Source organism: Kistimonas ophiarachnellae (assembly GCF_057552235.1).
In genome coordinates this window covers 57,672-173,014 of the sequence record NZ_BAAJPA010000011.1, presented here as the reverse complement: position 1 = coordinate 173,014, position 115,343 = coordinate 57,672, and the positions used below count along the sequence as shown (strand labels likewise).

Below are 115,343 nucleotides of genomic sequence, written 5' to 3'. Positions count from 1 at the left end.
CGCAATCGCGTAGAGCTCATCATCGGGTGCGTTACGCGTTGCTATTGTTGCCCGTTCCAGAACCGTGAGCGCTTTCTGGTAATTTTCTAAACGTTGCTGCCAGCGAGTAGCCTGCTGATCTGTCACGTTTATCTCCTGTCACTCTGCTTTAGTTTGATATTTCTGTCACTTAACCACAAAGGTGGCTACGCCACCAAATTTTCCTGCAAACACGCTACCGCCCGCCAACTCACACTCTCGCTGGACAGCCGCTCTCACATTGTCTGTATATCTGTTCAAATTTGGGTGGTCATTCTACAGACAGAAATCCTCGGCAACCAGCAAAACACCCTATTTTTCAACGTGTTTTTTACTCTTATGGGGCTACGTAGCATCAGCAATTTGACATTGGCGTCGGAAGGATTTTTTATCAACAGGCTTTGATGCAAGGGTCACTCCATTGACAGAACAGGCTTGGAAGAACTGACCGTAACTCCCTTTTTCCTTACTACGTAAACTGCAGTTTTTTACACCGTCGAGGAAGCAACACTGCACAGGCATCACAGGTGGGGAACGTGACCCGCTTAAGCACAGCACTTCCTGCTTTCATACAGGCGACAAATTTATTATGATCGCCCGTTAACATATCGGCCATTTGGCCTATTCCAGACAGCGACATATTGGTAGCCCCTTGAACGCGCCCAACCCTATAACCACACCCACGAACCCGGCCTACCAGGCTAATTACCCCCCCCACATTCCGGATGACGATGTGGTCGACCTGTTCGAGCTGGCTGAAAAACTCTGGAGTCGCAAGTTCACAATCATAGCGATTACCGCCGTGATTTCCCTGGCAGCAATGGCAGGCGCCCTGCTCTGGCCTCCAACCTGGCAGGCGGAAACGCGTATTTATGAACCATCTTCAGCCGACTTGGCCCAGCTACATCAGCGGCAACAGGAATTTGGTATTACGAACACGCCTGCCGATGAGACATATGCACTTTATTACCGCTACCTGACATCGCCAGCTACCCTGCACGCCGTGTTTAACAAAAGCGGATTGGCAACCCAGGCACTCGAAACAGCGGGTGACACCAGTCAGCCTGCGGCCCTTGAAAACGGGTTTAATGCATTCACCAAAGCACTAAAAATCCAGAAGTCCAACCTCAAGCAGTCTGCCGTCGATTACATCAGCATCACATACGACTCGAAGGATCCTGCATTCTCCGCCAGTCTCATCAATGATTTTCTGCTCCCAGCGGCCAGGAACGAAGTAGCCGAGGAATTCTACCAAAACCTGAAAGCCGAACACTCGCTCACAAAAGTTCATTTGCAACAGCAAATCGCCGGAATTGAAAAACAGTTCATAGAAAACGCGAACACGGAAAAACTGCTGTTGTCCCAAGCGCTGGAAGTCGCGAAAGCAGGCAAGATCAAAACCTTTGTGACAGACACACTGTCCAACGTCGGCCCGTCCACGCTATTCGTTTTGGGTACCGATGTACTGACAAAAAAACTCGAACAACAAAGACAAATATTGGATAAGCACCGCTTTATTTCTGAACCAAAAGCCGATGACGCTGAAAAAATACTGCTACCCAGCGTCATACCCTTGTACCTGAAACTTCAACGGTTGCAGTCTATAGATATAGACCTGAGCAAGTTGAAACCAGTCGAAATTGACGAACCCGCCATGATCCCGGCCACCCCCATCAAACCAAACAAAAAGTTAATTGTAGCCGTGGGCGTTTTACTCGGTGGCATGCTGGGCGTCTTCGTTGTATTGATTCAGATCGCCATTACAGACCGCCGCGAAAAGCAGCGCAGAGATTCTGAAGCAGCGGCTGGCATCTCCGCATCTTTTCATGGAATGACACCTGAACAGGAAGCCGAAGCCCTGCGCCGATAATGCACGAAAAAACAACGGAAAGGCCTGCATTGCAGGCCTTTTTAAGTTTATCCGCCAGCAACCCGCAAGGAAATGACAGAAACGGATACAAGGTAGATTACGCTCGGGAGACTATAGCCAGTATTTTCTCAACATTATCATTCAACGTCACAATCTGCCCCTGCATAATGTCTATCTGACCCTGCATGGTGTCTATCTGGGCTTGCATAGAATCCATGCGACCTTCTATAGCTTCCATTCGGTTTTCCATCGAGTCCATACGGTTTTCTATGGCACCCATGCGAGTTTCCATCGAATCCATCCGGCCTTCTATGTCACCCATTCGAGCTTCCATTGAATCCATCCGGCTTTCCATGGCACCCATTCGAGTTTCCATCGAATCCATCCGGACTTCCATGGCGTCCATCCGGGTCTGCACCACCTCAAGCTGCTGGTCGATCCGCTCTAATCGCAGGTCAACTTCTTCGAAGCGCTGGTCAATCTGGGCAAAACGGATTTCTACCTCATTTTTAAAAATGACGAACTGATTGTTCAGGTTGAGCAGAATCTCGTCATGCTTGACGGCGCGCTCTTCCAGCGCCTTAAAGTGAAGCGTGTGGTCGTAGAGTGTTTTGTCAATTCGCCCGAGCTGGAAAGCGTGCTCATCCAGCATCAGGCGCTGATGCTCCAGCATGGTGTTGAGTGTGTCGTAGTATTGCTCTCGTCGCAGCTCAAACCGCTCAAGCACCATCACGCGCCCATCCAGTTCCTGCAGTTGATGCGAAGTATTCATTGGCAATCCCCGCGTTTGTTATCCGGTGCAGCAGAGTGTAGAACAGCCTGCCGGATCAAAAAGATCATCATCAACTTGAACGCATGAAGTAACCTGTTACCGGGATGAGCGGTAGTGGAAATATGCAATCATTTCGACGCGCGGGGTTTCTTGCCGTTCAGCCACATACAACCCTCTTCAATCGGCGCTACCATACCAACCAGACCACCCGGCTTGATATCAACCCTTCACCTGCATAACGAGTATTATCAATGATCACAGTCAGCATCAGGAGGCATAACATGGCCACCAATCTTTACCAGCCCGACGTTTACAGCTGGACATTGCAGCAGGCAGAACTAATCCGGCAGGGAAACCAGAGGCGCTGGACATGGACAACATCCTTGAGCAAATCGAAAGCATGGGCAAAAGCGAATATCGCGCACTCAGCAGTCGTTTTGATATTCTGCTTATGCACCTGCCCGAATGGAGTTACCAGTCCATGGAATGACGGGCAACTTCCCACATCAAACTAATGTCTTCCATTGGCTCATCCTTGGCCAGCAGCCAGCCAACAACCGCGAAATCCTGAGCCTGCTTGCGCCTGCGCGAACTCTCCGAATGTTCAGCCCAGAGCGTCATTCTCGCCATTCGCTCCCGCCACATGGCGCGTTGCGGTTGAAGCACTTCGTGGCAAATATCCCGTTGCCTGTCCGCAATCGTTCGGGTCTGGTTACAAGCAATCCGGTCCACCTTTTCTCCGTGTTCGAACCAGCTTTGCCCCAAGGCACTTTTCACCCACTGTTTCGACCGTTTCTGTACGGCTTCTACCGTCGCCGGATCGGGCGCTGCCTGTTGGTCCAGCTCGGCAAGAAACGTCATATCCGTCTTCGCAGGATTCCAGTCTGACAGACCCAGCAACTCGAGCACCTGCACCAACTCATGGTCAATGGCCGTACGGCTCTCCAGGTTCAGCGCCAGGAACGCCGGCAGAAGCGTTCGGATCAGGTCTGGCGATACCTTCTCCATCGTCCCTGCCTCGGACTTTGCCAACTTGATGAAATGATTGAATTTCGACAGGGAGTCCGGCGGTGTTACCAGTACATCCACGACCCCCACCTGCTCCTTGAACACCCAGGTGAGCAGGCGAAACTGAGCCCCCTCCTCCAGCACGATCATGACACCCTGGGCGCCAGCGCCATCAACACCGGACACCAGCACCTGCCGAAACCGCTGATCCGGCACCGGTTCAGGCGAAACGGGCGCGACGCCCGCCCTGCGCCCCTGCTGAACCAGCCTATCCACCGCCTCGCGAACCGGTTTCACCAGCCAGTTACGGGTGCGCACCAGGCGACTCAGGGCTATCGGCGTCAGTTTCCCGGGCGTCTGGCAAAGCTGTTCGGCTACGGCTTTCGCGGATTCAGTATTATCATCCAGCACCATCAGCGTCAGGGCGTTGTATAGATCCGTATTGTCGAGTTCCAGCAACATGCCAACCAGTTGTCCGAATGCCTCCGGCGGCAGGAAACCCAGCTGGCCCTCAATCGCCGTCACCAGGGCAAATTCATCCGGCACATCGGCCAGCACATTCAGGAAGGCATTGTGAAGATCCGACACTGAAAATTCCTGGCCGTCACCCCATTGTTCTGCCGCCTCCGAATACCACTCATGGATGAACGCCATGAATTCAGGCGACAGGTACTGCCGGTAATCCTGCAACTTTTCCAGCAGCAGGTTCACGCCGCTGGCCTGAAGGCGTTCCTGACCATGGGCCCGCATCAGGTGGTGCTCCATATCACGCCAGAAATCAGCGATGGGCGCCTCCCCCTGACGGATACGGAAAAACAGGGATTGCAGGACAAACCCCAACATTAACGCAACCGCTTCAGCGGCGCCTGGCAGCTGGTCATCCATACCTTCGAGACAGATATGGTCAACAAACGCCTGACACCCCTCGGGTTCACACAGCGCCATCCACGCCAGGGGCGGTCTTGGGGAATCACGCAGGGTTGACAACTGCCCCGCGGCTTCTTCAATCAACTGTGCTGGCGACCGCTGCGATTGCAACATGGATTCCAGCAGCCCCAGGATATCCTCTTCTTCCACCGGAAAAGCACCAAATTCGACATCATCATAGGCTCCCTTGAAAATGGCGAGGTAATCTTTCCGGATACTTTCAAGAAAGGCGATCACGGAGTCAGCATGACGCAGGCGCTTTGCGGGTTTCTGCTCTGCAAGGGCACGCTGCAGGAAACGCCAGAACGCGACCAGCTCCGGCACAATGGTTTTAGCTTGCTTGTCGGAGCACAAAAGCTTGCGAGGAATCAGGTCGCACATGATTTCCTCGGCGTTCTCCTCATCCAGGTCCGCCAACCGACCGCCGATGTAGTTGAGATAGAGATCCATGAACAACCGGAACCATTCACCGCCATCCCTGCGGTCAGCCTTGGACAGTTTTCCGTATTCCGGCGATGCCTGATAAAGAGGCAGGAGTTCATCTACCCATTTATTCAGCCGATCATTGGCCTTGTCCGGATCTGATTCATAATCTGCGCCTGCCGAAAAGAGCTTGATTGCCATGAACCTGCCTGATTGATAAACAAAAACAAAACTGGCCGGAAGTATAATAGCAATCGTGTTTATATTTCTGACAGATATCGCCAAATAAGCATGCCAGCCGGAATTTATACGACCGTCACGACACCCAACAGGCGTCATTAGTTGTCCGTTTCAAATATTTCCCCCGCCAGATAGGATTTTAAAGTTCCTGCATCAAGGCGGTTGTATTACGGCTAAGACTTGACCATCCCGATTTCAGACAATACAGACCTGAAATCATTAAATCTGACAATGATGAATGGAAATAACAGTTCCCCTGAAGGATTACTCCCCAAGGAAGGCAGGATAAGCTTCCGGTCCGCCAGCATGGCTGGCGAACCGCACAATAACAAGACATCGAATTAACAGGCAAAAACCTCAGGCTTTTGTCAACCGACCGATATCTGTCTCAACAACACGCTCACTGTTCAGAATGCAAAGCAGCACCATGCAGCGGTCTGCCCCCTTCTCATACTGATACACCGCCTGCATATCCTTGAAAGGGCCATCGGCAAACTCAACCAGCTGACCAGGCTCAAACAGGGGGCAGCCAACCAGCCGTTCCTCCTGACGCCGGATACCATCCACCAAGTCATCGGGCAGCTTGGCAAAATCGTCGCCAAACTTTACGAACCCGCCAACCCCGCGGGTTGAACGAATCTTGCCAAACTCAGGGTGCTCTTCAAAATCCTCGTGGCGCAGAAACACATAGCCGGGAAACAGCGGTTCCGGCCTGGCTTTCTTTTTTTCCAGCATGGGACAGTAGGCAATAAACCCCTGGCGCTCCAGGTTTTCGATAGCCCGCAACTCTTGCCGGGGCTTGCTGCGTAACAGATACCACTCATCCATAAGAGTCAATTCCCTGTGTTTCAGTTCAGGCTGGCGATGATCTCCTCCAGCACGGCTACCGGCTCTTTCGCCTGTGTCACTGGCCGACCAATAACCAGGTAATCACTGCCATTCTGCACAGCCCGGGCCGGCGTTACAATACGACACTGGTCATTTACATCAGAATTTTCCGGACGAATACCCGGCGTAACCAATTTAAATCCAGCGCCAAGAGACTGTTTCAACATCGCAGCTTCCTGCGCCGAGCATACAACACCATCCATACCGCTATTCGCTGCAAGTGCAGCCAGATGCTGCACCATTCCAGCTGCGCCAGATTGGTAGCCAATTTCGAGTAATTCTTCATCGCTCATACTGGTAAGCACAGTAACGGCAATCAACAACGGTAGCCGGTCAAGCTGAAGTTTCTCAAGCTCCTCACGACAGGCTTCCATCATTCGACGGCCACCCGATGTATGCACATTCACCATCCACACGCCCAGCCTGGCCGCAGCAGCAACCGCCTTACTGGTGGTATTAGGGATGTCGTGAAATTTCAGATCAAGAAAAACATCAAAGCCTTTGTGCTGCAGCGCTTCAACCACCGCCGGCCCCGCGCAGGTAAACAACTCCTTACCCACTTTTACACGACACATCGCGGGATCCAGCCTGTCCGCCATGGCAAGCGCCGGCGCTGCCTCGGGAAAATCAAGGGCGACTATGACAGGGGAAGAGCAATATGAAGTGGTTGAAATCATGAGTAATACGATCTCTCAGATATAAGCACAGGAGGGAAAAATTCTGGCCGAGTATACAACATGGGACTTTACTATGCATCTACACACCATTGAGGACTGGGCGCAAATCGCCCACAAAAGGCGCCACACTATTGGCCAAACCATCGGGAATATCGACTCACTTACTCTCCTTCAATACCCATAATCGGTTCGGTAGTGCCCCACTCATGACATCGCGGACAGTGCCAGTGAAGTGTTTTTCCATCAAAGCCACACTGCGTACAACGATACACAGGTTTACTGTCAAGAAGGCGCCCCGTTAGCTCTCGCAACAACATCAGATTTTGTCGCGGACGACCTTCCGTATTTTCAATATTGAGATCAATCAGCGCATTCAGCCCTTTCAATGAAGGCCGCTTGACAATTTGTTCAGCGATAAATCTTCCAGCTTCTTTATCCCCCTGCTGTCGCGCAATCAACCTGGCAGAAGCCAGAACAACCGCCGCGGAGGGATACTCACGCAGGCATTTACCAAGATAAACCGACAATCCCCGACTGGACCACAGCGCCTCAAAACAGCGCTCAAGCAATGGAATACTTTCCGAGATAAACAGGGGATTTTGTTGATAGATACGCTGTAGAACACGCGCAGATTCGCGATAGTTTTTCAATGAGCACTCAAGGCTGCCGAGAATCAATGTTGCCCGCACATTATCCCGATCCCGCGCAGACGCCAGGCGAATGTTCTTTCGGGCAGTTAACACGTCATTACCTTCAAGCGCCGCCTCTGCCAGCTCGCAGTGATAATGGGCCAGCTGATGCTGGTAGCGATGACTGTCAACACCTTGTGCCTGATGAATGACATCAATCGCCTTCTGCCACTCTTTTTCCTGCTCGTACACCGACAGGAGCAATTGCACAGACTCATCCGCTCCCGACCAGGGTGTTTTCAACATATCCTCAAGCAATGACTCACCACGATCCAGCAACCCCGCTTTAATGTAGTCATGCGCCAACTCCAGCTGAACGCGAAGAGCCTGCTCACGGGTGAGACTTGGCCTGGCCAGAAGGTCTTGATGCGCCTGAATCGCTTTTTCGATCTCTCCACGACGGCGGAATAAGCGCCCCAGCACAATGTAGGTATCGATTGTATCAGCGTTAATTTCCAGCGCTTTTATGAACGACTCAATCGCCTCATCGGTCTGCTCATTCAACAGGTAATTGAGACCGACAAAGTATTCGCTATTGAGCGATCCTTCCTGCCGTTGGCGTTGCGACTGCCTGCGTTGACGGTATCCGAGGAAAAAGCCCGTCGCGATGGATACCAGTATCAGCGCCAGCAAAAGGGGGTCAAACATGAATCAGCTCAACCCTTTTAACGCATTCATTCTCAGCTTTTTGACCTCCGCCTCAAGCTGCTCGTTTTTACGCTTCAGCAGCACATGCCGGACACGAAACCGGGCCACCATGACCATCCCGGAAAAAATACCGACGAAACCGCCTAGCAAAAAGCCAACCACAACAACGGCAGAAACAGAAGCAGGCGCCAGCGGATAGCCCACAACCGTCAATGTCACTTCAGTCGGATTCTCCAGGACAAAGGAAAAAAGCAGGAAAAACAGGGCTATAGTCAGAACAGACCATAGCAAAAGACGCATCCACCTGATGACCATGTTGTTACATACCCGAATTATTACCGGCCAACACCATCCAGTGCAGCCTGATTCACCCGCTCACGTAGTTCTTTGCCGGGCTTGAAATGAGGAACATGCTTACCGGCAAGTGCGACTGTTTCACCGGTTTTGGGATTTCTACCCTTCCTCGGCGCACGATAATGGAGGGAGAAGCTGCCGAACCCACGGATTTCTATTCGCGCGCCCGATGAAAGTGCGCCAGACAATTGATCAATAATGGCCTTTACCGCCAACTCAACATCCTTGAGCATCAACTGATCCTGCGCCTCAGCTATGCGCTCTATTAATTCCGATCGTGTCATAGTGTGCTTCCCTCATCACGGTAGGTTACCGCGCCCCCATGCCTCCCGTACCGGACGAAGCGTATACACAATTTATACGCCTGATCATTCACTGCCCGGAACCCTGTGAGCCTAAAATTCTAAGCTAGCCAATTCCCCCCCGATAATCAAGCAACTTATTGATAAGCATAAAAAAACCGCCGGTAAGACCGGCGGTTTTTTACAGCAGTTCAGTCGTTAGACTTACTTGCCTTCCATCTGCGCCTTGATCAGGTCACCGATGGTGGTAGGACCAGCAGCGGGCTCGTCCTGCTTGCTGCGCAGCTCTTTCATGGCAGCTTTCTCGTCAGCTTCGTCCTTAGCCTTGATGGACAGGCTGATGACGCGGCTCTTACGATCAATGCTGATGATGCGAGCTTCGATCTCTTCGCCTTCCTTCAGCACGTTAGTGGCGTCTTCAACGCGGTCACGGCTGATTTCGGAAGCCTTCAGAGTACCTTCGATTTCTTCACCCAGCTCTACGATAGCAGCCTTGGCGGTCACTTCCTTCACCACACCCTTGACGATAGTGCCCTTGGGGTTGGTGTCGGCATACATGGCAAACGGATCGGAATCCAGCTGCTTGATGCCCAGGGAGATACGCTCACGTTCTGCATCGATAGACAGAACAACGGCTTCGACTTCTTCGCCCTTCTTGTAGTTGCGAACCGCTTCTTCGCCGCCTTCGTTCCAGCTGATGTCAGACAGGTGAACCAGACCGTCGATACCACCTTCCAGACCGATAAAGATACCAAAATCGGTGATGGACTTGATGTTACCGGAGATCTTGTCGCCCTTGTTATGCTGACCGGAGAACTCTTCCCATGGGTTAGCTTTGCACTGCTTGATACCCAGGGAGATACGACGACGTTCTTCGTCGATATCCAGCACCATAACTTCAACTTCATCACCCAGGGAAACGACCTTGCTCGGGTGAATGTTCTTGTTGGTCCAGTCCATTTCAGACACGTGAACCAGACCTTCAACGCCTTCTTCCAGCTCTACGAAGCAGCCGTAGTCAGTCAGGTTGGTGACGTGACCGGATACACGGGTACCTTCAGGGAAGCGGTTCTTGATGGCGATCCACGGATCTTCACCCAGCTGCTTCAGACCCAGGGATACGCGGTTGCGCTCACGGTCGAATTTCAGGACCTTGACGTTGATCTCGTCACCAACGTTGACGATTTCGCTCGGATGCTTGATACGCTTCCACGCCATATCAGTGATATGCAGCAGACCGTCAACACCACCCAGGTCAACGAACGCGCCGTAGTCAGTCAGATTCTTGACGATACCCTTGACTTCCAGACCTTCCTGCAGGGTGCCCAGCAGAGCATCACGCTCAGCGCTGTTTTCAGCTTCCAGAACGGCACGACGGGAAACAACCACGTTGTTGCGCTTCTGATCCAGCTTGATAACCTTGAAGTCCAGCTCTTTGCCTTCCAGGTGCGCAGTGTCGCGAACCGGACGGACATCAACCAGAGAACCAGGCAGGAACGCACGAATAGTGCTGACGTCAACGGTGAAGCCACCCTTGACCTTGCCGCTGATAATACCCTTGACCACGTCATTGGCTTCAAAGGCTTTCTCAAGCTCTTTCCAGGATTCGGCACGCTTGGCCTTCTCACGGGACAGCTTGGTTTCACCGAAACCGTCTTCGACTGCATCCAGAGCTACCTGAACAGTGTCGCCCACCTGAATGGTCAGCTCACCGTTCTCAGCGCGGAACTGCTCCACAGGGATAACACCCTCGGATTTCAGACCAGCGTGAACGATAACCCAGTCGCCATCAATATCAACCACGATACCATCGATGATGGAACCAGGCTTCATTTCAATCTCTTTCAGACTCTCTTCGAAGAGGTCGGCAAAGCATTCAGTCATTGTCATTCCTGTTAAAGATGTCAAACGAAACAGAGCAACGCGGCCTTGAACAGGACCGAAGCGTTGATGATTTCGCATGATTCCCACCGCACCACCAGCCTGTACGGGTTAATCATCACAAAGGGGTTATCGTCCGTCGCTGGCTGTACGACCTGCAACAGGATAAGGCTCCTGCCACGTTTTCGGTCGTCGAGACCATCACCCCACCTTGCTCCAGCAAACAGCTGCTACCTTCTTTACACTGTGCCGGGCATTATCAAATATTCGCCACAACTATAAGACTACAAGGCTTACAGCTATCTGCTGATGCATAATTCGAATATAGGTACCGATTTTCAGATCACTGCGTTACGACGCATGGTATCCAGCACTTTATCCAGCACTTCCTGTATTGTCAGTTTAGTGCTGTCGATGATAATCGCATCATCAGCGGGCTTGAGCGGCGCAACTGCGCGGTTGCTGTCCTGATCGTCCCGCGCCTTTATATCGGCTAAAAGGCGATCAAGACTAACATCTACCCCCTGGGCTTGCAACTGCTCAAAACGACGTCTTGCACGCTCCTCAGTGCTGGCGGTCAAGTAGAATTTGATGTTTGCATCATCAAACACCACCGTGCCCATATCCCGGCCATCAGCCACCAGGCCCGGCATTTCCGCAAAGGCCCGCTGCCTTGACAGCAGCGCCCTGCGCACTTCCGGAAGGGTAGCAATCTTGGACGCCCAGGCACCCACTTCCTCGGTACGGATCGCATTTTCCACATGCTCACCTTCGAGCACAATGCCGCCTTCGGAGGCACCATCACCACCGGCCAGGAACTGCACATCCAAATGGGCAGCCAGCACTTTCAGGGATTCTTCATCCTCCAGACTGACGCCGTGATTTACAGCCGCCAATGCCGTCAAACGATACAGCGCACCACTATCCAGAAGGTGCCAGCCCAACTCGCGGGCCAGCAAACGGGCAAGCGTTCCCTTACCGGATCCTCCCGGACCATCAATGGTTACAACAGGAACATTGTTTTCAATCACGTCTGATCTTCTCAATCACTTTAAGTCTGAAGCCAACCGAGTCGGCCAGCTCCACAAAATTAGGGAATGAGGTGGCAACATTGCTGCAATCCCTGATGATAATCTCATCACTGGCACGCAACGCCGCCACCGCAAACGCCATGGCAATACGGTGGTCACCATGACTGTCGATGGTTGCGCCACCCATGTCACCACCCAGAATTTCAATACCATCCGGCAACGGCCGGGCATCAATACCCAGCGCCTGCAATCCATCCGCCATAGACTGGATTCTGTCACTTTCCTTGACCCGCAATTCCTCTGCACCACGTAACAACGTCTTCCCTTCTGCGCAAGCTGCTGCGACAAACAGCACGGGGAACTCGTCAATCGCCAGAGGGACCAATTCCTGCGGTATTTCAATCCCTTTAAGCCTGGCTGAGCGCACCCGGATATCAGCTACCGGTTCACCACCCACTGTCTGCTCATTCTCAAGGGTGATATCCGCCCCCATCAGGCGCAGGATATCAATAACGCCGGTGCGGGTCGGATTAATACCCACATGCTTCAGCAGCACATCGGAATCCGGTGCGATACTCGCTGCCACCATCAAAAAAGCCGCAGACGAAATATCTGCAGGAATATCAATGGTCGTTGCCGTCAGCGAACCTCCACCGACAAGGGCAGCATGGTTACCCTCAACAGCCACGGGATAACCAAAACCCGACAGCATACGCTCGGTATGGTCGCGGGTCACGCCCGGTTCAGTTACGGACGTTTCACCTTCGGCATAGAGACCAGCCAACAACAAACACGATTTGACCTGTGCAGAAGCCATCGGCATCGCATAGGAGGCCCCCTTAAGCGAGCGACCACCACGGATTTTCAATGGCGGACGGCCTTCCGGCCCAGTCTCAATCTCTGCACCCATATCCCGCAGAGGATCAACCACTCGTCCCATAGGCCGTTTTGACAGGGATTCATCACCCGTCAACTCAACATCAAAGCTCTGAGCGGCCATTAACCCGGTCATCAGGCGCATGGCGGTACCGGCATTGCCCAGGTAGAGCGGGCCGGCCGGCTGCTTCAGCCCGTGCAACCCAACACCGTAAATAGTGACATGCCCATTGTGCGGACCCTCAATGACCACACCCATATCGCGAAACGCCTGCAGCGTCGCAAGGGCATCCTCACCTTCAAGAAAACCATCAACTTCCGTGACACCCTGCGCAAGGGCGCCCAACATGATGGATCGGTGGGAAATCGATTTGTCGCCTGGCACACGAATATCACCGCGTACGGAACCGCCCGGCTGGGCCACATAGGTCAACTGGCTGTTTGTCATGGGTTTCAGATACGCCTGATTTTCCAGCATGCTGGTAAAATGCTCCCGCGCCGCCCTGGCCCGGGTGAAGATACCCCGCATGGTTTGACTGTCACCGCTTGCCACGGCTTGATACAAGGTGTCCAGCCCCTCCCGAAACGCATCCAGCGCCTCCAGGACAGCCTGACGATTGGCCTGAAAAACATCATGCCACATGGTGGGGTCACTGGCGGCAATCCGGGTAAAGTCCCTGAAGCCGCCGGCGGCATAGCGAAAGATATCCTGGTTATCCTTCTCACCCGCAAGGGTGTCCACCAAAGAGAATGCTAATAGATGCGGTAAATGACTGGTTTTTGCCAGCACTTCATCATGATGAACGACATCCATGTGCAGCACATCCGCACCACAGGCTGCCCATAACCCCGTCACACGGTTGATGGCCTTTTCGGCGCTTTGCTCAGTCGGGGTCAGGATGACCTTGTGAGCTTCAAACAGATCCGGATTCGCCGCCATCACACCACTGCGCTCGGAACCCGCGATAGGATGACCAGGCACCAGGTTTTCCGGCAAGCATCCAAAAGCATTTCGGGCACCCTCTACAACGACCTGCTTACAGCTGCCTACATCAGTAATGACTTTGCGGGACCAGTCGACCTCAAGCCCGGCCAACGCTTCCAGTAAAGGCCCAATACCGAGAATGGGAACCGCTAACACCAGAAGGTCTGCATCATTAACCGCCGCTTCCAGGGAGTCTGGATAGCCATCAATGATGTCCTGCTCCAATGCAATAGCCAGCGATTGCCGATCACGGTCCCACGCAATTACACGATGACAAGCATCCCGCTGCTTCAGCGCGGCGGCCAGGGAACCACCAATCATCCCCAGCCCGATCACCAATACTGTACTGTCCGATAGCGGCGGCAGCGAGGAGTTATCCGCCATCAGCGACCTCCTTCAAGACTGCTCTCAGAGCATCAAGAAATTGCTGATTCTCAGCCTCTGTACCTACCGACACCCGTAGATGGCTCGGCATACCGTAAGCTGCAATCGGACGCACGATCACACCACGCTGCAACAGACGGTCAAAGATACCATTCGCATCACCGCCGGTATCAAACGTGATGAAGTTACCAATGGAGGGAATCCACGACAGCCCCAGACCAGTAAGCCCGACTTCAAGCTGACGCAAGCCGTCCGTATTCACTTGCCGGGAACGCGCAAGATACGCATCATCTTCCAGAACGGCAAGCGCACCCTCCATAGCCACACTGTTCACATTGAACGGCTGCCGGATACGATTCAGCACATTGGTAATTGATGCACCGGCCACCGCATAGCCAATCCGCAACCCGGCAAGACCATAGAGCTTGGAAAACGTGCGCGTCACAACAAGGTTCGGATATTGCTCCAGCCAGAGCAGCCCATCGGGGTACTCCGCCTCATCAACATATTCGCAGTAAGCCTCGTCGAGAACGACGATGATATGCTCAGGCACACTATCCAAAAACGCCTGCAACGCATCGCGCTTCAGCCAGGTACCTGTCGGATTATTAGGATTGGCAATAAAGATAACGCGGGTTTTGTCGCTGATCCGGTCTGACATGGCAGCCAGATCATGCCCCCAGTCCTGAGCCGGAGCAACAACAGGGACACCACCTACGCCAAGGGTCACAATAGGATATACCGCAAAGGCATGCTCGGAGAAAATCACCTCATCACCCGGTGCCACATAGGCTCTGGCCACAAGTTCGAGAACATCATTGGAACCATTACCCAGCGTAAAACACTCAGCCGCAATACCATACTTGGCTGACAGCGCCGCTTTCAACGCGAAGCCATTACCATCCGGATAGCGGGCCAAATCACCGACAGCCCGAGCCATCGCATCCACCGCTTTCTGTGAAGGACCCAACGGGTTTTCATTACTTGCCAGCTTCACAATCGCGCTTTCTTCCAGCCCCAGCTCCCTGGCGACTTCACTGACCGGCTTTCCCGGCTGATACGGTTGCAGCCCCTGAACCCCAGGATTTGCCAGCGCTATGTAATCACACCCCATCTCTGCTTTTACTCCCGATATTGCGAGCCTGACAGCTCGTCACAAGGTGATTTACAGAACCCCTTTGGGGTATGAACCCAGCACCTTCAACTCTGAGGCAAATGCCTCAACCTCCTTCAGCACATACTGCACCTTCGGATCATCCTGGTGGCCGGTAAAATCAATGAAGAAGACATAATTCCAGGCACCCGAACGTGACGGACGGCTTTCGATCCGGGTCAGATCAATGTCATAGCAGTGAAATGGCGCCAGCAACCTGTGGAGACTACCCGGCTGGTTACGCATGGAGACAACGATTGATGTTTTGTCTTCATTGCTGGCCGGTACATCCTGATTACCAATAATCAGGAAGCGGGTGGAGTTATCCGGCTCATCTTCAATCTTTTCAGCGACCTTTTTCAGCCCATACAGCTCGCAGGCCATATCACCGGCAATCGCCGCCGAATTCCACTCACCCTTGACCCTGCGCGCTGCTTCCGCATTACTGCTGACAGCCACTTTCTCCACCATGGGCCAGTGGGAGTCCAACCATTTGCGACACTGCGCCAGCGACTGGGCATGAGAGTAGACGCGCGTGATTTTCTCTTCGCGGGTATTTTCCCCGACCAGGAGGTGCTGATGGATTCGCAACACCACCTCGCCACAAATGCGCATTGATGAATGAATAAAGGAGTCCAGGGTATGGCTGACCACCCCTTCCGATGAGTTCTCTACCGGTACTACGCCGTAATTAACCGCACCCGACTCTACTTCCCGGAACACTTCATCGATAGCCGCCATGGGCACACTGACCGCAGAATGCCCGAAATGCTTGAGCGCCGCCTGCTGGGTAAAGGTACCTTCAGGCCCCAGGTAGGCAACCCGTACGGGTTCCTCAAGCGCAAGACAGGCCGACATAATTTCACGAAACAGTCGCGCCATTTCCTCATCATCGAGAGGACCATCATTACGCGACATGATCCGGCGCAACACCTGGGCCTCGCGCTCCGGGCGATAGAAAAAAGCATCCGTGGCGCCCGCTGCTTCCTTGACCCTGGCGACTTCCTGGGCCACTGCCGCACGAGCGCTGATCAGCTCCAGAATCTTGCCATCAATACTGTCGATTTTATCCCGAAGCCCTTTCAGGTCTTTTTCCTGGTCCGCCATCTTGATCACCCGTTATCCGTTATCACTCGCCAAACAGCCATGCGTAGAAGACAGGCTTTTTATGAAGAACACGATCACCCGTAGCGCCGCTCAAAGTCAGCCATAAAGGCAACCAGCGCATCAACCGCCGCCTCAGGCACTGCATTGTAGATGCTGGCGCGCATGCCGCCGACAACCCGGTGCCCCTTGAGATTCAACAAACCTGCATCCGCGGACTCACTCAGAAACGTGCTATTAAGGGCATCATCTGCCAAACGGAACGGCACATTCATGATGGACCGGTAGGCAGTCTCAATCGGGTTGCTGTAAAAATCACTGCCATCAATGGCCGCATACAACTTGCCAGCCTTGCGCTGATTCAAAGTCTGAATAGCTTTCAGACCGCCCTGACGTTTTAGCCACTGGAAGACCAGTCCTGACAGGTACCAGGCAAAGGTTGGTGGCGTATTGAGCATGGAGTCATTATCCGAAACCAACTGGTAGTTCTGAAGCGACGGACAAGCGTCCGAAGCAAAACCCATCAGATCTTCACGCACGATAACCAGTGTAATACCCGCCGGACCTATATTTTTTTGTGCACCTGCATAGATCAGACCAAAACGGCTGATATCCAGCGGTTCAGAAAGGATAGATGAGGACATATCCGCCACCAGCGGAATATCACCCGTGTCCGGAATATCAGCAAAGGCCAGACCGCCAATGGTTTCGTTCGGGGTATAGTGGACGTAGGCGGCATCGGATGACAAGCGCCACTGTGAAGCGTCTGGCACTGTCGCATAATTAGCGTCTACACTACTGGCCGCAACATTCACCTGACAATAACGAGAGGCTTCTTTAATCGCTTTGGAAGACCAGTGTCCGGTATCAAGGTAGTCTGCCGACATCCGCTTACCCAGCAGATTGAGTGGCACTGTCGCAAACTGCGCGGTTGCCCCACCCTGCATAAACAGGACACGGTAGTTATCAGGAATGGCGAGCAGATCACGCAGGTCCTGCTCCGCCTGCGCAGCCACTGCCATAAACTCCGGGTTACGGTGACTGGTCTCCATGACCGAAATACCACGCCCCTGCCAGTCCAGCATTTCATCGCGGGCTTGCTCAAGGACTTCAGTGGGTAATGCGGCGGGACCCGCACAGAAATTAAAGGCTCTTGTCATGACGGCACTGCCTGTTTTTCACCGTTATCGCACTTTTATCCGCTAATTCTTGTTAGACAGGGAATAATCGGAAAAGTTTGCTTGCTTGGCTCGATTTTCGTTTTTATTGCAACTTCTGCACATTGTTCACGTCATCCATAAGCGACAGGCTGTACCGGTTATGGTGACAGCCTGCCTGAGTAACGCTTAACTTTCCGTTGCAGTTTCCGCTTCGGCATCCGGTTCCTGGATACCATCATCCGTCAGGACAGATTCGTCTTCCTCTGGCTCATCCACCCGCTCAACACCTACGAGGCGCTCACCGGCAGAGAGACGAATCAGGCGCACGCCCTGGGTATTACGGCTCATCACGGAAATTTCCTCAACCCGTGTACGCACCAGCGTACCGTGGTCGGAAATCAGCATGATTTCATCACCACCAGACACCTGCACCGCACCGACCATCTGGCCATTACGGTCATTGCACTGCATGGCGATAACGCCCTGACCACCACGACCGGTCAGACGGAAGTCATTGACGACGGAACGCTTGCCGTAACCATTTTCACTGGCCGTCAGGATGTGCGCATCATCATCCGGAATGATCAGAGAGATTACGTGCTGGTCATCCGCCAGACGCATACCTCGGACACCACGGGCGGTTCGTCCCATGGCGCGCACATCGGTTTCCTTAAAGCGAATCGCCTTACCACTATTACTGAGCATCATGACATCACGATCACCATCGGTGATCGCAGCACCGACCAGCATATCGTCTTCATTCAATTCAAGAGCAATCAGACCGGAAGAGCGCGGACGCGAGAACTGCTCCAGCGGTACTTTCTTGACCGTACCACGCAGAGTAGCCATGAAGACGTAATGCCCTTCGGTAAATTCCTCAACCGGCAGCATGGCAGTGATCTTTTCACCTTCCGCCAACGGCAGGATATTCACCACCGGACGACCACGGGACGTACGTCCCGCCTGGGGAATCTCATAGACCTTCAGCCAATACACCTTGCCCTTGCTGGAGAACAGCAGGATACGGGTATGGGTATTGGCCACCAGCATATGCTCAACGAAATCTTCTTCCTTGACCGATGCCGCCGATTTACCACGACCACCACGACGCTGAGCCTGGTATTCCGCCAACGGTGTAGTTTTGGCATAACCCGCGTGGGACAGGGTGACCACCATGTCCTCTTCAGTAATCAGGTCTTCAACGGTCAGATCGCGACGGGAACTGGTGATCTCCGTACGACGTTCGTCACCAAATTCTGCAACAACTTTCTGCAACTCTTCACGGATAACGCTCATAAGACGCGCCGGATCCGCCAGAATCAGACTGAGTTCAGCAATCCTGACCAGCAATTCCTGATACTCATTGAGCAGTTTTTCATGCTCAAGGCCTGTCAGGCGGTGCAGTTTCATCTCCAGGATGGCATGTGCCTGCGCAGGTGACAGGTGGTAAAGGTTTCCCTGAACACCATACACAGACGGCAGATCATCAGGACGACAGGCGTTTTCTCCTGCACGCTCAAGCATTTTCTGCACATAACCTGCGTCCCAACCTTTAGCCATCAGACGCTCACGCGCCTCCTGAGCGGTCGGCGAATCCTTGATCATCTGGATGATCGGATCAATATTCGACAGGGCAACCGCAAGACCTTCCAGCAAATGCCCACGCTCACGCGCCTTACGGAGCTCATAGACGGTACGACGAGTGACCACTTCGCGGCGATGCCGGACAAACGCTTCCAGCAATTCTTTCAGGTTCAGCGTTTTCGGCCGACCGTCCACCAACGCAACCACGTTGATGCCAAATACATTTTCAAGCTGGGTCTGGGCATACAGATTGTTCAGTACAACCTCACCCACTTCACCCCGGCGTAATTCGATAACAACCCGCAAGCCATCCTTGTCGGATTCATCACGAATCTCGGAAATACCTTCAATCTTGCGTTCCTTTACCAGCTCGGCAATCTTCTCGATCAAACGCGCCTTGTTCACCTGGTAAGGAATTTCGTGAATGATAATGACCTGACGCTTACGCTTGGGGTCATCCACCACTTCCGCTCTGGAACGAATATAAATACGACCACGACCAGTGCGATAAGCCTGAAGAATCCCTGCTTTACCATTAATAATGGCGCCGGTTGGAAAATCCGGACCGGGAATATAGGTCATCAGATCATCAACCGTGAGGTCGGGATTATCAATCAACGCCAGGCAACCGTTGATCACTTCGGTCAGGTTATGCGGCGGAATATTAGTCGCCATGCCAACAGCAATACCGGCAGAGCCGTTGACCAGCAGATTGGGGATACGGGTTGGCATGACCGCCGGGATCTGTTCCGTGCCATCATAGTTGGGCACATAGTCCACGGTTTCCTTGTCCAGATCAGACAGCAACTCGTGGGAGAGCTTGTCCATGCGTATTTCGGTGTAACGCATGGCTGCCGCCGAGTCACCATCAATGGAACCGAAGTTACCCTGACCGTCAACCAGGGTATAACGCATGGAGAAATCCTGGGCCATGCGCACAATGGTTTCATAGACCGCCGAGTCACCATGGGGATGGTATTTACCGATGACATCACCGACGATACGCGCGGACTTCTTGTAAGGTTTGTTCCAGTCGTTGCCCAGCTCGCTCATGGCAAACAGCACACGTCGGTGCACGGGCTTGAGGCCGTCACGGACATCAGGCAAGGCACGCCCGACGATTACACTCATGGCATAATCGAGATACGACTGTTTCAGCTCGTCTTCGATATTGACCGGAAGAATTTCGTTCGCAGTATCCACCATAAACGCCCAATATTCCTTGCTACAGATGACCCGCCGGAAAGATCCCGCCCCCTGAAGAAAGAGGCCAGGACAACAGGCGCAAACGAACCCCTTGTCCGGTTGCTGCCCGGCTTATTGCCAGACAAACCTGCCTGATCGACCAACGGTATCGGGAAGTTATGCAACTGTCAGTGCCCGAAAGCCTGCTGACGAACATAAACGGCTATCAGTTCGCCTGAACACCGACAACTTCCAATGATTTGATAAACTTTGGCATGATACCACAGGCTGTTTACTGCATCACCAAAAATACCGGCCTAAATCTGCCTGTATGGCGCCGGAATGATTGGCCATACCCCCTCCCACTCCTGCCATCACACCAGCATCAGCACACGCTATAACCTTGAGACCCACAAATAGACAGATATATCCATAAAAAGGGTTTCCGACGGTCACGCCTGCCCAAGAAATACGATATGATTCAGCCAAATAGCAGAAAGACTGCACAATACTGCCTGACAGGATTCCCTGATGACACAGAACGCCGCAAACAGCATCAAGCAGGTCGATACCCTGATCCACGCCCGCTGGGTTATTCCGGTCAATACCCACCGTGACATACTGGAACATCACAGCCTGGCGATTCAGGGCGACAGCATCATCGACATCCTGCCAACCGCGGATGTAGCTGGCCGCTACCAGGCTGCACAGGAACATAACCTGGACCGTCATGCCCTGATACCGGGCTTTATCAATGCCCACGGCCACGCCGCCATGTCACTGTTCCGTGGACTGGCTGACGACCTACCGCTGATGGACTGGCTGAACAACCATATCTGGCCAGCCGAAGGCCGCTGGGTCAGCGAAGAGTTTGTTCATGACGGCACCCGGCTGTCTATCGCCGAAATGATCCGCTGTGGCACGACTACGTACAGTGATAACTATTTCTATCCTGACGCCTCCGCAACCGCTGCCAATAATGCCGGCATGCGGGTCCAGATTGTCTTCCCCATCCTGGACTTCCCCACCACATGGGGCAAAGATGCTGACGACTACATCGAAAAAGGCCTGGCGACACACGACAAGTTTCGCAACCACTCACTGGTTCGGGTTGGCTTTGGTCCCCACGCCCCCTACACCGTCAGTGACGAGCCCCTGAAGAAAATTGCGACTCTCGCGGAACAACTCGACCTGCCAGTCCAGATGCACATCCACGAAAGCGCTGACGAAATCAATCAGGCAATGGAAAAGGATGGCCGCCGCCCGATCCAGCGTCTGGCCGACATTGGCTTCCTGTCACCACGCCTGCAGTGCGTCCACATGACCCAGATGAACGAAGCGGATTACCAGCTGATTGCCCGTAACGGTTGCCACGTGGTGCACTGCCCGGAATCCAACCTCAAACTGGCCAGCGGTTTCATGCCTCTGGATCGAATGCAGCAGGAAGGTATCAACGTTGCCCTGGGCACCGACGGCTGCGCCAGCAACAACGACCTGGATATGCTGGGCGAAATGCGCACTGCCGCCCTGCTGGCCAAAGCCGTCGGCCATAACGCCACCGCACTCAGTGCCCATGAGGCCCTGGCAGCAGCCACTATCAACGGCGCCCGTGCGATGGGCATCGAGGATCAGGTCGGCTCACTGGAAAACGGTAAGTTGGCTGATATGGCAGCATTCGCGCTGGATGACATCGAAAACTACCCGCTCTACAACCCGGTTTCCCAACTGGTGTACACCGCCACTCGCAACCAGGCTACCCATGTCTGGGTCAATGGTCGCCTGCTGATGGACAACCGTCGCCTGACCACGCTGGATGAATCATTCCTGATTGAAAACGCCCGCCAGTGGCAGAAAAAGATCTCCGAGCGCGCATAAGGGGCCAATGCATGACCGAGGAACGCTACAACGCCAACGTTGACCGTGAAGAAATCGCCAAGTTCGAAGCCCTGGCCAGCCGCTGGTGGGATCGTGAAAGCGAGTTCAAACCGCTGCACGCGATCAATCCACTGCGCCTCAACTACATCGACGAGAAGGTTGGCCTTGCCGGCAAAAACGTTCTGGATGTCGGCTGCGGCGGTGGCATCCTCAGTGAATCGATGGCCCACCGCGGTGCCAAAGTAACCGGCATCGACATGGGGGAAGCCCCGCTCGCCGTTGCCCGCCTGCACAGCCTGGAAACCGGCGTGGAAGTCAATTATCAGCAGATCACCGCTGAACAGCTGGCCGATGAGCAACCCGGCAGCTTTGACGTAGTGACCTGCCTGGAGATGCTGGAACACGTTCCCGACCCGGGCAAAGTCATCGATGCGTGCGCGCGACTGGTTAAACCGGGGGGCCATGTGTTCTTTGCCACGCTCAACCGCACACCAAAGTCCTGGCTGTTCGCCATTGTCGGTGCCGAATACATCCTGAAACTGCTGCCCAAGGGAACGCACGATCACGATAAATTTATTCGCCCGCACGAACTTGCAGGCTGGTGTCGCAGCGCCGGACTTGATATAAGACATATGACAGGTATGGTCTACAACCCGTTGACCAAAGTTTACCGGCTAAAAGATGAGGATCTGGACGTCAACTATCTCGTCCACACCAGCAGACAGCCATAAACCGGTCAGCGTTACAACGCACAATACACCGGATAAACGATGGGCTTTCAGCCAGACCACTGCCGGCCCATCGCCTATAAAGAGCGAGAATGGACGAACTACTGGATACCACCGATATCAACGCCGTCCTGTTTGATCTGGATGGCACGTTACTCGACACCGCCGACGATTTTATCCATGTTCTGAACGCCATGCTGGCGGAAGACAATCGACCTGTTCTACCCTCACCCATCATCCGGGCTAACGTATCCAATGGCTCCAGGGCCATGGTGACACTGGCTTATGGGTTGACTGAATCAGCACCGGATTTTCATGCCTACCGCAACCGCTTCCTGGAATGCTATGCGCAGCACATCGAAGACCAGCAGCGCAGTTCTACACCATCCTTGTATGCCGGCATTCCCGAACTGCTGACCGCGATAGAGGCCCACAACCTGCCCTGGGGCATTGTGACCAACAAGCCCCGCGATCTGGCTGAACCGATACTGGAACAGCTGCAACTCAGTCGACGCAGCAGTGTTCTGGTGTGTCCGGATGATGTCCGGCGCAGCAAACCGGATCCGGAGTCACTGTGGCTGGCCTGCGAACAGCTGGACTGTGAAGCCAGTCGCTGCATTTACATCGGGGATCACAAGCGCGACATTGATGCAGGACGCAGCGCCGGCATGACCACGATCGCCGCTCTATACGGATTCATCCCGGATACGGACAATCCGCTGGACTGGGAAGCCGACTACAATGCGGAGCAACCCGACAACATTCTTGAGTGGCTGGATGACAACCGCTGGCGCCTCCCGCACCAGTGAAAATCTCAATCCACCCGTAAGCATTGACACGTTTTCAAACCATTGCACGCAGTCAGGACACCATGTCACAACAGCCTAGCAAAAACAAAGAAACCACCGTGACCACACCCGTCAATCGCTATGAGGCACCTCAGAACCTCCTGCAGGACAAAATCATCCTGGTGACCGGCGCTGGTGATGGCATTGGCAAGGCCGCCGCCCTGACCTTTGCTCGCCACGGTGCTACCGTTATTCTACTGGGTCGCACGACGGAAAAGCTGGAAGCGGTTTACGACATCATCGAAGCAAACGGCTGGCCTCAGGCTGCCATCTACCCCATGAACCTGGAAGGCGCGGCCATACATGATTACGAAACCATGGCAGCCACCATTGAGAAAGAGTTCGGACAACTGCATGGCCTACTGCACAATGCCGGATTGCTAGGCAAGCTGGGCCCCCTGTCACAATATGATCCGGATATGTGGCAGCGCATCATGCAAGTGAATGTCAATGCTGAATTCATGATGACCCAGGCACTCCTACCTATCATGCGGGAATCCGGCCCGGCATCCATCCTTTTCACCACATCAAATGTTGGCCATAAAGGTCGCGCCAACTGGGGAGCTTATGCGGTTTCCAAGTTTGCCACTGAAGGCCTGATGCAAACGTTGGCTGATGAAGAAGACGGTATCAGCGAGGTGCGCGTCAACTGCATCAACCCCGGCCGCGTCCGTACCGCCATGCGTGCCAGCGCCTATCCCGGAGAAGACCCGATGACACTCAAGGCGCCTGAAGAGATTATGGCAGCTTACCTGTACCTGATGGGTGACGACAGCCAGAAGGTCAATGGTCAAACGGTTGATGCCCAATAACGAATAACCTGTGGCAGGCTACGTTACTCGTACTCAGCCTGCCGCATTTCCTCATTCTCGGATATTTCAGAAACAGGGCAAAGATAAGTGCCCATGTCTCGCGCGCCAGCTATCTCCCTGACGCTCCATAATGTACGTTCCTCTTACCGGCGACACGGATACCCTTTCTCCTGTCGTTTCGTATTCTTCTTCCAGCAGGATATCAGCACTCAAACAGGCGTAGTCCCCACCCAGAAATACCACGGGATGTTGAAAGTCCATATTCATCCTGACATCACGCAGTCGCTCCCGACCAAAATTGACTATTTGCTCTCGGGAATGCATCGCCTCACAATCAACAACAGGCCAGCATAAGAGATTGTCATCCTGAACCCATAATTCAGTGACCAGCTTTTCAATGTCTTTATTCTTCACCAGGTCAACACACTGATGTAACCAGCGCTGAAACGGCTCCAATTGCCCCCCCTCAGCACGGCACGACGCTTTATTAACCACGTCAGCACGCGCTGGTATAGGCTTACATGGTTTTATCGCCGCAAGATCCCAGGCAACAGACCGATGACCATGGCGTATACACCAGCTATCTGCGTGATTTTCAAGGTACCAGGTCACACGAATATTGTTGAAATTTTTCTGGCGACCATCACGGTATGTGATGGTTTTATCGGACAGGTATGTCAGGCAGACAACTTGCTCGTCGCCAAAGGACCACTGATCCCTTTCTGCAGCCATCTGAATGTGCGCAATATTGCGCATTTTTTCAGATACCACAGACTCAAGACTGCCAAGTGTCATGTAATTATCATCCGGTTCCAGTGACCAGCCGGTAATATCATCCCGAACATTCAAAGCCATTACGCTTTCGCAGGATTGCGTTGTGACGCTACGATTAAAAGCCTGAATAAACGCATCCAACGACGACGAAGCCATCACCTTTTCCTCACACTGCAGCTCAGAAAAGATAACAATAGTCTTAATTTCCGTTTGGATCCGAAAAAGCAATGGAAACGAGACGACAGCGCACTGCTGCCACCCCGTCTGACTTACGTCATATACCAGAACCTGCTCACTTAATAGTCCACGGTATACGACAAACTCAACGTACGTCCCTGTGCGGGTATTGCGGAAGTTACACCATAGGTCTGCTGCGCCCACTGGCTGTAAACCGTTTGATAATCACGATTCATCAGGTTACTGACCGCCGCATCCAACCGACCGGCTGGAAGGTAAAACGAAGCCAACAGATCAACGGTGGTATAACCATCCACCGACTCCTTATTCCCCCCGCTGCTGTAACCCTTGTCGTAATCCGCAAAGGTTAAACTCTGCAACCTAACATTGAAACGATCACGCTCATAAGCGACATAGGCTGTTAACTTTTCCGGAGAAACATCCGCTGCACTCAGATCCAGCCACTTGCGCTCATCTTCGTCATAGGTGCGCCCTTCTGTGAACACATAACTGCCACCCACACTCCAGTGGTCAGTCACAAAATAATCCAGGGATGTCTCGACGCCGTAGATTTTCTTTTTCTGATCCAGCAGATCAACGCTGTAATCATCATTAAACGCAACCGTCTGGTCAGACTTGTTATAGAACACCGTGACGGCACTTTGCAGCGTATCCCAGCGCCCCCGCCAACCGAGTTCGTAGTTCTTAACCTTGACGGCATCCAGGTTTGCGCTGTCTACCGTGGTCGGATTCAAGCCAGGTAACGCCGCAATATCACTGGTTGTAGCAACCGCATTACGCAGGACACGTGCCACGTCAGGCACTTCAAAGCCTTCACTGTAGCTGGCAAACAGGTCATTGTGTGCGTTGAGATTGTATACGACACCCAGGTTATACAGAGTTGCCCGATATTTCTTTTCAGCACCTTCAAGTACGGTGTAATCCTGGTTACCCGGAATCAGCGGGTTATACCAGGTCTCGGCCACCGGATTATAATCGCCGATATCGGATCGGATGCGCTCATGACGCACGCCGGCACGGAGCACAACGTCATCCGTTAACTGGTAGCGCCCCTGTAAAAACAGCCCGAGGGTTTTGGTGTCGACATCCGGCCCATAATCGTACTCATCCCCTATCGGCGTATACGACAAGCCATTGCTGTTAGAAAACGCCGTTGTATCAAAGCTGCGCGCTTTCTGGCGTCCCTTATCAACGTCGTAATCCAATCCATAGGCCAGCTTTAGCTGCGATGATACATCGGTATCCAATACCAGCTTCAGGCCATAGACCCGGGCCTCACTGGTAGACTGGTTCACCACCAGATCATTCACCCCCGCAGGCGGATAGATCACTTTATAGGCATAAGGGAAGAAACGAGCCTCACGCTCACGGTAGTAGGTCTGCGCCGTTAATCGGCTGCCATAGAAATCCGCATCCGTAAACGACAGCGAAAAGCTATCACGGTTTGTAAAAGGCTGACTGTCCAGATTCAACCCTTTGACCGCCTGGTTATCGCCTTCCGTAATGGCAGACGCTCCCAGGATCCCCACCAGTGACAGGTCCGGGTTGCCATAATAGGGGCCATAATCTGAATCCATTTCATCACGAAAAACCTGGAGCGACGCTTCCAGCCTGCGATCCTCATCCAGGTCAAAACCCAGCTTAAACAGCAGGTCCCGGGTATCGGTATCGCTTCGTGAGACCTGCGCCGGCTCCGGCGCAATGCGATTGCCATCGGCATCATAAAACCCGTTACGTTGTTCAAACGCCGCACTGGCCAGAAAGTCGAATGCCCCCTGCTTGCCACTGACACTCTGGCTCAGGGTATAGGTCGCGCCATCCTTACTGATCTCGTTGGTAGCTACACTGAACCCGGCATGCGTTGTAAAAGCCAGCGCATCGTCCGTCGCTTTTTGGGTAATGATATTAATGATGCCGCCTGTACCTCCCGCCCCGTAAATGGCGCTGGCACCTGACACGACCTCAATCCGCGCCACATTCTCGGGACGCATACTGTTCATCTGCCGGCTGATCTGGCGGTTCTCTTCCTGAGGAATACCATCAATCAGAACCAGTACTTTACGTCCGCGAATGGACTGGGTTCGATCGGTGACCGTCTGGGTGCTAGGTCCCATACCGGGAATGAGGCGTTCCAGCACATCCGCCAGTTTCTGTCCCGGCCGGCTTTGCTGACGTATCCCTTCCTGATCAATCACCTGAACCGTGCTGGCAATGGATGACACGGGCTCCGCCGACCGGCTGGCCGTCACCATCACCGGGTCAAACACTGCGGCAGGTTCTGACGCTGAAGCATGGGCGTGGATCATCGCCACCGATAAGCCGGTGGCCAATGTGAGGGGTTTAAAAGACTGCCCCGTAGGCATGGCTCTACTCCTTATTGATTTTCATTTTCATTTAATCCTTGTTGTTATGCATGACCTGTTTCCTTCAGGCTTATGTTTTGGAAAGAGGGATCAGGAGCGCTGGATATATTTGCCGGTCAGCAACAGCACAATGAAATACAGTCCACCCGCCGCCGAAACCACCAGGCCAGCAGGTAACTCAAACGGATATAACAGCGCACGAGACATCCAGTCACCCACTACCAGCAACAGTGCACCAATCAGTACAGACGCCGGCAACAGATGACGGTGACTGGATAATCCGAACAGGCGGGCAATATGGGGCGCCATCAGTCCAACAAAGGAAATGCCCCCCACAACGGCCACACTGACCGCCCCCAGCATCGCAACGACCAGCAACAACACAACAATGCTTAGTGAGACGCGAATACCGAGTAGCGCCGGCCAGTATTCCCCCAGGGAAAGAATATCCAGCTGACGCCAGCGCGCCGCCAGCAGTGGCACGACGACCATCAGGCTCAACGCCAGCAAACCGACCAGGTGAGCATCAACCGCATAGGTACTGCCAGATAACCAGAGCAGCACATCACTGGCCTGGTTACTGCCAAGCACCAAGACAATATTGACCAACGTTGCCGCAGCGGCAGAAAGACAGATCCCGACCAAAGCAAACAACTGCGGTCGAAACCCGGTCAGACGCCCCACGACCACCAGCAGCATCAGCGCCAGCCCACTGCCGGCAAGCGACAGCCACACTTGTTCCAACCGGCTCAGTCCGGGTAACAACACGGTGCCCAATACCACAAACAACACGCCGGTGGTCGTCAATCCGGAAACATCAGGACTGGCCAGCGGATTACGCATCAGGCTCTGCAGCACCAGTCCCGCCAGCCCCAGCGCCGCACCGGCCAGTAGTGCCGCCAACACCCGTGGCCAGCGCAACTCAAACCGGCCAATGGCCAGGTTATGGGAAAGACTGCCATAGCTCACCACGACCAGTAACAACAGCATCACCCCCATGAACCGCCCGGGTGCAACCCGCCGCAGGGATCGAATGCCCGTCTCTGCAGGGGGCTTCATGCCACTGAAGGATTGCCGTCTCAGTAACAGGTAGATCATGAACGGTGCGCCAATCAGTGTGGTCATGGAACCGGCCGGCAGGCTGTAATGACGCCCGGCCAGCAGACGAGCCAGTACATCAGCCCCCAGGAGCAACATCGCGCCCACCAAAGCAGCCACCAGCAAACGTCCGGCGGCATGACGGTAGCCCAATCCCCGGGCAATATGGGGTGCAATTAGCCCGACAAAACTGATCATTCCCACCTGGCTGACCACTAGTGCTGACAACAGCAACGCCAACAACAGGGTAATGGCGACGGTCTTTCTGACATCGACGCCAAACCCGCTGGCCAGCTCATCGCCCAGTTCCAGCAGATCCAGCCGCCGGGCCATCAATATTGCCAGCACAGTCAAACCGAACACCCACGGCCAGCTGCGGGAAATCCCGCTGAAATCATGCTGTACAAGGTTACCGGCGCCCCAGATATAGAGTCCGTCCAGACGATTTTCCCAGAACATCAGCAGCCCCGCGCTGATCGCACCGAGCGACAGGGTTACCGCCATTCCGACCAACACCAGGTTCAGTGGCGAATCACTGATCGCCCGCGACAACCTGAAAACGATAACAGTGGTCAGAACCGCACCGGAGAACGCAACAGCGACTGGCCATTGAGCGGTAAACGCTGGCCAGACAACGCCGCCTATGACGACGGCCAGCAGAGCGCCGGCATTGACGCCCAGTGTCGCAGGACTGGCAAAGGGATTCCGGGTGGCCTGTTGCACAAGCACACCTGCCACGCCCATGGCAGCGCCCATCAGTAGCGCCATCAATGTACGCGGCAGCAACAAGTACCAGACAACGGTCTGCTGTAATGCCGAGAGCACATCGCTGCCAGACAGTAAACGAAGAACATTGATATCAGGGATGCCAGTTGCAGCCGTCACAGATAACAGTGACAGGAGCACTGTCACCAGAAACAGTGTCGCCAAGGGCAAGGATAATGCTTTCATGTCCCCTCCGGCGCCAGCTGATCAGTAAATGCATGGAGCATTCGGATGGCAGAATCAGGGCCCCCAAAACTCCACAGGTTAGGTGCCCGGTACAACCGATCATCACGCACGGCTGGCAGCTGTTGCCAGACCGGCGAATGCGTCATGCCACGGGCTTCCTCCGGGATATCACCCAACAGAATCAGACTGACATCGCCAAGTAAAGACAGCTTGAGCAAGTCGAGATGGGTAAAATCCCGCCCAGGCAACGGTGTCAGCGGTACGCTTTGCAACCCGATTTCACGCAACAGTGAGCCTGCCAACGATGCTTCACCAAAAACCCGTAGCCCAAGCCCCATACCGACAAACTTTCCGACAACAACCGTTTCACCGGTGCGACCGGCGTGTTGAATACGTTCGCGTGCATCTGTCAATGCATCCGCCAATTCGGTTAATTTTGCTTCAGTCTGCTGCTGGCGCCCCACTATCTCGCCAACCGTACGAAACGTGGTTTGCATACGTGTCAGGTAATCCCGCGGATCCTTTTGGCTCGGGTATTGGCGAAACAGTGCTGTTGGTGCAATCGTTTCAAGTACCGGCAACAACCGGGCATGCCGCCAGTTGTACCCCAGGATCAAATCCGGTTGCAGATGGGCAATGGCTTCCAGGCTGGGTTCTGCGCGATGCCCCAGTTCAACCACCCGGTCAGGTAATGGCGGGTAATCTGACTGCCACTGTCGATACCCCTGTACCGATGTGACACCGACAGGCGAGATACCCAGCGAAAGCAACATTTCCGCCTGCGTCCAGTTCAGTGCCGCAATTCGCCGGGGAGAATGTTCAAGAATCAAATGGCCAGCGTCATGCGGGATCACGGTTCCTTGTACACCGGGGGATAACATCAAGATCAGCCCCATCAGCAACCGAAGACATTTCACACCGAGACTCCCGTGGACTGAGGCACGAAAAGGACATCCCCGTCGTTTCCTGACAAAGCGACCTGGCGACACTCAACATCAAACACTGCACGCAATAGTGCCTTATCCAGCACTGCATTTGCCGCACCACTTCGGACAATTCGCCCCTGATCAACCACCACCATATGATCGCTGTATTGCATCGCCTGATTCAGGTCATGCAACACCCAGACAATGGTCACACCACGCTCACGGTTCAGGGTTCTGACGATCTCCAGCAAACGCAACTGATGGGCAATATCCAGCCATGAAGTTGGTTCATCCAGCAGCAAAATACCGGTCGACTGGGCAAGCACCATGGCAAGCCAAACCCGCTGCATTTCCCCGCCCGACAACCGGTCTACCAGCTGGTCTTCACGCTCCGTCAAACCGACCCGTTCCAGTACCGCGTCTATTACCTGGTGGTCAGATGACTTTAATCGCCCAAATGGCCCCGCCCATGGATGGCGACCACAGGCAACGAGATCGGCAATGGTCATACCAAGGGGAACCGGTGAATACTGGGGCAACAGGGCCAGTTCACGGGACAGGGTTCGTCGTGAATACATAGAAAGCGACTTTCCATTCAAGATTAACCGACCCTGATCCGGCACCAACAACCCGGCCAACAGTTTCAATAAGGAACTCTTTCCAGAACCATTCGGCCCGATAATGGCGGTGATCTTGCCCGGAGGAATCGCCAGCGACAGGTTATATAACAAGGTTTTACCGCCGGTACGGACGGTCACCCCGTCAAGCTCGAAAGACGACTGATACATAATACTGAGGAACTGGCATTGTTGTTATTGGTCGCGAATGATATTGATTCGTATTTGCAAAATCAATCATTCATCATAGTGTTTCATGCAAATGCCGAATGGCCCAGTCCCTGGCCTGGTCATAATCGGTGAGTGCCACCATCGGGAACGGCATGGCTTTTTTCATATTGTGACTGACGACCCGTTCTCCTTCCCTGTCAGACACCACCAGGCGCACCACCCCTTTGCAGTAACGTTCCATGCCGTTTCTGTGCTGGCGAAACCAGAGCCCCATCGCCTTTCGGGACGCCGGTGATAACTGACTGTCGGGACGGGCCTGGACAATCATCGTAAACGGCTTCTTCTTTGCCAGCAGCACGGACAGGTCATGCAGCCATTCGTCAGCGTCCAGATCTGTCGCCTTACGGTTAAAGTGCAGACTCACTATAGGCCAGCCCATCATCTGAATCGGTTTCACAGTGTTAACCTCTCCTGTTATTGCATCTGCTCGGGCCCGACAAGCGACTTGCCGGAACCGCCCAGTAAAAAAAACGTGGTAATGAAAGCCATCAAGGCAATGAGCCCTGCCATTAACAGCGCCAGATCCACACCAATGGTCAGTGATAATCCAGCAAGCACCGCGCCAAGCGAATAACCTAGCGTGTGAATAGCACTGAATGTTCCGGTCAGCGTCCCCTGCCGGGAACCTGCCTCTTGAGCCGCAGCGCCCATGTAGGCTGGCGTCAGGAGCGTGACAGAGGCGGCAGCAATGGCAACCCCGGCAAAATAAGCCGGAATGTTCTCAGCCATAATCAGCACCATGCATCCGCTTAATAACAGAGAGCTTCCTGCACGCATCGAAAGCAGCTGACGGTGACTCATCCACCGAATGATCAACAGATGAGTCAGCAACGTGCTGACCGCGGCTGTCATCATCAGCTCAGCAAGCAATTCGGTTGCCTGCTGCGGGGAGAACTGCAAACGTGCCTGCACCAGAGGGCCAATCAGGTACTGCAACTGCCCAAAGGCAGTGGTTACCCAACAGGCCAGCAACAACATGGGCCAGAGTGTCTGACTTAATGAACGAAATGCGAATGTGTTAGAGGGCGCAGGAGACGAGACTGCAGGTTCCCTGCCCTGACCAAACGCCAACAACAATAACGGAATGAGCGACAAGCCAATTAATACGACAAAAGGCTGCAATACCCCCGAGGAGATAAACAACAACGGCAATAAGGGACCGGCAAGACGCCCAACACTGATGGCTGCGGTAATGCGACTGAGCGCCCGGCTGCGGTTTTTCTGCACTGATTCATCCAGCACCCAGGCCTGCACTGCCGGGTAAAGTCCTCCGACCGTCAATCCATACACCAGCCTGCCAACAACAAGCAGCCCAATGGCAGTCGAATGCCGTATATGTTGCTGTGTCAGCGCATAGAAAACCGCCACCATCAGCGCATGACTGAGCAGAAATCCCATGATTCCCACAAGAACAACCGGTCGACGTCCGACCACATCACTCATTCGCCCCCAAAGGGGCGCCGCCACAAGAAACAGTACGGTTCCCAGTGCAACCAAGGCCGCAAACGTCTCATAACCGATACCGGTTTCCGATACTAATAGCGGCAAACAGATCAGCAACGTCGTCTGCCCCATACCGAGAAGACACACCGCAGACAGGCGTCCAGCCTGCACTAACCCTGGAGCTATTGAGAAATGATTCATTGGCAACGTCACTGTTGTCAGGGGGTTATAGGAATGCTTTAATGATAACGCTTCTCATTTGCATTGCAAGAATTACAATAATCAGGAGTCCCCCTCAGATGCAGGCATTGCATGAATCCCATGCCCAGGCACTGGCAATCGGCAGTTTTTTTAATGCCCTGTTACGGGAGTGGCAGGCATGGCGGCCTCTCGATCCACAGGAAGCATCCCGCATAGATCCGGATGCCTGTTGTGTCATCCCCCTGCCTTTAAGCCATTCGGGTAAAACAGCATTCCTGTGCCTTGATCATTATTCAACAGCAGGACGGCACCGGTTCCGATCACCGCTCCTGATCAACCAGGCCAGTCAACCCCAGCCCGAACCGGTTGCTTTTACTACACTGGTCAGCCTGCTCTCGCGGGAAGAACAGATTCTCGGCAAGGTGGATGAAACCCAACGCCGGCGTTTTGTGGAAAAGGTAAAAAACAGTGTGGCCAATATCGCGGAGATGCTGGTTTCAAGGCCGGAATCCCTGCAACAAAGCCTGGCCGAACCGCTGGGGTTTGAGGCATCTGAACAGGCACTGTTTGCCGGCCATGCAGTGCATCCAGCCCCCAAAAGCCGGGATCAGTTCAACACCGCCAAAGAAAGACAGTACCTGCCGGAATCCGGCCGGTCATTCCCGCTACATTGGCTGGCCGTGCACGATGACGATCTGGTCACAGAAAGCGCACACTCACTGTCGTTTAAAGCGCTAACGCGGCAGCTTGCTGACGAAGACCGCGAACTGCCTTCTGGCTTTCACCATGACATCCCTGATACCCATACCCTGTTGCCAGCCCATCCCTGGCAGGTTCAACAATGGCTTGAACATCCCCATATCCAGGCATTGATTAGGGAAGGTCGGCTGATTGACCTGGGAAAAACAGGCAGTGACTGGCGCGCCACCTCATCGGTTCGGTCGATTTATGGCCGCCATGCATCGTTCATGATCAAGTACTCACTCAGTGTGCGTCTGACCAACTCCCTGCGTCACCTGTTACCGAAAGAAGTGATTCGGGGAAGGGAAATTCACCAAGTCAAATACCATAGTCACACTGGACAGGCATTACGTGAGCGATTCCCCGATTTCCATATCCTCACAGAACCTGCCCATGCCGCCATCCGGGGAGCCAATGGCAAGGCTCTGCCAGAAACCATGATTGTGCTCAGAGAAAATCCCTTCACCGACAAAACGAGTGACTCAACAGAGCTGTTGGCAACCCTGACTCAGGACAATCCAACAGGTCACTGCCAGCTGGTCAACCTAATTCTCAATCTGGCTGAGAACCAGCATAAAACCCCGAACCAGATTGCCTGCATATGGTTTAACCGCTATCTCGATCGTGTACTCAAACCACTGGCCCTGGCCCAAGCTGATTACGGCCTGTTATTTGGCGCTCACCAGCAAAACCTGCTTATTAGCCTGAAAGAAGGTCTACCTGACCAGGTTTATTTCCGGGACTGCCAGGGCACCGGCTACAGCCAGACCGCCAGAATGCTGCTGAAAGACGACCTCCCCGGCATTGACCACCGCGCCGAACATCACGTCGACGAGCCCCTGGGATACCGCCTCTTTACCTATTACCTGCTGATCAACAGCACCTTTGGCGTCATCAGCGCGCTGGGCAGTAGTGGCGTCATTGCAGAAGCCCCCCTGCTGCAACAGCTGCGCGATTACCTGGAAGATCTTCGGCAAGGGAAACGTCAGGACACCGGCTGCCTGGATTATATGCTCGACAGTCCCAAGCTCTGGTCGAAGGGCAATTTCTTTTGCAGTTTCAGGCAGATCAACGAAAACACGCTGGATGATCCACTGGCGATCTACCACACCCTCAAAAATCCCCTGCATCACATTGAAAGGACACGCTGATGAACGATACCGCCACGATCACCCTGCCCGGACAACATGGCCCGATTTTCCTGAAACTACTCACCTCCAGACTGTTTTCAGTCGAAGATGAGACACAGTCTTTGCTGTTCACCATTCAGGAAAAAACGCTCGTCACACTCTCGGTCGCTACGCCATCCGATCTGCCCAGTCCGTTGAATCCGGCGCTGGCCGCTGCAGCCATGGAATACCTGTTTGCGCGCAATCCCATGCTGGAAAGCATCGGGGTAGCTGCCGAACTGTTACCGCATCTGGCGCATTGCGGGTTTGATATTACCCTGCCATCGACAGACCCAACTCATGAAAACAGCCACATCGTCAACCGTCCGGCTTTTTTTCAGAGTCGATTCCTGTGGCACAAACAGGGTCACCAGGCCACCTGGTATGAAAGCTGGACGTCTGACAAAAACAATGTGGATCACCCGGTCCGGGCCCCGCAACCCTCAGGCGTACTGTATGAGCGCTACGATTACCAGAGCGATACCCAGATCAGCTTTCGCACCATTGATCCAGACACCGATCTTGAGCTGTTTCATGACTGGATGAACCAACCCCGGATTGCTGAATTCTGGGAAATGGCTCAATCAGAGGATGAATTACGGGACTACCTGGAAACCGGGCTGGCCGATTCCCGTACCTGGCCGGTCATTGGCAGTTTCAATGGTGAGGCCTTTGGCTATTTCGAGATTTACTGGGCCATGGAAGACCGGATTGCGCCCTACTATGACTGTTCTCCATGGGACCGGGGTTTCCATCTGCTGGTTGGCGATCCCCGATTTCTCGGCGAACGCTATTCTGGCTGCTGGTCTCGTTCAATCACCCACTTCCTGTTCCTGGATGATCCCCGGACCCGACGACTGGTCGGTGAACCACGACACGACAATCGTCGCTTGCTGAAGCTGCTGGAACCCGGTGGGTGGCAATTTGTTAAAACCTTTGATTTCCCCCACAAACGGTCTGCACTGGTTGACTGTGACCGTGCCCGGTTCTTCCAGGAGGTCGCACTGTGACCGCTACCGCGCCGATACAACCGGATGCCGCCGACACATCGCTCTGGCATGCAGCCAACCGTCGTCTTCTCGCCAAGACGCTGGGCGAACTGAGCTGGGAGGAAGCGATTCACCCAGAGCAAATAGCCGACGATGACTACCGACTGCTATTGCCTGACGGTGTTGAATATCGCTTCAGTGCCTGGCGCAACATCTGGCAACAGCTCGTACCGGATCCGTCCACCCTTTACCGCCTGCCGGAAATCACGGCCAACCCCGAAGCGGCCCAGTTCTTTATCGATGCGCAGGAAACACTCGGGATGACACCGGCAACCCTGTGCAATCTGCTGGAAGAACTCAGCAACACCCTGATGGCCGACCTTCGTGTTCTGAAAAATTATCAGCACATGCGCGCAGCAGACATGGTCACACTTCCGGATGATGAGCTCCAGTGCCTGCTGGATGGACATCCCAAAGTCACCGTCAGCAAAGGCCGCATGGGCTGGGGTATGAGCGATTACCAACACTATGCAACAGAATATCGCCCTGACATTCAGCTGGAGTGGCTGGCCGTTAAACGCACAGCCTGCCGACTTTCCATCAAAGACGCACTCAGTGAAGAGCAACTGCTTAATGCCGTACTGGATGCTGATGAAAAGCAGCGTCTTCTGCAGGTCTGCGACACATTGGCAGTGAGTACTGACGACTACCTGCTAGTACCAGTACATCCCTGGCAATGGCACAACAAGCTGGTGAACCAGTTTGCCGGTGAAATTGCCGCCGGGAGAATCCGCTATCTTGGCTCGTTCGGAGATCCCATGCTGCCGCAGCAATCACTGCGCACACTGTCAAACCGACGCCGACCCAGCGCACTGAATATCAAGTTACCGCTGACGATACTCAACACCTCCTGTTATCGCGGTATTCCGGGACGCTACATTATGGCAGGGCCCGCCCTTTCAGCCTGGCTCGCCGATATTGCCCGGCAGGATCCGGTACTGGCTGAACGACGCTGCATTGTGCTGGAGGAACCTGCTGGCATGATCTACCCCCATCCTCACCACGAGCAAGTGCCGGACGGCCCCTACCGTTTTCATGAAATGCTCGGATGTATCTGGCGCGAAAGCGTGCACAGCCATACCGATCCGGATGAAACCGCAGTACTGATCGCCACCCTGTTCCAGAAAGACGGCTATGGTCAACCACTCATTAATGAATACATTAACCATTCCGGAATGAGCACGGAGGCCTGGCTGGATCGGCTGTTTGACCTGGTCGTGATCCCGCTCTACCACCTGCTCTGCAAGTATGGTGTGGGACTGGTGGCACACGGTCAGAACGTTACCCTGGTACTGAAAAACAACCGACCGGAACGGGTTGCCCTCAAGGACTTCCAGGGAGATCTGCGGCTCATCGATCAACCCTGGCCAGAACTGGACACACTGCCCACCGTTGTTCAGGAAGCCACCACCCGGCTGCCAGCTCACTACCTGATTCACGACCTGCAAACCGGACACTTCGTCACCGTACTCCGGTTTATTTCCACCGTACTGGCAGAATCCGGTTTCTCGGAAACGGCGTTTTATCGGATTCTCGGTCGTTGTTTGCAACGCTACATGGCTAGCCAGCCAGAGCTGGCGCCACGTTTTGATGCCCTGGATTTGTTCAAACCCACCATGGCACGCATCTGCCTGAACCGTGTCCGCTTTAAAACCGGTTACGACGACAGTGCCGAACGGCCACTGCCCGCGCTGGCATCAGACATCCCCAACCCTTTGGTACTCTCCTGCAAGGAATAATAACAATGCATCCAACCTCCCCCTCACTTGATCTCGCCGGACTGGGCATCGGTCCCTTCAATCTCAGTATCGCGGCATTACTGGACAGCCAGTCCGCGCTGAAAGCCCGGTTCTTTGATAAAAAACCGGTCTTCAGCTGGCATCCGGGGCTTATGCTGCCCGGGGCTCATATGCAGACCTCCTGCCTCAAGGATCTGGTCACCGCGATTCAGCCTACCAGCCCCTGGTCGTTTATGGCGTACCTCGTGGCAAAAGGCCGTTTTTATCAGTTTCTTTCAACAGAAAAACTGGTCATCAGCCGACAGGAATTTGTGGATTACATGGGCTGGGTGGCGGGCCAACTGCCTAACCTGACATTCGGTGCCGATATCCGCGAAGTCCGGTTTGAAGACAATCAATTCAAAATCCATTTTGATCAGAAAACCGTCACGGCAAACAATATCTGTCTGGGAACGGGCAAGTCACCCTACGTGCCCGACTGTGCCCGTGGCCATCTCAGTGCAACCTGCTTTCATGCCATCGACCTGGGGCACAAAACGCCAAACCTGTCGGGCAAACGACTGGTCATCGTCGGCGGTGGGCAGACCGGCGCTGAAATTTTTCTCAACAGCTTGAGGGGATTATGGGGTGAGGCCTCGGAGATTCATTGGGTATCCCGACGGCCAAACCTGGAACCACTGGATGAAAGCCCGTTCACCAATGAATATTTCACTCCGGGATATGTCGATTATTTCTTTACCCTGCCGGAACAACAGAAGCAATCCATCGTGCAACGTCAGAAACTGGCCAGTGATGGCATCACGCCCGCTTATCTTCTGGAGATCTACCGTGAACTTTATGACCGTACCAGTTTCAGGGAACCGCAAACAACCAATTGGTCAGTGCTGCCCGATCGAAGTCTCTGCCAGCTACAAAAGAACGGTAACAGCTATCAGGTGATTATGGACAATGCTCTCAGTCAGCAGCGGGAAATCCTGGAGGCCGATATCATTATTCTCTGTACCGGTTTTGAATACCGCCTGCCGGACTACCTTGAACCCTTGCAGCCACAATTGCATCTGGACCGGCACAACCACCATTACAGCCTGACAGAGAATTTCCGTGTTCAATGGGATGGACCCGACAATCGCCGGATCTATGCAGTCAATGCCGGCCTGCAAAGTCATGGCATTGCGGAACCACAACTGAGTCTGACCGCCTGGCGTTCAGCCAGAATCATCAATGATCTTGTTGGCAAGAGTCTCTTCGACACAGAGCCGGAGACAGAGCTGATTCAGTGGTCTCCCCAGGCACATAACATGGACAGATATGTGGCGGCCTGAAGAGGTATTCAGTCACGGAGCAATAGCGAAATCATGACAAGCGGCGGGTAAAGATAGCACCGCCGCTTATCGCCGTTCGCCTGCAATGCCGTTTAATCATCACTGATTTTGAATATCCCTGAGTCGTTTCATAAACGACGGACGTCTTGAGGCAATACCATCAGCCCAGCGGATAGGTTCAGGTAAACGGTAACGGGGGGTTGCCTGCTTCACCAGGTCAAGGGCTGTATCCAGGTCAACCTTATGCCCAATGGACACATAAACCGGTTTTACATTGACCCGGGTTCTCACTACCTTGCCGATACACTCCCCTTCGTCCAGCAACGGCACACTGTCGCCTGGCTCATTGTTAACATCTTCGTGCCGGCCGCACAGCTGGGACTTACCCACGCCAATGGTTGGCAAACCAGACAGCACGCCAAAATGACTGGCCACACCAAACCGGCGGGGATGGGCAATCCCCTGCCCGTCACAAAACACAAGATCAGGGGTTAAGCGCAATTCCCCAAGGGCTTTGAGTAATGCCGGACATTCACGAAAAGACAGCAGGCCAGGAATATAAGGCATAACGGTTGGCAAACGAGCGACTGAATAGTCCATAAATGCCAGTGAAGGCCAACTCAGCACGACCAGCACAGCCCGGGTTACCGTTCCCTGCGCCTCAAATCCGACATCCGCACCCGCGACCAAACGCAAGGGGGGTAACCGGTTTTCACGAATAACACAGCGAGACCATGATGTCTGAAGGGTACGCGCTGCTGATGGATCCCCCGTCCACCGGGGCGCCACGTCATCATTACCGCACAAAATAGTCATCAGCAATATACCGGCGAGGTGAATGTCTGCCGGTTCAGCTTAACAGAGAAATGAAAAACAGGCGCCTGACCGGCGCTTCGAGGAAGCCAACAGTCAGCTGTCAACGGGCAAGAAGATCGTGATATCCAGACCCGGCACCACGTTACGGGCAGAGATCGTACCGCCATGACCTTCAACGGCCGCGCGCGCAATCGCCATCCCCAAGCCACTGCCACTGTTATCACCACCACGGGTTTCGTCCACCCGGTAGAAAGGTTCAAAGAGGTGATTCACTGCATCATCCGGCACACCCGGACCGTAGTCGCGTACAGTCAGCGTAATGGCTTCCTGGGTTTTGATCAGGGAGACATTGATAGACGACTCTTCCGGGGCAAAGCGGATGGCATTACGAATGATGTTTTCAACCGCACTGGACAACCAGTTCTTGTTACCCCGAACCGTGCATTCATCACAGTGAATCAGCTCAACGGAACGGTTTTTGGCGCCTGCCTCAAAATCGGCATCCTCAACCAGCATTTTCACCGTGTCATCGAGCCGGAAGGATTCTGTCTGCTCGGTTGACGTTGCTGTCAGCATCTTGGACCAGAGAATGATACGCCCGATCATCTCATCCAGACGGCCAATCTCACGCTCAATGCGATCATGCTCCACTTCTGCCTGGCCAATGGTTTTATTTCGCGCCAGGGCCAATGATAGCTGCAACCGGGTCAGCGGTGAGCGCAGCTCATGGGACACATTACGCAACAGCTGCAGCTTATGCTGATCCAGTCGCTCCAGTTGCTCCGCCATCACGTCAAAATCTCGCCCAAGTTCACCGAATTCATCGTGTCGTTTGCACACAACCCGCCCGACACGGGCCGTTAAATCGCCACTGGCTATAAGGCCAACCGCTTCCTGCAAATTGCGCAGCGGTCGCACCAGGTAAAGCGTGAGTATCAGGCACAACAGACCACTGACCAGCAAGGCTGTCCAGACATAGCCCGGATGGCTTCGCGTAATACTTTCCACACGGGAGAACAGGTACCGCGGACGCTTTTTCACCATAAAGAAAGAATAATCTTCAGAGCGAAGACGCACGGTGGCCGGCCCGACAATCACCTGTCCCTCTGTCAGCCGGATTTCAGGCGTGATACTGGGCGCCATTTCAAACACCGTTTTCCTGACGTTCCGGAGCGGGTAGCGCCCGAGACTGATCAAACGTCCATCGCCGGATACCAACACAAGGTAGGTATACGATGACAATGGCATGGCGCGGCTGACTTTCTCCAGCACATCAATCGGCGCACTGTTATAGAAACCGGCCCGATCCACCATCAGCGATTTGCTCTGCAGCTCTTCGAGCAATGCCCGGCGCTCAGGCAGGAAATCACCGGGTTCCACGGTATACAACAGCGTTCCAATAACGGCTGTTACGAGGACACAGGTACCCAGCCAGAACCACAGGAATATCTTCCAGTAGATCCGGTACCAGATACGTAGAAAAAATGTACGAACGGCTTTGAGGAAGACCCCAGGCTTTTTTAACATTGGTGATTGCTTGTCAATTGAAGTCATTCACCAATATAAAAATACCCGGAACCTCTTACTGTCTTCAGCCTGGGACGACCATCCGGCTTATTGCCAATCTTGCGACGCAGGTTGCTGACATGCATATCAATGGCGCGATCGAATGGCTCAAGGCGACGATTGAGTGCCGTCTGGGTCAGCTCATCACGGGTAACCAGTTCACCGGCCTTTTCCACCAGCGTTTTGAGCACGATAAACTCGGTTGCCGTCACATCCAGCAACTGGTCTGACACATAGACCTCATGGTTGGCCAGGTTGAGTGTCAGGTCATCAATTTCCAGCTGCTTTTTGCGGGACGTGGTTTTTTCCGGTTCCATCTGGGTGCGTCGCAGGATGGCTTTCATCCGCGCCACCAGCTCACGGTGCTTGTAAGGCTTCGGCAGATAATCGTCCGCACCGATTTCCAGCCCGACAATCCGGTCCACATCATCACCACGGGCTGTCAGCATCAACACCGGTGTCTGGCTCTGCTGCCGGATGGTGCGCAACACCTCGAACCCGTTCAGTTTGGGCAGGGTCACATCCAGTAGAACCAGCTCATACTCACCGGTGAGCGCAGCCTCTACGCCAGCCGCACCATCATGAACCGCCGTTACATTGAAACCCTCTGTACCGAGCAATTCGACCAGGAGTTCACACAGTTCAATATCGTCGTCTACCAGCAGTATCTTGGTCATAGGCTGTCGTGCTTTGCAGATCCTGTTTATCTTGGAAACCCAGCAGGGAATATCCCACAACTGCGTACTACCCGTTTCACTGTTGCAGTCCATCAAAGGCCTATTGTAATCCGCCAACCTTTTGATGGGTTTTATTGATTGTAAGGATGCCGTAAATAGAGGTGGTCTCGCGCATTGCTGACACGGCAAAAGACGCTGCTTACACCCGGCAGACATCCTTATACACAATGTGAAGTTTTCAATCGGAAATGAACGCTATACTCTCCCGTGTGTTAACGCAAGTCGAAACCTGCCGGAACGGAAAAAACACGTATTATTACAGCTTCTGTCGCACCGGGTGCGCTCTTATAGTGGTACGATTACGCCAAAATCTTTTCGTCGCCCTATTTCATTGCCTTTCCATGACTGGCAATACGCCCATCCCGGGATAAACGGCGGTTTCTTACAACGACAGAGCAACCTGCTGACAGATATAGGCTTTTCGTCAGCGGTGATGGATGACATGTCTGTGCCTGCACAGCTGAAAGAGATACAGGAATGACCATAACCAACCGATTTTCCATCAAGACGGGCCTTGCGCTTGCCGCCGGCTTCTCACTCCTGCTGGCAGGGTGCAGCGATGATGCTGAAAAGCATCAGGCCGCCGCGCCGGCGCCGGCGGTCACCGTAGTCAAGGTTGAAAACCGCCCCGTTGGCGATTACCGGGAATTTGTCGCCCGGACAGAAGCCGTCGAAGAAGTGAAGCTCCGCGCCCGGGTGGAAGGCTACCTGGTCCGCCGTGACTTCATTGAAGGTGACCGGGTTGAAAAAGGACAACTGCTCTTTCAGATTGATCCCGCCCCCTTTGAAGCCTCTATCAGCCAGGCCAAAGCCAACCTGAGCAGCAGCAAGGCGGAACTGATCCGTGCAGAAAAAGCGCTGAAGCGTGGTCATGAACTGTTCCCCAAAGGTTTCATCAGCCAGTCTGACCTGGACACACTGACCAGCAACGACGCCCAGGCCCGCGCCTCCGTACAGGCTCGTCAGGCGGAGCTGGAAACTGCCATGATCAATCTGTCGTACACCCGTATCACCGCCCCCTTCAGTGGCGAAATCGGCAAAGCCCGTTACAGTGTCGGCAACCTGGTTGGCCCATCCAGTGAGCCGTTGGCGGTCCTGACCAGCACAGATCCCATGTACGTTTCCTTCTCGGTCAATGACAAGGAAGTGGTCAAGTACCTGGAACAGTATGCCGGTGAGCGTGATGAGCGCCCCAATGACTTTGACCTGTCTCTGCGTCTGCCCACCGGTGGTGAATTCTCACAACCCGGCAAATTCAACTTTGCCAATACCCGTGCAGATGAAACCACTGGCACGATCAACATGCGGGCTGAATTCCCCAATCCTGAAGACATCCTGCTGCCCGGTCTTTATGTCACCCTGATTGCCGAGAGCAAAGAAAAAACGGAAATGCCCCTGATTCCCCAGGCTGCCGTACAGGAAAACCAGCAGGGTCGTTTTGTACTGGTCGTCACTGCGGACAACAAGATTGAAACCCGGATGGTGGAAATGGGTCGTCGCCTTGGCGCCATGTGGGTTGTCAACAAGGGACTGCAGATGGGTGAGCGCATTGTGGTCGAAGGTCTTCAGAAGGTACGTCCCGGTGTCGTTGTTAACCCGGTTATGAAAACTATCGACATGGAAACCGGCACCCTGTCCAATCCGGCAAAATCCTCATCCCGCCCTGCTACCGCCGGCAACTCACCTGAAGCCAGCGCAGGGGCCCAGTAATGATCAGCCAGTTTTTCATACACCGACCGAAGTTCGCCTTCGTCATATCGATAGTCATCACGCTGGCGGGCTTGATCTCCCTGTATACCCTGCCAGTTAACATGTATCCGGAACTGGCGCCGCCCCAGGTGACCGTTTCCGCCATCTATCCCGGCGCCAGCGCCAGTGTGGTAGAAGAATCGGTTATCCGCCCGATTGAAGAACAGATCAACGGTGTAGAGGATATGCTCTACATTGACTCGACAGCCTCCAACAACGGGTCTGCCTCGATTACGATCACCTTCAAGAGTGGCACCGATGATGACATGGCCCAGGTCAACGTCCAGAACCGAGTCGCCATCGCCGAGACGAGTCTGCCGGAAGAGGTTCGTCGACAGGGTATCACTACCATCAAGCAGTCCAGTAACATGCTGATGGGTATCAACCTGTTTGCCAAAAACAACAAGTTTGACCAGATCTTCCTGAGTAACTACGCCACCAATTACCTGACTGAACCGCTGGCCCGTCTTGACGGTGTGGCCAAGGTCGAGGTGATGGGTGAAATGACCTACAGCATGCGTATCTGGCTGGATCCGGACAGCATGCATTCCCTGGACGTCACCGTTGCGGATATCCAGCAGGCACTGCAGGAACAGAACACCATCGTCGCTGCCGGTAAACTGGGCCAGGGTCCCACCCAGGCTGACCAGCAGTTCGAATACACGATCCAGACCCGTGGTCGTCTGGCTAACCCGGAAGAATTTGGCAAGGTGATTATCCGTGCCAAAACCGATGGCGCCATTGTACGACTGCGTGATGTCGCTAAAATCGAGTTAGGTTCACAAACCTACAGCGCCAGCGCCAACCTGAACAACAACCCAACGGCCTTTATTGTTATTTACCAGCTGCCTGACGCCAACGCGACCCAGGTTGCCGAAAGCGTTTACGCTGAAATCGACAAGCTGTCAAAGAACTTCCCCCAGGGGCTTGAATACCACATCCTCTATGACACCACGAAATTCATCAATGCCTCTATTGATGAAGTAGTGACCACCCTCTACCAGGCTGTCGGTCTGGTTATCCTGGTTGTCTTCCTGTTCCTTCAGAACTGGCGGGCAACGTTGATTCCGTCGGTTGCAATCCCGGTATCCCTGATCGGTACCTTCGCCGTCATGAATGCCCTGGGATATACCATCAACAGTATCACCCTGTTTGGCCTGGTACTGGCGATCGGGGTCGTGGTGGATGACGCGATCGTTGTTATTGAGAACGTGGAGCGATTAATCACCAAGGAGAAGATGGAACCGGTAGCCGCGACAGTCGAGGCTATGCGGGAAGTGACCGGTCCGGTTATCGCCACAACCCTGGTACTTTTGGCCGTTTTCGTACCGGTCGGCTTTATGCCGGGTATCACCGGTGAGCTGTATAAACAGTTCTCGGTCACGATTTCCGTAGCAGTACTGATCTCGTCCATTAACGCACTGACGCTGAGCCCCGCACTCTGTGTGGTATTGCTGAAAGAAGGCCGCATGGGCCACATGGCCATCCTGAAGCCCTTTGAGCGGTTCATTACCAGGCTCACCGGTGGCTACACCGGCTGGGTCAGCTGGATGCTGCGCCGTTCTACGCTGATGGGCATCCTGTTCCTCGTACTGCTCGGCAGCACAGGCTTCCTGGCCAAGATCGTTCCGACGGGTTTCGTACCGGAAGAAGACCAGGGCTTTGTCTTTGTCGATGTCCAGCTGCCTGATGCGTCTTCCATCAACCGTACCGAAGACGTCATGCATCGCATCACGGACCTGGTGCTGCAGCAGAAAGGCGTTACGGACTTTATCTCCGTATCCGGCTTCAGTCTGCTGGGTGGCGCCGGCTCCAATAACGCGCTCGGTATTGCAGTACTGGAAGACTGGTCAGAGCGGAAGTCTCCGGACCTTCAGCTGAATGCCATCCTCGGACGTATTCAGGGGACCCTCTGGTCACTGCCCGATGCACAGGCCATGGCCTTTAACCTGCCGCCGATTCCCGGTCTGGGCAGCACCGGTGGCTTTGACTTCCGTCTGCAGGACACCATGAGCCGCAGTCCGCAGGAGCTGGCGCAGGTGCTGAATGGCCTGATTTACGAAGCCAACCAGAACCCCGCTCTCAACCGCGTGTTCAGTACCTACCGGGCCAACGTTCCCCAGTACTTCCTGGAAGTAGACCGGAACAAGGTCAAGGTTCAGGGTATTGCCATGTCGGATGTCTTCATGACCCTGCAGGCGCAACTGGGCTCGTTGTATATCAACGATTTCAACAAGTTCGGCCGCATCTACCAGGTCATCATCCAGGCAGAGACCGAGTACCGTGCAGAGCCTGAAGACCTGCAGCATTTCTATGTCCGCAACAAGGACGGCGAAATGGTGCCGCTCTCCACCGTTGCACGCCTGACGCCGATCCTGGGCCCAACCAGCCTGACCCACTTCAACCTGTACCGTTCCGCCACGGTGAATGGTCAGGCGGCGCCCGGCTACAGCTCTGGTGACGCCATCAATGCCATGAAGGAACTGGGCGCCAAGCTGCCGGACGGTTACACCTATTCCTGGGCCGGTCAGTCACTGCAGGAAATCCAGGCCGGCAACCTTGCGCCGATCCTGTTCTCCCTGGCGCTGATCTTTGTTTACCTGTTCCTGGTCGCCCAGTATGAAAGCTGGAACATTCCGTTTGCGGTTATTGCGTCTGTACCCATTGCCGCATTCGGTGCCATGGCAGGTCTGTTCGTAACCGGCATGGTCAACGATATCTACGCCCAGATAGGCCTGGTATTGTTGATAGGTATCTCCGCGAAAACCGCGATCCTGATCGTCGAATTTGCGATGGTACAGCGACAGCAGGGCAAGAGTATCTATGATGCCGCCCTGAACGCTGCGGGGCTGCGTTTCCGTGCGGTTATGATGACAGCGCTCTCCTTCATCCTGGGTGTTATGCCACTCGTGGTTGCCAGTGGTGCGGGTGCAGCCAGCCGTCGTTCGCTGGGTACCACGGTCATGTGCGGTATGCTGGCCGCCACGATCCTTGGCACACTGCTGACGCCGGTGCTTTACAAGATCATCCAGGCCATGCGTGAGCGAGTGAAAGGTGAGTTAATCGAACATAGCGATCCTGATCACAAAAGCCATACGGCCTAAAACCAGAAAGCCCGTCTAAACGACGGGCTTTTCTTTTATTGGGAAACGCTTTTGTTAACGCTGACTGATATGGATGCCAACCAATCGCGCTACCAGTACTGTCAAATAAAACTGGCCAATAAGCGCTTCCATACTGGTAATTGCCTGGGCACCACGTGTCGCAGGCACAATATCGCCATACCCTAGCGTCGAAAGGGTGACAAAACTGAAATAAATGAATGTCGAAATATCGTGAATGCTGGACAACCCTTCACCGTGGAAAGAACCGGGCATCCAGAACTCCAGTAGCGTGTAGATAAAAGCCCCCTGCAATCCCAGCAACAGGTACACACACATACTGCCATAAATGATGTTGCGATCGACCCGCTTCGCAGAAAAGATCAACACAACCAGCTCATAGATCACGTAACTGAAAAACAGCAGATTGGTTATGTTATCCAGAAAAATAAACGTCGGACGATTATAGAGAACGGGCAGCCACAGGGTAATAAAGGTCGGGAAGGCAAGGAGACTGGCAATAACCAGGAACTGCCGCTTATGACTCAGAATATAAACTGACGCCACCAGCAACAGAGACAGTGACACCTTCAGCATAAAGCCGGCCCGAATCAAATCCGGCATGAAGGGAAACACCACCACGACCGTCATCAACATCAACAACAGCATGGCAAACCCGAAACGGGGCACCTCTGTCTGTCGAAAATTACCCAGAAAAACCATTCACACTCCCTTCACACCTGCTGACACGATACAGCGTTATAGCTCACGACATAAATCAACTAATCGGCACCTATGTCAGACTTAGTCTCCCATCACAGCCCCTTCGCGGCGGGAGTCTGCGGCACCTTCCAGACCGGTTTCCGTTATGGCAATGGCATGCAGTCCGCTGTTCAAATCCCGGATATTGACCTGATATCCCATCTTTTTCAGTGGGGCCGCCAGTTTTTCTGCGGCTGTACCGGCTTCGATATCATACGGGCCAAAGCGGTTCACAAGGTGGGGTAATTGAATCGCGTCATGGACTGATAACTGCCAGTCAAGATGCGCAATCAATGTCTTGGCCACATAACCAATAATACGGCTGCCTCCCGGAGAGCCCACCACCAGGTAAGGTTTGTCATTTCGCATCACAATGGTAGGCGCCATAGACGACCTTGGACGTTTTCCAGGTTCAATCCGGTTGGCGATTGGCTTGCCATCCTTGTTGGGACGGAAAGAGAAATCCGTCATTTCATTATTCAGCAGAAAGCCCCTGACCATCAGCCGTGAACCAAAGGCATTCTCGATGGTAGACGTCATGGATACGACGTTTCCGTCGCTGTCTACGATGCTCAGATGCGTCGTCGAAGGGAGTTCCAGTGATTCATCCGGCGCACGTGTAAGGTTTCGTTTACCGGGTGGCGTACCCGGTTTTATAGACGTCAATGCACGATTGCTTTCCAGCAAAGCGCTTCTATCCCTGAGATAATCCTTATCCAGCAACCCATCAGGGATCGAGACAAAATCAGCATCAGCCATGTAATGGCCACGGTCGGCAAAAGCAAGTCGCGATGCATCACCAATCAACCGCCAGCTTTCTGGATTTTCCGGCCCTGACGCTGCCATATCGTAAGGTTCCAGCAACCCCAGTATCTGGCCAACCGTCAAGCCACCCGAACTTGGCGGCCCCATGCCACAGATGTCATTTACACGATAATCAATGCAGACCGGATCCCTCTCCCAAACTTGGTAATTGGCCAGGTCTTCACGACTCAACACACCGGGGTTATCCGTGACGGAACGGACAGCCGCGACGATATCGCGCCCGATCTCGCCCTCATAAAAAGGCTCTATGCCTTTTTCAGCAATCAACGACAGCGTGTTCGCAAAGATCACATTGGTGAGCAGATCACCTTCCTGCAGCGCCTTGCCACCCGGGAAGAAATAGGTTGCTGTGACCGGATATCGGCGTAATCGATTTCCATCCCTTGCAATGAGGGCTGCCAAGCGGGGAGAAACCTCAAATCCCTCCCGGGCCAGCTGGATCGCTGGCTGGAACAATACCTCCCAGTCCAGCTTGCCATAACGTTCATGCAGGGTATGCATCAGTTTCAACGTGCCGGGTGTTGCCACTGACCGGCCACCGACGACCGCATCATAAAACGACAGCGGATTACCCTTTTTATCGAGGAACAAGTCTGGTGTAACGGCCTGTGGTGCGGTTTCCCGGCCATCCCAGCTTGTGAGCTGTTCGGCATCACTGTCGTAATACACGACAAAGGCACCACCACCGATACCCGAGGACTGAGGCTCCACCAGGTTCAGCACCAACTGGGTGGCGATCATGGCGTCAACCGCTGACCCACCTTCCTTGAGCATTGCATAACCGGCCTTAACCGCATGCGGATTGGCAGCAGCCACCATAAACTCACTGGCGGTGACCTGCTGTTGTTGCGTGGTGCCGGTACCCTCTTCCGGCGCCACAGCATCGGTAACGTCCTCGGATGCCTTTAGCGATGCGCCCTGCAACCACAAGCTGCCAATCAGAAGCCATGCAAGTCTGTTCCGCACAACGAATCCCCCGGTTTTTTATTTTCTACCTCAAGCATACGGTAAGCCGGCAGGAGATCAAAAGCGAAAGCGCGCGATTGATAAAAAAACCGGCGCAGGGACGCCGGCAAGGTGACATGGAAGGAGAAAAATCAACGCTTACTGGTTTGAGAAAACCCTTTACGACAGGTAGCAGGTATCAAAACTCTTCGTTTTCAAATGCCATCAACACCTGCTTGCCTGACTGGATATCCTTCAACAGGATCGCCGTTTCCGGCAACACCTTGGCCATGTAGAAATCCGCTGACTTGACCTTGCTTTGGTAAAAGCCAGTGTCAGGATCATCTTCTGCGAGCTTCTGCTCAGCCTTGACGCTCATTTTCAACCACAACCAACCTACTGCCGTCAGTGCAAGCAGGCGAAGATAAGACGTTGCTCCCTGGGCTGCCTCTTCCGGGTCTTTCATCCCTTCCTGGGCCAGCCAGAAGGTCGCCGCCTGCAGATCCTCTTTGGCAGCATTGACCGCCGCATAGTGGGGATGGTGGCTGTACGCGTTCAATTCAGCATCCAGCTGCTGCAGAAAACTGCGGATTAACCGCCCCCCCTGCATGGGTAGCTTCCGCCCCACCAGATCCAGCGCCTGAATGCCGTTGGTACCTTCATAAATACGGGTAATGCGCACATCTCGCACCAGCTGTTCAATGCCCCAGTCTTTCGTAAAACCGGAACCACCCAGTGTCTGAACAGCCAGGTTGCAGCAATCAAATCCTTCATCTGTCAGGTGGGCTTTTACTACCGGTGTCATCAACTGGACAATGTCATCGGCCTGCTCACGGACCTTTTCATCATCATGGTGATGGCTGATATCGATATGCATGGCTGTCCAGTAAGCCAGTGCCCGGTTGCCTTCATTGATCACTTTCTGACGTAACAACATCCGTCGTACATCGGGATGGACAAGGATAGGGTCTGCCGGCTGATCCGGTGCAACCGGGCCTGAAATGGAACGGCTCTGCAGTCGCTCTCGGGCAAATGACAATGCTGTCTGATAGGCGCTTTCAGCCGCACCCAGCCCCTGCAGACCTACCATCAACCGGGCAGCATTCATCATGGTAAACATACAACTCAACCCCTTATGGGGTTCGCCCACCAGCCAGCCAACCGCATTGTCAAAACTCATAAAACAGGTGGCCGATCCCTTGATGCCCATCTTGTGCTCAAGTCCTGTACAACTCAGCGTATTACGCTGACCGTCTTCCAGCACTTTGGGGACCAGAAACAATGAAATCCCTTTGACGCCTTCTGGCGCATCCGGCAACCGGGCCAGGACAAGGTGAATGATGTTATCGGTCAGGTCATGCTCTCCGCTGGTGATCCAGATCTTATTGCCGGTAATGGCGTAACTGCCATCATCCTGCGGTTCTGCTTTTGTCCGGATCATGCCCAGGTCTGTGCCACACTGGGGCTCGGTCAAACACATGGTACCGGACCATTGACCACTGACCATATTGGGAAGATAAGTCTGCTGCAGCTGTTCACTAGCATGAGCAGCAATCAGGTTCATGGCGCCCACCGTCAAACCCGGATACATGCTGAGAGAAAGATTGGCAGCACAGCTCATTTCTTCCATGGCGAAACCCAGCAGATGCGGCATGGCCTGTCCGCCCCACACTTCATCCATACTGATTCCCAGCCAACCGCCTTTTGCGAAAGCCTCATAAGCCTGCTTGTAGCCTGTCGGTGTCACCACGGACTGGCTGTCCGCATCATAGTGGCAACCCTCCTCGTCGCCACTGGCATTGACCGCCAGGAACTCCTGTTCACAGAGCCTTGCACCTTCCTCTAGGACAGCATCCATTAAATCCGGTGTTATCTCACGGTATTTTTCCAGGGATGCAATACCGCCGCCCTCCAACAACCCGTGGATAAGAAAGCGGATATCTTTCAGCGGCGCGTTGTAAATAGCCGGCATGGCTCCCTCCTGACATCGTGTCTCAATCATCGTTATAGGGTTTATGGCATACTATAATTATACATATTTTTATATTTGTACAACTGCATAGAAATATATCGTATCAGAATATATGAAAGGCATTGCTGCCAAGCCGGCATATAATGCTCAATCACAACGGCGATCCCGGATGCCTCCGGACACTGTGATACAGTAAATTGAACATGTTTTTGATTCTGCCAGGTTGCCCTTGAGCCAGTTATGACAACGAGAACCTCGGATAAATTGCAGAAGAACCCACTGGTTCGCCTGTTGCTGACCGGCATCGGCATTCTTGCCACGGGACTCGGCATCCTCGGCATTTTTTTGCCCGTCCTGCCAACGACACCTTTTTTATTACTGGCCGCAGCCTGTTTCCTGCGCAGTTCCCCGGCGTTCCACGGATGGCTGCTTGGGCACCCCCGGCTGGGCCGCTACATTCATTACTACCTGGATGGAAAAGGGATCCCGCGTAAGGCAAAAATTTACACGCTGATCGTACTCTGGCTCAGCATCAGCGCATCCATCGTGATCGTGCCCCTGTGGCCCGTACACGTGTTACTGGTCATTATTGCCAGTTGTGTCAGCCTTTATATCCTGAAACAAAAAACATTGGAGCTACCACCGCTCACCGATAAATCCTGATGAGCGATGTGCATTACAGGGCAGTCAAAACAAATGAGGAAGGTAAGGTTTAAAACTCACGAAATGTGTTTTAAACCTTACAGCGGTGTGATCACAGGTTAATGAAAAACCCTGCCATCAACCACTTATTGCAAGTGGCCATAGAGGCGGGCATATAAGCCATTCTGTTGCAGCAGTTCATCGTGTTCACCTTCTTCACTGATACAACCATCTTCAAAGACATACACACGATCCGCCTGTTTCACAGCACTCAGGCGATGGGCAATAATCAGCGTCGTCCGGCTGGACAGGAACTCCTCCATCCCTTTATGTAAGAGAAATTCTGTTGCCGTATCCAGGGCAGACGTGGCCTCATCAAGAATAACGATGGCAGGGTCTGTCACAATCATACGCGCAATGGCCAGCCGCTGCCGTTGTCCGCCAGACAGGCGAACGCCCTGGTTTCCTATCAGGGTATCCAGGCTGTCGTCCATCTGCTCGATAAATACTTTGAGCTGAGCCACTTCCAGCGCCTGCCAGAGTTTTTCATCGGGGACATCCCGTCCCAGGCAAAGGTTTTCGCGCACCGTGGTATTGAACAGCACCGGATGCTGCAGCACCGTCACGACATGCTCGCGAATGGCATCAACCCCGATCTGCTCCATGGGTATATTCCCGAAGCGTACACTGCCCTGCGTTGGTGTATACAGCCCCAGCAACACCTTCACCAGCGTTGATTTACCGCCGCCACTGGCGCCGACCAACGCGACCTTTTCGCCTGGCTTAACTGATAAAGAAACCCCTTTGAGGATGTCATTATCGCCATATGCAAAATGCACATCCTCGATATCCAGACCAACCGTCTTGCGGCCACCGAATGGATCGAGCAAGGCTGTATACCGTTTTTCTTCCTCAAGCTCGAGCAGGTTATTGATGCGTTTCAATGCCGCATTAGAGGCAAAATAACCATACTGCATGCTCAACAACTCATTGACCGGCCCCATCATGAACCAGAGATAACCGAACACGGCAAACATCTCACCGATGGAAAGATCCGAAAAAACCACTGTCATCATGGCGCAGGCACGGAAGACATCCACACCCAGCAGGAACAGGACAAAACTGAACCGGGAGGCGGCGTCGTTTTTCCAGGAAAAGGCGGTGGAGCGATCCCTGACAGCACGGGCATGGTCCAGCAAACGACTGATGTAGTGCTTTTCCCGGTTGGCGGTCCGAACCTGCTGAATGCCGTCCAGGGTTTCGGTCAGCGCCGCCTGGAAGACGTCAAAGGCACTGTTTTCTTCTTTCTTGAGCGTGCGGATTTTCTTGCCCAGCCGCGTGGTGAACCAGATCACCACCGGGTTGAAAAACAGGATGATCAGCGCCAGCTGCCAGTGCAGCCATAACAGGACTGCCGCGGTGCCAACGATGGACAGGACTGCCACCAGCAAACGGCTGACGGTTGAACCGATAAACTGGTCAATGGTATTGAGATCGGTCACAAACCGGGAGGCCACCGAGCCACTGCCCAGCGTCTCATATTCCGACATCGACACCCGCGACAGCTTGTGCAGCAGGCTGGAGCGCATGCGAAAGACCACTTCCTTGGAAATAATCGTGAACTGCCGTGTCTGCCAGACATTGAAGACCAGCGCCAGCAGGCGCAGCACAATGGTCAGCCCCAGTACCAGCAGGATATAGAACGACGGCCCATGCCACTCATTCGGAATCAGCGGCCGCAGGGTGGCGACCACCGCACCGGGCTCCTGCAGCAAGATCTCATCCACGAGCAGGGGCAACAGCAAGGGGGTCGGGACGCTGGCCAGCGTTGCCAGCAGCGCGACGATATTCGCAACCACCAGTTCACGCTTGAACTCAAGGGCAATACGGCGGATACGCTGCCAGTTATAAACGCGGGAATCGTGCTGCTCTCCGACCGCATGGTCGGCAGCTGTTAGTGTTTCACTCAAAATGGCGATCCTGGATAGTCTTCTGCGCTGCGACCGCCTTACCGTCCCCGGGCAGGCGGTCGCAGGTATTACATTATCTTATCGGTATACGACAGATGGCTCTATATGGATGGAAGGGTTATCACACAATCCTGCGAATCAGGGGCGTTTCTGCTGATTTTTACCCAGAGGCATAGGCTCACCCCGCCCCCTGGCCAGGTCAATCTGCTTCTGGCGTTCAGCGGCACGGGCACGGGAACGCTCCGTCTGGCTGTCATGGCAATGAGGGCAGGTCACTCCCCGGACATACAACGGCGAACGCTTGTCTTCTTCGGTGATCGGACGACGACAGCCGTGACACTGGTCATATTGGCCGGGCTCAAGGTCATGATTAACGGTCACGCGATTATCAAAGACGAAACATTCTCCCTGCCAGAGACTATCTGGTTCCGGTACCGTTTCCAGGTACTTGAGAATGCCACCCTTCAGGTGATAAACCTCCTCAACGCCCTGTTCCAGCAGCAGTGACGTGGCTTTTTCACAACGAATGCCGCCGGTACAGAACATGGCAACCCGTTTTTGCCTGGCCGGTTTGATCGTTTCTTCGACCCAGCCGGGAAACTGACGGAAATTGTCAGTGTCGGGATTGACGGCCCCCTTGAAGGTACCCACCTCGATTTCGTACGCATTGCGGGTATCAACCACCAGCACGTCCGGATCCGATATCAGGGCATTCCAGTCTTCCGGCTCAACATACTGACCCACCTGGTTGACGGGTGAGATACCCGCCACCCCCATGGTCACGATCTCCCGCTTGAGCTTGACCCGGGTACGATAAAACGGGTTTTCATCCGACAATGACTCTTTATAGGTAAGGTCTGTAAACCGACCATCAGCCTGAAACCAGGCTTTCAATGCATCAATACCGGCGCGGGAACCCGCCACGGTGCCGTTAATCCCCTCTTCAGCCAGCAACAACGATCCCCTGACACCATTGTCCAGCAGGCATGACAGCAAGGGTTCACGCAGCGAACGGTAATCCGGCAGGCTTACAAACTGATAAAGTGCAGCAACAACAACGCCAGGCATGGCTTCCCCGGTTATGGACACATCAACAAAAGATCAGGCATGACACCCTTCCTGAATGCAGGCCACGAATACTATCGACTTTGCATGCAAATAGGAATAATTATCAATAATAAAGCATCCCGGTTACGGCGCTCCAGGAAATGCTCATGGCCTTGCCTTCTGACAGGCAGGTACCCTATCCTAGCTTCCCCGCAAACCACAACAACAACATGCCTATGACACTGGACCTCAAAAGCCTCAACCGCGAGCTGGCTAACCGTCATCCGTCCGAGATTGTCGCCTGGACCCTCGATCAGGCAGAGAACCCGGTTCTGACCACCAACTTTGGCCCACACGAAGCCGCCATTATCCACCTCTGCGCCAGCCAGAAGCCGGATATTCCGGTCGTCTGGATTGATTCCGGTTACGGGACACCGGCCACTTACCGGTTTGCCCATCAGCTGATCCAGACGCTTGACCTGAATATCCGCATTTATCATCCCCGCTATAGCCGTGCCTGCCGGGAAGCCATTTACGGCGGGATCCCGGACGTCGACACCCCGGCACATGACGCGTTTACCCACGACATCAAACTGGAGCCCTTCCAGCGCGCTATGGCAGACGCCAAACCCGACTTCTGGCTGACCGCTATCCGCAAAGAGCAAACCGCTTTTCGCCAAAACCTGGATATCCTGACGGAAACACAGGACGGCATCATCCGGGTGGCGCCGGTCTTTTACTGGTCTGAACTGGATCTTGAGGAATACCAGGTCGAGCACGACCTGCCCATTGAAGAGGATTATTTCGATCCGACCAAGGTTCTGGGCAACCGTGAGTGCGGTCTACATACCAGCACCAGTCGCCAGTAATACCCTGGAATGGATCGCCACAGGCACGTTTGGCCGGTCCATTCCATGCGATACCTCTGCCACTCAACATGACCTGATTCTCCTCACCAGCGATAGCATCAACGTTTTAATAAATTTATTGCGATTCCCATTGAACTAATACCCGCCGCTTCAGTCCAAAAACGCAACGCTGAAAACAGGGAGATATTCCGCAACCCGTTCAGCAATCCACAGGAACAGTAAATCGTTTGTTTAGACAGGAGCAGCAGAGAGCATCATGGGTATGGAACAATGGCTGGCCTTTGTATCAGCCACACTCATTCTCTTCCTGGTACCGGGACCCGATATGGTGCTGGTCGCAGGCTGGAGTGCACGAAAAGGTTTCCAGATGGGAATGGAGGCCGCGATGGGGACAGTATCGGGCCTGGTCCTGCATACCATTGCCGCGTCCATGGGACTGGCGGCTTTACTGGCCACATCCGCCAGTGCGTTCTCGGTGCTGAAATGGGTGGGCTCCATCTACCTGGTATGGCTGGGCCTCATGAAACTGAAAAAACAGGCGCATGATCCCTGCCCGATAGAAAAACCCAGGCGGGCCAGCAGCCCTTATCTCCAGGCCTTGTGCACCAACCTGCTCAATCCCAAGGTCATCCTGTTCTTTCTGGCTTTTTTGCCCCATTTTGTCAGGCCCGGTGGGGATGTGAAGGCGCAGTTCATCATACTGGGACTGGCATTTGCCGTGATTTCCGCCGCCTGCTACGTCATCCTCATCGCGGTGACGGCGAAAGCTGGCCGGGCACTGGGGAAGAGCCGCCTGGCGCAACAACTGGGTCGCTGGCTCAGCGGCACGGTGATGATCGGTTTTGGTGTCAGGCTGGCAATGGCCAGCCATCAGTAAATAGCAGGTGAACCCGGGAGAAGAACACCTGCTATACATCTCTACAACCCGTCAGAGGCCAACGGTTTCCAGCGCGGCCTGTACACGGCGACCATACTCTTCATCACATTGCGTGAAATGAGCGACCATACGCTGCTGCACGGACTCACTGGCCAGGGACAGACCACCCGCAATATTTCCAACCAGCTGCTGCTTCTGGTCTTCAGACATCAGCCGGAACAAGTCACCCGCCTGGCTGTAGTTGTCCGCATCTCGACTGTCATAAGCCTTGGTCCAGGCCTGCTCCTCCAACGGCATAGGCGGCTCAGCCACGGACGGATCAGGAACAGGCGCCCCGTCACCGGCCCTGTCGTTGGGGTAGAAATTGACCGTGCTGCTCTGGTTATGCCCACCATACGGGCACGCCATACCGGCCATGGCGCCATCACGCTGATAGTGATTGACCGGGCACTGCGGCCGGTTGACCGGCAACTGCTGATGATTCGCGCCGATCCGGTAACGATGCGCGTCCGCATAGGCAAACAGGCGGCCCTGCAGCATCTTGTCCGGCGATGCCCCGATACCCGGCACCAGGTTACTGGGTGAAAACGCCACCTGCTCGGTTTCGGCGAAATAGTTTTCCACGTTACGGTTCAATTCCAGCTTGCCGATTTCCTCGAGCGGAAAATCCCGGTGTGGCCAGACCTTGGTCAGGTCAAACGGATTGATGGCATAGTCACGGGCCTGGGCTTCACTCATGATCTGTACCTTGACGGTCCAGCTCGGAAAATCACCGTTGGCAATCGCCTCAACCAGGTCTCGCTGCATACCATCTGCCGGTTTTTCTGCGGCTTGCTGGTTTGTCAGCGTCCGAATGCCCTGGTCAGTCTTGAAGTGCCATTTGACCCAGTAGCGTTCACCTGCCTTATTCCAGACACTCAGGGTATGAGAGCTGTAACCATTCATGTGACGCAAAGAGAAGGGAATTCCGCGGTCTGACATCAGGATGGTCACCTGGTGCATGGACTGCGGGTTACTGGCCCAGAACTCCCAGTGATTGGCAGGATTGGGCAAATTGGTGGCCGGGTCTTTTTTCTGGGAATGAATGAAATCAGGGAACTTGGCAGGGTCGCGAATAAAAAAGACCGGCGTGTTATTACCCACCAGGTCAAAATTACCCTCCTGGGTATAAAAACGTACGGCAAAACCGCGCACATCACGGACAAAATCCCCCGAGTCCTGTCCGCCCGCCACGGTAGAGAAACGGGCAAACACCTCGGTCTTGCGTCCGGTCTCCTGCAAGAAGTCCGCCATGGAAAACGCGGACAGGTCTTTGGTCAGTGTAAAGGTGCCATGGGCGCCATACCCCCGCGCATGAACCACCCGCTCCGGAATACGTTCACGGTTAAAATGCGCCAGTTTTTCAAACAACCGGTAATTATCAAAGGTCAGAGACCCCCGTTCGCCGGCAGAGATACTGTTATCATCATCGGCGATTGGCGCGCCATTCGCTGTTGTAAGTTTATTCATCGCTTGATCTCATTCTGGGTTGCCCAGGATTTTGGACAGTAGGTACTAATACATGGTCAGGCAATGAGGGGGGTTGACGCCAATCAATTTCCTAAATGCATTTGATAAAAATTTACAAAGAATCAATACCGATCGGCACCGGGGGAAATCACTGTCATTCCCCAAAAAAAACAGGCGCCATGTTCGGCGCCTGTCAGGTCAATACAATCGCCTCAGCTATTCAGGGCAAAATGAACCCCGACACTGGCGGCGTATCCCAGGGCGATCGCCCAGGACCAGCGCAGATGGCTCATAAAGGTGTAGGTGCCCTTCGACGTGCCCATTAAGGCAACGCCGGCAGCCGATCCTACAGAGAGCAGGCTACCACCGACACCTGCCGTCAAAGTCACGAGCAGCCACTGAAAATTACCCATTTCAGGGTTCATGCTGATAATGGCAAACATCACCGGAATATTATCCACCACGGCCGAAATCAATCCGGCAACGACATTGGTGATTGACGGTCCCAAATCGGCATACATGGACGAAGAAATCATCTCCAGGTAGCCCAGGTAACCCAGGCCACCCACCGAGAAAATAATGCCGAAGAAAAACAGCAGGGTGTCCCATTCCGCCTTGGCAACCTTGTGAAAAATATCGAGTTCCCCACGATCGCTGCCTTCAAGCGGATGGGCAGACTGACCGCTTCGACTCCTGTACGTCAGGTACCAGGTGTAAAACATCAGCAACGACATACCGGTCATCATGCCCATGAACGGGGGCAGGGCGAACACCTTCTCAAAGGTGACTGCCAGGATAATCGTCAACCCGAACAAACCGCACACGACAAGTCCTCCCGGCCTGATCCGGACACGCTCATCAATCGCCGAGGGCTTTTCCGGGGGGACGAAGAAACTCATGATGATTGCCGGCACCAGGTAATTGACCACTGCCGGTAAAAACAGCGCAAAGAAACCAAAAAATCCGACCTTGCCGGCCTGCCAGACCATCAGCGTTGTGATATCGCCAAACGGACTGAAGGCGCCGCCGGCATTGGCGGCAACCACCACATTAATCATCGCCAGGGTGACAAAACGCTGGTTCCCTCCCCCGACAGACATGATCACCGCGCCCATTAAAAGCGCCGTGGTCAGGTTATCGGCAACAGGAGAGATGAAAAATGCCAGTATGCCCGTTACCCAGAACAGCTGACGGAACCCCAGCCCTTTCTGCATCAACCGTGCACGCAGGGCATCGAAGACCAGGCGTTCCTCCATGGTATTGATAAACGTCATGGCCACCAGCAGGAAAAGGAACAGGGCGCTGTATTCGTCCAGGTTGTGCATCACGGCAGCGCGAAGCGCTTCATGTTCCACGCCGTAATCCTGGGCAATGGTGGCAATCAGCGCCCAGATAATCCCGGCGGCGAGAATCACCGGCTTGGATTTACGCAGACGAAGCACCTCTTCGCCCATTACCATCATATAAGCAAGGACAAAGATGGCGATGCAGAGATAAGCCAGTGGATCTTCAGTCGCCCCAAGCACCTCATATCCACCACTTGATGCGCTTGCCCATCCCGGGCACAGCGCAAGTACAACTGGCAACAAACCGTTTTTAAACACTTTCATTATGCATTTCTTATTTTATTTCGTTCAAAAAAACCCACACCCCTGAAAAGGATAATAAACGCTGAACGCATATACCACCTTCCTCCCGGAAAAATTAAACGGGGGCAGAAACCATTAACAGACGCCTGGCGGCATGCAGCATGATATTGCTGCCAAGTTCAATCAACGCATCCGGAAAATCGTAATCCGGGTTATGCAGTTGCGGGCAGGACTCACCACTCCCCAGGCAAAACAGCGCGCCTTTGAAGTGACGGGTAAACTGTCCGAAATCTTCAGACCAACGCATGGGACGCTCCACCGTTTCGGCATGTATACCTGCGTCTTCCGCCGCCGCCATGACGAGGGAAACGGCCTCAGGATCATTCTCTGTTGCCGCAAATTCATCGCGGTAGCGGATTGACCACTGCAACCCGGCCTGTTCAGCCTCCTGTTGAACCAGCGCCTCCGCTTTCTGCCTTAACGCCTGCATACGATGATCTGCCGCGGTTCTCAGCGTCACCATAATCGTCGCGTCACCCGGTGCGATACCAAAAGCCTGCTCTCCCAGGCGGACATAGACGACAGTTGCCAAGGCAAATGCTTCATCATTCTCGACAGGTGTACTGAGCGCTGTAAGCTGCTCCAGCAATCGACACATTGCCGTCTGCGGGCTTATGCCATCCTCCGGCCTGGCGGCATGAGACGTTTTACCGGTGAGGGTTATCTCCATGCCGCAGGATGCACAGGCAAAACTGCCTGCCCGTACCAACAGGGTTCCAATAGCCGTGCCCGGCAAGTTATGCCAGCCAACCACATAGTCCGGCTTCAATGCCACAAACCGTTCATCCGCCAGTACCGCCATAGCGCCGGTACCATCTTCTTCCGCGGGCTGGAAGAGTAGGCCGATTCGACCGGCTGTCGGCCGCTCTCGCGCCAGCCTGAACCCCAATGCCAGCAGCGTAGCCATATGCCCATCATGACCGCACATATGGGCTATGCCTGCCTGTTCTGAACGATAGGGCAACCCATTGATCTCATCCACTGCGACGGCATCCATGTCTGCACGAAAGATAAGCGTAGGACCCGCCTGGCCGCTGTCAAACAGGGCAAGAACACCATGACCACCTATCCCGGTGAGTACACAATCGGGCCTGATATGTGTGGTTAAAAAGCGTTGCAAGCGTTCAGCAGTATCACCTTCCGCACCGGACAACTCCGGGTGCCGGTGTAACTCCTGCCGTATCTGGCGACACAGTGTCAATTCTGTATCCCCTAACCTGATCATCCTCTATCTCCTGTTTATTTTCAGTCTGACGTTACCGTTCGTCAGCACTGCAACACGGTAAGACCCGATGGTGTCATGTTCACGAATACGGACGCAGCACGTATTTATCCCGATATTTATGGCCTGTATTTATAAAAAAACGACGGTTCGGACTTAATCCGTCTTAAAACAACACTGACACAAGCAAAAGATTCATTGACAATCCGATATACTTATCTTGCAACTGAGACATGGCGATAAGCAGCAGTTATCGGAGGCATCATGTCCATTTCACCGCAGTTAGAGACATTTCTCGCTGAAAGCTGTACGAACTATGAAGTGGTATCCCATCCCTATTCGGAACGGGCCGCGAACACCGCCCGTTCGGCCTGCATTCCGGATCGAACCATGGCCAAGGCCGTTGTGCTGAAAGATGGCAATGGCTATGTGATGGCCGTGATGCCGTCACGCAACCGATTGATGCTGGCCTGGTTGAATATGCGCCTGGATCGCAACCTGAAACTGGTACAGGAAACCACGCTGCAGGATCTTTTCCCTGACTGTCAGCCCGGTGCCATACCCGCCATGGGGATTGCCTACGGCATGAAAACTGTCTGGGACGATGCACTCAATACCGTTGCTGATATCTACATCGAGGGTGGCAATCACCGGGAGCTCATCCATATGCACCGCAACGAGTTCCAGAAACTGATGTACGGCCAGCCCCATGCGGCGATCAGCTGTGATATTGAGGAAGAGGAGGCCTACCGAAGCTGCTGACAACAGACAGATTTTCTCTGTCAATTCTTATCGATGATGTGCCCTTCCGATTGATGGAATAATCTGCAACGATGTCTCACGAGGCTACGCTGTGGCTTCAACGCAATGAGTAAGACGCTTGCAACAGACATTAATCCATCAACAGCCATGATGGCTGAGGATTCATAACAGACGCGGGTGATGCCATGAAGCAACGCTCTCTCCTGGCAAGATGCATAACCGCAGTGATTTTCTTCTTTGCTGCCATCTTTGGTGCAGTTCAGGGACTGTTTCTGGTTGCCTTCCTGGCATCCGTCTTTCTCGGCATTATTGTTTACGACCTCATGGACTTTACCGTCCAACAGACACGGCAACTTCCCCACATCACCGCGACCGGGCCTCTGTGCATGCATTTCAATGGTGAGGCTTTTCCCGAGTGGCTGGAAGTCGGAGCCTGCCATCGCTACTACCTGGCAGGGATTGCGCCCGAATATGTTTGCGAGAGTCTGGTAGAGAGAGAAGACATCATTTACAACGGCGTTCGCTACCATCCGGCCTGAAACAAGCAGGTAATCCTTATCGCTTACCGGGTCATCTTCTTAACGAAGACCACCACATAGAGCGCAAGGATGAATGTTCCCAGAAACGCCTCTATGGCAGCGATCGTTCGCCCGATACCTACCGGCGCAATATCGCCGTACCCCAGTGTTGTAAATGTCACCACACTGAAATAGAAGCACTCCATTAACTGCCCCCAGTTAGCCTGCCAGCCCAGTTCGGGATGCACCTGAATGATCTCACCGCCTGCACTGACCCCTATCATGGCATAGAGTAACGCACAAACGACAACCATGACGCCCGAGAAAGCAATAACCCGCGCAGGACGTTCACCATAGCCACACAGCAGATCAACGGTTTTCGATACGACCCTCTGCCACGAAAAAGGGGGTAACTGGTAACGGCGGTAGCGCATCTCCTTTTGAAAGAAATCGCCGGCCTCCTCCTGCAAACCGTGCAGCTCACACTGCCGACGAATATTCCGGCAGACTTCCTCTGCCTCTTCATTCAGTCTGCGCACCCCCTCCTTTCGGTTCGGCTCGCGCTTTCTGAGTTTTTTACCCTGTGCTGCCTGCAGGATGGTGTTGCCCCATTTAATATGCTCGATCTTCGCATCATCAAGCCGGATACCCAGCAGGTTGGCACGGGTCAGATTGGCGGAGTTGAGATTCGCGTACCTGGCGTCCACCTTAAGCAGGCAAGCGCCCTGCAAGTTGATGCTATATAAATGTGCATCGCGAAGATCCGCATGATTCAGGTTAGCATCCGTCAGGTCATAGCCTTCCGGACTATCGCAATTGACCAGATGAACATTGCGAAGATTGGCATTCTCTAATTGGAAACCAGACAAAGGGCGACCTGATTTGGCAATGGCCTCCACGCGCTCGCAGATATCATCACCCCGCTTGTCAGCCTCTGGATCATGCCAGAAACACAAGCCCCCTTCTTTGCCTGAACGATCTTCACAACGCCTGCCCTGATAGTCCACATAGGTACATTGAACGCATCCCTGCGCTTCCATCCTGTTGCCAGCCCCGTAATCGTAGTTATCCCATTATTGGAGAGTATAGCCAGCCAGTTCAGTTTTTCTTCTATGTCAGGAGTTTCGTTTAGCGACGCCGCTTAGAAAGGTTTGATCTGATGCCCTGCCCTGGTGGGTCATATACTGATGTGCAACTTCAGGTTCGACTTAACATGGAGAAGTCATTGCCATGAGTGTTTCAAAAAAACTGTCTCAATTTCTTGCACAGCAGCAGATTGATTTTGAGCTGGTTCATCACAGCCCCAGTATGAGTGCCATGCAAAGCTCCATCGCGGCACGCGTTCCCAGTGAGGAAGTCGCAAAAGCCGTGATCCTGAAAGATCATGTCGACAATTTCCTGATGGCCGTGATTCCTGCAGGCCGGCGCCTGCACCTGCATACTGTGGAAGAACTCACTGACCAGAAGCTGCGCCTGGCCTCTGAGCACGAGCTGCAACAGAAATTCGCAGATTGTAAAACCGGCGCAATCCCCGCTATCGGGCCAGCCTTTGACATGAGCATGGTGTGGGATGACCGCTTCCTGCAGCAACAGGATGTGTACCTGGAAGCCGGAGACCATGAAACCCTGGTGCATCTATCCGGCCAAAACTTCCAGAAGCTGGCTGCCGCCGAGCAACATGATCAGATCAGTATGCCCGTTAAAGAGCAACAGCCTGAATAATCATCTTACTGAGTCCAGCATCGCAGCGCCGCAGGCGAGTACAACCATCACGAACAGCAGCCATTTCAACGTGGCCTGAGAGGCTTGTATGGCAAACCGAACGCTATAGTGAGCCCCTATCATACAACCCACGGCAAGAATCAGCCCTGGCACCCACAGCACCAGGTCGTACCAGATGAAGACACCTAAAGCCAGCAGGCTGAAACAGGCTGTACACACCACTTTAAGGGCATTGGCGCGTACCAGGTCGTAACGCAGCCCTCCCGCCAGCGCCGCAATCAGCATGAAGCCAACCCCTGCCTGAACAAAGCCGCCGTAAACACCTGCCAGAAACAGCCCGACCCAGGCGGAAGGTTTAGTATGCAGAGGAATAACCGGCGTACCCGGCTCCGGCGCCACTGTTGATGGCTTAATGATCATGATCAGAGCCATCAACACCATGCTTCCCAAAAGCACCGGTTTCAATATCACTTCCGGCAGGAAAGCGGCGGCCAGTGCGCCGACCAGTGAGCCAAGCAGCGTCGGCACCACAACAGCCATCATGGAGGGAGCTTCGAGTTGTTTCTCGCGATAAAACCCCTGCATACCTGTTAACGATTGCATGACGACACCCACCCGGTTGGTCGCATTCGCCACGTCTGCGGGCATCCCCATCAACATCAACGCAGGCAGGGTCAGCATGGAGCCGCCCCCCGCCAGGGTATTGATAAATCCGGCTATCACACCGGCCAGTAACAGCGCAGTGACATTCACGAGGGTCAGTTCATACATCGTTTGTTCCATCAACAGGGTGTGCAACAGCCAGGAAAGGCAGGCTGCATCCGTTCAGTCACGAGAGACCGGCAACCGGATACCATCAATGCACCGGGTTCATCAGGGCGGTGAGAAGAATGAGGCAGGGAAGGACTATCTGCAAGTATCGACAGCAAAAATCAGCCCCCTGCAAGCGCAGGGGGCCGCCTGATTATACAGTAAGAATCTTCATGGTATTGGTTTCGCCGACAACCGCCAGCGTATCCCCCTTGGTCATGATGACCTGGTCACCATCGGCCAGGTAACCTGCATCACGCACGATTTTAACGGCGGCTGCGTTTACTTCATTGCCAGAGGTGTAAACCGTTGGATCAAAAACGAACGCCTCAACCCCACGGTACAGTGCGACCCGCCGACGTGTGGATTCCTGCCGGGTCAGCGCAAAAATAGGCAACCGCGAATTGATGCGGGACATCCACAGTGGCGTGGAACCCGATTCCGTCAGACAGATAATCGCTTTGACACTCTGCAGATGGTTGGCAGCATACATGGTGGACATGGCGATCGTCTCATCTGTCCGCTCAAATGAGAACGCCATTCTATGGGTCGACACCTGGCTCGCCGGTTGTTTTTCGGCACCGAGACAAATACGCCCCATCGCCTGAACGACACGTCCCGGGTTGGCGCCTGTGGCTGATTCTGCAGACAACATGACGGCGTCAGTGCCATCCAGCACGGCATTGGCAACATCAAACACCTCGGCCCGGGTCGGCAGGCTGTTGGTAATCATGGATTCCATCATCTGGGTGGCAGTGACCACCGGCCGGTTCAAACGGCGGGCTTCCGCGATGATCTTTTTCTGAACACCGATCAGCTCGGCATCCCCGATCTCAACGCCCAGATCGCCGCGGGCTACCATCACCGCATCGGATGCCAGGATAACCTCTTCCAGCACCTTTTCATCCTTGACCACTTCTGCACGTTCAATCTTGGCCATGATGGCGGCATCACCACCAGCATCGTGCAACAACTGGCGCGCCAGCTCCAGGTCAGCTGCGCAACGGGGAAAGGATACTGCCAGGTAATCCAGCCCCAGCTTGGCGGCGGTCTGGATATCTTCACGATCCTTATCCGTCAGCGCGGGCGCCGAGAGACCACCGCCCTGGCGGTTAATTCCCTTGCTATTGGTCAGTTCGCCACCGTTAACCACGTGACAATGAATCTGGCGACCATCTACCCGCTCAACCCGCATGGTGATACGCCCGTCATCCAGTAACAGCATATCGCCGGTGGCACAGTCATTGGGCAGGGCTTCATAGGTCAGACCCACCCGGTGCTGGTCACCGGCAGCCTTATCCATATCTGCATCAAGAATAAAGTGATCGCCTTCTGCCAGGGTGATGCCGCCCCTGGCAAAACGGGCGATGCGAATCTTTGGCCCCTGCAGATCCCCCATGAGCGCCACGGCCCGTCCCAGTTGTGCAGCCGTTTCACGTACGCGATCAACCCGCTGCTGCAACGCTTCCGGTGTGCCATGGGAAAAGTTCAGTCTGACGACATTAACACCGGCTTCGATCAACGCCCTCAGTGCTGCCTCCGCATCCGTCGCCGGCCCCAGGGTAGCAACAATCTTGGTACGCCTTGGCATTGCAACCGTTCTTTCCGACATGGCAACTCTCCTTGCTCAAAGACCTCGATAAACCGTAAAACCTGACGCCTGTCTACTGGCTTTTCGACAGCCGGGGAAAACCTGACAGGATTGCTCCGATAGCGCACAACGCCAGTATCCACGGGTAATAACTGTCACCCACCAGCGCCAGTGGTGAAAGACCGGCGATGGAACCGGCCAGCAGCAGCTGTGCGCCCCAGGGAATGATGCCCTGCACGACACAGGAAAACATGTCCAGCAAACTGGCCGAACGGCGGGGATCAATGGCATTCTTTTCGGCAATTTCCCGCGCCACCGAGCCACTGATCAGAATGGCCACCGTATTATTGGCCGTAAACAGGTTACAGACAGACACCAGCAGGGAAATACCGATTTCGCCTGCTCGTCCCTGCAGCCGCTGGAAGCGCCCTACCAGGGACTGAATACAACCGGTCAGCCAGACGAGACCGCCCTCATGACGCATAACCGCAGCCAGCCCACCGATAAACATGGACAGCACCATGATTTCCAGCATGCCCTCAAAGCCAAGGTAGATGTTATCGGCCATGATCGCCATCGAATAGCCATCCTTGACAAGCAGACCCAGAAACCCGGAAAAGAGAATCCCAACCATCAATACGACCAGCACATTCATGCCGCTGACCGCCAATACGAGCACCAGAAGATAAGGCAATACCAGCCAAGCGTTGAATTCGGTGGCCGCAGGCGCACTGCCACCATGACCGAGAATAAACAGAAGGATCATGGTTAGCAGTGCCGCTGGCATTGCTATGCGGGCATTCAGGCGAAACTTGTCCCGCATGCTGCACCCCTGGGTGCGGGTTGCGGCAATAGTGGTATCAGAAATAATGGAAAGGTTATCACCGAACATGGCGCCGCCAACCACTGTCCCTGCACACAGTGCCGGTGAAAGACCGGTAGCCTGACTGATCCCGATCGCGATTGGCGTGATCGCAGCAATAGTTCCCATGGATGTGCCCATGGCAGTGGAGACAAACGCCGCCACGAGAAACAGCCCCGGCAGCAATAACTGTTCCGGCAAAACGGACAATCCCAGGGCAACCGTGGCATCCACGCCACCAATGGCACTGGTCACCTTGGCAAAAGCACCGGCCAGCAGGTACACCATACACATGGTGACAATGTTGATATCACCAATACCCTGCAGAAAATGCTGAATACGTTCATTCAACCGGGCATGACCAATCAGCATACCGACAATAATGGCCGGCAATGCTGCAACCGGCGCCTTGACCTGGTAAAAGGCAAACTCAACACCGGCCAGGGAGTAGTAGATACCGCTTCCGAAAAACACGCCCAGGAAGACCAGCAATGGCAGGAGGGCTCGGGGGTTGGCTGCAGGCTGTGTCATCAATATCCTCGTTCAGACCAGTAATGATCAGCGAAACGCCATCCACCGGGTCGCAAAATAAAAGGCCGCATTGTATCCGGCATACGGCCTGATACAACTGGGCTATTTACGTAAACCACCCATAGCCTGCCGGTGAAGCCGAATATCAACCGCCATTGATTGCGTATTATTTTCGCAAGACAGGAACTTCAACATGGATTTGTCCGTCTTATGACTAATACTTAGTGAACATTCGATTGATGATCAATGCTGCACGCTTATGGAACATCCCGCCACCCCTAACACACTGACCGGAAAGGCCCTGCTGGCCATGGGGTTCATGACCTTCGCCCTGTTCCTCGGGGCCGGCAACATGATTTTCCCGGTACTGTCCGGCCAACTGGCAGGCACTGAGGCCTGGTCAGCGGCAGCAGGATTTCTCGTTACCGGCGTCGGCCTGCCTCTGTTGGGCATCATTGCCATGGCCCGGGTGGGAGGAGGTTTCAACGATCTGTCGCAGGATCTCCCTCCCCGGCTGATCGCCCTGATCGGCATTATTATCTATCTGCTGATCGGCCCCCTCTATGCCGTTCCGCGAACGGCGGCGGTCTCCTTCGAAATCGGCATTACTCCTTTCCTTGATACCGAAAACAGTCATAGTGATGCGCAGCAGCTTTTGTTCTCGCTGGTCTTTTTTGCCATTGCCTGGTGGTTTTCCCTGTACCCCGGCAAGCTGATGGAAACCGTCGGCGAAATCATCACACCGGCGTTGATACTCTTATTAATCGTGCTTGGCGTTACCCCCTTCATCAATCCGGCCGGCGATCCCGGCCCACCGGCTGAAGACTACCAGGCAACGGCTTTTATCCAGGGATTTCTTGATGGTTATATGACCATGGACGCCTTAGCCGCCCTGATGTTCGGTATTGTCATCATCACCAACCTGCGATCACATGGCATTACCAATCGACAAGCACTGACACGCTATTGCATTGCCACAGGCGTTATTGCCGCCATAGGACTCTCCCTTGTCTATATCACACTGTTCAACATCGGCGCCACCAGCCGGGCACTTGCACCTGACGCCAGTAACGGCGGACAAATCCTGACCACCTTTGTTGAGTACCAGTTCAGCCAATGGGGCATACTCATCCTTGCCGCCATAGTGACCCTGGCCTGTCTGACAACCGCCATCGGCTGCATAACGGCCGTTGCAGAATATTTTGAGCAACTCTGGCCCCGCTATTCCTATTTCTCACTGGTGACCGCCATTACAGCGGCCTGTGTAGTAATGGCCAACATAAACCTGGACCAGTTGATTGAATTTTACATCCCCATCCTGCTGGCAATATACCCGGTCGCAATGATCCTTATCCTGCTGGCACTGATTCGTGAATGGCTACCAGCCCCTAAACTATCGGCACGTTTCACTCTATTCCTCGTTGCCTTGTTCGGTATTGCCGACGGGCTGCATGTACTACCCTGCCGCGCCATTGAGTACTACCTTTTACCTTTGAACAATGTGCCGGGATTTTCTCTCCATCTGAGCTGGGTGTTACCCGCGATTGTCAGCCTGGTCATCACCAGCCTCATCGGTTTTTTTGGTCCTGATCGCCAATCCCAGACGGAGTCCAATTCCGGCCAGTAAGTACGCTACACCTGCAGGACTTCTATGACACGCTATAGCAACACATTGATCATGACCGCCTGCCTGTTATTGATAGCAGGCTGTCAGTACAACCAGGACACGGCGCCGCACTACTCACCAGTCAGACTACCCGGCCTGTCCTTCCCACCCGAAAGAACCCATATAGTGGGTACCAACCAGGTTTGCCCTCCACCGGATGTCAAAACACGTACGGATACTGTCGAGATGTCAGCAACCATTAACGGACTCCCCGTCATAGGTTGCGTCGAGTCCGTCTTTCTACACGCTGCCAACCAAACCCTGGACGCCCTGATAGACACGGGTTCAACCACCTCTTTTCTGGCCGCAGACCATATTGTTCAGTTCGATCGCGACGGCAGCCGGTGGGTACGATTCCAGATCGGCAGACAAGCTACTACCCCCCAATCTCAGGAATTGACTCTACCGGTTTCCAACCGGTCTCGCTCACGTCACAGCAGTTCACGCAGCTCCACAAACCCCAGTGTCAGGATGAAAGTCACACTGGGAGATATTGACCTGTTTACTGACTTCACACTAATGGATAGCAACCAGCTGAGCTTTCCTGTCCTGCTGGGCCGCAACTTCCTGAAAGGCAACGCCATCGTCGATAGCAGCAAAACCCATATCGCCCGGAGCCACTCTCTGATACTGACCGAGCTGGCAATATCAGACTAGGTTATTACGTTTTTTCATCATGGATCACTGTAGCTTCCCCAAACAATAAAAGAGACCTTTAAGAAAAGTGGGGACAAAGCCACATGTGACCATTTAGGACACCTTTGAACACAACCAGTGTCGCAAGGCGTCACTTATTACAACACAACTGACGTTTAATGCCCTGTAGCGACGCCCGATACCACTGCCACAGGGCATTGTAAGAGACACCACAAGAACGTTACGATAATTGGCCTAAGGATTGCTCAAGGCATGAGACCCTTTTCACAATAATAAATACTGAGAACAGGGGTTACATCAAGGATGTGTATTACCCATACAGACACTGTGTTTTCACATAAACTCCCAATATCAACGGCATTGCTGTCAACTGTTGCCTGTTTGTTGTCAGCGCCAGCAGTAGCGGCTGATCAGTCAGGCAATACATCACTGACAACGTCATCACCGGTACTGGAACCATTAACCGGGCAAGTCCTGACGCTCTCACTGGGCATGCTTCTGGCATTGATGATTTTCAACATCTGCATTTTCATTCGTGCGCACAAATCCAGCTATCTGTTCTTTGCCATTTATACGGGTGCGACCCTGCTTTATCTCGTATCCAGCGATTTCTCACGCTTTGACTTGCCAACGTTCACGCTAGATAACTGGGCCAGTCAACAACCCCTGTTTTTCGGCGCCATTGCTGCCGCGTTTGCCATTCGGTTCATGTTGTCTCTGATTCCAATCAAAGAGGAATCACGTCCCGTTTATATTGCTTGTCGTACGCTCTATTCCATCCTGCTGCTAATAGCAGGCAGTTGCCTTCTGAATTTCCAGTCCCTGAATCAGCCTCTTACGACACTATTCCATAGTATGCTGGCAATCACTTTTATCGTGCTGAGCGCATCCAGCCTGGTACTTGTCAGAAAAGCACACAGCAATGCATCGTTCTTTTTCATGGGGTGGCTGGTCATCAGCCTGGGAAGCCTTGTCAGCCTGTTAGCCATTGAGGGCTACACCATCGACGTATTCCGCTGGACATATTATCCGGCACTGGTTATCCAGGCGATTGCCTTCAGCCTGGCTTTGCCTGCCTACACCACCGCCCTTTATCGTACCTATCAGCAAAACTATGCGCTGATGGAAAACAGCCTTCAACGACATTACCGTCATCGACGCATATACAATGATGCAGTCAAACATTACCTGGATAACCTCAACGGCATGGACGAGGAAGCGATAGGCTCTCGCCTGCTTTCCACCCTGAACAGCCTTTTACCGATCAATACCTGCGCCCTTCTGCATATAAGAAATAACCAGATATCGGTGATCGGCCTGAGTGGCCAGCAGAAAATTCTGTTTGAACAACTGGTGGATGGACGCCTGACATTACTGGGCAACATTGCCCGCTCGGCAGAAGAAGCCACCCTGCAGATGCAATACGGCCACCATCAGGCCGCATCGGTCAGTATTATTCCTGTACTCTGGGAATCCAGTCATACATGGACTGTCGTGTTACTGCGCCAATACGACAATACACCCCTGGACAAAGATCAACTTCAGCTGGCCAGCGATATCGCCTCCCATACCCGCACCCTGTTCCAGGCCAGCAAGCGTTACGACGAACTTCGTCGTGAAGCGGACTTGGATGACCTGACCGGCATGTGCAACCGCCGGGCGTTTCAGCGGGAGGCCACCGCCATGCTGAAGCGTCTGCAGCAGGAAACCAAACCCGCCACCCTGTTATACATGGACATCGATCACTTCAAACCACTGAATGACACCTATGGTCATGCCTTCGGCGACAAGGTACTACAGATGTTTTCCGACGTCTGCCGCGACAACCTGCGCAGTCGTGACCTGCTTGCCCGCATGGGTGGAGAGGAATTTGTCGCCCTGATTCCCCACGCGACACCGGCAAGGACCGAGCAAATCGCCGAGCGTATCCGCACAGGCTTGTTAGCACTAAAGTTCGACGAGCTGGATTCGGAAAAAGTCACTCTCAGTATTGGCCTGTCCAGCACTGAACACTGCGGCTACAACCTCGATCGCCTGCTCGATTCAGCTGACCGGGCGCTATACCGGGCCAAATCGGACGGCCGAAACCGGGTCAGGCATTCCGAACCCGAAACCCATTCCCTGCTATAACCCACAACTACCGAAGCCGGGTGCGGATTGGCGTATTAATACATATGGGAATCCGCGCCACCCCCTATACAATCAGTACCAGAAAAAACGTGGCGCAATCTGCCTGCACATCCTTTTCAGCCGTTCACCCGGCAGTCAAAAACGACCAGAACAACCCATGTGGCCGGTACGAAAAAACAAGCAATATACCCACCGCTCAGCTGACACACTGGCCATGGAGGCCCGTGGACAGGGGCTGCTCGATAAAATCCGCACAGCCCCCCATAAGGAACCCTGGGGTATTACGTTCCTGATGCTGGCCTGGACCGCCGGCCCGGTCACGTTTATTACTGCTTCAAGTGCGTATTACATCGGCTACGGTACATTTCCACCACTGGATCGCGCCATCTACTTCCTGGCCTACTCACTGATTGCCGGTCTGCTGGGTATCGCCACAAAACTGATCTACAACACCACTCACGGCCACCGGGAAAAGAAGGATGAAAAGAACCTGCTGGAAGTCATCGACTGCCTGCCGGAACTCCTCTATATGGTTCGTGACCTGCGCATGGAAAACCTGGGAGAAGACAATCGCCGTATTGAATCCGCCGGCATTATCCTCCGGAAACTGGACCTGGGACCTGCCTGGGTCGCCCTGGCGATTGAAGACCTGACCGCTGACGCACAACTGGCCCGGCAAGCCGAACACATTGAGCTGTTTCGCCGTGCAGGCCTCTATAACCGGATGCAGGACATCGTCCACAATATCCGCGAACAAACCCAGGAAGCCTACGACACACTGCGTCAGACACATCCCCGCATTGCCGAGGCTATGCGTCAGCGCCTTACCGGGCGTGTACCCAGTGTGCGCCAAGGCATACCACGGGAAGAGATGTTCCTGGAACGCATTCTCTCTGCGATCGAGCAGGACAATGAAGACCTCATGACCCTGCACGATGTGGAGGAACTGCTGACCCTCTGCTTTGAATTAATCTGCGGTCGCCGTATCCGTTACCTGAAATACCAGTACAGCGGTGACTGGACGCTGGCCCGTTCCATGGACAGCCTTGAAAAAGAACGCAACAACTACCGGCTGGCCCGTGCGCGGGTCAACAGTCGCCTGCGGGCACTAACCACCTACCTCAACTACATCGAACCACGGGAAGATATCAATACCGCGCCGGGCCTAAGCCCCCGCCACCTGTTGACAGTTGCCGTTGACGCCATGGACAGTTTGTCCCGCCAGGTCACTGAATGCCGCCGCATTACCAACCATACCGGCAAGCAGCTTATGGCTTTGCAGATCAAAACCCTGCAACTGGAAAAAGCCATTGACCTGTACGAACGCGCCTTCGAAGCTCAGGAAAGATTGACCCGGGAAAACCGGCGCTTCAGCCGGGCACTGAAAGTTTGGCAGTTGCGCAGCAAGCATTATGAAGAAAACAGCGGCGACCAGGTCCGGCGCTCGCTGAAAATCTCGGAACAAAGTATCGCGCTGGATGATGACGAGAAGATCAAGGTTGCCCGACAGTTAGCCCAGCTGCTGGAAGACAACCGCATCCGCCGCACCAGTGATCGCAGCATGGACCACGCCCGCAGCAGCAACGAGAAACGCCTGACCCAGTCCCGCGCCCGGGAGCTGGCTGCTGGAATCGCTGTCATCCTCGGCCAGAGTATCGACCTGAGTAATCCGGCCATCCAGCGTGCTATCGACAGCACCCCTGCCACCAGCCTGGGGGCCATTGAACCGGGCATGAGCCCCATGATCAAGGCCTCGGTTGGCAAGGCCATGGCGAATGCCGTGGATGTCAGCCTGGCTGCCATGGCGGAACGGCTGGCCCAGAACCTGATCCGCTATTACCGGGTGCCACTGACCCGGGGCACCATGGATTTCCTGGTCGACAACTACCAGGCCAGCCGCGAGAAACTGGAATTTATCGCCGAACATGAGGCCCCGGTGAGTAACCAGCAGACCCAGCTCAATCGCGCCCCCATCGAAATTCCCGGCGTGCACAAAATCTGGCAAATCAGTCTCTACAATGCCCGTCGCACACTGGAACTCCACACCTGATGCGCGGTCTAAAATGTGTACGTTCAAGCCAAGTTGAATTATTCAACAAAATGTCTGGCGCGGGACACAAATATTGATCCAGATCAATTTCTGGACTATCAGGACACCTATAATTCTCGCTGCCAGTCTAGGTATGTAATACCTCCGAAGATTGCACCGTTCCATCCTTGTATCGGGAGAGTATTACAGCCACCTGGCCAGCAGCCGGAGAGCTGTGGCGACGCAGGGAAACCGTCGTATTGCATACAACGGGAAAGGTCTCCTGAGAACGGTCGGTGCAGGCACTTTTCCCCCAAGCCACACCAGCGAGGATAGAATGATCCCGGATGAAGTAATAGACCTCTCGCGTCTGCAGTTTGCACTGACGGCGATGTACCATTTCCTGTTTGTTCCCCTGACACTCGGCATGAGCTTCATGCTGGCCATCATGGAATCGGTCTATGTCATGACCGGCAAGCAGATCTATAAAGACATGACCAAATTCTGGGGCAAGCTCTTCGGCATCAACTTTGCCCTGGGCGTCGCCACCGGTCTGACCATGGAATTCCAGTTCGGCACCAACTGGTCCTACTACTCCCACTATGTAGGGGATATTTTCGGTGCGCCGCTGGCCATTGAGGGCCTGATGGCATTCTTCCTGGAATCCACCTTCGTCGGGATGTTCTTCTTCGGCTGGGATCGCATGAGCAAGGTTCAGCACCTCGGCTGTACCTGGCTGGTCGCGATCGGTTCTAACCTCTCCGCTCTGTGGATCCTGGTGGCCAACGCCTGGATGCAGAATCCTGTCGGCGCCGAGTTCAACTTTGAAACCATGCGCATGGAAATGACCAGCTTCGGTCAGTTGTTCTTCAACCCGGTCGCGCAGGTCAAGTTCATCCACACTGTGGCTGCCGGTTATACCACCGCCGCCATCTTTGTCCTGGCGATCAGCGCTTACTATATGCTGAACGACCGGGATGTCCCGTTTGCCCGTCGTTCCTTTGCGGTTGCCGCCGGTTTCGGTCTGGCATCCATCATGTCCGTTATTCTGCTGGGTGACGAATCCGGCTACAAGCTGGGTGACGTACAGCAGGTGAAACTGGCCGCCATCGAAGCGGAGTGGGATACCTACGAAGCCCCGGCGCCGTTCACTGCATTCGGCTTCCCCAACCAGGAAGAAATGCGTACCGACTACGCCGTCAAAATCCCCTGGGTAATGGGCATCATCGCGACACGCTCCCTGACCGAAGAAGTGCCCGGCATCAAGGATTTGCTGGTTCGCAATGAAGCCCGCATTCGTGACGGTATGGAAGCCTATCGCCTGCTCGAAGAGCTGAAGGCCGGAAACGATACCCCGGAAATCCGCGAACAGTTCAAGGAAGTCGAAGACACCCTGGGCTACGGTCTTCTGCTGACCCGTTACACGCCTAACGTTGTGGATGCCACCGACGCCCAGATCAAGCAGGCGGCGGAAGACACCATTCCGCAGGTTGCTCCGCTGTTCTTCGCGTTCCGGATCATGGTTGGCCTGGGCTTCTTCATGCTGCTGATCTTCGTGACCGCCTTTATCAAGACAGCACGCCGGACGGAATACCAGAGCAAGCGCTTCCTGAAGATTGTCCTCTGGTCACTGCCAGCGCCCTGGATTGCCTGTGAAATGGGCTGGTTTGTCGCCGAATTCGGCCGTCAGCCATGGACCGTCGCAGGTATGTTGCCGACGTCACTTTCCGCGTCCAGCCTGACCGCGACCGATCTCTATATGAGTATTGCCGGCTTTACCCTGTTCTACGGTATTTTCGCGGTGGTCGAATGCTACCTGATGATCAAGTATGCCCGTCTCGGCCCGAGCAGCCTGCACACCGGCCGTTACCATTTTGAAAAACAGGCTGAATTGCCAGCCGGCATGGCGACACACTGACGGGAGGATGGAAGATGATCGAATATGAAATGTTAAAACTCCTGTGGTGGGTACTGGTCGGCGTGCTGCTGATCGGCTTTGCCATCACCGACGGCTACGACCTGGGTTCTGCCGGTCTGCTGCCCTTCCTGGGCAAGAATGACAACGAGCGTCGTGTGATCGTCAACGCGGTCGCCCCGCACTGGGATGGTAACCAGGTGTGGTTCATCACCGCCGGCGGCGCAATTTTTGCCGCCTGGCCCATGGTCTACGCCACCGCGTTCTCCGGTTTCTACTGGGCCATGGTGCTGGTGCTGTTTGCCTTGCTGATGCGCCCCCTCGCGTTTGAATACCGTGCGAAAGTTGAACCGCACCAGCGCAAGTGGTGTGACCTCGGTCTGTTCATCAGCGGCACTGTGCCGTCACTGGTGTTCGGTGTAGCGTTCGGCAACCTGTTCCAGGGCTACGATTTCACCCTGGACAGCTACCTTCGCTCCACCCTGAACGGTTCCTTCTGGAGCCTGCTCAACCCGTTCGCACTGTTGTGCGGCGTGGTCAGCCTGACCATGATCCTGATGCAGGGCGCCTGCTGGCTCGGCCTGCGCACTGAAGGTGGTGTTGAGAAACGCGCTGTGATCGCTGCCCGTCGTCTGGCCGTTGTCGTGATTATTGCTTTTGCCGTGGCCGGCTTCTGGGTTGCCCATATCCCCGGCTTTGAAATCACCAGCGTGATTGACGGCAATGCCGCTTCTAACCCACTGCACAAGACGGTTGTTGTCGTGGAAAGCGGCCGCTGGCTGGCGAACTACAGCAAGTACCCGATCACCCTGCTGGCGCCGGTCATCGGCTTCCTGGGTGCCATCGGTGTAATCCTGCTGGCAGGCCGTAAGCCTTCACTGACGTTTATCAGCAGCTCCCTCTGCCAGCTGGGCATCATCACAACAGCGGGTGCTTCTCTGTTTCCGTTCATCCTGCCCTCAAGCAGCAATCCGGCTGTCAGCCTGACCGTATGGGATGCCACTTCCAGCTACCTGACCCTGGGCATCATGAGCTTTGTGGCTGCGCTTTTCGTCCCGATCATACTGGCTTACACCACTTGGTGTTTCTACAAGATGTGGGGCCGTATCAGCGTGCAGCACATTGAAGACAACAGCCATTCACTGTACTGAGCGCAGACGAGGAGAATAACGTTATGTGGTACTTTTCCTGGATTCTCGGCGTTCTGCTGGCCTGCTCCTTCGGCATCATCAACGTGATGTGGTATGAGTTTCAGGCAGGCGGTTTTGAGAATGAAAACAACGAAGTAGACGATAAGTAATCGTTTTGGGGTCCAATTTTCTGGACCCCAATTTTTTTATAGTGTGAAAAATAAAGCGCAATGGATGCAGACAAAATTCCGCTCTATCACCAACAGTTAAAGCCTCATCCATTAGGGCAATAGTCATCCCCTCACACTGGCAAATTGATCCTGGCTCATTAATGGCAAAAGTTTTCCTGCCATTGATAGCGTTATTCAGTGAGCTATCAGCTTCACAGAACACCTATTATTGACCCATATCAGTACGCACTTGCCGAAGCCAATGAATACTTGTCATGCGTCATGTGGCGCGCAGCCTGCCGTGAGCGTATGAACATCAACTGGGAAGCCCTGATTCATCTCGACAAAATCAGTCAAATGACCTGTTCGAGAATCACCGTTTTACAACTTCGAATAATTAAACAACTTCACGATACCCCTAACCTTAAGCTAACCGCGTTATCTGACAGACTGTGTGCGGGTCGGGAAACACTGCGTCAGAACCTGGTCAAACTCGTTGACCGGGCAGGACTGCTCGAATGCAATGATGAGGGCGCGTATTGCCTGACCAATCAGGGCCAGGAGTGGTACCAGCAACTGTTTGCCGACGGTGAACTGTCTTTCACCATGCCGGTACCTGCCTTTGACGTTGACCGTTCCCAAGCCATATACAGGATTTAATGGTATTGATCAGAACAGGATTAAAGGCCTGACATTCAGGCCTTTGGTTGCTTACCGCTGAAACTGTAAATAACGCATTCAATCAAGCCGTCATCGCCACACATTCACCGCTGACAGGCGCTGTATATTTTTCACCATTCAGCCTCGCAGGAACGCCATTGATAAAGACGTGCTCAATGCCATCCGGGGCGGCATCGCTGCATTCCCGTGTCGTGTTATCCCTGACTTGCTCCCAGTCCAGCACCACAATATCCGCAACATAACCATCTTTGATAATGCCCCGATCAGCAATACCAAAACGCTCTGCCGCCTGGGCGGTCATTCGGTGTATCAGCGTTTCCATTGGTATCTTGCCCGTCTCCCGCGCCATCTGCAGGAACCGGGGGAAGGCTCCATAGGTCGCCGCGTTCTCGACACCGGAGGGTTCAGGCCAGGAATCCGTCATAAACAGCGCGGCGGGATGGGTCATCAAACGCTCCACGATCTCGGGCCCGTAATACTTGTGCATAATCATGCGAGCTTCAGCACGGGACTGATCCAGAATATCCACCATCACCTGAAACGGCGACAGCCCAACCCGTTCGGCAATATCGGTCAAAAACAACCCATTGTAGGGCTGATAGGCGGGACAACCGGCTTCGCTGATCTGAATGCAGTCATATCCCAGGCCCAGCGACCGGAACGCCAACCAGGCTTCCAGACGCAACCGCAATAGCGGCAGTGACTGTTTCAACACCCCGGGCATACGAGCCATTACCCACTCGGGCAACAGCGTATTCAACAAGGTGGCGCCAAAGGGATAGGGAAACATATCAAATTTGACATCCACTCCATCCGCGATGGCCCGGTCAAATTTGGCAATGGCTTCATCAAGAGTTTTCCAGGTGCTTTCCCCCACAAAAATCAGGTGGGAAAACTGCAGGCGCACACCGGTTTCCCGCGCCAGCTCCAGCATCTCATCGATCGCACGCAGGTTATGGGCTTTCCCGAAAGGATTCATGGGATAGGTGCCTGACAGGCTGGAATAGGCCTTGGCATGCACGGTCAGCACCTTGTCATGCTGCTTCACCAGCCGGGCGACGGCCTTCAGTTCTTCATTACCGGCAAACACACCCGGCTTATATTGAAGCCCCAGAGATACCCCGGCGGCGCCCTGGCACAGGGCTTCATCCAGTAGGGACAGCATTTCAGCCCGCTGTTCAGACGACAGGGGGCTGGCGCTAAACCCGTTCAACGACGTACGACACACACCGTGCCCTACAAGGCTGACCAGGTTGGGGCCACACCCATGCCCCTGGATGCGCTGCTGATACCCCTTGAAACTATGCCAGCTGATGTCGCCGTGGCCTTCCTTGAACAGGGAATTTTCAATCAAATGCTGATGGGGCGTATTGCATTTAAACCCGAACGGGCTGAAGCCACAGTTGCCCACCACCATGGTGGTAATGCCCTGGGCAATGAAGGGATCAAAATGTTCGGGGGCATTCTCAATGGCGAAGTAATCCATGTGACTGTGGACATCGATAAAGCCGGGGGCGATCACCTTACCGCCACAGTCGATGGAGGTGGCATCTGTCACCCACTCGCCCGGCTTGAGCACACGCAGGCGACCGCGATCCATCAACACATCGGCTTTTCTGGGCATAGATCCCGCCCCATCGACCAGCAGGCCATTTTTGAGCAGTATTTTATTATTGTTCGTTGCCGTGCCCATGGCTACCTCGCACTTGTGAGACGATAGTACAGCAATAGAATATTGCCCATCACACTAATGCGATTAACGACAGAGTCAAGGTATTTATCTGAATTGTTATCAAGATGCCCTACTGCTTTTATTACATCAGGCCTCCAGCGCTTCCCGTAGTGCTTCTCTCACCTGATTTTGCAATGCCTGACTCTTTTCTGTCGTTAACCTGGCACGCCGAAGCTGTCGTTCTGCCTTGGCCAGCTGGGCCTTCAGGTCATCGACTTCTCGCTCAAGGGCGCGCCGTTTTTCGCGATCCTCACGCGCCCTGTCCCGCCACTTGATTGCCTGTTCTTTCCATCGGTCAGTCATTGGTTCACCCCGGTGCCTGATGGTGATCCTTACTTATCGTTCACAACAATGGTCACTGAGACTGCCTGCACAGGTTACTGCGAATACGCGACAACTAACAGGGCTGATTGTGGCTATAAGGTGACATTGCCTGCCTAACCTGACGTGAAGCAATACGCTCGACGTTGGGAGCCAGTGCACAGCCCGCAACGTCGATGGTTACTCACCTGATGGTCGGCAAAATCACAGCTCCGCCTTAATGCGAGGCATACACGCTGGTCTTCCCATCCTTGGTATAACTGATGGTGTTATACGCATCCTTCCGATCCCCATACTCCATCCCCGGGGAACCCATCGGCATACCTGGCACGGCCAGCCCGCGAATGGCCGGTTTTTCCGTCAACAGGCGCTTGATGTCAGACGCCGGCACATGCCCTTCTACCGCGTAACCACCGACAAACGCCGTATGGCAGGAACCCAGTCCATATGGCAGGTTGGCTTTTTCCTTGTACTTATTCATATCCTCCACATTGTGATTCATCACCTTGAAGCCGTTGGCCTCCAGGTGGTTTGACCACTCCGTGCAGCAACCGCAGGTCGGCGATTTATACACCATCACCATGGGAAACGATTCCTCCGCGAAACCGTTCACGGATGCCACGGTTAACACAGTACCTAACAGCAGTGATTTAACGTTTTTCATTGCATTCACTCCATTTCTTCCTAACCGGCAGCGCCTGATGACGCTGCATTTTACTTAACTAACGATTCAGGCGTCTGCCTTAACGGCGGTTCGCCCATGCCACAGGAAATAAACGGCAGGTACCAGCACCAGTGTCACGATCAATGAACTGGTAATCCCACCGATCATCGGGCCGGCAATGCGCTGCATGATTTCCGCACCGGTGCCGTCGTTCATCATCACCGGCACCAGGCCAAACAGGATGGTGCAGACAGTCATCATGATCGGCCGCAATCGCAGCACAGCGCCGTCTATCACCGCATCACGGATGGCCTCCTGAGTGAGCGGAAGCCCCTGTTCCTGCCCCCGTAGACGGCAGTCATCCAACGACTGGTTGAGATACACCAGCATCATGATGGCATTCCCCACCGTCACTCCCGCCAGGGCGATAAAACCGACACCAACTGCGACCGACAGGTTGTAACCCTGCAATGCCATCAGCCAGATGCCGCCTATTAAGGCAAACGGCAGCGTACCGAGAATCGCCACCACCTCGAAGGCACGCCGGAAGGTCAGGAAGAGGATCACCGTGATGAAAAACAGGGTGGCCGGAATAATGATGCCGAGTCGTTCATTGGCCCGCTCCATGTATTCATATTGGCCGGTCCACTCCAGCGCATAACCGGCCGGCAGCGTCAGTTGCTCCCGTACCAGCGCCTGCGCCTCGCGCACCCAGGAACCCAGGTCCCGCCCTTCGATATCCACCAGCACCCGTCCGGCGGGTCGGGCATTCTCGGAACGGATCGCGCCGGGGCCGTCTTCAATCACGATATCCGCTATATCCCCCAATGCAATGCCCTGCCCGGACGGTGTCACCACCGGCAGGATTTCCAGCGCTTCCACCGAATCCCGGTAGCTTTGCGGGTAACGCAGGTTCACCGGGTAACGGGCCAGCCCCTCAACCGTGCTGGTGACGTTCATGCCACCAATAGCGGAGGTCGCCACCGCCTGGATATCACTGATATTCAGTCCGAACCGCGCCGCCCGCGCCCGGTCTATATCCACCCGGATATAGCGGCCGCCCACCACCCGTTCCGCGTAGACGGAGAGTGTGCCGGGCACCGTCGGAAGCAGCTGCTCCAATTCACGACCAATGCCGTCAATACGCTTGAGGTCGGGCCCCGTCACCTGAATGCCGACCGGTGTCTTGATACCGGTGGAAAGCATGTCGATGCGCGTGCGGATCGGCATGACCCAGGCATTACTCACACCGGGCAGTTTCACCCGCTGTTCCAGTTCCGCGCGCAAGGTATCCGGAGTCACCCCGTCCCGCCATTCGCTGCGGGGTTTGAGCTGCACGACGGTTTCAATCATGGTCAGTGGTGAAGGGTCTGTCGCCGTTTCCGCGCGGCCGACCTTGCCGAACACCGTCTCCACTTCCGGTACGGTCTTGATCAGGCGGTCTGTCTGCTGCAGCAACTCCCGGGCCTTGCCGACCGAGAGTCCGGCATAGGTGGTCGGCATATACATCAGGTCGCCTTCGTCCAGATCCGGCATGAACTCGCTGCCCAGTTTGCTCGCTGGCCATAGCCCGACCACCATCAGCACCCCTGCCGCGGCCACCAGCCACCGGGCATGAGTCAGCGCCCCTTTCACCAGCGGGCGATAGGCCGCCATCAGAACGCGGTTCACCGGGTTGCGGTGCTCTTCCATCACCTTTCCCCGCACCAGGTAGCCGATCAGAATAGGCACCAGGGTGATGGTCAGGCCCGCCGCCACCGCCATGGCGTAAGATTTGGTAAAGGCCAGCGGTGAAAATAACCGCCCTTCCTGCGCCTGCAGGCTGAACACCGGCATGAAACTGATCGCCTCGATCAGCAGCGAGAAAAACAGCGGCGGCCCCACTTCCAACGACGACTGTTGCACAATTGCCCAGCGATTGGCTGCCGTGACCTTGACCCGCTGCAGATGCTTGTGGAAGTTCTCAATCATCACAATGGCGCCGTCCACCATGGAGCCGATCGCCACGGCGATGCCGCCCAAAGACATGATGTTGGCGTTCAGCCCCTGCACGTACATGATCGCAAACGCACCCAGAATCCCCAGCGGCAGGCTAATGACCACCACCAGCGACGAACGGAAATGCAACAGGAACAGGGCGCAGATCGCCACGACGATCACAATCTGGATCAACAGCGTATGGGTCAGGGTCGATACCGCTTCCGAGACCAGCGTGGAACGGTCATAGGTTGTCACAATCTCCACACCATCTGGCAGACCCTGCTGCAACTCGGCCAGTTTCTGCTTGACGCCATCAATGACTTCCCGGGCATTTTCGCCATAACGCATGACGATAATGCCGCCGACCACTTCCCCCTCGCCATTCAGGTCCGCAATCCCCCGGCGCATCTGCGGGCCCTGGCGGACGTCTGCAACATCTCCCACCGTCAGCGGCGTGCCGTCAGCAGTGACTTTGAGTGGCACCTGCCGTATATCCTCAACACCCTGCAGATAACCGGTAATGCGCACGATATATTCCGCCTCGGCCATCTCGATGGCGGACGCACCGGCCTCGCGGTTGCCTTTCTCCAGCGCCTGACGGAGTGTCTGCAGGGGAATGCCGTAAGCCCGCAGTTTGTCCGGGTCCGCCACTACCTGGTACTGCCTGACCATGCCGCCCACCGTGGCCACTTCACTGACACCGGGTACCGACTGCAGCGGGTATTTCAGGTACCAGTCCTGCAGGCTTCGCAGCTGCGCCAGGTCATGCTGTCCGGTGCGGTCGACCAGGGCATAATTGAACACCCAGCCGACACCGGTGGCGTCCGGCCCCAGCGCCGTGACAGCGGCATCAGGCAAACTCGACTGCACCTGATTCAGGTATTCCAGCACCCGCGAGCGGGCCCAGTACATATCCGTGCCATCCTCAAACAGGATGTAGACGTAGGAGGTGCCGAACATGGAGGAACCCCGTACATCCACTGCTCCGGGCACCGCCATCATCGCCGTGGTCAGCGGATAAGTCACCTGGTCTTCCACCAGCTGGGGTGCCTGACCGGGGTAGTCTGTCTTGATAATCACCTGCACATCCGACAGGTCCGGCAAAGCGTCCACCGGCGTGTTCCGGGTCACCCAAGCCCCGGCAAACAACAGCGCCAATGCTGCCAGCAACACCAGGAAACGATTTCCCAGTGATCCGCGAATAATCGCTCCGATCATGGTCGTCTCCTCAGTGTCCCATCTGGCTGTGGTCCATCATTTCATGGTTCATTTCGCCATGATTCATCTGACTGTGATCCATCATGTCGTGGTTCATCTCGCCATGATTCATCTGACTGTGATCCATCATGTCGTGGTTCATTTCGCCATGATCCATCTGGCTGTGATCCATCATGTCGTGGTTCATTTCGCCATGATCCATCTGACTGTGATCCATCATGTCGTGGTTCATTTCGCCATGATTCATCTGACTGTGATCCATCATGTCGTGGTTCATTTCGCCATGATCCATCTGGCTGTGATCCATCATGTCGTGGTTCATTTCGCCATGATCCATCTGACTGTGATCCATCATGTCGTGGCTCATCTCGCCCTTTGTCATCGCCACGACCTGGTAACTGCCTGCTGGCATTTTCTCCATTTCAAAGCGTATGGCCTGCCCCTCATCAAACGCACTGATGCCAACCTCTGGGGACAAATCGAAATCCATCGTCATGGCGGGCCAGCCCCATTCCGGTACAGGATCATGGGTAATCGTGAGCACACCGTCTTTCTTTCGATCCAAAGTGCCCGCCGTCCACACTCGATCACGGGGTGAGGATTCATACCGGGTCAGGTCAGCCGTCACGCTAGACTCCGAATCCAGCAGGAACTGGGCTGATGTCACGACCTGCTCGCCCTGGTGCAGCCCTCGAAGAATCTCCACCTGTCCGCCGACAATCCGGCCACTGTCCACCCGGACAGAACGGAACTGGCCATTGCCCAAAGCCTTGACTACCCGTTCCTGGTCACCGGTCAGGATTAACGCTTCCCGGGGGATGGTCAGCGCCTCAAAGGCATCAGTCACAATGCTGACCCGGGAATACATGTTGGGTTTCAATGCATCATCGGGATTATCAAACCGGAGTCGTACACGCAGGCTGCGGGTCTGTGCGTCCAGTTCCGGATAGACATAGTCCAGGGTGCCCTGCCACGTTTTACCCGGCAGGTAATCCACAGTCATGGTCGCGGCCTGACCGGCGCGAACCAGCGGCGACTGACGTTCAAACACATCCACCACCACCCAGACAGATGCCATACTGGCCAGCTCAACCAGCAGGCTGGATGGATGGATATACCCACCCTCACGGATATTGAGTTTCGAGACATAGCCATCCCGTGGCGCATAGACCGACAACGTTCGCTCAATACGCCGGTTGCTGACGATACGGCTGATGGTCTGTTCTGGCACATCCAGCGCAGCAAGGCGCTCGCGGGATGCCCGAATCAGCCCGGTATTGCCTGAGCGAAGCGCCGACAGCAGTTCATCCTGGGCATTGACCAGCGCCGGAGAGTAGAGGTCAAACAGCTTGTCGCCCTTGCGCGCATCATCGCCGACTGACGACACCTGCAGGTTTTCAACCCAGCCCTGCACCCGGCTATTAATCTGCAGCAGGCTGTCTTCGTTATATCCAATACGTCCCACTGTGCTTATCTGTGGTTCCAGGGTCTTCAGGCTCGCAGTCTCAGTGCGCACTCCGAGGTTATTCTGGACTGCTGAAGAGATAGTCACTGTGCCTGGGGTTGTGTCCGCCGCGCCCTTCTCCTCATAGACCGGCACCAGATCCATGCCCATTGGTGATTTACCCGGCTGGTCGCGCCGGTAATTGGGATCCATCGGCGCTACCCAATAAAGTGGTTTCTTTTCCTTGTTTTCCGCTGAAATCGCATCACTGTGCGGTGCCAGAACATACTGAGCCACCATACCGGCGGAAAAGGCAACCACCGACGCCAGACTGATCAGGGTAATTGTCTTCATTGCAGTTCCTTCTTTTCGTCTGACAGTGACTGACTATTCACCGGCAGCAGGTAATGCAAACGCGCTTCACTCTGCCGTGTATCCGCCTGAAGCCGTTTATAGGCCAGAGTGAGATCCAATCTGGATTGATAGGCCTGCATCACGCTGGTGAAATCCGCAGTATCGGCCTGGTAGGCCTTGAGTGCTGCATCTGCCTGACGCGTAACGGTGGGTAAGAGCCGGGTCTTGAAGAGTGCAAGCCGATCTTTCAGCCCGTTATAGCGTGCAGCTTCAGCCTGCAAGGTTCCCTGCAACTGCTGCAGCGTATCCAGACGTGCAGCCGTGCTGGCTTCGCGTCGGTACTGGCTGGCAGACAGCTGGCGGTCCTGGCTATTGCCGGTGAAAAACGGGATATCCAGCATCACCATGGCCGAGAACCGGTCACGGTTATCCGTCATCCCCATCCCGCCCATATCGCCCTGTTCGCGACCATAGGTCAGCTCCACACCCCACTGCGGCTTATAGTTTTCGCGAGCCAGGGCAACATCCTGGTCAGACTGTTCAATGGCAAGATCAGTCACCCGAACCTGCGGATGGAATAGCAGTGCCTGGTCTGTTATCGCGGGCAATGCTGGCAGGGTAGGTAATGTTTCACTGACAGAGACCACCGGCTTCTGATCCAGCCAACGCGCCAGGCGGGCACGGCTTTCATTAGCACTCGCTGCGGCAGTGGTTATACGATCATCCAGCCGAGACAGCACCACTTCCGCCTGCAGCACATCCTGCTGGGTTTTACGACCCTGGCTGTACATGGATTCGGTGACCGTTACCAGGCTTTCAAACAGGTAACGATCCTGACGCAGCTGTTGCAGCGACTGTTGCCAGTACCAGGCATCCAGCCAGGCCAGACGGACATCCCGCACCACAGACAAACGACGATCGTCTGCCTGTTGACTGGCGGCCGCTTCCTGCAACTCACCTTTGCGGCGGAGGATGGCGGCGTTGTCGCCCCGGGGAAGCATCTGCTCCAGTTTCAGCTCAAGCATGCCCTGGTCAAAGGGATCCAGGTCATCCCCCGGCAGGTTCATGGTACCAATGGAGAGTTGGGGATCAGCCCAGCTCTCTGCAGCAACGGCTTGCTCGGAAAAGGCGCGGGCCTGCGCCTGCAGGGCACGAGTGCCAGCATCAGCCGACAGTGCCTGCTGTTCGGCAACCGTTAAGGAAAGCGGACTGGCAGATGCCGACAGCGCAAAGACCGACAACCACGCCAACCATAGCGGGTTACGGTTCGGGGCCGCAGAAAAGCGACGTAAGAAAAACATGGTGTTTCTCCGTTGAGGAGCTGTCAGCCTGGCTTTTTGTCAGACGACCAACCAGAGTCAATGACGCCAAGACAGGCGCAAACTAACGACAGCTCATGGGCAATAACGGGTTCAAATCAGGGTTATTGCGTCAACGGACTATTCGAGGAAGGCGGCTTTCGCCAGATAGATATCGGGTAGGGAGGTTCGTATGTCCGGCTCAGTGAACACCTGCCAGTTACGGGTTTGCGGCACCGGGTCGAACATCGGTTGCACAACCGTAAACAACAGCATGAAGAGCGGTTTCAGATCCGGTGTAGAAGACACCTGCAGAGCAGGTGCATCACCTTCACAGTCAGGACAGACGGCATCTGCCATGATGGCTCTGGATACCGGACTCTCTGGCTGGCAGCAGTCGTGTGCCATGCCATGACCGGTATCCATCATATCCATAACCATCGCGCTTTCCATGGGCGACGGATGCATGGATTTCCCTTCAGCGACACTCATCAGACAAAACTGCAGCACAGACAGCAGCATCGCAACCAGCAGGACGATACCGACAGGACGTCTATGATGGCGGTGCAGTGATGTCAGTGTCATACGATCAGGGATTACTATTCTCCGGCTAATAGTGTGATTTCGGCGGAAACAAGTCAATCATATGATCACATCCATTAAACGGTTTCTGACGCTTGATCCGGGGTTTGCATCATCGACTTAATGAGATTGCCTGCCATAAACAACGTTGCAGCTGCATGGGGGGCGCTGGCGAAATAGGCATGATGGTAAGACGCCTGGATACTGCCTTGCCGATAGACAGCCTCCCCCGTGTCTGAGCCATAACGCGCCCGCTGACGCCGGGTATGACGCCAGGGCTCCATGGATGTTGTCATGGTGGAATAATGGAAACTGTGGCCACGCAGTTCCCCTTCTGGCAAATCCAGTGCTTCCATACCCAGGTTAACCAATCGTTCCTGCAGTGTTGCCGAACCCGGCAGCAGTCCTGCCATCATACCCGTTGTTCCATGACGGTCAGTCAACGATTCCAGCAGGTAAAGCATACCGCCACACTCAGCGTACAGTGGTCGGCCAGCCGCCACATGCGCTTCCAGATCAGCTACCAGCGCACAATTTTTCGTCAGCGCGGCCATATGCAGCTCCGGATAACCACCGGGCAGCCAGACTGCATCACATTCCGGCAGACGATCTCCAGCTACAGGCGAGAATATCTGTAACTCCGCGCCTAACGCTTTCAAGGTGCGAAGGTTTGCCGCATAGATAAAGGCAAAGGCATCATCCCGTGCAATCGCAACACGACAACCGTTAAGTAATGGCTTCACACTGTCGCGTTCCGGCAACATAAATGTCACTTCGGGAGGCAACGCACCGAAACCGCGGCTTTCCAACAAGGCTGCGGCCTTATCCAGCTGCTGATCCAGGGTGGTTGCCAGTTCGCTGGCCTGAACAAGCCCCAGGTGCCGTTCCGGCAGCACCATGGCGGAATCGCGTGGTATAGCGCCGATCAGGGGAATGTCCGCCGACAAACTCTCCCGCAGTAACTCAACATGGTAATCGCCGCCTACCTGACCGGCGATTACCCCCGCCAATGGTGTATCCGGTTGATAATGCTTGAGCCCGTAAGCCAGTGCACCAAAACTCTGGGCCATGGCGCTGGCATTGATCACTGTCCAGATCGGCAGACCCAACTGACGTGCCAGTCCGGCCGGTGGCGAATCGCCATCAAACAGTCCCATGGCCGCTTCAACAATCAGAACATCATGACAGGCTGCCGCTTCCGCCAACATAAATCGGGTATAGTCGTCCGTGGTCATCCAGGTATCGACGACATCGACCGGGTTACCGCTGGCCTGTTCATGGATCATGGGATCCAGGAAATCCGGTCCACATTTGAACACCTTTACATTCAGCCCCTGGTTGCGATACAGGCGGGAAAGTGCAGCAGTAAACGTGGTTTTTCCCTGACCGGAGGCAGGGCTCGCGATCATGACAGCCGGGCAGGCAAACTGTTTAACATTGGCAGGTGATAGTGAAGCGGAATGGTCGGTCATAGGCATACGCCAGCAGTGTCAGCATTAACAGGAAAGCCGCGAACAATACTCGAAAAGTCTGCCCAATGTCCCGTGATATGCGTCAACAGCCAGTACTTTGTTCACGTAACTCTGGTTGTTTATTGGAAAGGCAAACGGTCATAACGCAATTTGATTGGCTTTCGCCTTGTCAATCGCCTGCTCCAGCTGTGTTGCCGGCAGGTCAAAATCGCCTTTTTTCTGCATCGAATGCTTCACATAACCGGCGCTTTTTCGGGACAGTACCATAATTTCGATGCGTCGGTTGTGCTGGTCTTCCGGGCTGAAACCCTCTAACGGCGCCTGGTCCGCCATGCCGACAACCTGCAGTACCTTGTTCTCTGGCAACCCTCCGAAAACCAGTGTTCTGCGTACTGTATCTGCGCGGTTAGCCGACAGTTTCCAGTTATCCATGGAGGATGCCGACGACCAGGGTGTGGCATCGGTATGCCCGGAAATAATCATTTTATTGGGGAATTTTGACAGGATGGGCGCCATTTCCAAAAACAGATCCTCATACAGGTATGTCAGGTCTGATTTTCCTGCCAGAAACATAGGTTCATTGTTAATCTCGGGGATCGTCAGTATCAGGCCGTTGGGTATACGCTCCACTTTATAGGACGACCGCATACCACCACGGCCTTTCTGCGGACCCGCTTTCGACAATTCAGCCGCCACACCATTCAATTCATTCACGCCAGGCGCCGTATTGCCCGCCAGTTCGAACCCCTCGTACCCTGTCGCCTTGGCACGCACCGGCGTCATGGTGCCCTGGTGCACAGACGTTGCACCGTCCATTCGGATCGGATTATCACTGGAAGGGTGCTTGAACATACCCGGATTGGAAAAATAGTCCGCGATCACTTCCTTTTGCAGGCGGTTGGTCGCAGCTACCAGCCATAGCACCAGGAACAGCGCCATCATCGCGATAGCAAAGTCCGCAAAGGCCACTTTCCAGGAACCACCGTGGTGACCGTCATGGGAGACATGCACCACCCGCTTGATAATGACAGGATGTTCGGACACTGCCTTTTACTCCCCGCCCCCTCTCAGCCACTGTTCCAGTTCAAGGAACGTCGGTCGTAGTTCGTCGTAGAGCACCCGTCGTCCGGCATCGACGGCCAGGATCGGCGGTCGCCCCAGCTGGCAGGACACCAGCGCTGACTTGACGCAGTCAAAGGCCAGGCATTCATTCTGCGCGGTATAGCTCACTGCACTGGCCAGTGGCCCTACAATGCCGTAGCAGAGCAGAATACCCAGAAATGTGCCCACCAGCGCTGCCGCCACATGGGCGCCGATTTCGCCGATAGGACCATCCATTGACTGCATGGTTATAACAATCCCCATCACCGCCGCCACAATACCGAATCCCGGGCAGGCATCCGCGATCGACTGTAACGCATCACCGGGTCGTTTAAGGTCTGCCTCAAGCGTATGAATTTCCTGCTCCAGCAACCCCTCAAGCTCATGCGGCGTAATGTTGGTCATGCCCGTGATGCGCAGGTTATCTGTGATGAAATTCAACAGTCGTTTATGGCCAATGATGCGGGGAAAGGCCGCGAAGATTTCGCTGTTCTCTGGCGCTTCAATGTGATCCTCTATCCCCGCCGCCCCCTGGGTTCTGAGCAGATCAAACAGCTGGTATTCAAGCTTCAGCAACTCCATGAAAAAGTCTTTTTCAAAACCGGCCTGCTTGACGATGACATAATGCAGGTGGGTCGCCACCAGTTTTTGGACAGACGACGGATTCGCCACCATGAACGCGCCAACTGCAGCCCCCACAATGATGACAATCTCTGCCGGCTGCCATAATGCCATCAGCTTGCCGTTGGCCATGGTAAAACCGCCGAAGACACTGAGCACCAGTATCAGGAATCCCGCCAGCCTTAACATGATGCATCCTCCACCGGGTTCAACAGGATTCGCAATTTCAACAGGCATTGTTTGTGGATCTGGCTAACCCGGGCCTCAGAGATCCCCAGACCTGCGGCAATTTCCTGCATGGTCAACTCCTGGCCGTAGTACATTGACAACAGCTGTCGTTCCCGGGCTGCCAATTGACCAACGGCCGCTGTCACCTGCACCTCTGTTTCCCGACGTGACACCGTGCTTTCGCAGCCGGCATCACTGGCTGGCTGGTCAGGCTCCGGGGGCAACACCTCCAGCTGACCCATATGGATGTCATTGAGGCAGTGCTGGTAATCGGTCAGTGACATGCCCATGGCCCGGGCGATCTCCCGCTCTACAGGCAGACGTCCGAGAGACTGCTCCAGCCTTATCATAACCTGACTGATTTTACCGGCCATTTTCCCAATCCCCCGGGGGCGCCAGTCCTGGCGACGGACTTCATCAATCATCGCCCCCCGGATGCGCGGCAGGGCGTATGACCAAAACACGGCGCCCGCATCCGGTTGATAACGCTGAAGTGCTTCCAGCAGGCCGGATAGCCCTGCCTGAACCAGGTCATCCATCATGTCATCCGCCTGCAACCGGTCAGATACATAACGCGCTTGTCGTTTAACTGCCGGCAACCACCGGATAATCTGATGCGCATGCCGTGTTCGTGTATTCGACAGCTGCGTCGTCTGATAACGTAATGGCGACTGTGGCAGCGTACCGTTCATTTACTGGATGACCATGCTGGTCAGAAACAGGTCATCCACACGCTGGCGATGAAGATGCACTTTCGCCACTTCCCGAACCCGTTCAAGGGCGCCTTTACGCATGACTTCACGCTGACCGGTATCATCCATGGCTTCATAGTACTGGTTGGAAAAATAATCACTGAGGGTATCGCGCAAAACCGGTTGGTATTGCGCCAGTTCTTCCTGGTATTTTTTGCTGGCCACCTGGATGGCCACCTCAAGCTGAAGGTAATGAATCTCCTGTTCCTGGCTGCGGAGGTTAACCACGATATGATCAAGCGTGACAAAGTAGGGCAGGATCGCCTGGGTGCTATCTTCCGCCTTTATTTCGTCTTCTGACAAAAAAAACATCGCAGCACCACCGGCAGTCAGCAGCGCAACAATCGCAACAACACCCAGAACCCACTTACCTTTCATACGCTGGAACCACTCCACGCCGATGGTTGAATCTCAGGCAAACAGATCCACCAGTTGATTGGAAGCCTGCAGGATCCGGACTGACGACAATGGCCCATCACTTAGGGTGTCATTCGTCGAAGCCTGGGAGAATGAACCCTGAGGATCACGAGCTGGAGACTCTTGATTGCCAGAAAGGCCGGTTCCTGACCAGGCAGCCTTTTCCACACTGACCGCAACACTTCCCGGTGACAACCGTCCTTCCCCCCAGGCAGGATTTTCCAGCATCAGCCTGACACTATCGCCATGTGCACAGAGAAGATGGTGGTCCGTTGCCGTTTCGGTCATGAGTTGTACCGATAGCGCCTGATCCTGTTTTTTCACAGCAATCGTCAAATGCCCCATACCCGGAGGTTCCACGCCCAGCTGTAGATGATTGGTATCTGCTTTTAAGAGTGTCACTGCAGGATCAGCGGAGGCGGGAGAAACCGACACCAGTGAGAACGTTGTTTCTTCAGCCGGCACGGCTGATACCACAGGAACCGGTGGGGGTTGAACTATTCCACGCGCCTGGTTCATGACTGGCAACGCGGCTGTATTTGAATAGCCATCACTGTCGAACGCAGTCACTACAACATTGGCATCAACCGACAGGGAACGCTCAAGTTCGAGGGGCTCAATGGTCGTGGTAGCTTCCAGGTGACAGGGTTTTTGCTCGCTCACTGGATCACGTTGGGAGACAGCATTGTGTTGATGAAAAGATGAAACCGGTTGCCGATTGGCCGAAGCATCGGGCACAAAACGACTCAGGGTGTCTGATGTACCGTCCTTGCTGACGGCCTGTATCGGCAGTTCCGCATTATCAGGGTCAGCCGGATAAATGACAGGTGCCGGTATCGCAACAGATTCGTGACTTTGATGAAATAAGTCAGCATCTGCTTTAACTCGATCCGAATCACCCTTTGATTTTATTTCAGACAACGCTACATTCGGCGCCGGTGCCTGGTCGTCATCTATAGGCGCCGCCAAGTTCGAAGTCGCCTGCGAATCACTACTGTCAGCATCAATGGCAATCTGTAAGAGCGATGAAAACGCAGGTATTCCCTCCAGTGATGACAACTCATCCCCCGACGCCAGACAATCACCCGGAACACCGCATACGCCGTCAGCAGTCTCATATTCTGCTGAGTCCATCGCAAGCGAGGTCAAACCGGCAGGGGAAAAAAGAGTCAACATACACAGGCAACTGCAATCGCTGTTAAGGGAGGTGAGCCATTCGGCCCGGTGGTATCGCCTTGGGCAATATTAGACTATTTCATCCCACGCGGATTTTAGCGTTTTCACCAGATTGGCGATCTCAGTGATTATGGCCGGTTCATTGGCACGGCTGGCCTGAAGTAGCCGCAGCATGCAGTAGCGATACAATTCATCCAGGTTACCGGCGATAGCGCCGCCCCTGTCATGATTAAGCGACGACTGCAGGCAGGTAAAAATATCCAGGCAACGACCCACCGTTTCTCCCTTGGCTGCCCACATCTGTCGCTCCATATACCCCTGGGCCTGCACCAGCTGGTTTAATAATGTCGTATACACCAATACCAGGCGTTCACCCTGGTTTGCGGCCATTGAGCGGTTACGCAGGGTATCGCCGTAGCCATCTGCTAACGGTTTGTTGTGACTGCCCATGGAGTACGCCATTACCGTTTCCCTTTCTGCACATTAAGAAGTTGGCTGGTCAGCAGATCAAGACGCTCACCCACGGCCTTGAAGCGTGCAATTTGACGATCCATCTCAAAGAATTGCCGCTGGGTGCGATCCTGGATCACCTGCTCATACAGAGACAACTGTTCACGCTCCATGACTACCTGGTCAAGACTATGGGAGAGCGTATTTACGCGGGTACCCAGTACGCCCGATGGCCCTGCCCACTGGGTCATCACCTTGCTGACCGCTGACATAATGCCACCACGACCCGTCATAAAGGCTTTCACATCAGCCCCGTGCTGTTCCAAAGCGGTGACCAGCCTGGATTCATCCAGCCACAGCGTACCATCACGCTGGGTTTCAATGCCCAGTTCCACCAGGGAGTGAACACTACCCTCACCAACCGTCTGCCGTAGCACTGTACGCATCTGGTTCAGCAAATCGTTCGCCATGCGGGCTTCCATCCGACCGGCACGGTCATCATGGAGCCCCGGGCGCGCCGCCTCGACCAGTGCATTGCATGTCTCTATGAATAACGACACTTGTTCAATAACAGGTTGATAGTCTGACGATACTGAGACCAACACGGGATGCCTGGAATCTGAGTGAAGCAGATCCAGTGTGATGCCCGGTATGACATCCTCAACCCGGTTATCATGGCTGACCAGCTCAACGCCATCCAATGAGAAGCGTGCATCACGCCCGGGCTCTACAACCCGGAAAGACTCAGCCAGTGCAACCCCGCTCCCCTGACCGCTAACCCGGATCGCCTTGTCTGCACCCGGTTCTGTAGCGCTCAACAACAGCTGCTCACCACTGACGTCTTTTAATACATCCATCCGGGCGCCGTATTGACGGGCCACGGCATTGACCGCAGCCGCAATGGCCTGCAGGGTCATGTCAGCCTTGATATCCACTTTGAACGTGCCGCCGGACACACTGATTTCCAGGGCACCTTCACCGGGACGAAATACGGGTGAAAAAGGACCGGCCAGCAATTTTTCCCGTGCGGCCAGCTCATGGACAACAATCTCGTGGGCGCCACCGGCGTTTGGCTTGCCGGTGACCGACACCCGCACACGGTCGTTTTCTGCACTATTCCCCCGCCAGGTTTGCCAGGTATGTTCCAGTGACAGCACGGACGCCTGTTGCTGCAGGGGATTGGCGACTGACAACAATTTTCCCAGCCCCGTCAATTCCACTTCCGCTGCTTTTTCCCGACGTTCAATCTGCGCCTGCCTGGGTGCAATTTCAGCCTGGGTGATGGCCTTCACCATTGCCTGGACATCCATTCCTGTGCTGTTGATATTCAAGGGAGGAACGTTCATTGGCATAGCCTGTGTGCGCTTTCGGGCATTGTGTGGCGGGGCTGGGCGTAATCCAAGCAGATTGCCACTTAACTGTCGTTTATCTGCCGCTACCCGGCTTATCCGATACAACGCCCTGACTGGCATGACGCGTAGCATGATAATGTCCTCATGCTACGCGACCGGCCGTCATTCACTTAACGGATCAGCATCAAGACATCCCGGGCCATTTCATTGGCCTGGGCCAGGTTGGCAATACTGGCCTGCTTGAGGATTTGCTGCTTGGTCATTTCTGCCATTTCCGCCGCATAGTCGGTGTCTTTTATACGGCTGCGGGAGTTGGTGACATTTTCCCGGATGCTTTGCAGGTTGAAGATGGTGTGTTCAAGCCGGTTCTGAATCGCGCCCAGGGTACCGCGCTGGGAGTCAATATCAGCGATAGCATCATCGATAATTGCCACAGCCTGCTGGGCGCCGGCCTCGGTAGTAATATCAATATCGCTGACATGAAGGTTACGGGTCTCAACCGAGGAGCGAATGTCTGACAGGTTTGTCTTGCCTTCATCGACGGCAGGCCCACTCAGTGTAATCGGGCCATCAGCCTGCATCTCGAAGGTACCGGACACCACGGCGCTGTTATGGGCCGCGTCGAGCAGCATGCCATTGATCTTGACACTCTCGTCATTGGAAATATCGGCCCTGAAGCCACTGAACTCAATGTCCTCACCGGTATCGGAGCGCAGGGTCACAGAGCCATCATCATTGAGACGGCTGCTGATACCGGCATGTTGCAACCGTGGGTTGGTGTTGACCATATCCGAAAATTGCCTGGGGTCGGTCATTGTCATCTCGACACCGTTGATGGTGACTGACATTTCGGTTGGTGCGATACCGTTCTTGCCAGAACCGATGTTGATGTCCGTAATATTGGCTTCCGTAAAGGCCTTGGCCACGACACCGGTTGTACCACTTCTGTTGTTAATATTTTTGGTGATGGAAGCCGCGCTGTCAGTCACATCGATGGTGACTGAATCACTGCCCGTCGGCCCCTTGATTATCATGCTTCCGATCTCGGTCAGTGTCCTTGAAGCGATGGGAAGGCCGGTGTTGGTGGTACTGAAGTCAGAACCGCCTACGTATGTGCCATCCGGCGTAAGTGCACCGGTCGTAGTGGCAAAATCATTAGATCCGGGTGTACCAGCGATAGTAATATCTCCTTGCGCTTTCAGTTCGAAGGTGCCGACTGTCGCAGCAAATTTATTGGTAGTATCCATCACTTTAGAATTCACCGTCAGCGTTTCGCTACCGCCACCACCGGTATGAGCCATCTGAATAGTTTCGCCTTCTGCCGTAAGCACCAGCTTACTTCCGTCCATGGTTGCGGTAATGCCAGAAGCAGAACCCGCTGTATCTACAGCCGCTTTTATGGCGGCAAGATCGGCAGGCGCAGCCACAGTGACAGTTGATTTAGCGTCTGCCGTGAATGTAAAAGTTGCTCCATCTGTTGTCAGCGATTCAAGCACCACTGTTGTCTTTGCAGTTGCAGTAATACCCGTGTCACCGGTTTTGGCATTAATAGCAGCCGCAACCACACTGGCTGAATCTTCGGCTGCAATAACAACTGCCCCTGACGAGCCATCCGGCCCGGTAAATTCGGGAGAACCGCCTGTCGCACCGACTGTCGGTGCAGCAGTACCGACGGATGTTCCACCAAACTGTGTTCCCGAGGCAATTGTCGCCGTTCCACCCTCAACCACATTGGATTCCGTAGCTGCTGTGCCGGAAAGGGTGATCGGATCATCTGCGTTCATGGCGAAGGTGCCCATGGCGTAGGCGGATTCGTCAGTTTTCAGTGCCTTCCCGCCAAAGGTGACATCAGCAGAAACATCAGCAAAGGTAATGGTATCGCCGTTTTCGGCCATTATCTTGGTATTGCTACCGGCATCTTCAGCCGTGATACCCACCGCCGCTAAATTTTCATTGATAGCCGTTGTAAGAGCCCCGTTATTCGCCGCTGTTAGCGAAACACCATTGATGGTGACAGTTAATGATGTTGTAAAATTGTCCACTATCACTTCCGTACTGGCCGTCGCCGTCACACCCGTCGCCTTCCGCTCAGCGTTAATCTTGGAAGCAATAGTACGCGCCGAATCATTGGCCTCTATTTCAATGGCAGCCTTCCCCTGGCGGGTAGCGATATCCAGCGTACCCGTGGTGCTTAGCTGGCCGTCCCCTCCGCGGGTTACCGTGCCAAATTCCGAGCCAGACGTAATAACATCAAGGGTCTTGTCCACGCCACCAATCACGGAAGCGCTCATATCCCCGATACTGACGGCAATGGTCTCATACGCATTGGCGCCCACCTGGAAATTCTTGTTCATGTAAGTGCCATCAAGCACCTTGAGGCTGTTGAACGTGGTGGTTTCGGCAATCCGGTCAATCTCGGACTGCAGCTGGGCAACCTCACGCTGCAACGCTATCCGGTCGTTTGAATCATTACTGGCATTGGCAGACTGGAGTGAGAGATCACGAATGCGATGCAAAATGGAGGTGGTTTCCGCCATCGCCCCTTCCGCAGTCTGACTCACGGAAATACCATCATTGGCATTGCGAATCGCCACGGATAACCCGTTAACCTGGGATGTCATCCGGTTACTGATCTGGAGACCTGCGGCATCATCCTTGGCGCTGTTGATCTTGTAACCGGTCGACAGTTTCTTCATTGACGCTTCAAGCCCGTTCTGGGCGCGCTCCAGACTTTGCTGGGCAGTCAGGGAAGGTGAGTTGGTGATGATACTCAGCGACATGGTGTTAGCTCCGGTATCAGTAACAGGTGCCTTTAAACTCGACGCAAATCACCGTGTGCTTAAATACTGTTTTTTTCTATTGCGATGCATTGATGTAATAAACGACAACTCATCATTGAACAGCTACAGGTAATCAAACAGAGATAAGCCCGCCAGTTGCACGACACTTTGCCGGGTGGCTTCCAGCGCGGTCATCTCGCGGTTCAGTTCGGTCATGGCGGCGGCGTAATCCAGGTCGCCCAGGCGTGACGCCAGCAGGTCGGCATAGAGCTGTTGCTGGTCCAGGGATTCATTACTGATGGCCATGATATGCTGCCGGGTGCCGACCTCCGTCTGAATCCTGAAGGCCTGGTTCATTCCCTGGTCGATAAGCAGCAAGGATTGATTGAGCTGCTCATTCACATCCTCGCCCGGCGACATCAACAGGTCCCGGAGGCTGACCAGTGCATCGAGCAGGTTAAAGGTTCCGCCCTGGCCATCGTCAATGCGGAAACACAGTCCGGCCGCGGTATCATTCGCCGACACCTGCCAGCCCTCGGCAATCGTCACCTGTCGTTGGCCCGGGTCGTCATTGTTGATCACCCAGCGACCGGCCGCGTCTTGCAGAACCGGTGGCTGGTCATCACGAAAACCGCCAAACAGATAGCGTCCCTCCGGCCCCCGGGCATTAATGAGGGAAGCCACCCCATCCGTCAGCCCCTGCACTTCCCAGCCAATCGCCCGCAGGCTGGCGGGATCCATGGCGCCATTCGCCGCCTGCACGACCAGTTCACGACAGCGTTGTAATAAATTGCCATAGGCGGCCAGGGTGTTGTCTTCCCGGTCCAGGAAGGCGTCAAGCACGGCGGTGTTTTCCAGGAAACGGCCGTGACTGGCCTGCTCGCGGGAAATACCCTGGAGTCTCACCGCGGCCAGGGGATCGTCTGCCGGCTGGGACAAGCGTTTTCCTTCGGCAACGCGATCCCACGTCCGGTTGAGGTCCCCGGTGGTCTCCTGCAACCGGTGCCGGAGATTATCAAACATCTGGCCGGTACTGATTCTGAACTCACTCATGATTCAACCTCGCCTGACAGCACCACGGTGCCCCGTCTTCTAGAGAGACAACAACGTATCCAGCACCCGTTGCGCCGCCGTCAACACCCGCGCATTGGCTTGGTAGTGCTGCTGGAAACGCATCAGGTCACCCGCTTCCTCATCCAGGTTCACCCCGCTCCGTGACTCCCAGGCGGCATCCGCTTCCTGCTTCAGCAAACCAAGAGATTCCGCCTGCTGTGTCGCCTGCCAGCTGCGGGTGGCGATATCCCCCAGTAACCGGTCGGAGGATTCCGGCAGGGTGCCCGCGCTGAATCGTTCTGACTGCATGAAGTGCATCAGGTTGGCCAGGTTGCTGTTGTCGCCGGGTCCGTTACCCGGCGCGGCCAGCCCCAGTTGATCCGGCTCCGTCAACACGGTTCCCATCGCGGCGGTTTCATTTCGCCAGGGAGTTAAAAGATAGCAGTCGTCTTTCGCGGAACCCGGCGACAGTTCCAGCACCAACCCTTCAAAGGTCACACGGGTTGTCACTGACGCATCCAGGGTACCGGCGGCGACTTCACGGTTGTCCGCCAGGTTCCGGACGGTGTAATTCAACTGCCCTCCCTGTTCGGTCACCCTCAGCCTGTAGTCACTGGGCTTGAGCTCAGCCAGTTGTTCGGTATCCACGGCCAGTGTTGCCGTGGCGCTGCCTGATAACTGTTCAGGAATGACCCGGGCGCGGGTGGCGGCGACGTCGTTTACGTCATTGAACAGGGCGCCCCCCGGATTGCCTGACAAATCCCGCCCCTCCGCCAGGATCCGGTTGTTGCCTGCGCTGATAATGGCGGCCTGCCAACCCAGCCGGTTCATTACCGGCACTAATACCTCGGACCGGAAACGCGTCAGTCCATACAGTTCGCCAGTGTCCGTTTGCAACGGTTCCGGGGTGTCTCCCCTGTCCAGCAGGGGTAGCATCGCCAGGGCGTCGGGCGCACTGTTTGGCATCATCAATCCATTGGCGCGCCCGCCCTGAACCAGCGACTGGCCGGATGGGAAAAACAGGTTGATCATCCCGTCCGGCTGACGCAGGCCCTGTACACCAACCAGTGTCGTTAACTGGTTAATCAACTGATCCCGCTGGTCTTCCAGGTCTGCAACAGGGGAGCCACGGCTGTAACCTTCCCGAATGGTTCCGTTCAACGTGGCCACGCACTCCGAAAGTGCAGACGCCTGTACGGATATCGCGCCAAGCTGGTCATCCACCTGTCGACCGAAATCCGCCAACGCCCGTCCCAGGTTGTTGAATTTGACGGCCATGGCGGCCGCTTCGCTGATAATCTGCTGCCGGTAGGCGGTGGAAGCCGGCTCCGTTTCGGCAGCGCCCAGGGCGCTGACAAAACGTTCAACAGAAGACGAGACCCCGGTATAGGCATTGCCCAGGTAAGCGTCCAGCCGCTGCAGGTAGTCACCGAACTCCCTGGCGTCGCCATAGTCTGCCGAGGTCGCATGACGCTGGTCGACCAGGAAATCACTCGTCACACGCCGTATATCATCAATCCGCGTACCCGCCAGCATGGGCAGCTGATCCGCGGGGTACCATTCACGGGCTGACTGCAGCACCTCGCGACGGCTGTAGCCCGGGACCGCCACGTTGGCGACATTGTGCCCGGCCGTCTCAAGCCTGGCGCGGGCACTGTGGAGGCCGCTGAGCCCGATATCCAGAAGGCTCATGATGCTTCAATCCCTAACTGCCGGAGCATGTGCCCGGCAAGACCGGTCTGGCTGTGCCGGGTCATGGCCTGCGCCCGGATGCCCGAAAGCCAGTCATCCGCCCAGCCCCGGTCCGGCGACAATGGATTATCACCGGATTTAATGGCATCCGTCGTACGGTGCATGCTGCTGAGAAATTCCCGCCAGAGCAGCGTTTCAAATCCCTCAACCACCGCGCTGGCTTCTGCCTTACGGTCTCCGGGCGCAGGTGCTGAAGATACAGCGAATGCGTTCGGTACTGACAAGGACATCAAGGTATTCATACATTCCTCGGCAATGGCGTTCAGAGCACATCAATCTCGGCTTCCAGCGCACCGGCCTGCCTGAACGCCTGAAGGATGGACATGAGTTCACTGGGGGTCGCGCCAATACTGTTCAGGGCTGTGACCACATCACTGAGCCTCGGGCTATCGGGCAATTCATAAATCGTGCCCTGCTGCTCGCTGATCTGTACTTCACTGCGCGGCGTCACGGTGGTCTGGCCACCGGAGAACGGACCCGGCTGGCTGACCTGCGGCTCCTCCGTCACGGTGACAACCAGGCTGCCATGGCTGACCGCCACCGGCCGTATCCTGACATTCTGACCGATCACCACCGTCCCGGTTCTTGGGTTAATCACAATCCTGGCCGGCAGTTCCACCTGGTGAACAGTCAGGCTTTCCAGTCGCGACATGAAGGCCACCCGCTGGTCAGTATCATAAGGTGCAGAAACTTCCACCCGGGCCGCATCAATCGCATGGGCGGTTCCCTGGCCAAACTCCCTGTCAATGGCATTGACGATCATGCGCGCCTGCCGGTACCCCGCTTCATTCAGGTTCAACATGATATGGCTGTAGTCGTCAAATAACGGGATCACCGAACGCTCAACCACCGCACCTCCGGGGATTCGACCCACCGTCGTGATATTCACCATCGCCTTGCTGCCACTGGCGCCTTCCGCCGTGACACCGCCCACCACCAGGCTGCCCTGGGCAATGGCGTACACGTTCCCGTCAAGGCCTTTCAGCGGTGTCGCCAGCAGGCTGCCGCCCCGCAGGCTCTTGGCATCGCCAATGGACGACACCACCACGTCCAGCGCCTGGCCTGGCCGCACATAAGTATCCAGTGTCGTATGGACGCTCACCGCCGCGACATTCTTCAGCCGTGGTTCAGCGCCGTCCGGCAACTGCACCCCAAATTGCCGCAGGAGGTTATTGACCGATTGCGCGGTGAACTGGGTTTGCCGGGTCTGGTCGCCAGACCCCTGCAGTCCCACAACGAGGCCATATCCCACCAACTGGTTTTTGCGTGTGCCTTCCTGTGTCACCAGGTCCAGCAATGGCATCGCGCTTATGGGCAGGCAGATAAGCCAAAGCGCCATGAGAATAAAAAAAACCATCGCTTTCATGGCCATCAGAAGGGCCACCACCGGCTGTTAAAGAAGCGCCCCATCCATCCCATAACATTGGCTTCGGCCATATCACCCTTACCGGTGTAGCTGATCTTGGCATTTGCCAGCCGCAGGGAAGAAACCCGGTTGTCCAGCGTGATATCCTCCGGTCGTACAAGACCACTCAGATAGATGATTTCATCTCCCTGCCCAAGCCGGATCTGCTTGTGGCCTTTCACATACAGGCTGCCGTTGTCGAGTACCTGCTGCACGACAACACTTACATAACCGGTCAGCAGGTTGTTCTGCTCATTACTGGCGTTGCCGCTGAAATTACGTTTCATATCCATGGAATTTTGCAACGACCATTCGCTGCCCAAAAGCCTCGCGCCGGTACGGCCCAATAACACAGGGTCAGGCATATTGATGGCGCTGTTTTTGCCGATCGTCGTATCCGCGGCCTTGCTCGAACGGGTCAGCTCGGCCAGCACCACGGTCAGGATGTCGCCTTCCCGGTAGGCCCGCCGGTCTTCAAACAGGCTGGCCGAAGCCGACCCCCGAAACAGGCTGCCCGGCGATGCGCTATAGGTGGAAGGTGGAATATCAGGCAATTCACTGGACTCCTCGATAGGCCCAGTCATTGGCGACAACTGGCAACCACCGAGTATCAGAAGCATCAGTATCGGCAGTCGTACCACCAGCGAATTCATACGCTGTGCCTATGATGAACGAATCAGAAATTCCATCATGTCATCCGTGGCCTTGATGGCCCGGGTGTTCATTTCGTAGGAACGCTGGGCAACAATCAGGTTAACCAGTTCTTCCACTGCCTGAACATTGGATGCTTCCAGCGTGTACTGCTTCACCAGGCCCAGTCCGTTTTCGCCGGGAGCGCCCTCAATCGCATCACCACTGGAAACAGTTTCCACAAAAATATTGCCGCCCCGGGCTTCCAGCCCGGTGGGATTAATGAAATTGGTCAGGGTGATTTGCCCGACATTACGGGGCTCTACTTCTCCGGACACGGAAACACTGACAGTGCCGTCTTCTCCGATCGTGATATTCAGGGCTTCCTGCGGAATCGTGATAGCCGGCTCCAGCGGCAGGCCGGATGCCATGACCATGTTACCGTCAGCATTCAGTTGAAACTGACCGTTCCGGGTATAGGCCGATGTGCCGTCCGGTAACTGCACCTGGAAAAAACCGTGACCGGAAATCGCCAGATCAAGGGGCTGTGTTGTGGTCTGAAGGTTTCCGCCGCTGAATACCTTCTGGCTGGCCACAATCCGAACACCCGTGCCCTGCTGTTGGCCTGAAGGCAGATCATTGGTTTCATCCGCCTTGGCGCCTGGCTGTCGCAACACCTGGTAAAACAGATCCTCGAAGGTGACCCGGTTTTTCTTGAAACCGACGGTATCAATATTGGCCAGGTTATTAGACGACGTTGATAGGTTATAGTCCTGGGCGGACAACCCGGTCATACTGACCCAAAGTGCCGGATGCATCAGACAACTACCTCAATACGTCTGGCGTTTCAGGAAGACCGCAGGAGTTCATTCCCTCGTGCGGCCATCTGGTCGAAGGTGCGAATCGCTTTCACCTGCAGTTCAAATTCCCGGGACAGTTGCAGGTAATCCGAGATTTCTTCAATGGCATTGACATTACTCTGCTCCAGCGCGCCACCCAGTACCGCCACATCGGGATCATCGGGCACAGCGCCGGGGCCGGTGTAACGGAACAGGCCATCCTCACCTTTCTGCAGCGCCTCCTGCGGAGGATTCACCCGCCGTAACCGACCGACTTCCACCAGGTCGCCACCTTCCACGACGACGGTAATCATGCCATCACTGGCAATATCCAGGCCGCTGAAGACCGGCAGAACCATGGCGCCATCCTCACCCAGCACAGGCAGACCTGCACTGGTCACCAGTTCGCCAAAACCGTTCACGACAAAATTACCGGCACGGGTATAGGCTTCATCCCCTGTCGGGGACTGCACCACGAACCAGCCTTCTCCGACAATCGCCGCATCCAGTTCCCGGCCGCTCCACCGGTTGTCGCCGGGTACAAGCCGACTGCCTTTTAGCTGCATCTCGGCGCCGGTGCGGGTACCGGGTACACGCCCTTGCGAAAGGCCAGCATTGAAAGCCTGTTCTCCGGTCCAGTTGAAATCAGAACGAAAACCGGTTGTCTCTGCATTCGCCAGGTTTGACGCATGGGTCTGCTGGGCCAGCATGGTCTGCCAGGCAGCACCAGCGCTCAGGTAAACACCATAGTCCATAACATTCATTGACCTCTGGAAGTTAGCCTGTTGCCAGGCTGAACAGGACTACACCGTGAGCAGCGCCTGCATTACCGTGTCTTCTGCTTTCAATGTGCGGGCATTGGCCTGGTAGTTTCGCTGGGCAACAATCAGCTGCACCAGCTCGGACGAAAGGTCCACGTTGGAGGACTCCAGCCGCTGGGCATTGATCACCCCGCCGCCACCGAGGCCTGACTGGGTATAGGTGGGATCACCCGCGTCCCGGGTGGCCAGCCAGCTACTGTTGCCTGCCGCGACCAGGCCGTTTTCATTGGTAAAGGTGGCCAGCGCCACCTGTCCCTGGGTGGCCTTGAGCCCATTGGAATACTGCACCTGTACCAGGCCGCCCGTATCCACCTGGATGTCATTCATCTTGCCGGCGGTATAGCCATCCTGGTTGATGACAGCGATGGAATAGTCATGGCCAAACTGGGTCGCGGAAGAAAGGTCCAGCGTCAGCACCAGCGGCAGGGCGCCAGTACCGGGGTCAAACCCTTCCAGGTTGCCGTCGTTCCCGTCCAGCGTGATCAGGCCGTCAGAGCTGAGCATGCCGTCCCCCGTAAAAGCCAGCTGATCTTTTCGGGAGACCGGGTTGAGAGGGTCCGAGACATCCATCAGCATCGTGTTGTCCAGCCGGTAAAACAGGTCCCAGGTGCTGGTGTCACGATCGGCCAGCGAGGTAAACAGCGTCAGCTCGTGCGGCACCCCCAGGCTGTCATAGATGCCCATGGTCGTGGCCCAGTTGTAGCTTGAGGGTTCATGGGCGCTGAAAGCCCGTGTCGGCGTGACCGTTTCGCGGGCGTCAAGGTTGATGGTCGTGCCGATCCGTGACGTGGCCCGGGCAGGAATACTCTTGCGTTCAATATGGATATCGCCCAGGGTGCCGGCCACCACATCGCCCTTGTCATCCACCTGGAACCCCTGGACCTTGTAACCCTGGTTGTTGACCAGGTCATCATTGCGGTTCAGGCCAAAATAGCCGGCGCGGGAATACAATGTTTTGCCGTCCCCGGACAAAATAAAAAAACCACTGCCTTCTATACCCATATCCAGCGCACTGCCGGTAGTCTTCAGGATACCCTGGCTGAACCGTTGCGACGTCCCCTGGCTCAGCACACCGGACATCTGTGCCGTTTTACCGCCGGATTCCGCGTACACATCAGCGAACATACTGCGAAAGGATTTGAAGCCCACCACATCGACATTGGCGATATTGTGGCCGGTTACATCCAGTTCCTGTTGAGCCGCCTTGAGACCGCTCACTCCGATATTCATGGACATCGCGCTACCTCACGATCATGCGTGTGTACCAGGGACTACTCGATTCTGCGCACAAAAGATGCCGGCACAGGCCCCGCACCGGCCAGCTGTAACAATGCCTCGCCCTTGCCGGCTGACAGGGAAACGCTATTTACACGACTATTGACTGCTACAGGCAACGGCCCCTGTCCCGAGGCGGCTGACACGAAGTAAAGGCCATCGGGCAGGGATTCGCCGCCGATCTCTTCCAGGCTGAACCGCACCGGGTCACGCCCGGCACAGGACAGTTCCCGAACCGCTGCCGTCTGGCCCAGGGCGTCCGTCAACAGGAGGGTGACCCGGTTGCCGGTGGATGCATCCGCCCCCACTTCAATGGCAATGTCCCGGCGGTCGCCGGACAGCAGCAGCTGGTCAGTCTCTACGGTCACCCGCCGCCCCGCCAGTCCTGTCGCCTGAAGCACCTGCAGGCCATTGCCCATTCCCTGCATGGATGAACGGATATCCGCCAGAGATTCCACCCCGGCAAACTGCGCCAGCTGGGTCACCATCTGGGTACTGTCAGAGGGGTTCAGGGGATCCTGGTTGCGGATCTGGGCCACCAGCAGCTTCATGAAATCCTGTTTGCCGAGATCTTCAGGCTTGCCGGGGCGCGATGGGGCATCCGGCACAACGCCACTGCCTGGTACCGGCCCGGTCACGATAGCCATGGTTAACGCAGGCTCACCAGCTCAACCAGCTGGTCCTGCATGCGCCGGCTGGTACCGAGCAGCGACACAGTAGCTTCAAACTGCCGCGCCGCCGCCATCATGGCCACCATCTGTTCCACCGTATTGACGTTGGCGTAATACACGATGCCGTTGTTGTCCGCCAGGGGATGGCCCGGCTGGTAACGCTGCTCGGCCGGACGCTCGTTGCGGAGCACGTCACCGACGGTGACGCCAAACCCCGGCTGTCGTCCACCGCTGACCGGCGCGGCCTGGAACACCACGTCACGCTCACGGTAGATATCCGCCTCGCTGCCCGCCGCCGACCGGGCGTTGGCCAGGTTGCTGGCCACGGTATTCATCCGGATCGCCTGGGCCGCCATGGACTGGCCGGCAATGTCATACACCGCGGAGAATGACATACGTGAACTCTCCCATCGGAACCGCTAGGGGCTATTAATGGCCATGGATAACCCGTTGATCCGGGCGCGAAGAAAATTCAGGCCCCTGCCAAAGTCAGTGGCGTTGCGCATAAACGCCAGCTGTTCCGTATCCGGCTCAACCGTGTTGCCATTTAGCGGGGTTTGCAAAGGCACCCTGGTCACTTCATCCGGACCGGATGACAGGTTTCCCGTCACCGTAAGATGCCGCGGGTTTGTCCTGACCAGGTGCTGACGGGCCTTCTCTACCCGGAGCAGATGCTGGAATGAAAGATCCCGTGCACGATAGCCCGGCGTTTCCTGGTTCACCAGGTTACCCGCCAGTATGGCGCTTCGGGCGCTTCTGAAAGCAAGCGCGTCAGGCTGGTTCCCCAGTGCCTGATCAAACTGAATGGTCATCGTGTTATCACATAGGGTGGGAACAAAACCAATCAACGATGAATAAAACAAACAACGGGCGATGGGTTCTACGGCAGTGACATAAAACCCGCATGCTGTATATAGAAGTGATTCACACAAAATACCACCCGGATCGTCTGTAAAAGCCAAATGAGAGTCGTATTGCCGGAGACTGACCTTCCATGCACCGCCTGCTTAATGTGCATCATGCACCGTGTTTGCCAAAGGTTTGATGAGGATTCCTGAAGGGGGCCGGACACTTCAGCGTCGCGCCAGTCCCTGCAAGACGCTGAGTGTGTACCTGTTTTGGAAGGGAACTTGCAGGGCGCCTGCTACCGGCAGGCAAGCGGAAGCACCGCGAAGGCCTAGTCCGGCGACACCTGGATGGTCAGGGTATCGCCGTAGAAATCCACTGGCATGGTTTCTGCGTCCGGGGCATCAATAATCATCTCCATATTGTCACCGGTCGCGCAGTTGGCGCTGACACTGCCCCTGAAATCGCTGTTCACCTCGCCGGGGCGCAGTTCCATCGTTCTTCCGTCCTGGCGCAGCCGGACGCGGTAATAGGCGCACTCGCCGGATGCCCAGTCGCACTGCATCCGCTGCGCGGAGGGTTTCACCCAGAACCGGTTATCGTGGTCGTGCAGGCCATGGGCCAGTATACGCACCTTTTCCTCCAGGTTGCGGTACACGCAGATGGTCTGGCTGCTGCGAAAATACGGCGAGGACAGCTTGACATCCTCAAGGCTGCTGATCCTGACCTGGTCCGGTACCTCAAGCTCAATCAGGAGATAGATAGTGTTGATTTTGCCTGAATCCACCCTGTCATTGACATTGCTGGACTTTTCCGCCTGAACCACCTTCAGTTCGAGCCGCCCCTTGTATAAGCCGCCGCGCAGCCGCCCCGTTTCTTCCATCGCCTTGTGGTTAACGGTGACCTTCAGCCTGACCGGCAGGCATCTCTTGCAGTCCTGGTTTGGGGCGTAGTCGTCGTCATCGTCATCGTCGCCAATCGGACCGCCGGGAAACCGGCCCGCGCCATAAAACGGGCACTGGTTGAGACCGCCGCCGGTACCGGTGCAGACCTTGGCCGTTTCATTGGGCAGCGGTTTTTCCAGGTTCTTGTTGATCTGCTGAAACAGGATGTGGACCGGCACGGTGTAGCGACCGGTCTCATGGGTCAGCACCATATCGGTGCTGCCGTCCATCAGGGCGCTGACCGTGTAATGGGTTTGCCAGAAACAGCTTTCACTGCCGCAGGAACGAATCTGGAAATCCCGGTTCGCCTTGAGTTCCAGGGCATTGGGATTCCAGGGAATTCTGAGGGTGGTCAGGCTGCCCCCGTTGCGACGAATTCCGTTCTCGCAGAAACTGATCGCGCGGTCCTTGCTGTATTGCTCGCTGTGACCAATCGGGTCACAGATGATGTTCCTGGGCCGTTTCCGCCAGGGCTGGCCGGGCAGTCCCTGGGCGGCCGCCATGTCTGCGCTGGCCCACAGCCACCCCGTCAGCAGCAGGAGGCAGAGGCTGCCTGCACGGGTTTTGATCCGGTTTTCGTTGCCGTACTTCCTCATCGACAGATGCTCCGTCCCAGGTTGATAATCGTCCTGTCTGCGCCTTGCCCGTCCAGCGCGATCCTGCAGGTTCCGCCGTCACCGGTTTCCAGTTCCAGCGCCCCGGTCGCGGCCGGCACTTCCACCTGGAACAGGCCGGTGGCGTCGGTGCCGGCAAAACCGCCGGCATTGCGTATCCTGGCGTCCGCCAGCGGTTTGCCGTCCGGCGTCAGCGCCAAGCCGTACACGACCCGCAGGCTGGTCGCCGCGTAGTCCAGGGTTACCACGTTGCCCGGGTACAGGGTCACTTCACGCACCATTTCCGGGAAATCATAGAAACCGCCGCCGGATTCGCGCAACCGCACCTCGTAGGTGGCAAAGGGGGTCAGCGGGATCACCGTGGCCTTGCCGCCCGCCACCCAGCCGTCGCGCTGGCCGTTGACCAGCACGTCAAAACGGGCGGTTTCCGGCACCCCTTCCACCCGCACCACCAGGGCGCTGCGGTTCACCCGGTCTCCGCCGACCGCGAACATCCGGCCATTGGTCATGAAACTGGTCGATGCGCCAAAAGCGTAGGTGGTGGTATCCGCGGCATCGCGATGGGCCACGTGGCTGACCGACAGCCCGAGACTGCCCAGCCGGGAGCCATAGTCTACATCCATGCCAAGGTTATCGCTGCTCTCGTCATGGCGAACCCTGACGCCGGCCGACAGGTCATCCGCCAGCCGTTCGCGGTCATTCCAGCGGGCGCTCGCCTGCCAGCTTGAGCTGGAGGTGCGGTCGCCGCCTTCATCCCGCCGCTGCTGGTATTCCGGTTCAAGCCCGAAATCCCAGTGATGGGTGTTCCAGCGCCAGCTCAGGCTGGTCAGGAAAACCCGCTCGTCACCGGCAGCGCTCAAATCCAGCCGCAAGTCGATATCCGAGCGTCGGCCCCGGTAAATCTTGCGGATGTATCCCAGGGTGTGCTGGTTGACCCGGCCCTGCTGCCTGTCCCGGCGGCTGGACAGCCGGTACGAGGCGCTGCCCCCGAACAGGGCGAGGTTAAGGCCCAGCGACGCCTGTTCACTCGACAGCCCCGCCAGCTGGAAATCCCCCCCCGCCTGTTCCAGTGGGCTCCATGTCCGCTGGTAATCCACGGATACGGTCGTCGCACCACCATGGTAGATGCCGTTGAACCGGGCGCCGCGGCTGCCGTTACTCGCCGTCATCACGCCCGGACTGAATTCAAACGGACCCGCCAGGGTAAAGAGGCCAGCCTCCAGCAGGGACTCCCCGGGCAGGGTGGCCAGCGCCAGGGAACCCGCCAGGGCGTCATCCAGCCGGATATTGACGCTGCCCCGGGTCAGCCAGGGGCCGTCGGCCTCCGGCAGGGTGGTTTCGGACCGGTCGGTGGCGACGCGGCCGGTCTCCAGCGCGAACCAGGGTTCCCCCATGGGCGGCAGCTGGGCCTGGCGGGCAAAAAAGCGGGTGCTTTCGCTGATCAGGTGACCACTGTCGTCCAGCACCCGGATGGTCACATCATAGGCGCCGGTCGGGAATGACGAGGTATCGAGCAGGCGGTTGCCTGCGTCCATCAGGGTGGAATAGATGAGGCGGTCATCCTTCAGCACATCCACACGGCCGCGCTGGGGCAGGAAGATTTCCAGGGGCGTGCCCTGGGTCAGGCTCTGGTCCAGCCGGGTGCTGTCGGAGCGGCCGAAGCGTACGCCCCAGAGGTCCCGGTCACTGCTGAACCGGAACAGGCCCTGGGTGTTGACCAGGCCGGCCTGGTACAGGCGTCCCTCGAACTCCCGCTGCATCTGCAGGGTGCTGATGCTGAACGGGTTGTTTTTCGCGTAGTCCCAGCCGATTTCCAGGTCATTTTCCCGGAACGCCAGCTGGCTGGTGCCGTAGAGGCTGTAGTCATCGCTGGGGCTGTCGCCGCCGCGGGTGCCGGACGCCACCGTGCCCAGGCTCTGGATCAGAGACAGCCCCGCCTGTGCCGGCGGCAGGTAACGGCGCCGGTCTACCGGGTTCACCAGGCGGTAAGCCGGGTTGACAAAGACATCCACCCGGAACCGGTTCTCATCAAAGATAACGCCCGCCACCTTCGGTTCCAGCAGGCCGCAGCCTTCCTGACCGTCATAGAGGCAGACCTGCCTGGCATGGGGATCCAGCTCGACACTGAGTGCGGCGATCACCACCCTCGGTTCGATAAGGTCGGGAATCATGGCCGCCAGCTTTTCAGGCTCGGTAAAGCGCAGGGTGCCGGGCGCGTAGATCACCGGCAGGCTGCCCAGCAGGCGACCGCCGTAGTAAACATCCGCCAGGGTTTTCCTGGGCGCGAGCAGGTCCTCGAACCCGGGTGGAACGGGAGATGATGTTATACCTGCCGAGTAATCAGCGAACGCCGGAAAGGTGAGCAGCAAGGCCAACAGCAGCCAGCCTGTATTTCTCCATCGTCTTGAAACATACAAACAGCTCGGCATGGCAACGGCTTTTGGGCGCAGTGGTATTATAAAGACAACAAACAGCCATGACGGAGTACTCCGTCATGGCTGCCTGCAAAATGAAAATAACTAAATCGCCTGCGAAAGCAAGGGAATGCTTATTCGGCGGATACCTGAAGGGTAAGGGTATCGGTATACTCGTCCGGCTTCACGGAAATCGCGTCATCCAGGTTCGCGACCACCCACATCCGGGTGTTCTGTCCGCTATTGCACTGAAGCAGTTCCTTCTTGTTACCGCCGAGAAGGTCGTCAACTTCAGTATTGCTGCCCTGGTGATTATCGCCCCACTGCCCTTTAGCGTCGGCGTAATTGTTCACCGTATTCGCGTCGATGAAAACATTGTACCTGACTGCCTGGGTGTCATCGTTAGCGCCCAGCAACCGGAAGGGCTTGCCTGTTGCGTCATTGTCGCTAATGACCGACATGTTGTACTTGTAACCGTTGTCCGCATCACCCTTGTTGGTGAACACGCAAAAATCGATGGAGCCTGTCAACGTTTTCTCATCAACCGCGCCGCTGACAATGTCATCAGCGTTCCAGGGCAGGTCGATATCTTCCAGACCCGCTATTTTCAGCAGGTAATCGGTCTTGAGGTTGACCTTCAGGGAACCGGTTGAGGTGTGCCCCAGTTCACCGTCTGTTGCCGCTAAGGCCACAGGCGCCTGCATCATTCCAAAGGCAAAAACGCCTGCCACCAGGGCGCGAACCCCTCCTCGCATAATCTTCGGTATTGCCACGTGAACAGCTCCGGTTTTTTATCAATTCAGTCGTCCCGCCTTATCAGGGCAGGTGGCACAATTTTAATCAGTCGCGAGAGGCCTTGTTGATACGGAATTACCGAAAACAATCACCTTTTTTTACATTTATTAACAGTTTTCTACTGCCCGGTGAAACATAAGCTGATTTTTTTCTCTATTAGTACTGAATTTCCAGATATTTTCCTCCAAGACCGTTCCCGACCGCCCCCACGCATGTTACTTACCAAAAAAAGAGGACTGAAAAGAGAGCATTGGAATCCAAATAAACACGCCACCATTATGACCAGCATCAATAAAAATCAGACGACATGAGATTATTGTGTTAGCAAGACTGAAAACAGGACGCAGCGCTATTGTGATGAATAAAGCAAATGCCCTGCCCTGTGAACGCATAACTGATAGCCCGGCAACCCACCGGACACTCCAGTTACCAGGGTGGCAAGTTCTGCGCATGGCAACAGCCTCCTGGCAGCTCGACTTGATTGTGCGAGGATACGCACCATGATCTATCTGCAAAGACCCATCGGAACCATTCCCATACCGATCCATCCGCTGGCGTACACGCTTCATTCTATTGGCTACTGCGCCTCACTCCTGACCTCTGCGCTCTTTTCCCTTTTGTTTTTCATTCTCTCGTTCAAACTGTTTTTTGTCTTGCCTTTCGCGGTCATCTGCCTGCTGATATCCGATACCGCCCTGGCCAACCAGGCCAGCTACAGCCATGTTGCCGACAGCGTCCGTATCACATTACGGATCACCCATCCCACCCGCGTAGTACAGCACACCATGAGCGACAACCAGTCCAGCCTGTGCATCACCGGCACAACACCGACCAGGGTCAACATGTATACCCAGGCCATGACAAGTGACGGCAGAGGCACCCTGCTGGTGCCTGCGCGGGCATTCACCGCCGCCAACGCCAAACCTTCCATCAGCTGCAATAGCGGTCATGGCATCACACTGTCGTTTCCCGTTCAGCGCCACGACAACAGGCTGGCAAAGCGATACTCGCCCAACCACCTGATGGCCCTGGTCGCCGCCATGTAAACCGGCGCCCGACGCTGACAGGTCAAAATACCGCCAGTCTGCTAGAGTGTGTCTTGACGTGGAAAACAGGCAAGCATCCTGACGATGACTATCAGCCAGACAGGTTCAACCCATGGTTTACGGGACATTGACGGGGGATCGAATGCAGAGGTTTCGTCTACTCCCCGGGAAAAGGCGCCCGGCGCCCTGTCCGATACGTCCACTAAACCCATCCGTGCCGATATTGAAATCAGTGAAACTGCCCGCCAGTTGAGTACACTACAGGAAAATCGCAGCAATGATGTCCATGCCGCAGAAAGGTTGTCGAATGCCTGGCTGACGGAAAGGGTTGACGCAGTAGAGGCCGTTACACCCTGTAAAGATTGCAGCGAACCTGAAACAATTGCCCGTAAAATACTGCAACTGGAAACGCTGTTTTTCAAACGATCATGACCGAACCACTCATTAACACCCTGCAGGATGGCTGTACACTTCTGAAAACCCTGCATACACAACTTACCCGGCAGCATAGCGCCCTGGTCAGCCGGCAGACGACACATTTGCAACACATGGCCGGACTGATTACAAAAAGTCACGAAGCGCTGGCCAGGCATACGACCCAATGCCAGGATCAGCTTGCCAGACTGGGTTACAAGACACTTGTGGCGTGGTTACACAACCCCGGCTGCACACTCTCGACTGACGCGGTTGATGAAGCCCGAAGCCTCCACCGTGAATACCTTGCCCTTGCCCTGCAATGCCAGCGGCAACGCGATACCAACCGCTGGCTACTCGAAAAACAATCCCGGGTCTGTCAGCTTTACGTGAACCAGCTAAATGGTTTAAAACGCCAGCGCTATAATGCCCTGGGTCACCGGGTCAACGATCGCGCGTCTCGCAAACTGATTCAGTCATAATCACCACCCCAGCGACATACAGCCTCTTCCAGCACACGATTTAACTGCTTTTTGCACCGTCTGTGCCGGTGAAACATCAGGCGCTGTTCACTCGCCTCTGCTTGTCGTTTCAGGCGTAATGCCTCCAGATTCAGTTGCTGGCAGGTTTTCTCATTTCGATCAAGTACCCCTCCCAAATACCGCTGAACAGCGGACACCTGGCAGCAGAATTCCACGCCGTTGGACAATGTCAGCCCATTGCAGACAGGTTCCGATATCGCCTGCGGATAACAGCTATCCTCCAGCAATCTGATCAGTTGCTGATGCCGCTCACGGGTTTGTGCCAGATGTCGTATCTGCGCCATGAGCAGCTGCTGTTGTGCCCGTCGCGTTTTGAGCCAACGGGTCATTGTCTTTGCCTGCATGCGAGCATTCCTCCGCTATTTGGGTCAGCGCCAGAATCGTGTCGTGCAGGGAAACTGACTCCGTCAGTCCCTGGCAAATAAAACGGTTTAAACGAGGTTCAAGGGCCAGTACCTGGTCCATGGCCGGATCGCTACCCGGTGTATAGGCACCCAGTTCCATCAGCTCCCGGATTTCATGGCAACGCTCCCAGGCCCGCCGGAAAACCACCGCCGACGTTTGATGGGTCGCACTCACTACCCGTTCCATGGCGCGACTGATAGAAAGACCAACATCGACTGCCGGGTAATAACCCGCTGCAGCCCGCTGTCGGGTAAGGTGG

At 55.0% G+C, this 115,343-nt stretch carries 98 protein-coding genes (2 of these 98 cut by a window edge); 29 read left to right on the top strand and 69 right to left on the bottom strand.

Annotated features, from left to right (window positions below):
* A protein-coding gene (locus AC27K1_RS15100) for a nucleotidyltransferase substrate binding protein (protein WP_487151645.1) crosses the window boundary here: on the bottom strand, positions 1–126 show its start. Its footprint begins 288 nt before the window's first position; only the first 126 of its 414 coding nucleotides appear in the window; its start codon is at positions 124–126; its stop codon lies beyond the left edge, outside the window.
* 625 nt (positions 127–751) lie between these two features.
* Here AC27K1_RS15100 and AC27K1_RS15095 point away from each other — a divergent pair.
* Positions 752–1,888: a Wzz/FepE/Etk N-terminal domain-containing protein gene (locus AC27K1_RS15095; protein WP_487151644.1), complete on the top strand. Its 1,137-nt coding sequence runs from the start codon at positions 752–754 to the stop codon at positions 1,886–1,888.
* A 97-nt stretch (positions 1,889–1,985) separates the two neighbouring features.
* Here the strand turns inward: AC27K1_RS15095 and AC27K1_RS15090 are convergent, their stop codons facing one another.
* Positions 1,986–2,660: a tropomyosin gene (locus AC27K1_RS15090; RefSeq protein WP_487151643.1), complete on the bottom strand. Its 675-nt coding sequence runs from the start codon at positions 2,658–2,660 to the stop codon at positions 1,986–1,988.
* Between the two features lie 370 nt (positions 2,661–3,030).
* Between AC27K1_RS15090 and AC27K1_RS15085 the strand changes: the two genes are divergently transcribed.
* Positions 3,031–3,150 carry a DUF29 family protein gene (locus tag AC27K1_RS15085; protein ID WP_487151642.1) on the top strand — a complete coding sequence of 40 codons (120 nt, stop codon included), beginning with the start codon at positions 3,031–3,033 and terminating at the stop codon, positions 3,148–3,150.
* Here the strand turns inward: AC27K1_RS15085 and AC27K1_RS15080 are convergent.
* The 13 genes from AC27K1_RS15080 to gyrA all read right to left on the bottom strand — a co-directional run bounded on the left by AC27K1_RS15080 (position 3,132) and on the right by gyrA (position 20,180).
* The gene (locus tag AC27K1_RS15080; RefSeq protein ID WP_487151641.1) at positions 3,132–5,219 is read right to left on the bottom strand and encodes a hypothetical protein; all 2,088 of its coding nucleotides are present in this window, start codon (positions 5,217–5,219) and stop codon (positions 3,132–3,134) included. The genes AC27K1_RS15085 and AC27K1_RS15080 overlap by 19 nt on opposite strands.
* A gap of 396 nt (positions 5,220–5,615) precedes the next feature.
* Positions 5,616–6,086: a transcription termination/antitermination NusG family protein gene (locus AC27K1_RS15075; protein WP_487151640.1), complete on the bottom strand. Its 471-nt coding sequence runs from the start codon at positions 6,084–6,086 to the stop codon at positions 5,616–5,618.
* A 20-nt stretch (positions 6,087–6,106) separates the two neighbouring features.
* On the bottom strand, positions 6,107–6,823 hold the full coding sequence (gene pyrF, locus AC27K1_RS15070) for an orotidine-5'-phosphate decarboxylase (RefSeq protein ID WP_487151639.1): 717 nt from the start codon (positions 6,821–6,823) through the stop codon (positions 6,107–6,109).
* A gap of 161 nt (positions 6,824–6,984) precedes the next feature.
* Complete coding sequence (gene lapB / locus AC27K1_RS15065) at positions 6,985–8,160, bottom strand: lipopolysaccharide assembly protein LapB (RefSeq protein ID WP_487151638.1); 1,176 nt, start codon at positions 8,158–8,160, stop codon at positions 6,985–6,987.
* A gap of 3 nt (positions 8,161–8,163) precedes the next feature.
* Positions 8,164–8,475: a hypothetical protein gene (locus AC27K1_RS15060; RefSeq protein ID WP_487151637.1), complete on the bottom strand. Its 312-nt coding sequence runs from the start codon at positions 8,473–8,475 to the stop codon at positions 8,164–8,166.
* Positions 8,476–8,495: 20 nt separating this feature from the next.
* Positions 8,496–8,798 carry an integration host factor subunit beta gene (locus AC27K1_RS15055; protein WP_487151636.1) on the bottom strand — a complete coding sequence of 101 codons (303 nt, stop codon included), beginning with the start codon at positions 8,796–8,798 and terminating at the stop codon, positions 8,496–8,498.
* 222 nt (positions 8,799–9,020) lie between these two features.
* A complete protein-coding gene (rpsA, locus tag AC27K1_RS15050) occupies positions 9,021–10,700 on the bottom strand; it encodes a 30S ribosomal protein S1 (protein ID WP_395178163.1) in 1,680 nt (559 codons plus the stop codon).
* A 335-nt stretch (positions 10,701–11,035) separates the two neighbouring features.
* Positions 11,036–11,725, bottom strand: a complete 690-nt coding sequence (cmk, locus tag AC27K1_RS15045) for a (d)CMP kinase (protein ID WP_487151670.1) — start codon at positions 11,723–11,725, stop codon at positions 11,036–11,038.
* Positions 11,721–13,973 (bottom strand): bifunctional prephenate dehydrogenase/3-phosphoshikimate 1-carboxyvinyltransferase, encoded by a 2,253-nt coding sequence (locus AC27K1_RS15040; protein ID WP_487151635.1) that lies wholly within the window; start codon positions 13,971–13,973, stop codon positions 11,721–11,723. The genes cmk and AC27K1_RS15040 overlap by 5 nt, the downstream gene beginning before the upstream one ends.
* Entirely contained in the window at positions 13,963–15,087 is a 1,125-nt protein-coding gene (gene hisC / locus AC27K1_RS15035) for a histidinol-phosphate transaminase (RefSeq protein WP_487151634.1), read from the bottom strand. The genes AC27K1_RS15040 and hisC overlap by 11 nt, the downstream gene beginning before the upstream one ends.
* A 51-nt stretch (positions 15,088–15,138) precedes the next feature.
* The gene (gene pheA, locus AC27K1_RS15030; protein ID WP_487151633.1) at positions 15,139–16,233 is read right to left on the bottom strand and encodes a prephenate dehydratase; all 1,095 of its coding nucleotides are present in this window, start codon (positions 16,231–16,233) and stop codon (positions 15,139–15,141) included.
* 74 nt (positions 16,234–16,307) lie between these two features.
* Positions 16,308–17,390 carry a 3-phosphoserine/phosphohydroxythreonine transaminase gene (serC, locus tag AC27K1_RS15025; protein ID WP_487151632.1) on the bottom strand — a complete coding sequence of 361 codons (1,083 nt, stop codon included), beginning with the start codon at positions 17,388–17,390 and terminating at the stop codon, positions 16,308–16,310.
* A 186-nt stretch (positions 17,391–17,576) separates the two neighbouring features.
* Complete coding sequence (gene gyrA, locus AC27K1_RS15020; RefSeq protein ID WP_487151631.1) at positions 17,577–20,180, bottom strand: DNA gyrase subunit A; 2,604 nt, start codon at positions 20,178–20,180, stop codon at positions 17,577–17,579.
* A 510-nt stretch (positions 20,181–20,690) separates the two neighbouring features.
* Here gyrA and AC27K1_RS15015 point away from each other — a divergent pair.
* The 4 genes from AC27K1_RS15015 to AC27K1_RS15000 all read left to right on the top strand — a co-directional run bounded on the left by AC27K1_RS15015 (position 20,691) and on the right by AC27K1_RS15000 (position 24,422).
* On the top strand, positions 20,691–22,034 hold the full coding sequence (locus tag AC27K1_RS15015) for a TRZ/ATZ family hydrolase (RefSeq protein ID WP_487151630.1): 1,344 nt from the start codon (positions 20,691–20,693) through the stop codon (positions 22,032–22,034).
* Positions 22,035–22,045: 11 nt separating this feature from the next.
* On the top strand, positions 22,046–22,765 hold the full coding sequence (gene ubiG, locus AC27K1_RS15010) for a bifunctional 2-polyprenyl-6-hydroxyphenol methylase/3-demethylubiquinol 3-O-methyltransferase UbiG (protein ID WP_487151629.1): 720 nt from the start codon (positions 22,046–22,048) through the stop codon (positions 22,763–22,765).
* An 89-nt stretch (positions 22,766–22,854) separates the two neighbouring features.
* The gene (locus AC27K1_RS15005; protein ID WP_487151628.1) at positions 22,855–23,571 is read left to right on the top strand and encodes an HAD family hydrolase; all 717 of its coding nucleotides are present in this window, start codon (positions 22,855–22,857) and stop codon (positions 23,569–23,571) included.
* Positions 23,572–23,633: 62 nt separating this feature from the next.
* Positions 23,634–24,422, top strand: coding sequence for a YciK family oxidoreductase (locus AC27K1_RS15000; RefSeq protein ID WP_487151627.1), 789 nt, complete (start codon positions 23,634–23,636; stop codon positions 24,420–24,422).
* A gap of 66 nt (positions 24,423–24,488) precedes the next feature.
* On the opposite strand, the gene AC27K1_RS14995 is transcribed toward AC27K1_RS15000, so the two are convergent.
* The 7 genes from AC27K1_RS14995 to AC27K1_RS14965 all read right to left on the bottom strand — a co-directional run bounded on the left by AC27K1_RS14995 (position 24,489) and on the right by AC27K1_RS14965 (position 33,224).
* Positions 24,489–25,352 carry a nuclear transport factor 2 family protein gene (locus AC27K1_RS14995; protein ID WP_487151626.1) on the bottom strand — a complete coding sequence of 288 codons (864 nt, stop codon included), beginning with the start codon at positions 25,350–25,352 and terminating at the stop codon, positions 24,489–24,491.
* 140 nt (positions 25,353–25,492) lie between these two features.
* A complete protein-coding gene (locus AC27K1_RS14990; protein ID WP_487151625.1) occupies positions 25,493–27,757 on the bottom strand; it encodes a TonB-dependent receptor in 2,265 nt (754 codons plus the stop codon).
* 90 nt (positions 27,758–27,847) lie between these two features.
* Positions 27,848–29,806: an iron ABC transporter permease gene (locus tag AC27K1_RS14985; protein ID WP_487151624.1), complete on the bottom strand. Its 1,959-nt coding sequence runs from the start codon at positions 29,804–29,806 to the stop codon at positions 27,848–27,850.
* Positions 29,803–30,723 (bottom strand): iron-siderophore ABC transporter substrate-binding protein, encoded by a 921-nt coding sequence (locus AC27K1_RS14980; RefSeq protein WP_487151623.1) that lies wholly within the window; start codon positions 30,721–30,723, stop codon positions 29,803–29,805. Before AC27K1_RS14980 ends, AC27K1_RS14985 begins: the two co-directional genes overlap by 4 nt.
* Positions 30,720–31,520, bottom strand: a complete 801-nt coding sequence (locus AC27K1_RS14975; protein WP_487151622.1) for an ABC transporter ATP-binding protein — start codon at positions 31,518–31,520, stop codon at positions 30,720–30,722. Before AC27K1_RS14975 ends, AC27K1_RS14980 begins: the two co-directional genes overlap by 4 nt.
* A gap of 73 nt (positions 31,521–31,593) precedes the next feature.
* A complete protein-coding gene (locus AC27K1_RS14970) occupies positions 31,594–31,977 on the bottom strand; it encodes a hypothetical protein (protein ID WP_487151621.1) in 384 nt (127 codons plus the stop codon).
* A 17-nt stretch (positions 31,978–31,994) separates the two neighbouring features.
* Entirely contained in the window at positions 31,995–33,224 is a 1,230-nt protein-coding gene (locus AC27K1_RS14965) for an MFS transporter (protein WP_487151620.1), read from the bottom strand.
* Between the two features lie 98 nt (positions 33,225–33,322).
* Between AC27K1_RS14965 and AC27K1_RS14960 the strand changes: the two genes are divergently transcribed.
* The 4 genes from AC27K1_RS14960 to AC27K1_RS14945 are packed head-to-tail and all read left to right on the top strand — an operon-like array spanning position 33,323 to position 39,244.
* A complete protein-coding gene (locus AC27K1_RS14960) occupies positions 33,323–35,116 on the top strand; it encodes an IucA/IucC family protein (RefSeq protein WP_487151619.1) in 1,794 nt (597 codons plus the stop codon).
* Positions 35,116–36,144, top strand: a complete 1,029-nt coding sequence (locus tag AC27K1_RS14955; protein ID WP_487151618.1) for a GNAT family N-acetyltransferase — start codon at positions 35,116–35,118, stop codon at positions 36,142–36,144. The genes AC27K1_RS14960 and AC27K1_RS14955 overlap by 1 nt, the downstream gene beginning before the upstream one ends.
* Positions 36,141–37,922, top strand: a complete 1,782-nt coding sequence (locus AC27K1_RS14950) for an IucA/IucC family protein (protein WP_487151617.1) — start codon at positions 36,141–36,143, stop codon at positions 37,920–37,922. Before AC27K1_RS14955 ends, AC27K1_RS14950 begins: the two co-directional genes overlap by 4 nt.
* A gap of 5 nt (positions 37,923–37,927) precedes the next feature.
* Entirely contained in the window at positions 37,928–39,244 is a 1,317-nt protein-coding gene (locus tag AC27K1_RS14945; protein WP_487151616.1) for a lysine N(6)-hydroxylase/L-ornithine N(5)-oxygenase family protein, read from the top strand.
* A 99-nt stretch (positions 39,245–39,343) separates the two neighbouring features.
* Here AC27K1_RS14945 and nfi read toward each other — a convergent pair whose 3' ends face one another.
* From nfi to AC27K1_RS14930, 3 genes are all read right to left on the bottom strand, one after another.
* A complete protein-coding gene (nfi, locus tag AC27K1_RS14940; RefSeq protein WP_487151615.1) occupies positions 39,344–40,060 on the bottom strand; it encodes a deoxyribonuclease V in 717 nt (238 codons plus the stop codon).
* Between the two features lie 93 nt (positions 40,061–40,153).
* The gene (locus AC27K1_RS14935; RefSeq protein WP_487151614.1) at positions 40,154–41,587 is read right to left on the bottom strand and encodes an ATP-binding protein; all 1,434 of its coding nucleotides are present in this window, start codon (positions 41,585–41,587) and stop codon (positions 40,154–40,156) included.
* A gap of 23 nt (positions 41,588–41,610) precedes the next feature.
* Positions 41,611–42,303 carry a response regulator gene (locus tag AC27K1_RS14930; RefSeq protein ID WP_395178140.1) on the bottom strand — a complete coding sequence of 231 codons (693 nt, stop codon included), beginning with the start codon at positions 42,301–42,303 and terminating at the stop codon, positions 41,611–41,613.
* Positions 42,304–42,840: 537 nt separating this feature from the next.
* On the opposite strand from AC27K1_RS14930, the gene AC27K1_RS14925 reads away from it, so the two are divergent.
* Both AC27K1_RS14925 and AC27K1_RS14920 read left to right on the top strand, forming a co-directional pair.
* Positions 42,841–44,073, top strand: coding sequence for an efflux RND transporter periplasmic adaptor subunit (locus AC27K1_RS14925; protein WP_487151613.1), 1,233 nt, complete (start codon positions 42,841–42,843; stop codon positions 44,071–44,073).
* Complete coding sequence (locus AC27K1_RS14920) at positions 44,073–47,216, top strand: efflux RND transporter permease subunit (RefSeq protein WP_487151612.1); 3,144 nt, start codon at positions 44,073–44,075, stop codon at positions 47,214–47,216. Before AC27K1_RS14925 ends, AC27K1_RS14920 begins: the two co-directional genes overlap by 1 nt.
* 54 nt (positions 47,217–47,270) lie before the next feature.
* Here the strand turns inward: AC27K1_RS14920 and AC27K1_RS14915 are convergent, their stop codons facing one another.
* The 3 genes from AC27K1_RS14915 to AC27K1_RS14905 form a co-directional block, all read right to left on the bottom strand.
* The gene (locus tag AC27K1_RS14915; RefSeq protein ID WP_487151611.1) at positions 47,271–47,936 is read right to left on the bottom strand and encodes an ion channel; all 666 of its coding nucleotides are present in this window, start codon (positions 47,934–47,936) and stop codon (positions 47,271–47,273) included.
* A gap of 81 nt (positions 47,937–48,017) precedes the next feature.
* Positions 48,018–49,766, bottom strand: a complete 1,749-nt coding sequence (ggt, locus tag AC27K1_RS14910; RefSeq protein WP_487151610.1) for a gamma-glutamyltransferase — start codon at positions 49,764–49,766, stop codon at positions 48,018–48,020.
* A 178-nt stretch (positions 49,767–49,944) separates the two neighbouring features.
* Positions 49,945–51,717, bottom strand: coding sequence for an acyl-CoA dehydrogenase C-terminal domain-containing protein (locus AC27K1_RS14905; protein WP_487151609.1), 1,773 nt, complete (start codon positions 51,715–51,717; stop codon positions 49,945–49,947).
* A 240-nt stretch (positions 51,718–51,957) separates the two neighbouring features.
* On the opposite strand from AC27K1_RS14905, the gene AC27K1_RS14900 reads away from it, so the two are divergent.
* Entirely contained in the window at positions 51,958–52,380 is a 423-nt protein-coding gene (locus AC27K1_RS14900) for a YbaN family protein (RefSeq protein ID WP_487151608.1), read from the top strand.
* A gap of 125 nt (positions 52,381–52,505) precedes the next feature.
* Here AC27K1_RS14900 and AC27K1_RS14895 read toward each other — a convergent pair whose 3' ends face one another.
* A complete protein-coding gene (locus AC27K1_RS14895) occupies positions 52,506–54,329 on the bottom strand; it encodes an ABC transporter ATP-binding protein (RefSeq protein WP_487151607.1) in 1,824 nt (607 codons plus the stop codon).
* Between the two features lie 138 nt (positions 54,330–54,467).
* Entirely contained in the window at positions 54,468–55,397 is a 930-nt protein-coding gene (gene trhO, locus AC27K1_RS14890) for an oxygen-dependent tRNA uridine(34) hydroxylase TrhO (protein ID WP_487151606.1), read from the bottom strand.
* A gap of 209 nt (positions 55,398–55,606) precedes the next feature.
* Between trhO and AC27K1_RS14885 the strand changes: the two genes are divergently transcribed.
* Together AC27K1_RS14885 and AC27K1_RS14880 are read left to right on the top strand one after the other, a co-directional pair.
* On the top strand, positions 55,607–56,245 hold the full coding sequence (locus AC27K1_RS14885; RefSeq protein WP_487151605.1) for a phosphoadenosine phosphosulfate reductase domain-containing protein: 639 nt from the start codon (positions 55,607–55,609) through the stop codon (positions 56,243–56,245).
* 256 nt (positions 56,246–56,501) lie between these two features.
* The gene (locus AC27K1_RS14880) at positions 56,502–57,122 is read left to right on the top strand and encodes a LysE family translocator (protein WP_487151604.1); all 621 of its coding nucleotides are present in this window, start codon (positions 56,502–56,504) and stop codon (positions 57,120–57,122) included.
* A 51-nt stretch (positions 57,123–57,173) separates the two neighbouring features.
* On the opposite strand, the gene AC27K1_RS14875 is transcribed toward AC27K1_RS14880, so the two are convergent.
* The 3 genes from AC27K1_RS14875 to AC27K1_RS14865 form a co-directional block, all read right to left on the bottom strand.
* On the bottom strand, positions 57,174–58,631 hold the full coding sequence (locus AC27K1_RS14875) for a catalase (RefSeq protein ID WP_487151603.1): 1,458 nt from the start codon (positions 58,629–58,631) through the stop codon (positions 57,174–57,176).
* A gap of 212 nt (positions 58,632–58,843) precedes the next feature.
* Positions 58,844–60,241 (bottom strand): sodium:proton antiporter NhaD, encoded by a 1,398-nt coding sequence (gene nhaD, locus AC27K1_RS14870; RefSeq protein WP_487151602.1) that lies wholly within the window; start codon positions 60,239–60,241, stop codon positions 58,844–58,846.
* Positions 60,242–60,335: 94 nt separating this feature from the next.
* Positions 60,336–61,505 carry an amidohydrolase gene (locus tag AC27K1_RS14865; RefSeq protein ID WP_487151601.1) on the bottom strand — a complete coding sequence of 390 codons (1,170 nt, stop codon included), beginning with the start codon at positions 61,503–61,505 and terminating at the stop codon, positions 60,336–60,338.
* A 261-nt stretch (positions 61,506–61,766) separates the two neighbouring features.
* Here AC27K1_RS14865 and AC27K1_RS14860 point away from each other — a divergent pair, with 261 nt between their 5' ends.
* Both AC27K1_RS14860 and AC27K1_RS14855 read left to right on the top strand, forming a co-directional pair.
* Positions 61,767–62,264: an aminoacyl-tRNA deacylase gene (locus AC27K1_RS14860; RefSeq protein WP_395183809.1), complete on the top strand. Its 498-nt coding sequence runs from the start codon at positions 61,767–61,769 to the stop codon at positions 62,262–62,264.
* A 185-nt stretch (positions 62,265–62,449) separates the two neighbouring features.
* Complete coding sequence (locus AC27K1_RS14855) at positions 62,450–62,803, top strand: hypothetical protein (RefSeq protein WP_487151600.1); 354 nt, start codon at positions 62,450–62,452, stop codon at positions 62,801–62,803.
* A gap of 23 nt (positions 62,804–62,826) precedes the next feature.
* Here AC27K1_RS14855 and AC27K1_RS14850 read toward each other — a convergent pair whose 3' ends face one another.
* Positions 62,827–63,822, bottom strand: coding sequence for an ion channel (locus AC27K1_RS14850; RefSeq protein WP_487151599.1), 996 nt, complete (start codon positions 63,820–63,822; stop codon positions 62,827–62,829).
* A gap of 190 nt (positions 63,823–64,012) precedes the next feature.
* Here AC27K1_RS14850 and AC27K1_RS14845 point away from each other — a divergent pair, with 190 nt between their 5' ends.
* Positions 64,013–64,504 (top strand): aminoacyl-tRNA deacylase, encoded by a 492-nt coding sequence (locus AC27K1_RS14845; protein ID WP_487151598.1) that lies wholly within the window; start codon positions 64,013–64,015, stop codon positions 64,502–64,504.
* On the opposite strand, the gene AC27K1_RS14840 is transcribed toward AC27K1_RS14845, so the two are convergent.
* The 3 genes from AC27K1_RS14840 to AC27K1_RS14830 form a co-directional block, all read right to left on the bottom strand.
* Positions 64,505–65,275: a sulfite exporter TauE/SafE family protein gene (locus tag AC27K1_RS14840; RefSeq protein WP_487151597.1), complete on the bottom strand. Its 771-nt coding sequence runs from the start codon at positions 65,273–65,275 to the stop codon at positions 64,505–64,507. It abuts the gene before it with no gap.
* Positions 65,276–65,468: 193 nt separating this feature from the next.
* Positions 65,469–66,926: a pyruvate kinase gene (gene pyk / locus AC27K1_RS14835; RefSeq protein ID WP_487151596.1), complete on the bottom strand. Its 1,458-nt coding sequence runs from the start codon at positions 66,924–66,926 to the stop codon at positions 65,469–65,471.
* Positions 66,927–66,978: 52 nt separating this feature from the next.
* Positions 66,979–68,298, bottom strand: a complete 1,320-nt coding sequence (locus tag AC27K1_RS14830) for a Na+/H+ antiporter NhaC family protein (protein WP_487151595.1) — start codon at positions 68,296–68,298, stop codon at positions 66,979–66,981.
* 259 nt (positions 68,299–68,557) lie between these two features.
* Between AC27K1_RS14830 and brnQ the strand changes: the two genes are divergently transcribed.
* The 8 genes from brnQ (at position 68,558) to AC27K1_RS14790 (ending at position 78,655) form a co-directional block, all read left to right on the top strand.
* Positions 68,558–69,925, top strand: a complete 1,368-nt coding sequence (gene brnQ / locus AC27K1_RS14825; RefSeq protein WP_487151594.1) for a branched-chain amino acid transport system II carrier protein — start codon at positions 68,558–68,560, stop codon at positions 69,923–69,925.
* A gap of 24 nt (positions 69,926–69,949) precedes the next feature.
* Complete coding sequence (locus tag AC27K1_RS14820) at positions 69,950–70,621, top strand: putative ATP-dependent zinc protease (protein ID WP_487151593.1); 672 nt, start codon at positions 69,950–69,952, stop codon at positions 70,619–70,621.
* Between the two features lie 384 nt (positions 70,622–71,005).
* Positions 71,006–72,751, top strand: coding sequence for a sensor domain-containing diguanylate cyclase (locus tag AC27K1_RS14815; RefSeq protein WP_487151592.1), 1,746 nt, complete (start codon positions 71,006–71,008; stop codon positions 72,749–72,751).
* 157 nt (positions 72,752–72,908) lie between these two features.
* Positions 72,909–74,801, top strand: coding sequence for a hypothetical protein (locus AC27K1_RS14810; RefSeq protein ID WP_487151591.1), 1,893 nt, complete (start codon positions 72,909–72,911; stop codon positions 74,799–74,801).
* Positions 74,802–75,117: 316 nt separating this feature from the next.
* On the top strand, positions 75,118–76,698 hold the full coding sequence (locus tag AC27K1_RS14805) for a cytochrome ubiquinol oxidase subunit I (RefSeq protein ID WP_487151669.1): 1,581 nt from the start codon (positions 75,118–75,120) through the stop codon (positions 76,696–76,698).
* Between the two features lie 14 nt (positions 76,699–76,712).
* Complete coding sequence (gene cydB / locus AC27K1_RS14800) at positions 76,713–77,846, top strand: cytochrome d ubiquinol oxidase subunit II (protein ID WP_487151590.1); 1,134 nt, start codon at positions 76,713–76,715, stop codon at positions 77,844–77,846.
* Positions 77,847–77,869: 23 nt separating this feature from the next.
* Positions 77,870–77,995 (top strand): cytochrome bd-I oxidase subunit CydX, encoded by a 126-nt coding sequence (gene cydX, locus AC27K1_RS14795; protein ID WP_487151589.1) that lies wholly within the window; start codon positions 77,870–77,872, stop codon positions 77,993–77,995.
* A 282-nt stretch (positions 77,996–78,277) separates the two neighbouring features.
* Positions 78,278–78,655, top strand: coding sequence for a hypothetical protein (locus AC27K1_RS14790; protein ID WP_487151588.1), 378 nt, complete (start codon positions 78,278–78,280; stop codon positions 78,653–78,655).
* Positions 78,656–78,737: 82 nt separating this feature from the next.
* On the opposite strand, the gene AC27K1_RS14785 is transcribed toward AC27K1_RS14790, so the two are convergent.
* The 30 genes from AC27K1_RS14785 to AC27K1_RS14640 all read right to left on the bottom strand — a co-directional run bounded on the left by AC27K1_RS14785 (position 78,738) and on the right by AC27K1_RS14640 (position 112,655).
* A complete protein-coding gene (locus AC27K1_RS14785; protein ID WP_487151587.1) occupies positions 78,738–80,369 on the bottom strand; it encodes an N-acyl-D-amino-acid deacylase family protein in 1,632 nt (543 codons plus the stop codon).
* Positions 80,370–80,495: 126 nt separating this feature from the next.
* Positions 80,496–80,711: a hypothetical protein gene (locus AC27K1_RS14780; protein ID WP_487151586.1), complete on the bottom strand. Its 216-nt coding sequence runs from the start codon at positions 80,709–80,711 to the stop codon at positions 80,496–80,498.
* Positions 80,712–80,946: 235 nt separating this feature from the next.
* Complete coding sequence (locus AC27K1_RS14775) at positions 80,947–81,393, bottom strand: DUF411 domain-containing protein (RefSeq protein WP_487151585.1); 447 nt, start codon at positions 81,391–81,393, stop codon at positions 80,947–80,949.
* 66 nt (positions 81,394–81,459) lie between these two features.
* Positions 81,460–84,591, bottom strand: a complete 3,132-nt coding sequence (locus tag AC27K1_RS14770) for an efflux RND transporter permease subunit (RefSeq protein ID WP_487151584.1) — start codon at positions 84,589–84,591, stop codon at positions 81,460–81,462.
* A 10-nt stretch (positions 84,592–84,601) separates the two neighbouring features.
* Complete coding sequence (locus AC27K1_RS14765) at positions 84,602–86,389, bottom strand: efflux RND transporter periplasmic adaptor subunit (RefSeq protein ID WP_487151583.1); 1,788 nt, start codon at positions 86,387–86,389, stop codon at positions 84,602–84,604.
* Complete coding sequence (locus AC27K1_RS14760) at positions 86,386–87,690, bottom strand: TolC family protein (RefSeq protein WP_487151582.1); 1,305 nt, start codon at positions 87,688–87,690, stop codon at positions 86,386–86,388. Before AC27K1_RS14760 ends, AC27K1_RS14765 begins: the two co-directional genes overlap by 4 nt.
* A 138-nt stretch (positions 87,691–87,828) precedes the next feature.
* Entirely contained in the window at positions 87,829–88,272 is a 444-nt protein-coding gene (locus AC27K1_RS14755) for a hypothetical protein (protein WP_487151581.1), read from the bottom strand.
* A 74-nt stretch (positions 88,273–88,346) separates the two neighbouring features.
* Positions 88,347–89,741, bottom strand: a complete 1,395-nt coding sequence (locus AC27K1_RS14750; RefSeq protein WP_487151580.1) for a cobyrinic acid a,c-diamide synthase CobB — start codon at positions 89,739–89,741, stop codon at positions 88,347–88,349.
* Between the two features lie 138 nt (positions 89,742–89,879).
* Entirely contained in the window at positions 89,880–90,785 is a 906-nt protein-coding gene (locus AC27K1_RS14745; RefSeq protein WP_487151579.1) for a flagellar motor protein MotB, read from the bottom strand.
* Positions 90,786–90,791: 6 nt separating this feature from the next.
* Positions 90,792–91,652, bottom strand: a complete 861-nt coding sequence (gene motA / locus AC27K1_RS14740) for a flagellar motor stator protein MotA (protein ID WP_487151578.1) — start codon at positions 91,650–91,652, stop codon at positions 90,792–90,794.
* Positions 91,646–92,383, bottom strand: a complete 738-nt coding sequence (locus AC27K1_RS14735; RefSeq protein WP_487151577.1) for a sigma-70 family RNA polymerase sigma factor — start codon at positions 92,381–92,383, stop codon at positions 91,646–91,648. Before AC27K1_RS14735 ends, motA begins: the two co-directional genes overlap by 7 nt.
* On the bottom strand, positions 92,384–92,821 hold the full coding sequence (locus tag AC27K1_RS14730; RefSeq protein ID WP_487151576.1) for a flagellar basal body-associated FliL family protein: 438 nt from the start codon (positions 92,819–92,821) through the stop codon (positions 92,384–92,386).
* 33 nt (positions 92,822–92,854) lie between these two features.
* Positions 92,855–94,036, bottom strand: a complete 1,182-nt coding sequence (locus tag AC27K1_RS14725; protein ID WP_487151575.1) for a hypothetical protein — start codon at positions 94,034–94,036, stop codon at positions 92,855–92,857.
* 69 nt (positions 94,037–94,105) lie between these two features.
* The gene (gene fliS, locus AC27K1_RS14720) at positions 94,106–94,498 is read right to left on the bottom strand and encodes a flagellar export chaperone FliS (protein ID WP_487151574.1); all 393 of its coding nucleotides are present in this window, start codon (positions 94,496–94,498) and stop codon (positions 94,106–94,108) included.
* A complete protein-coding gene (fliD, locus tag AC27K1_RS14715; RefSeq protein WP_487151573.1) occupies positions 94,498–95,970 on the bottom strand; it encodes a flagellar filament capping protein FliD in 1,473 nt (490 codons plus the stop codon). Before fliD ends, fliS begins: the two co-directional genes overlap by 1 nt.
* Before the next feature lie 38 nt (positions 95,971–96,008).
* Complete coding sequence (locus AC27K1_RS14710) at positions 96,009–98,618, bottom strand: flagellin N-terminal helical domain-containing protein (RefSeq protein WP_487151572.1); 2,610 nt, start codon at positions 98,616–98,618, stop codon at positions 96,009–96,011.
* A gap of 123 nt (positions 98,619–98,741) precedes the next feature.
* On the bottom strand, positions 98,742–99,671 hold the full coding sequence (flgL, locus tag AC27K1_RS14705; protein ID WP_487151571.1) for a flagellar hook-associated protein FlgL: 930 nt from the start codon (positions 99,669–99,671) through the stop codon (positions 98,742–98,744).
* Positions 99,672–99,710: 39 nt separating this feature from the next.
* Positions 99,711–101,363, bottom strand: a complete 1,653-nt coding sequence (locus AC27K1_RS14700; protein WP_487151570.1) for a flagellar hook-associated protein FlgK — start codon at positions 101,361–101,363, stop codon at positions 99,711–99,713.
* Positions 101,360–101,665, bottom strand: a complete 306-nt coding sequence (locus AC27K1_RS14695) for a hypothetical protein (protein ID WP_487151569.1) — start codon at positions 101,663–101,665, stop codon at positions 101,360–101,362. Before AC27K1_RS14695 ends, AC27K1_RS14700 begins: the two co-directional genes overlap by 4 nt.
* 20 nt (positions 101,666–101,685) lie before the next feature.
* Complete coding sequence (locus tag AC27K1_RS14690) at positions 101,686–102,795, bottom strand: flagellar basal body P-ring protein FlgI (RefSeq protein ID WP_487151568.1); 1,110 nt, start codon at positions 102,793–102,795, stop codon at positions 101,686–101,688.
* Positions 102,795–103,481, bottom strand: a complete 687-nt coding sequence (locus AC27K1_RS14685) for a flagellar basal body L-ring protein FlgH (protein WP_487151567.1) — start codon at positions 103,479–103,481, stop codon at positions 102,795–102,797. The genes AC27K1_RS14690 and AC27K1_RS14685 overlap by 1 nt, the downstream gene beginning before the upstream one ends.
* A gap of 9 nt (positions 103,482–103,490) precedes the next feature.
* Complete coding sequence (gene flgG / locus AC27K1_RS14680; protein WP_487151566.1) at positions 103,491–104,276, bottom strand: flagellar basal-body rod protein FlgG; 786 nt, start codon at positions 104,274–104,276, stop codon at positions 103,491–103,493.
* Positions 104,277–104,305: 29 nt separating this feature from the next.
* Positions 104,306–105,061 (bottom strand): flagellar basal body rod protein FlgF, encoded by a 756-nt coding sequence (locus AC27K1_RS14675; protein WP_487151565.1) that lies wholly within the window; start codon positions 105,059–105,061, stop codon positions 104,306–104,308.
* Between the two features lie 39 nt (positions 105,062–105,100).
* Positions 105,101–106,354 (bottom strand): flagellar hook protein FlgE, encoded by a 1,254-nt coding sequence (locus AC27K1_RS14670; RefSeq protein WP_487151564.1) that lies wholly within the window; start codon positions 106,352–106,354, stop codon positions 105,101–105,103.
* A gap of 35 nt (positions 106,355–106,389) precedes the next feature.
* Positions 106,390–107,040, bottom strand: coding sequence for a flagellar hook assembly protein FlgD (locus tag AC27K1_RS14665; RefSeq protein WP_487151563.1), 651 nt, complete (start codon positions 107,038–107,040; stop codon positions 106,390–106,392).
* A gap of 2 nt (positions 107,041–107,042) precedes the next feature.
* Complete coding sequence (gene flgC, locus AC27K1_RS14660; protein ID WP_487151562.1) at positions 107,043–107,459, bottom strand: flagellar basal body rod protein FlgC; 417 nt, start codon at positions 107,457–107,459, stop codon at positions 107,043–107,045.
* Between the two features lie 24 nt (positions 107,460–107,483).
* Positions 107,484–107,876: a flagellar basal body rod protein FlgB gene (flgB, locus tag AC27K1_RS14655; protein ID WP_487151561.1), complete on the bottom strand. Its 393-nt coding sequence runs from the start codon at positions 107,874–107,876 to the stop codon at positions 107,484–107,486.
* 365 nt (positions 107,877–108,241) lie between these two features.
* The gene (locus tag AC27K1_RS14650; RefSeq protein WP_487151560.1) at positions 108,242–109,450 is read right to left on the bottom strand and encodes a hypothetical protein; all 1,209 of its coding nucleotides are present in this window, start codon (positions 109,448–109,450) and stop codon (positions 108,242–108,244) included.
* On the bottom strand, positions 109,447–111,843 hold the full coding sequence (locus tag AC27K1_RS14645; protein WP_487151559.1) for a TcfC E-set like domain-containing protein: 2,397 nt from the start codon (positions 111,841–111,843) through the stop codon (positions 109,447–109,449). Before AC27K1_RS14645 ends, AC27K1_RS14650 begins: the two co-directional genes overlap by 4 nt.
* A 173-nt stretch (positions 111,844–112,016) precedes the next feature.
* Positions 112,017–112,655 (bottom strand): hypothetical protein, encoded by a 639-nt coding sequence (locus tag AC27K1_RS14640; protein WP_487151558.1) that lies wholly within the window; start codon positions 112,653–112,655, stop codon positions 112,017–112,019.
* Positions 112,656–113,177: 522 nt separating this feature from the next.
* On the opposite strand from AC27K1_RS14640, the gene AC27K1_RS14635 reads away from it, so the two are divergent.
* The 3 genes from AC27K1_RS14635 (at position 113,178) to flgN (ending at position 114,619) form a co-directional block, all read left to right on the top strand.
* Positions 113,178–113,723, top strand: a complete 546-nt coding sequence (locus AC27K1_RS14635) for a hypothetical protein (RefSeq protein ID WP_487151557.1) — start codon at positions 113,178–113,180, stop codon at positions 113,721–113,723.
* Between the two features lie 84 nt (positions 113,724–113,807).
* Positions 113,808–114,155, top strand: coding sequence for a hypothetical protein (locus AC27K1_RS14630; RefSeq protein ID WP_487151556.1), 348 nt, complete (start codon positions 113,808–113,810; stop codon positions 114,153–114,155).
* On the top strand, positions 114,152–114,619 hold the full coding sequence (gene flgN, locus AC27K1_RS14625; RefSeq protein WP_487151555.1) for a flagellar export chaperone FlgN: 468 nt from the start codon (positions 114,152–114,154) through the stop codon (positions 114,617–114,619). Before AC27K1_RS14630 ends, flgN begins: the two co-directional genes overlap by 4 nt.
* Here the strand turns inward: flgN and AC27K1_RS14620 are convergent.
* Both AC27K1_RS14620 and AC27K1_RS14615 read right to left on the bottom strand, forming a co-directional pair.
* Positions 114,610–114,963: a hypothetical protein gene (locus tag AC27K1_RS14620; RefSeq protein ID WP_487151554.1), complete on the bottom strand. Its 354-nt coding sequence runs from the start codon at positions 114,961–114,963 to the stop codon at positions 114,610–114,612. The two genes, flgN and AC27K1_RS14620, sit on opposite strands and share 10 nt — an antisense overlap.
* Positions 114,929–115,343, bottom strand: the end of a protein-coding gene (locus AC27K1_RS14615) for a FliI/YscN family ATPase (RefSeq protein WP_487151553.1). Its footprint extends 1,019 nt past the window's final position; only the last 415 of its 1,434 coding nucleotides appear in the window; its start codon lies beyond the right edge, outside the window — the gene reads right to left on this strand; the stop codon is at positions 114,929–114,931. Before AC27K1_RS14615 ends, AC27K1_RS14620 begins: the two co-directional genes overlap by 35 nt.

Excerpts from the sequence above, each read along its gene's own strand:
- AC27K1_RS14845 (WP_487151598.1), top strand. The coding sequence starts at position 64,013 with ATGAGTGTTTCAAAAAAACTGTCTCAATTTCTTGCACAGCAGCAGATT.
- AC27K1_RS14775 (WP_487151585.1), bottom strand. The coding sequence starts at position 81,393 with ATGAAAAACGTTAAATCACTGCTGTTAGGTACTGTGTTAACCGTGGCA.
- AC27K1_RS14885 (WP_487151605.1), top strand. The coding sequence starts at position 55,607 with ATGCCTATGACACTGGACCTCAAAAGCCTCAACCGCGAGCTGGCTAAC.
- brnQ (WP_487151594.1), top strand. The coding sequence starts at position 68,558 with ATGGAACATCCCGCCACCCCTAACACACTGACCGGAAAGGCCCTGCTG.
- fliD (WP_487151573.1), bottom strand. The coding sequence starts at position 95,970 with ATGCTACGCGTCATGCCAGTCAGGGCGTTGTATCGGATAAGCCGGGTA.
- AC27K1_RS14790 (WP_487151588.1), top strand. The coding sequence starts at position 78,278 with ATGTGGCGCGCAGCCTGCCGTGAGCGTATGAACATCAACTGGGAAGCC.
- AC27K1_RS14925 (WP_487151613.1), top strand. The coding sequence starts at position 42,841 with ATGACCATAACCAACCGATTTTCCATCAAGACGGGCCTTGCGCTTGCC.
- AC27K1_RS14920 (WP_487151612.1), top strand. The coding sequence starts at position 44,073 with ATGATCAGCCAGTTTTTCATACACCGACCGAAGTTCGCCTTCGTCATA.
- AC27K1_RS14955 (WP_487151618.1), top strand. The coding sequence starts at position 35,116 with ATGAACGATACCGCCACGATCACCCTGCCCGGACAACATGGCCCGATT.
- AC27K1_RS14755 (WP_487151581.1), bottom strand. The coding sequence starts at position 88,272 with ATGACACTGACATCACTGCACCGCCATCATAGACGTCCTGTCGGTATC.
- AC27K1_RS14805 (WP_487151669.1), top strand. The coding sequence starts at position 75,118 with ATGATCCCGGATGAAGTAATAGACCTCTCGCGTCTGCAGTTTGCACTG.
- AC27K1_RS14635 (WP_487151557.1), top strand. The coding sequence starts at position 113,178 with ATGATCTATCTGCAAAGACCCATCGGAACCATTCCCATACCGATCCAT.
- rpsA (WP_395178163.1), bottom strand. The coding sequence starts at position 10,700 with ATGACTGAATGCTTTGCCGACCTCTTCGAAGAGAGTCTGAAAGAGATT.
- AC27K1_RS14770 (WP_487151584.1), bottom strand. The coding sequence starts at position 84,591 with ATGATCGGAGCGATTATTCGCGGATCACTGGGAAATCGTTTCCTGGTG.
- AC27K1_RS14860 (WP_395183809.1), top strand. The coding sequence starts at position 61,767 with ATGTCCATTTCACCGCAGTTAGAGACATTTCTCGCTGAAAGCTGTACG.
- AC27K1_RS14945 (WP_487151616.1), top strand. The coding sequence starts at position 37,928 with ATGCATCCAACCTCCCCCTCACTTGATCTCGCCGGACTGGGCATCGGT.
- hisC (WP_487151634.1), bottom strand. The coding sequence starts at position 15,087 with ATGGGGTGTGATTACATAGCGCTGGCAAATCCTGGGGTTCAGGGGCTG.
- AC27K1_RS14840 (WP_487151597.1), bottom strand. The coding sequence starts at position 65,275 with ATGTATGAACTGACCCTCGTGAATGTCACTGCGCTGTTACTGGCCGGT.
- flgG (WP_487151566.1), bottom strand. The coding sequence starts at position 104,276 with ATGCATCCGGCACTTTGGGTCAGTATGACCGGGTTGTCCGCCCAGGAC.
- cydB (WP_487151590.1), top strand. The coding sequence starts at position 76,713 with ATGATCGAATATGAAATGTTAAAACTCCTGTGGTGGGTACTGGTCGGC.
- AC27K1_RS14780 (WP_487151586.1), bottom strand. The coding sequence starts at position 80,711 with ATGACTGACCGATGGAAAGAACAGGCAATCAAGTGGCGGGACAGGGCG.
- AC27K1_RS15005 (WP_487151628.1), top strand. The coding sequence starts at position 22,855 with ATGGACGAACTACTGGATACCACCGATATCAACGCCGTCCTGTTTGAT.
- pheA (WP_487151633.1), bottom strand. The coding sequence starts at position 16,233 with ATGGCGGACCAGGAAAAAGACCTGAAAGGGCTTCGGGATAAAATCGAC.
- AC27K1_RS14730 (WP_487151576.1), bottom strand. The coding sequence starts at position 92,821 with ATGAAAGGTAAGTGGGTTCTGGGTGTTGTTGCGATTGTTGCGCTGCTG.
- AC27K1_RS14900 (WP_487151608.1), top strand. The coding sequence starts at position 51,958 with ATGACAACGAGAACCTCGGATAAATTGCAGAAGAACCCACTGGTTCGC.
- AC27K1_RS14965 (WP_487151620.1), bottom strand. The coding sequence starts at position 33,224 with ATGAATCATTTCTCAATAGCTCCAGGGTTAGTGCAGGCTGGACGCCTG.
- AC27K1_RS14850 (WP_487151599.1), bottom strand. The coding sequence starts at position 63,822 with ATGGAAGCGCAGGGATGCGTTCAATGTACCTATGTGGACTATCAGGGC.
- AC27K1_RS15040 (WP_487151635.1), bottom strand. The coding sequence starts at position 13,973 with ATGGCGGATAACTCCTCGCTGCCGCCGCTATCGGACAGTACAGTATTG.
- AC27K1_RS14915 (WP_487151611.1), bottom strand. The coding sequence starts at position 47,936 with ATGGTTTTTCTGGGTAATTTTCGACAGACAGAGGTGCCCCGTTTCGGG.
- fliS (WP_487151574.1), bottom strand. The coding sequence starts at position 94,498 with ATGGCGTACTCCATGGGCAGTCACAACAAACCGTTAGCAGATGGCTAC.
- AC27K1_RS14620 (WP_487151554.1), bottom strand. The coding sequence starts at position 114,963 with ATGGCGCAGATACGACATCTGGCACAAACCCGTGAGCGGCATCAGCAA.
- AC27K1_RS14670 (WP_487151564.1), bottom strand. The coding sequence starts at position 106,354 with ATGTCCATGAATATCGGAGTGAGCGGTCTCAAGGCGGCTCAACAGGAA.
- AC27K1_RS15060 (WP_487151637.1), bottom strand. The coding sequence starts at position 8,475 with ATGGTCATCAGGTGGATGCGTCTTTTGCTATGGTCTGTTCTGACTATA.
- AC27K1_RS14725 (WP_487151575.1), bottom strand. The coding sequence starts at position 94,036 with ATGTTGACTCTTTTTTCCCCTGCCGGTTTGACCTCGCTTGCGATGGAC.
- AC27K1_RS15015 (WP_487151630.1), top strand. The coding sequence starts at position 20,691 with ATGACACAGAACGCCGCAAACAGCATCAAGCAGGTCGATACCCTGATC.
- AC27K1_RS14735 (WP_487151577.1), bottom strand. The coding sequence starts at position 92,383 with ATGAACGGTACGCTGCCACAGTCGCCATTACGTTATCAGACGACGCAG.
- serC (WP_487151632.1), bottom strand. The coding sequence starts at position 17,390 with ATGACAAGAGCCTTTAATTTCTGTGCGGGTCCCGCCGCATTACCCACT.
- AC27K1_RS14905 (WP_487151609.1), bottom strand. The coding sequence starts at position 51,717 with ATGCCGGCTATTTACAACGCGCCGCTGAAAGATATCCGCTTTCTTATC.
- AC27K1_RS14695 (WP_487151569.1), bottom strand. The coding sequence starts at position 101,665 with ATGAATACCTTGATGTCCTTGTCAGTACCGAACGCATTCGCTGTATCT.
- AC27K1_RS14995 (WP_487151626.1), bottom strand. The coding sequence starts at position 25,352 with ATGGCTTCGTCGTCGTTGGATGCGTTTATTCAGGCTTTTAATCGTAGC.
- AC27K1_RS15000 (WP_487151627.1), top strand. The coding sequence starts at position 23,634 with ATGTCACAACAGCCTAGCAAAAACAAAGAAACCACCGTGACCACACCC.
- AC27K1_RS15085 (WP_487151642.1), top strand. The coding sequence starts at position 3,031 with ATGGACAACATCCTTGAGCAAATCGAAAGCATGGGCAAAAGCGAATAT.
- AC27K1_RS14810 (WP_487151591.1), top strand. The coding sequence starts at position 72,909 with ATGTGGCCGGTACGAAAAAACAAGCAATATACCCACCGCTCAGCTGAC.
- AC27K1_RS14985 (WP_487151624.1), bottom strand. The coding sequence starts at position 29,806 with ATGAAAGCATTATCCTTGCCCTTGGCGACACTGTTTCTGGTGACAGTG.
- AC27K1_RS14865 (WP_487151601.1), bottom strand. The coding sequence starts at position 61,505 with ATGATCAGGTTAGGGGATACAGAATTGACACTGTGTCGCCAGATACGG.
- AC27K1_RS14700 (WP_487151570.1), bottom strand. The coding sequence starts at position 101,363 with ATGAGCCTTCTGGATATCGGGCTCAGCGGCCTCCACAGTGCCCGCGCC.
- ubiG (WP_487151629.1), top strand. The coding sequence starts at position 22,046 with ATGACCGAGGAACGCTACAACGCCAACGTTGACCGTGAAGAAATCGCC.
- lapB (WP_487151638.1), bottom strand. The coding sequence starts at position 8,160 with ATGTTTGACCCCCTTTTGCTGGCGCTGATACTGGTATCCATCGCGACG.
- AC27K1_RS14630 (WP_487151556.1), top strand. The coding sequence starts at position 113,808 with ATGACTATCAGCCAGACAGGTTCAACCCATGGTTTACGGGACATTGAC.
- AC27K1_RS15075 (WP_487151640.1), bottom strand. The coding sequence starts at position 6,086 with ATGGATGAGTGGTATCTGTTACGCAGCAAGCCCCGGCAAGAGTTGCGG.
- AC27K1_RS14975 (WP_487151622.1), bottom strand. The coding sequence starts at position 31,520 with ATGTATCAGTCGTCTTTCGAGCTTGACGGGGTGACCGTCCGTACCGGC.
- AC27K1_RS14930 (WP_395178140.1), bottom strand. The coding sequence starts at position 42,303 with ATGACCAAGATACTGCTGGTAGACGACGATATTGAACTGTGTGAACTC.
- flgC (WP_487151562.1), bottom strand. The coding sequence starts at position 107,459 with ATGTCATTCTCCGCGGTGTATGACATTGCCGGCCAGTCCATGGCGGCC.
- AC27K1_RS14765 (WP_487151583.1), bottom strand. The coding sequence starts at position 86,389 with ATGAAGACAATTACCCTGATCAGTCTGGCGTCGGTGGTTGCCTTTTCC.
- trhO (WP_487151606.1), bottom strand. The coding sequence starts at position 55,397 with ATGCCTGGCGTTGTTGTTGCTGCACTTTATCAGTTTGTAAGCCTGCCG.
- AC27K1_RS14685 (WP_487151567.1), bottom strand. The coding sequence starts at position 103,481 with ATGAATTCGCTGGTGGTACGACTGCCGATACTGATGCTTCTGATACTC.
- AC27K1_RS15090 (WP_487151643.1), bottom strand. The coding sequence starts at position 2,660 with ATGAATACTTCGCATCAACTGCAGGAACTGGATGGGCGCGTGATGGTG.
- AC27K1_RS14710 (WP_487151572.1), bottom strand. The coding sequence starts at position 98,618 with ATGTCGCTGAGTATCATCACCAACTCACCTTCCCTGACTGCCCAGCAA.
- flgN (WP_487151555.1), top strand. The coding sequence starts at position 114,152 with ATGACCGAACCACTCATTAACACCCTGCAGGATGGCTGTACACTTCTG.
- AC27K1_RS14690 (WP_487151568.1), bottom strand. The coding sequence starts at position 102,795 with ATGGCCATGAAAGCGATGGTTTTTTTTATTCTCATGGCGCTTTGGCTT.
- AC27K1_RS15080 (WP_487151641.1), bottom strand. The coding sequence starts at position 5,219 with ATGGCAATCAAGCTCTTTTCGGCAGGCGCAGATTATGAATCAGATCCG.
- AC27K1_RS14750 (WP_487151580.1), bottom strand. The coding sequence starts at position 89,741 with ATGACCGACCATTCCGCTTCACTATCACCTGCCAATGTTAAACAGTTT.
- flgB (WP_487151561.1), bottom strand. The coding sequence starts at position 107,876 with ATGACCATTCAGTTTGATCAGGCACTGGGGAACCAGCCTGACGCGCTT.
- pyk (WP_487151596.1), bottom strand. The coding sequence starts at position 66,926 with ATGTCGGAAAGAACGGTTGCAATGCCAAGGCGTACCAAGATTGTTGCT.
- AC27K1_RS14990 (WP_487151625.1), bottom strand. The coding sequence starts at position 27,757 with ATGCCTACGGGGCAGTCTTTTAAACCCCTCACATTGGCCACCGGCTTA.
- AC27K1_RS14875 (WP_487151603.1), bottom strand. The coding sequence starts at position 58,631 with ATGAATAAACTTACAACAGCGAATGGCGCGCCAATCGCCGATGATGAT.
- cydX (WP_487151589.1), top strand. The coding sequence starts at position 77,870 with ATGTGGTACTTTTCCTGGATTCTCGGCGTTCTGCTGGCCTGCTCCTTC.
- AC27K1_RS15055 (WP_487151636.1), bottom strand. The coding sequence starts at position 8,798 with ATGACACGATCGGAATTAATAGAGCGCATAGCTGAGGCGCAGGATCAG.
- gyrA (WP_487151631.1), bottom strand. The coding sequence starts at position 20,180 with ATGGTGGATACTGCGAACGAAATTCTTCCGGTCAATATCGAAGACGAG.
- AC27K1_RS14650 (WP_487151560.1), bottom strand. The coding sequence starts at position 109,450 with ATGAGGAAGTACGGCAACGAAAACCGGATCAAAACCCGTGCAGGCAGC.
- pyrF (WP_487151639.1), bottom strand. The coding sequence starts at position 6,823 with ATGATTTCAACCACTTCATATTGCTCTTCCCCTGTCATAGTCGCCCTT.
- AC27K1_RS14760 (WP_487151582.1), bottom strand. The coding sequence starts at position 87,690 with ATGTTTTTCTTACGTCGCTTTTCTGCGGCCCCGAACCGTAACCCGCTA.
- AC27K1_RS14665 (WP_487151563.1), bottom strand. The coding sequence starts at position 107,040 with ATGGCTATCGTGACCGGGCCGGTACCAGGCAGTGGCGTTGTGCCGGAT.
- AC27K1_RS14820 (WP_487151593.1), top strand. The coding sequence starts at position 69,950 with ATGACACGCTATAGCAACACATTGATCATGACCGCCTGCCTGTTATTG.
- AC27K1_RS14855 (WP_487151600.1), top strand. The coding sequence starts at position 62,450 with ATGAAGCAACGCTCTCTCCTGGCAAGATGCATAACCGCAGTGATTTTC.
- AC27K1_RS14960 (WP_487151619.1), top strand. The coding sequence starts at position 33,323 with ATGCAGGCATTGCATGAATCCCATGCCCAGGCACTGGCAATCGGCAGT.
- nfi (WP_487151615.1), bottom strand. The coding sequence starts at position 40,060 with ATGACTATTTTGTGCGGTAATGATGACGTGGCGCCCCGGTGGACGGGG.
- flgL (WP_487151571.1), bottom strand. The coding sequence starts at position 99,671 with ATGAGTGAGTTCAGAATCAGTACCGGCCAGATGTTTGATAATCTCCGG.
- AC27K1_RS14785 (WP_487151587.1), bottom strand. The coding sequence starts at position 80,369 with ATGGGCACGGCAACGAACAATAATAAAATACTGCTCAAAAATGGCCTG.
- motA (WP_487151578.1), bottom strand. The coding sequence starts at position 91,652 with ATGTTAAGGCTGGCGGGATTCCTGATACTGGTGCTCAGTGTCTTCGGC.
- AC27K1_RS14675 (WP_487151565.1), bottom strand. The coding sequence starts at position 105,061 with ATGAATGTTATGGACTATGGTGTTTACCTGAGCGCTGGTGCTGCCTGG.
- AC27K1_RS14830 (WP_487151595.1), bottom strand. The coding sequence starts at position 68,298 with ATGACACAGCCTGCAGCCAACCCCCGAGCCCTCCTGCCATTGCTGGTC.
- AC27K1_RS14880 (WP_487151604.1), top strand. The coding sequence starts at position 56,502 with ATGGGTATGGAACAATGGCTGGCCTTTGTATCAGCCACACTCATTCTC.
- nhaD (WP_487151602.1), bottom strand. The coding sequence starts at position 60,241 with ATGAAAGTGTTTAAAAACGGTTTGTTGCCAGTTGTACTTGCGCTGTGC.
- AC27K1_RS14935 (WP_487151614.1), bottom strand. The coding sequence starts at position 41,587 with ATGTTAAAAAAGCCTGGGGTCTTCCTCAAAGCCGTTCGTACATTTTTT.